Here is a 112,529-nt window from a genome sequence, read left to right as displayed (position 1 = left end):
CGAAGCTGTCCTGGGCGTGACTTCCTCGGCCGTCAGATCGTCGAGCGGGATGAGCGGGTCGGGCGGGAAGACCGGTTCGACCGGCAGCGGCGTCGCATCGCGAAAAATGCGCTCCCAGCCGCCCTGATGCTGCAGGCCGCGCGCTTCCAGCCAGCATCTGAGCCGCGACGGCTCGGTGTGTGGATTGGTGTAGAACCAGGGCCGCATGATGCCGGCATTGCGGTAATGCGCGAGCAGCCGGTCGAGCTCAGCCTCCGAGGCCGGGCCGTCGACGCCGATATTCTTCACGCAGTTGAAATGGATGAACGGGATCGTCGTGCAGGTGGTCCAGACGATATCGCCGTCTCTGGCGATGGCGAGACCGTGCTGCGCCGCGAAGTCGGCGGGCGCCGCCTCGTAGAGGTCGAGCCATGCCGCGACCTCGGCGCGCTCGATGGCGCGGCTGAGGTAGCGCGAGACATGCTCGATCCGGATTTCCGGCAGGTGCGGTTCCGGCTCAATGTGGGTCTCCAGATCGGAAAGGGCGACGGGGTACATGGCTCTCCTCCAAAACCCATGCCTTACAGTGTAAGATTAGCGGATGATAATATGACTATTTGCGTTGTCAAGCCGAAGCCCCTTACAAATCCGTGAGTTGGATTCCGGCTATCGCGCGTCTAAGGCTCTTTCCGTCTACGGCCATATGCGCTCCTATGCTGTGGTCTGCTTCACGCCGGGGGAAGATTCGCGATGGCTGATGTCTGCACGCAAGGGGTGGATACCGGGTTCGTCGGCCTGGGCTACGCCAAGGTGGCGTTTCTCGGCATCGTTCAGGGCATCACCGAATTGCTGCCGATCTCGTCCACCGCGCATATGCGCGTCGTCCCGGCCGTGCTCGGCTGGCAGGACCCCGGCTCGGCCTTCTCGGCGGCCATGCAATTGGCAGCACTTGCAGCCGTCGTCAGCTATTTCTGGGGCGACGTTCGCGACGTTGTGTTCGGCTCGCTGTCGGCGCTCTCCCGGCGCGACTTCACCAACCGCCATTTCCGGCTGGCGGTGGGCATCGTGCTGGCGACGGTGCCGATCGTGATCGCCGGCCTGGCGCTTTCCGGCATCCTCAACGCCTGCGGCTCCCCCTTGCGTGGGCTCGCCGTCATTGGCTGGTCCTGCATCGCCATGGCGGTGCTGCTCGCGCTCTCAGAAATCTATGCAAGTCACCGATACACGCTCAACCAGGTGTCGATCCTCGACGCGCTGCTTGTCGGCGTCGCCCAGGTCGGCGCCCTGATACCCGGAGTCTCGCGCTCCGGATCCACGCTGACGGCGGCGCTTGGCCTGGGCTACACAAGGCCCGAAGCCGCCCGGCTTTCCTTCCTGCTCGGCATTCCGGCGATCGCGCTTGCCGGCCTCAAGGAGATCTGGGAGCTGCACAAGGTGCATCTCGACGCGCATGGCTGGTCGATCCTGGCTGTCGGCTTGGTCGTCGCCTCGATCTCGGCCTTCTTCGCCATCTGGGGGCTGATGCGGATCCTGGAGCGCTTTTCCGCCTGGCCTTTCGTCATCTATCGCGGTGTGATCGGCGTCGTGTTGCTGCTCGGTGTGGCCACCGGGTGGCTCACCTGACGCTCGTCGAAGCCGCCATCTCGGCACCCGACCCCCGGCGTCGGGTGCTCTGATGGATTTTGTCACCCTGCTGCAATCGGTGCCGCTGCTGGCAACGCTGGTCAAATCCGCGGTGCCGGCGGTGGTCGGTGCGGGCCTCAGCGCCGGCCAATGGCTGGCGGCGCTGCCGCCCTGCCGCAACCAGAGCTTCGAGACCGCGACCTATCTGGTCTGCGAGACAGACCCGAAGCATTTTTCCATCGAGCTGTTCTGGAAGAAGAAGGACGGCGAGCTCTATCGCTCGCTGCGCAATCTTCGCACCGCCGCGCAAGCTTCCGGCCGCACCATGCTCTTCGGCATCAATGCCGGCATGTACCATCCCGATCTCGCCCCGGTTGGGCTCTATGTCGAGCATGGCGAAGAGATCACGCCGGCGAAGACCGGCGCGGGGACCGGCAATTTCTCCATGCAGCCGAACGGCATTTTCTACCTCAGCGGCAACAAGGCCGACGTGCGCGCGACCAGGGACTATTTGAAGCGTCCGCCAAAGGTGGATTTCGCGACGCAATCGGGACCGATGCTGGTCATCAACGGCAAGCTGCATCCGAAATTCCAGGCCGACAGCGCCTCGCGCAAAATCCGCGATGGCGTCGGCGTGCGCGCCGACGGCGTCGCCGTGTTCGCGATCTCCAACGATGTCGTGACCTTCCACGAATTCGCGCGGCTGTTCCGCGACGAGCTCGACTGTCCGAACGCGCTCTTCCTCGACGGCTCGATCTCCAGCCTCTACGCGCCGGCCATCGGTCGCAACGACGATTTCTGGAATCTCGGGCCGATGATCGGCGTGTTCAGGAAGGGCGGCTAGGGCCTCCGCGAGCAAGGAGCCTGACGCCGACCAAGGCGGCGACGATGGCTGCCACAATGATGATAGCGCCAATCGCCAGGATGGTCGGGGCGTTGATATGGATCAGCTCGCCGGCGCCCTTGGCCAGCAGCCAACCGGGCGTCAGGATGGCCGGCGCCCAGACCAGCGCCGACAGGATGTTGGCGAGCTGGAAGCGGTGCCGGTTCATGCCCATCATGCCGGCGACCAGCGGCACCGTCGCCCTGATCGGGCCGAAGAAACGGCCGAGGAAGATCGCGGCGAAGCCGTAGCGCTGGAAGAACAGCCTGGCGCGCGCGATCTCGCGGCGATAGCGGTTGAGTGGCCATTTGTGGACGACGCCGCGCCCGAGTTTTACCCCGAGATAATAGGAGACGACATCGCCGAGCGCAGCGCCCACGATCGCGGCGAGCACGACTGGAAGAGGGCTGATGAGCCCGGCGCCGACCAGGCCGCCGACGATGACCAGCACCGTGGTACCGGGCAAGAGGATGCCGATCAGGATCAGCGATTCACCGAAGGCAAGCAGCCCGACGACGAGCCAGGCCCAGGCCTGATGCGTCTCGATGAGCCGCACGCACTGGTCGACGAAGCTCTCCATCAGAGCATGATGCCGAAAAGTGTGAGGCGGTTTTCGGGCGACATCATGCTCAATTTCTTTGATTTAGAGGCGGATTCAGATTTCAGGTCGTTTCGAGCTGAAATCACCCGGCCTGAGCTTCCGGTCTCAGCTGCCGCTGTCTATCAGGCTTCTCAGCTCGTCGAGCTTTTCGTTGACGAGCCAGCCGTAATAATTCTCGACCGGCAGCTTGCGGCCCTTGCCGGCGGCTTTCAGTTCGGCGGCGCGTTGCCTGGGCTGGCCGACATTGTAGAGCGTCGCGGTGATGCCCGGATTGCCGGAGATGTCGAAGCCCTGTTCCTTGTAGGCGTCGATGGCGTCGCGCACGATCGCGGCGATGTAGACGATGCTGCGGTCGGGATCCATGACGTCGCGATAGATCGCTTGCGGGTTGTCCGGCGTCAGCCTGTCGTAGCCGCTCACCTTGTTGACGAGGTCGGTGACCTCGAGCGCGGTCAGCGGGCTGATCTGGCCGAGCCCAAAAGTCTGGCCGGCAAAGAAGGGCTGGAAGAAAGCCTGCTGGAAGGTCATCGGCTCATAGGCGACCCCGTCGACGGTCTTGCCCCTGAAATGCTCCGCCCAGACCCTGTCGCGGCAGCTCCACAGGGCCGCGTTGTCCTTGACCTGTGCGCAATCCGCGAATTCCGGGCGCTTGACGAAATCCTGCACGCGCACGCCCTTGTAGCGGAAGGCGAAGTCGAGGCCGGAATAGGACAGCGCCTTGACGTAATAGGTCTGCACCGAACCCACCGCCGTGACATTGTAGGTATGCTCGCCGACCAGCGCGCCGACGATATGGATGGGGTCGATGTCGTAGGCGGCGGCGACCTGCTTGATATGCGCCCTCAGCTTCGCCTCGCGCTTCAGCAGCGCGACGATCTTTTCGTATTTTTCCTCATAGGTCGTCTTGAAGGCGCGGGTGCGGTTGGCCGAGGCGCTCGGAATGGCCGGCTGGGTTTCGAAGCGGTTGCCGGGCGGCACCACGATCAGCTTTTCGGCGAGTGTTGAGGAGACCGGCAGGACGCCTGCCAGGCAGGCAAAGGCCAAGAAGAGACGAAGCAAGAAACGAGACAAGGCCGGAGCCCTTTCGGGATCGCGGACAGTGCCCGCGCGGGGTGGAACGACGCCTGTCTCAGCAGGCCGGTATCCGCGCTGTCAAGCGCCGCAGGGCCCGGCAAGGGCCGATGCCATATCAAATCCGCGTGGGGCGAGGCGGCAGCGCCACATCAAGTCGCGGCTTGCCGTCGACAAGTCGCGGCCTGCCGTCGACAAGTCGCGTCGGCTCCGATTTCGGCGAATCGCGCCTGCGCTTCGCGCGCCAAAGGTAAATTTTGATTCAAACTTTGTTGGTAATTTCTCGTTAGGAATGGCCTGATTGTCCGGTGGCGCCGTTCCTGCCTTCGGTCTGTTGTGTATCGCGTACAGGTCAAAGATGCGGATTTCAGGCGCTGTTTTCCTATTTGCATCGCTATGCCTTGCCGGCTGCTCGTCCACATCGGGCGTCGATGCCTTGCAGATGCCGTCCAACGAGACGACGAGCTCGGTGGTGCGGCCAAGCGCGCCGGTCTCGAAGGTGAGGACAGTCCAGACCGAGACGACCGTCGAGACCGCGTCGATGTCCGGCGCTTCCCGCTTCAGGCCGCCGGCGCCGCTGCTCGATGAGGACAACGCGCGTTCCGACGACGAAAACCCGCGTCCGGGCGACGAAGTTTCGCGCCCCTTTGGTCTCGCCGAAGAAGAGACGGTGAATTTTCCGGCTCTGCCGGACAGCGCCGAGCCGCCGGTGCAGGAGGCGGCACTCGTCGAGCAGCCGAAGCGGCTGTCGCGCGCTGCGCCTGCCATGCTCGCCGGTCCGGTCACGCGCTACGCGTTCCGCGATGCCAAGCCAATCAATTTCGGCCGCGCCTCGCCGCGTCATCTTGCCGTGCACGGCGTCGATGTCTCGCGCTGGCAGGGCGACATCAACTGGCCGAAGCTGCGCGCCCAGGGCGCCAACTTCGCTTATATCAAGGCGACCGACGGCGGCGACCATCTCGACCCGATGTTCATGAAGAACTGGCGCAATGCCGACGCCGCCGGGCTGAAGCGAGGCGCCTATCATTTCTTCTACTGGTGTCGCGTCGCCAGCGAGCAGGCCGACTGGTTCATCCGCAACGTGCCGAAGGTCGACGGCGCGCTGCCCCCGGTCATCGATGTCGAGTGGAACGGCGATTCCTCGTGCAAGCGGCGGCCGTCCCGCGCGACGGTGCAGGAGAAGATGCAGGTGTTCATGGACAAGCTGGAGCGCCATTACGGCCAGCGGCCCATCATCTACACCTCGCCCGATTTCTACCGCGACAATCTGCAGGGCGCATTCCAGGACTATCCGTTCTGGCTGCGCGCCGTGGCGGCGCATCCTTCAAAGGTCTATCCGGGCCGCAAATGGGTGTTCTGGCAGTATTCCGGTTCCGGCCTGTCGCATGGCGTGACGGGCCGCATCGACCTTAACGTCTTCCATGGCGACGAGCGCCAATGGCGCAACTGGCTGGGCGGCGGCGGTCAGATGATGGCCGACGCGGATTGAGGTTTTTCGTGGAAGCGGCCGGAGGGGGGCTCGGGGAGCGAGCCGCTCCTTTGAGGTATCGGGCATCGCAGCGCGCCTTCGTCATCCACGGGCGGAGCAAGGAGCGAAGCGACGCGCGCAGACCCGAGGATCCATTCCGTGACCCTTACCGTAGGGCGCAACGGTGCAGAATTCTGAACCGCTGCACCGCATCGATGTAACGGCATGGATTCCAGGGTCTGCGCGCGTCGCTTCGCTCCTTGCTCCGCCCTGGAATGACGAAGTGGAGGGGGCGCCGCCACACTACGCCTCGTTGATCATCGCCTCGATGTTGTAGCCGTCGGGATCGAGCACGAAGCAGGCGTAGTAGTTCGGCGTATACTCCGGCCGCGGCCCCGGCGCGCCATTGTCGGCGGCGCCCGCCTCGAGCGCCGCTCGATAGAACGCGTCGACCTCGGCCTTGCTCTTCACCCGGAAGGCGACGTGCAGATGAGTGAGAGGCGGCGTCTCGCCCGAGCTCTGGATCTCGAACAGGCAGCCATTGCCGACATCGAAAGCCCAGAAGATGCCTTCCTTGCCGAAGGACAGGCTGTAGCCCAGAGGCGCGAAAGCTTTTTCGTAGAAGAGCTTGCTCCTGTCGAGGTCGCCGACTTCGATGGTGATGTGGTCGATCATTGTCGGTCAATGGACAAATTTGGCGGCAAGGCCGTAGGCAGGGTAGGCGTGGCCCGGCAACAACTAGGCCTCTATGTACTCAGCCAGACTGACGCCTTGCGGCACCTCCAGTCCATCGGTAAGCAGGCCTTCGATATGAAAGCGTATTGCGTCGCGGATTTCGGTTTCTACTTCGGGGACCGTGGCTCCGGTGGCAATGCAGCCAGGCAGATCCGGCACATAGGCTGAAAAATTATCTCCGGCTTTTTCGATTACCACCGCGTAACGCATATCATCGCTCCTTTAAACCGGACTGCTTGAGGATGCTGTTCAACGTTCCCGGCGCAACCTCTTCAGACGGTTTGCCGGCCACGGTGACGCGGCCGGCTTTAATTTTATGCTTATATTGGCGATGGCTGCCTTTGGTTGCAACAAGATACCAGCCATCGGCTTCCAGCAGGCGAATGACATCGCGGACTGTAAGTCGAGGCGGCATCTAATCTCTCAGCTGCACCCGCTCGTCGAACCACACGTATCGCACTTCTCGCAGGTGCCGTTCCGCACCATGGTGAAGTTGTGGCACTCGGAGCATTCGTTGCCGGTGTAGCCCTGCAGCAGCGACTGCTGTCGCCTGGTCGCGGCAAGCTTCTTCGCCTCGGCGGCTTCGTTGGCGGCGGCGTCGGTGAAGAGCGCCTCCGCGCCTGACGCCTCGGCTTCCTCTTCGACGATCTCCTCGGCCAGTTCCTTGGCGCGCTCCTCATAGTCGCGCTTGTAGGCGAGCGCTTCGTCGCTGGCCGGCTTCAGCGCCAGCACGTTGGAACCAGCGAAGGCCGTCGGCGCCGCGCGGGCAGGGGCCGTGGTCGGGGCCGCGCCGCCGAAACCCTTGGGCTCGGCGCCGCCCGACACCAGCTTGACCGGTGAAACGCCGCGCGTCAGGCCCTTGGAAAAGGGCGTCGCCTTGCCTTCGGTGATGCCGCGGCCGAGTGCCGTCTTGTCGAAGTCCGACTGGTCGACATGAGCGAGGTCGTGGCGGGCGAGGTACGAAACCGCAAGCTCGCGGAACACGTAGTCGAGGATCGACGTCGCGTTCTTGATCGCGTCGTTGCCCTGCACCATGCCGGCCGGCTCGAACTTGGTGAAGGTGAAGGCCTCGACATATTCGTCGAGCGGCACGCCATATTGTAGGCCGAGCGAGATGGCGATGGCGAAGTTGTTCATCATCGCGCGGAAGGCAGCGCCTTCCTTGTGCATGTCGATGAAGATCTCGCCGAGGCGGCCATCGTCGAACTCGCCGGTGCGCAGATACACTTTGTGGCCGCCGACGACGGCCTTCTGCGTGTAACCCTTGCGGCGGTTCGGCAGCTTTTCGCGGTCGCGGTAGAGCCGCTCGATGACGCGCTCGACGATCTTTTCCGTCACCTGCACGGCGCGCTGCGCGGCGGGTGCGGCGATCAACTGCTCGACCGCCTCGTCCTCATCCTCCTCGCCATCGGCAAGCAGCGAGGCGTTGAGCGGCTGCGACAGCTTCGAGCCGTCGCGATAGAGCGCGTTGGCCTTCAGCGCCAGCTTCCAGGACAGCATGTAGGCGTTCTTGGCGTCCTCGACCGTCGCCTCATTCGGCATGTTGATGGTCTTGGAGATGGCGCCCGAGATGAAGGGCTGCGCCGCCGCCATCATCAGGATGTGGCTGTTGATCGAGAGCGAGCGCTTGCCGATCTTGCCGCAGGGGCTGGCGCAGTCGAACACCGCAAGATGCTCGGCCTTGAGGAAGGGCGCGCCTTCCAAAGTCATGGCGCCGCAGACATGGATGTTGGCGGCCTCGATGTCCTTCTTGGAGAAGCCGAGCGCCGGCAGCATCTCGAAGGAGACGTCGCCGAGCTGTTCGTCGGTGAAGCCGAACGTGTCCTTCACCCAGTCGGCGCCGAGCGTCCACTGGTTGAAGACGAACTTGATGTCGAAGGCCGACTTGAGCGCCGCGTTCAACGCCGCGATCTTCTCGTCGCTAAAACCCTTGGCCTTGAGCGAGCCGGGGTTGATGCCGGGCGCCTGGTTCATGTTGCCGTGGCCGACGGCATAGGCCTCGATCTCGGCGATCTGGCTTTCGGAATAGCCAAGCGTGCGCAGCGCTTCAGGCACGGCGCGGTTGATGATCTTGAAGTAGCCGCCGCCGGCGAGCTTCTTGAACTTCACCAGGGCGAAGTCGGGCTCGATGCCGGTGGTGTCGCAATCCATGACCAAGCCGATCGTGCCGGTCGGCGCAATCACTGTCGCCTGCGCGTTGCGGTAGCCATGCTCCTCGCCGAGCTCGATGGCGCGGTCCCAGGCGGCGCGAGCGTGTTCGGCGAGTTCCTGCTGCTTCAGGTCGGACGCGACCAGCGGCACCGGGTTGACGGCCAGTTTTTCGTAGCCGTCCTTGTCGCCATAGGCAGCGCGGCGGTGGTTGCGCATGACGCGCAGCATGTTCTGGGCGTTGCGGTCATAATCCGGGAAAGCGCCGAGCTCGGACGCCATTTCGGCCGAGGTGGCGTAAGCCATGCCGGTCATGATGGCGGTGAGCGCGGCGCAGATGGCGCGGCCCTCGTCGGAGTCATAAGGAATGCCCGAGGTCATCAGCAGGCCGCCGATATTGGCGTAGCCGAGGCCGAGCGTGCGGTAGTCGTAGGAGAGCTTGGCGATCTCCTTCGACGGGAACTGCGCCATCATCACCGAGATTTCGAGCACGACGGTCCACAGGCGAACGGTGTGCTCGAAAGCGGCGATGTCGATCGTGCCGTCCGCGTTGCGGTAGGGCAGGAGGTTGATGGAGGCGAGGTTGCAGGCCGTGTCGTCGAGGAACATGTATTCCGAGCACGGGTTGGAAGCCCGGATCGCACCGGCGGAAGCGCAGGTGTGCCAGTCGTTCATCGTCGTGTTGAAGTGGAGGCCCGGATCGGCGGAAGCCCAGGCGGCGTAGCCGATCTTTTCCCACAGATCCTTGGCCTTCAGCGTCTTCAGCACCTTGCCGTCCTTGCGGGCGGTGAGCTGCCAGTCGCCATCGGCCTCGACGGCGCGCAGGAAATTGTCCTTCAGCGACACCGAGTTGTTGGAGTTCTGGCCGGAGACGGTGAGATAGGCGTCGGAATCCCAGTCGGTGTCGTAGGTCTTGAACGACATCGAGGTGTAGCCCTGCTTGGCGAACTGGATGACGCGGTAGATGTAGTTCTCCGGCACCGCGTCCTTCTTGGCCGCCTTGATCTCGCGCTTGAGCGCGGTATTCAAAGCCGGGTCGAAGCAGTCGTCGTCATGGCCTTCGCAATTGACGCAGGCCTTCATGATGGCTTCGAGGTGCTTCTTGACGATCTTCGAGCCGGTCACCAGCGAGGCGACCTTCTGCTCCTCATTGACCTTCCAGTCGATGAATTCCTCGATATCGGGATGGTCGGCGTCGACGATGACCATCTTGGCCGCACGGCGCGTCGTGCCGCCCGACTTGATGGCGCCGGCGGCGCGGTCGCCGATCTTGAGGAAGCTCATCAGGCCGGACGAACGGCCGCCGCCGGAAAGCTTCTCGCCTTCGCCGCGCAGCATGGAGAAATTCGAGCCGGTGCCCGAGCCGTATTTGAACAGGCGCGCCTCACGCACCCACAGATCCATGATGCCGCCCTCGTTGACGAGGTCGTCCTGCACGCCCTGGATGAAGCAAGCATGCGGCTGCGGATGCTCGTAGGAGGACTTCGACTTGGTCAGCTTGCCGGTGAAGGGGTCGACATAGAAGTGGCCCTGGCTCGGGCCGTCGATGCCATAGGCCCAGTGCAGGCCGGTGTTGAACCATTGCGGCGAATTCGGCGCGACGCGCTGGGTGGCCAGCATATAGGCGAGCTCGTCGCGGAAGGCGCGCGCGTCGTCCTCGGACTTGAAGTAGCCGCCCTTATATCCCCAATAGGTCCAGGTGCCGGCGAGGCGATCGAAGACCTGGCGGGCGTCGGTTTCGGAACCATAGCGCTCGGCCTCGGGCAGCTTGGCGAGCTCGGCCTCGTCGGCGACGGAGCGCCACAGGAAGGAGGGGACGTCGTTCTCCTCGACCTTTTTCAGCCGCGCCGGCACGCCGGCCTTGCGGAAATACTTCTGGGCCAGGATGTCGGCCGCGACCTGGCTGAACTGCGCCGGCACATCGATGTTGTCGAGGCGAAATACCACCGAGCCGTCGGGATTCTTGATCTCCGACAAAGCCTTGCGGAATTCGATCTCCGCATAGGCAGATTGGCCTTCCTTGGTGAAGCGACGCTCGATGCGCATTGGTCCGATCCCTTTATATCTATATATAGCGCTTTTCCCCAGGGATTTCTGCCCCACTTGGCGAAAAGCGCAGCCCGCCGTTTGCCGGCATCGCAAGCAGCGCCGGCACTCTCCTCGTCGCAAGTGCCGGCATGCAGACAGCAAGAAGCTTTCCCGGGCCTTTGCCCGGGCTGCAGACCGACCCTCACGGGTCCCTCAACTGAAACTTTGATCGATTCCCTCCGTAGAGGGAGGTTCACATTATCTAGCGTCCAGCCTGCCTGCAAACACTAAATATAGTGTTAACAGATCATTTTTTCCAGGCCGACAATTCTCCCTTTCGCCCACCCAAGCCCCGACAAACCCCACGTCTCCGCCGGCCTCGTAAACAGGCGGAAATCCGGGCAAAACGCACAAAATCCGGGAAAAAAGACCGGGCTCGAAACTCTCCGGTCACGCCCTCAACAGGAGCGCATGGCCTATAAAAAGCGACTCGGTTCGAACCGTCAAGGATTCGTTTGCGTAGCTTTTATGACCCCAACATCTTGTGTGTCACACATGTGGATAACGGGGACATGGAAGGCGCACATTTGTTGGCTCTTGACGCGGTTTATCAGCTTGCCGCGAAGCGTGTGGCTCGCCGGCTTTTCATTTTAGCTGGCTTGCACTATCTGTTGCGTTCGCGCGGGGGCGCGCCTTGTCAAGCCAGAAAGCATCCGTTACGCCCCGCCCATGACAGTTACCGTACGCTTTGCACCGTCGCCCACCGGCCGCATCCATATCGGCAATGCGCGCACCGCGCTGTTCAACTGGTTGTTCGCCGTGAACAACAAGGGCCGCTTCATCCAGCGCTTCGACGACACCGACATTGCCCGCTCGAAGCAGGAATATGCCGATTCCATCCTCTACGACCTGCATTGGCTGGGCATCTTCCCTGACGCCACCGAATATCAGTCGCGGCGTTTTCAGATCTATGACGCCGCGGTCGAGCGGTTGAAGCAGGCGAGGGTGCTCTACGCCTGCTACGAGACGCCGGAAGAACTCGACCTGCGCCGCAAGGTGCGCCGCACGCGCGGCCTGCCGCCGGTCTACGGCCGCGAGGCGCTGACCCTGACCCGCGACCAGGTGGCCGAATACGAGTCGGACGGACGCAAGCCGCACTGGCGCTTCCTGCTGCCCAACTTCACCAGCGATCCGCAGAAGCCGGAGCGCACCGAGGTGCATTGGAACGATTTGGTGCGCGGCGAGGAGACGGTCGATCTCGCCTCGGTCTCGGACCCTGTGCTGGTGCGCGAGGACGGCACCTATCTCTATACGCTGCCTTCGGTGGTAGACGACATCGAGATGGGCGTGACCCACGTCATCCGCGGCGACGACCACGTCACCAACACCGGCGTGCAGATCGAGATCTTCAAGGCGCTCGGCGCCGCGCCGCCGGTCTTCGGCCACCACAATCTGCTCACCACCACGACGGGCGAGGGGCTGTCGAAGCGCACCGGCGCGCTGTCGATCGAAAGCCTGCGCGAGGACGGGATCGAGCCGATGGCGGTGGCTTCGTTGGCGGTGCTCGTCGGCACATCGGAAAATGTCACCGCCGCGCATGATCTCACCGAGCTTGCCGGCCTTTTCGATCCGGCGGCGACCTCCAAGTCCGCCTCCAAGTTCGATCCGGACGAACTTTTCGTGCTCAACCGCACGCTGATGCATCATATGTCGTTCGCCGAAGCGCGCGACCGGCTGATGGTGCTGGGCATTTCCGGCGACAAGGCCGAGCCGTTCTGGCTGGCCGTGCGCGGCAATCTCGACCGGCTGTCGGATGCGGTCGCCTGGTGGCGGATCCTCAGCGACGGCCCTGAGCAGCCGGCCGAGTTTTCCGGCGAGGACCGTGACTTCCTCAATCAGGCCTTCGACGTGCTGCCGGAGGAACCCTGGAACGGCACTGTCTGGAAGGATTGGACGGGCAAGATCAAGGAAACCACCGGACGCAAGGGCAAGCCGCTGTTCATGCCGCTGAGACTCGCGCTCACTGGGCGGACTTCGGGGCCTGAGCTTTCAGATCTATTGCCGCTGATGGGTCGGGAAGGAACGCTGGCCCGACGACCCTGACTTTGCGCTGGTCCGGCGGCAGGGCCGAGACCGGCGACATCGGCGCCTTGGTGGTCAGCCGCTTGATCGCGTCGCGGTCCAGTCCGCCTTGCATATTGGCGAGCGTTTCCGGGTCGGCGCCCGGATCGGGCTTCTCCGCCGGCACTGGGATGAAGGGTGCCTCGCTGCCCGGCTGCGACTGCTCCGGGTTGGGTGGATTGCCGCCGATTATCGAGTAATTGCCGTTGCCCGCCTGCGCGTTGCAGCCGCAGCTCGGCGGCCGCGAATAATTGGTCTGCTTGTAGAGATAGGCGGTCGGCAGCTCGCTGTAGGGGCGGCCGGTGGCCGAAGACGTCATCGAGCCTGAATCGTCGTCCATGCCACGCGAATAGAAGACCTGCATTTCGGCGCCGGGGCAAGCCGATTCGCAATTCTTCTGGTCGCGCTCGAAATCGCCGATTGAAGCCGCGTTCGACATCGGGAAGAAGTAGCCGTCGCAGGTGCGCACGCACATGGTGTGGAACTCGCCGCCCAGTCTGGGCAGGTCCATGCCGTCGGGCTGATTGATGACACGGCGGATGTTGCGCACGCTGGGATCGTCGGGCGGCGGCTCCGCCGCTTCCGGCATATCGGGCGTATCGAGCTCCGGGTCCTGCCGGCCAAAAAGCTGCTCGAACAGATTGCCGTTGCCATTGTCGCGTGATGCCTCTTGAGGCGGCGCGCGGCGCGGCGCGCTCTCGTCGTCGCGGCAGCCATTGGCATCGAGGGCGGCCAGAATACGGCCGCGGTCGCGCCGCGAGCCGCCGGCGGCCAGCCGCTCGCGCTTGGCCTGCAGACTGTCGAGATTGGCGTTCATGCGCTGTATGGAGGCATTGATCGCCGCGCATTGGCTGACATTGCGCGAGAACAGCGTAAAGCCGCAACTGGCGTCGCTTGCCCGGCTGCGCGCCTTGGCGAGCTGCTCGCGCTGGCGCTGGATGGCATCGTCATATTTTCGCACGAGGCCAGGACCGCCACCGCCGCCGCGCGTGGCGGCAAGCTCGGCTTCGAGCTGGCGGCAGGTGCGGGACGCCGCCTGTGGTTCGGAGACGGCCACGGCCGAGCCCGTCAGCGCCGCAAGCAGCGCCACGAGATGCGTCAGCTTAAGCCTTCCGCTCTTCATCTGCCCAAAACCCGTTCCGCCAGTCTGTCGGATGCTACCGGATTCGCGGTTAACCGGCCCTCAATCTACAACCAAAGAGGTTGTGGAGCCAAACCGACGCCGATGATGCCTGCGCAACTGTTCGGACGACAGGCAGTGATCGTCAGAGCTTCGTGAAACCTGCATCAATGGGGGCCAAAAAAGGCGCATTCGGCCCGGAAAAATCCGCTGATTTAGCAAGGCCGGAGGCCAGGCATGACCCCGATCACCCGTCGAGCCGCACTGCAACTCGGTCTCTTGTCTCTGGCGATGCCGTCGGCCATGGCCGCGAAAAGGTCCGCCATGGTCGATTGGCCGACAAGGCTGGTCGATGCTGCGCGTCGGCAGATCGGCGTCACCACCATCTACGATCCGACCTACACCCGCATCGCCTATCCCGGCGGCGATGTCGCGCAGGATCGGGGCGTCTGCACCGACGTCGTGGTCCGCGCCTACCGCAAGGCTTTCAGGCTCGACCTGCAGAAACTGGTGCACGAGGACATGACGGCCGATTTCGCCGCCTATCCGAAGGCTTGGGGGCTGAAAGCGACGGACACCAACATCGACCATCGCCGGGTGCCCAACCTTGCCATGTTCTTCGCCAGGCGCGGCGCGTCGCTGCCGGTCAGCCAGGATGCCGCCGATTACCAGCCGGGCGATCTGGTCACGCAGATGCTGCCCGGCAACCTGACGCATATCGCCATCGTCTCGTCCAACCGCTCGGCCGATGCGCCGGAACGGCCGCTGGTCATCCACAATATCGGCGGGGGCGCCCGCGAGGAGGACACGTTGTATGTCTTCCGACACACAGGCCATTTCCGCTTCGCGCCGACCTAAGCCGTGAAACTCAGAGCGGAGCGAGCGCCTGCGCCTTGTGCGCTGCCTCGACCACGGCGAGCGCCGTCATGTTGACGACACCGCGCGAGGTCACCGACGGCGTCAGGATATGCGCCGGCTTGTCGGTGCCGAGCAGGATCGGTCCGACATGCAGCGCGTCCATCATGGCGCGCAGCGCCGTCAGCGTGATGTTGGCCGAATCGAGGTTCGGGAACACCAGGAGATTGGCTTCACCCTTCAGCCTCGAATGCGGATAGACGCGCTGGCGCAGATGTTCCGAGATCGCCGTGTCGGCATGCATTTCGCCATCGCACTGCAATTCGGGCGCGATGCGGCCGAGGATTTCCGCCGCCTGGCGCATCTTCAGGGCGCTGGCGGAATCGCGCGAGCCGAAATCCGAATGCGACAGCAGTGCCGCCTTCGGCTCGATGCCGAAGCGCTGGATTTCTTCCGCGGCCAGCACGGTCATTTCGGCGATTTCCTCCGCCGTCGGATCGACCGAGACATGAGTGTCGGTGAGGAAGATGATGCCGCGCTGCGAGATCAGCATCGACAGCGTCGACAGGTCCATGTCCTTGATGCCGGCGCGGGTGCCGATGATCAGAGTGACGTTGCGCAGGTGCCGCTCGAAGCGGCCTTCGAGGCCGCAGATCATGGCGTCGGCATCGCCGCGCTTCAGCGCAAGGGCGGCGATCACCGTGTTGTCGGTGCGCACCATGGTGCGGGCGGCTTCCGTCGTCACACCGCGGCGGCCGGCCAACTCGATCAGCAGGTCGACATAGTGGCGGTAGCGCGGATCGTCTTCCGGGTTGATCAGCGCGAAATCGACGCCGGGGCGGATGCGCAGGCCGTAGCGCTTCAGGCGCACGTCGACGACATGCGGGCGGCCGATCAGGATCGGCTCGGCGATGCCTTCCTCCAGCACCACCTGGGCGGCGCGCAGCACGCGCTCGTCCTCGCCATCGGCATAGATGACGCGCTTGGCGCTAGACGCCTTGGCCGTTGAGAACACCGGCTTCATCACCAGGCCGGAGCGGAAGACGAAGCGGTTGAGCTTGTCGATATAGGCTGAGAAATCGGCTATCGGCCGCGTCGCCACGCCGGTATCACAGGCAGCCTTTGCCACCGCCGGCGCGATGCGCAGGATGAGGCGGGGGTCGAAGGGCGAGGGGATCAGGAAATCGGGCCCGAACATCGGCGTCTCGCCGGAATAGGCACGCGCCGCGACATCCGACGGCTCCTCGCGGGCAAGGGCGGCGATCGCCCTCACGGCAGCCATCTTCATCTCCTCGTTGATCGCGCTGGCGCCGCAGTCCAGCGCCCCGCGAAAAATGTAAGGAAAGCAGAGCACGTTGTTGACTTGATTGGGAAAATCGGAACGCCCGGTGCAGATCATGGCGTCCGGCCGCGCGGCCCGCGCCGCCTCCGGCATGATCTCGGGATTGGGGTTGGCCAGAGCCAGGATCAGCGGCTTCGGCGCCATATGCGCCAGTAGTTCCGGCTTCAACACGCCGGCGGCTGAGAGGCCGAGGAAGACGTCGGCGCCGGGAATGACATCGGCCAGCGTGCGCGCCTCGGTATCCTTCACATAAGGATCCTTCCAGCGGTCCATCTCCTCGACACGGCCCTTATGGGCGACGCCGAAACGGTCGGTGACCCAGATGTTCTCGACCTTTGCGCCGAGCGAGACCAGAAGGTTGAGGCAGGCAAGTGCGGCCGCACCGGCGCCGGAGGTGACGATCTTGATGTCGGAAATCGCCTTGCCGGCGAGTTCCAGCCCGTTCAACACCGCGGCGGCGACAATGATCGCCGTGCCGTGCTGGTCGTCATGGAAGACCGGGATCTTCATGCGAGCCTTGAGGCGCTCCTCGACCTCGAAACATTCCGGAGCCTTGATGTCCTCGAGATTGATGCCGCCGAAGGTCGGCTCGAGCGCTGCGACCGTCTCGACCATGCGCTCGATCTCGGGCGCATCGATCTCGATGTCGAAGACGTCGATGCCGGCGAATTTCTTGAACAGCACCGCCTTGCCTTCCATCACTGGCTTGGAGGCCAGCGGACCGATATTGCCGAGGCCAAGCACCGCCGAGCCGTTGGAGACGACGCCGACCAGATTGGCGCGTGCCGTGTAGTCGGCCGCGGTCGCCGGGTCGTCGCGGATTTCGAGGCAGGGGGCGGCGACGCCCGGCGAATAGGCAAGCGCCAGGTCGCGCTGGTTGCCGAGCGGCTTGGTCGCCTGGATCTCGAGCTTTCCCGGCGTTGGATATTTGTGGAAGAAGAGGGCGGCCTCGTCGAGGTCCGACCGGGCCGGTTTCTTGTTGTCGCCGTCCATTGCGGCCCCTCCCTGCAATACTGGTTTGGAGCCTTTTAACATGCGCGGCCGATTTCGCGACGGCAAATCTCGGGCGCGGCGTTCACGATGCCGGAGCAGAAATAATCAATCGATTCCAGCTGGTTGGCGCGAGAGTTTCGGGCGGATGAACAGCAGCTCGTCAGAAGGCGCTGACATACAACCCGCCGTCGACCGGGATGTTCTGCCCCGTCAGATAGCCGGCATGGACCGAGCAGAGGAAAGCGCAGATCTGGCCGAATTCCTCCGGCGTACCGAGGCGCTTTGCCGGCACGTCGGCGCTGATCCGGGTTTTGCGCGCAGCGGCCGCGGCCGGGTCTTCCACGCTGCCTGCTTCATGCGGGCCGCGCAAGCGGTCGGTGTCGAGCTTGCCGGGCAACAGGCTGTTGATGGTAACGTTGCGGTCGATCACCGTGCGCGCCACGCCGGCCAGGAACGAGGTCAGGCCAGCCCTGGCGCCCGACGACAAATCGAGGCCGGGGATCGGCACATAGACCGAAAGCGAAGTGATGTTGACGATGCGGCCGAAGCCGCGCTTGGCCATGCCGTCGATCACCGCCTGGGTCAGTTCGATCGGCGTCACCATGTTCTGCGTCACGCCTTCGAGGATTTTCGCCCGGTCGAGCTCGCGGAAATCGCGCAGCGGCGGGCCGCCATTGTTGTTGACCAGGATGTCCGGATCGGGGCAGGCGGCAAGGATCGCCTTCTGAACGTCAGGTTTCGACACGTCGCCGACGATCTCGGTCACCTTGACGCCGTAAAGGTCGCGGATTTCCTTGGCGGTCTTGGCAACGAGCTCGGCATTGCGGCCGTTGACGACGAGATCGCAACCCGCTTCGGCCAGCGCCATGGCGCAGCCGCGACCCAGTCCCTTGCTCGAAGCGCAGACGATGGCCTTCTTGCCGCGAATGCCCAGATCCATGGTGATTTTCTCCTGAATGCGTCGCGCGCAAGCTAGCGCCTGGGCTGGATCAACCGCAACCGTCATACGGTTGTTGCATGAATCGGCGCATAGGCACGCGAAAGCAAAGGTGAAATCGCGATGTCAGGCCCAGAGCCCCGCACTTTCCGCGCCCTGTTCATTTCCGACGTGCATCTCGGCTCCAAGGCGGCCAAGGCCGATTTCCTGATCGATTTCCTGCGCCATCACGACGCCGACATCATCTATCTGGTCGGCGATATCGTCGACGGCTGGCGGCTGAGGCGTACCTGGCACTGGCCGCAAAGCCACAACGACGTGGTGCAGAAATTGCTGCGCAAGGCGCGCAAGGGCGCCTCGATCACCTATATCGCCGGCAATCATGACGAATTCGCCCGCCAGTTCCAGGGCGTGCATTTCGGTGGCATCGTCGTCGCCGACCGCGCCATCCACGAGACCGCCGACGGCAGGCGGCTGCTGGTCATCCATGGCGACCAGTTCGACACCGTCGTGCACAACCAGCGCTGGCTCGCCTATCTCGGCGACTATGCCTATGACGCGGCGATGATGATCAACCGTGTGGTGACCAGGCTGCGCCATCTGCTCGGCCTTCCCTACTGGTCGTTCTCGTCATGGGCCAAGGTCAAGGTCAAGAAGGCGGTGAATTTCATCGGCTCGTTCCAGACGGTGCTTTCCGACGAGGCGCGGCGCTCGCATGTCGACGGCGTCATCTGCGGCCACATCCACCACGCCGCGATCGAGAGTTATGGCGACGTGCAGTACATCAACACCGGCGACTGGGTGGAGAGCTGCACGGCGGTGGTCGAGCATTTCGACGGCCGAATGGAGATCCTGACCTGGGCGCATGTGCTGCCGGAGGTCGAGGCCGGCAGCGACGTGCTGGTGCCGGTCGACGTCATCGACCTCAAGGGCAGGGCGGCGCAGGCAGCCTGACCGCGATGGCGCTGGCGCGAGATTGCGCCTCTTTGATGTGATTGCCACGCCGCCGCTATCCCAGCTTCGTTCGTCAACAGCTTTGACCTCAAACGATTAGGCCAGGCAGTTTCACCGCACCCTTCTGCATGTTAGGGATCAAGGCACGTTGCACGGCCTTATCTGCAGCGAAATTGGATCGATTCATGTCGCTGCCGCCGCTCTCGCCAGAACAGCTCGTCAAGCCTCGCCATTTCGAACTGCGCATGAGCCTGATCTTCGCGACCTTGTTCATCTCGCCAGGCACGCATCTGCCTTATTTCCCGCTCTGGCTTGAGGCGAAAGGCTTTCACGCCGAACAGATCGCCGTCATACTGGCGGCGCCGATGTTCCTGCGCGTGGTGACGACGCCGATGCTGACGGCGCTTGCCGACCGGGCCAAGGACCGCGCCAATGTCTACATCGTGCTGGTCGCCGCCTCGATGGCTATCTCCGCCGGATATTTCTTGCCCGCGACCTATGCCATAGTGCTTGCCGTCTCGCTCTTGCTGACGATCGTCTGGACGCCGCATTCGCCGATGGCCGATTCGCTGGCGCTGTCGGGCGTGCGCCGCTTCGGCTCGAACTACACCGCAATGCGCAAATGGGGCTCGATCTCTTACCTTTGCGCCAATGTCGCGGGCGGCTTCATCCTGGCGGCGACCGGATCTCAGGCCGTTCCAATGATCATTTTCGTGGCGCTTGGCGCGGCTCTTGTCGCAGGGCTGTGGGCGCCGCGCATGGGCCGGCCGCGCAAGGCTTCACCGCTGTCGGCCACCGAAATCCAGCACAAGGCGCCGAGCCTGTTCAACGCCTATTTCCTCTATTTCACGCTTGGCGTCGGCATCATCACCGCCAGCCATGCCTTCCTCTACGGCTTCGTATCGATCTACTGGAAGTCGGTCGGCATCGGCGATTCCGTCGTCGGGCTGCTATGGGCCTGGGGCGTGGTCTCCGAAGTCTGCATGTTCCTGCTCTTCGACCGCATCTTCGCTTCCGTGTCGGTCGTCAGGGTGATGGTGATCGCCGGCATCGGCTCGATCGTGCGCTGGATCGCCTTTCCGCTGGTCTGGCCGCTCGGGCTCGGCGTGCCAGGCTTCTTCCTCGTCCAGTCGCTGCATTCCGTCTCCGTGGCCATGGTGCTGATCGGGCTGCAGAAGATGATCGGCGAGACGGTTTCGGAGGAGCGCACGGGGGCGGCGCAAGGCATCGCCTATTTCTTCAACGGCTTCTTCATGGCCGCCGTCACGCTCGCGTCCGGTCCGCTCTATCACCGCCTGGGCGTCGACGGTTTCTGGGCGATGATCCCGATCGCCATCGTCGGCATGGCGCTGATCGGGCTTGCCGCACGCTCAGCCCCACAGCGCCCGGTCCGGCGGTGACACCAGCGATCCATGGTAGACGAGGCCCGGCTCGCGGTCGCGCGCGAGCAGCAGCGGACCGTCGAGATCGACGAAATCGGCGTCCTGCGCCAGAAGCACCGCCGGCGCCATGGCAAGCGAAGTGCCGACCATGCAACCGACCATGATGCCGAAGCCCAGTTCGCGAGCACGGTCGCGCAGCTTCAAGGCCTCGGTCAGGCCGCCCGCCTTGTCGAGCTTGATGTTGACGGCATCGTAGAGGCCGACCAGCGCTTCGAGGCCGCTCGCCTCGTGCACGCTTTCGTCGGCGCAGATCGGTACCGGATGCGCAATCCGACCCAGCATAGCGTCCTTGCCGGCCGGCAGCGGCTGCTCGACCAGCGCGATGCGGTGTTCGGCGGCGAAGGCGAGGTTCGGCTCGATGTTTTCCTCCGTCCAGCCTTCGTTGGCATCGAGGATGAAGCGGCTGTTCGGCGCCGCCTCCGTCACCGCGCGGATCCTTGCAAGGTCGTTGTCGCCGCCGATCTTGACCTTGAGCAGCGGACGCGCCGCGTTAGCGCGGGCTTGTGCTGCCATCGCTTCCGGCTCGGCCAGCGACAGCGTGTAGGCGGTTTCGAGCGGCTTTGCCGGAAGCGCGCCGATCGCGGCGGCGACGGGTGTGCCGCTCAGCTTGGCGTCCAGGTCCCACAGCGCGCAGTCGATGGCGTTGCGCGCCGCACCCGCCGGCATGGCGGCGAGCAGGGCGGTGCGGTCGATGCCGGCCACGACCGATCCCCGCATCGCCTCGATCGCGGCGCGCACGCCCTCCATGCTTTCGCCATAGCGCTTGTAGGGCACGCACTCGCCCCGGCCGGAACGACCGTTTTCGCTGATCGTCACGGTGATGACTTCGGCCTCGGTTTTCGATCCGCGCGAGATGGTGAAGGTGCCGGCGATCGGGAATCGCTCCATTTCGACCGAAATGACACGCGCCATAATTTTCTTCTCCGGCTGTGCGACAGCAGTCCGCCGGCAAATCGACACGCCAGTTCCGCCACGCTAAACAGGACGCCATGTTGACGATCGGCAAACGCGACGCAAGCGCAGAGCCCGCCCGGGACGGCGAGCATAGACCGCGCGTCGCCGTGGGCGAGGAGAATGGCGTCTTGGGCTGCGCCTTTTCCGGCGTGTGGACGACGCGCACGGTGGCGCTGATCGATGCCGACATGCGCAAGATCGAGAAGAGCAGCGGCGCAAAGCAGCTGATGCTCGACCTTTCCCAAATCGAGAAGATGGACACGGCCGGCGCCTGGCTGATCGACCGCCTGGCGAGCGCCTTCGAGAAGAAGGGCGTCGAGGTCCATATGCAGGGGCAGAGCGAGATCGCCGCGATCCTGCTCGGCGCGGTAGGTGACGCGGTGCGCCGCGAGCCCGAATCGGGACCGTCCGGGCCGCCCAACATCATCCTGCGGGGCCTCGAGCTGGTCGGACGGCGAGTCTACGAAATGCGCGACGATTTCCTCGCCTCGATGAACATCCTCGGCTCCACCATCCGCGGTGCGCAGATGAAGCTCGGCCGCGGCCATGCGGTCAACCTTGCCGCCATCTTCAACCAGATCGACCGCATGGGCGTCGGCGCGATCCCGGTTGTGGTGTTGATGTCGGCCATCGTCGGCGCCATCGTCGCCCAGCAGGGCGCTTATCAGCTCAGCTATTTCGGCGCCAACATCTTCGTCGTCGACCTCGTCGGCGTGCTCATCCTGCGCGAGCTCGGGGTGCTGATGACGGCGATCATGATTGCCGGTCGCTCGGGCAGCGCGATCACCGCCGAGATCGGCTCGATGAAGATGCGCGAGGAGGTCGACGCGCTGAAGGTGATCGGGCTCAACCCGATCGGCGTGCTCGTCTTTCCCCGGCTGGTAGCGCTGGTGATCGGCCTGCCTTGCCTTTCGATCATCGCCAATTTCGCGGCTCTTGCCGGTGGCATTTTCGCTGCCTGGCTCTATTCCGACATCCCGCCAGCGGCGTTCATCGACAGGTTGCGGATCGCCATCGACCTCAGCACCATCTTCGCCGGTCTGATCAAGGCGCCTTTCATGGCGCTGATCATCGGCATCATCGCTTCGGTCGAGGGCATGAAGGTCGGCGGCAGCGCCGAATCGCTCGGCCTGCACGTGACCGCCTCGGTGGTGAAGTCGATCTTCGTCGTCATCATCCTCGACGGGCTTTTCGCCATGTTCTACGCAGCGATCGGGTTCTGAGATGGCGAACGGGAACGGCGTGACAGCGGCGGAAGGACAGATCGACGACGAGATCGTGCTGTCCGTGCGCGACGTCACCGTGGCCATCGACGACAGGCTGATCCTCGACAAGCTGTCGCTCGACATCAAGCGCGGCGAGATCCTGGGCTGCGGCGGCGCCGCCGGCGCCGGCAAGTCGGTGCTGTTGCGCACCATCCTCGGCCTGATGCCGAAGCAGTCGGGAACGATCAAGCTGTTCGGCGTCGACGTCGACAAGGCAGACGACGCGGACCGGCTGCGCGTCGACATGCGGCTCGGCGTGCTTTTCCAGCATGGCGCGCTGTTTTCGGCGCTGACGGTGCTGGAGAATGTGCAGGTGCCGATGCGCGAGTATCTCGACCTGCCCAAGGCACTGATGGACGAGCTTGCATTGCTCAAGATCGAGTTGGTCGGGCTGCCGCCGGACGCTGCGCAGAAGTTCCCGTCAGAGCTGTCCGGCGGCATGATCAAACGCGCGGCGCTGGCGCGCGCTCTGGCGCTCGATCCCGATATCGTCTTTCTCGACGAGCCGACCTCCGGGCTCGATCCGATCAGCGCGGCGGAATTCGACGAGCTGGTCGTCAAGCTGCGCGACACGATGGAGCTGACCGTCTACATGGTCACGCACGATCTCGACACGCTGTTCACGGCTTGCGACCACGTCGCCGTGCTCGGCAAGAAGAAGGTGCTGGTCGAAGGCACTATCGACGACATGCTGAAAAGCGAGGAGCCGTGGGTAAAATCCTATTTCCGCGGAAAACGTGCCCGGCAACTTGATCTTGCGGCGCGCGCATAGCCATAAGTGAGGCAATGGAAACACGAGCCAACTACGTCATTGTCGGCATCTTCACGCTGGGTGCGATCCTGGCGGCCTTCGCCTTCGTCTATTGGACGGCCGCGATCGGCGACAAGGGCGAGACGGCCATGCTGCGCGTGCGCATCCCGGGCTCGGCATCCGGCCTCAGCCGCGGCAGCCTGGTGCTGTTCAACGGCGTCAGGGTCGGCGACGTCAAGAATGTCTATATCGACGGTGACGATCCGACCGTGGCGATCGCCGACACCGAAGTCGCAAGCTGGACGCCGATCACCAAGTCGACGCAGGCCGACCTCGGACTGACCGGCCTGAGCGGCCAAGCCAATATCGAACTCAAGGGCGCCGATCCAAAGGAAGCGAGGCTGCTCGACGAGGCCAAGAAGGAAGGCAGGATCGCCGAGATCGTCGCCAACCCATCGGCCGTCACCAACCTTCTGCAGACCGCCCAGAACATCTTCACCCGCGCCGACAAGGTCCTGACCGAGCTCGAGGGCTTCACCAAGGACGTGCGCGGCCCGCTGACGCAGACGGTCAAGAATGTCCAGACCTTCTCCGACGCGCTGGCCAAGAATTCCGATGGCATCGACAAGTTCCTGACAGCGGTCAGCTCGCTTTCCGATCAGCTGAAGAACGTCTCCGGCAGGCTGGACAGCACGCTGAAAGCGGCCGAAGGCCTGCTCAACTCCGTCGACAAGGACCAGATCAAGAGCATCGTCGCCAATGTCGACACGGTGACGGCGAACCTGAAAGAGACCTCGAAGCAGTTCGACACCGTCATCGACAACGTCAACACCGCGGTCGGTTCGATCAACGACTTCGCCAAGCAGACGCAAGGCACGCTGGCCAAGGTCAACGGCGTGCTCGACGGCATCGACCCAGCCGACGTCAAGGCGGCTCTGGCCAACATCCAGAAGGCCAGCGCCAGCGCCGACAAGGCGGCCGCGGACATCGCCAAGGTCACCGACAAGATCGCCAACCGCTCGGACGACATCGACCAGACGATCAAGGATGCCCGCCAGCTCGCGCAGCGCCTCAACGACGCCTCGGTGCGTGTCGACGGCATCCTGGCCAAGGTCGACAAGATCCTCGGCTCCGGCGAGGCCGACGGCGTGATGGCCGATGCTCGCGAGACGCTGAAATCCTTCAAGCAGGTGGCTGATACACTGAACGCGCGGCTCGGCACCATCACCGACAATCTGGCGCGCTTCTCAGGCCCGGGTCTCAACAATGTCGAGGCGCTGGTGCAGGACAGCCGGCGTTCGATCAACCGCATCGAGGAAGCGGTGACCGACCTAAGCCGTAATCCGCAGCGCATCCTGTCGGGCGGCGACGGCGAGGTGAAACAGTTTGACGGCAGGGTGCGGCGTTGACTTCGGCCGCCGCGACCGCCAAGACAATGAACTGCGGGGACAGCGGGGATCGCGCGTGACGTCGAGCAGGGTGCGAGGGTTGAAGTCGACGGTTGCTTCGTTGCTGGTGTTCACGCTCGCCGGCTGCGCAGCATTGGGCGGCAAGCCGGCGCCGCTCGATACATTCGAACTATCGGCGCCTTCCGTCGATGCGCGCGCCCACAGCCGCCGCCAGATCCTGATCGCCCAGCCTTCGGCGCTCAAGGCGCTGGACAGCCAGAACATCGTCATCAGGCCGTCCGACCGGTCGATCCAGTTCCTTAAGGGCGCGCAATGGGCTGACCGCCTGCCGCTTATCGTGCAGGCAAGGCTCGCCGAGACCTTCCAGCGTTCGGGCAGCTTCGCCGGCGTCGGCAAGCCGGGCGAGGGGCTGGCGATCGATTACCAGATCATCGTCGAGGTGCGTGCCTTCGAGGTGCGCGTCAATGGCGGCGAGCACGCCGATGTCGAACTGTTCGTGCGCATCCTCAACGACCGTAACGGCGAGGTGCGCGCCTCGAAGGACTTTACCGCGAGCGCGCCGGTCTCCGGGAGCGGCAACGCCGCCTATGTCGGCGCGCTGGACAGCGCCTTCGGCCAGGCTGCCAAGGACATCGTCCGCTGGACGGATTCTACGATCTGAGTTGTCGGCCAAGCCGACAAATCCAAATCATGGGTATGAAAAAAGGCGGGTCGGACCCGCCTTTTTGTTTTCCATCCGCCGATTTGGCTCAGTGCAGTCGGCCGCTGGCGTGGGCTAGCATGGTGTAGACCTTGCCGGTGTCGGAGGTCAGATAGGTCTGCCCCATGATGTTGTCGCGGTCGTTGCGCGAGACATCCTTGAGCAGCTTTTCGAAATCCTCGCAGTAGCGGTCGACCGCGGCGCGGAATTCGGCCTCGGCCTGGTACTTGCGGCGGATCTCGTCGAAGGTCTGCTGGCCCTTCAGCGTGTAGAGGCGGCGCGTGAACACGTCGCGCTCGCCACGGCGGTAGCGGTTCCACAACTCGATCGAGGCGTCGTGGTCTATGGCGCGGGCAATGTCGACGGAGAGCGAGTTGAGCGACTCCATGACATGCAGCGGCGAGCGCGGAGCAGGCGTCGCGCGCGGCGCTTCCGCGGGGGCCGCCGGCCGCAGTTCTTCCTCACGCGAGGCGTTGGTCAGCAGGTCGCGCACCCAGCCGCCTTGCGGTGTCTTGGCATTGGGGTCGCGGCGCGGCGCATCGGCCGGACGTTCGAGATCGAGCGTGCCGCGCAGTGTCGTTTCGGCGATCGGTGCCTGCGGGGCGCGAGGCGCCGGTTGCGGCTGGGGCTGCGACTGGGGTTGAGGCTGCGGTGCCGGCGGACGGCGCAGCGGCGGTTCGGCGGCGCGGGCCGGCGCTTGCTGCGGAGTCGGGCGTAGACCGCGCGGCTCGCTGGTTTCACTCGAGCCGCTGCGGCCGGATTTCGCAACGATATCCGAGAGTTCCTTCAGCGCGTTGATCTGCTCGGCGACGGCGCGGCGGATGGCCGAGGTCGATTCCTTGGCCTCTTCCGGCATCTCGATGACGCCCTTCTTGAGCTCGGCACGGGTGAGGTCGAGCTCGCTCTTGATGGAGCCGGCGGTGCGGCGCATTTCCTCGGTCGCGTCGGCGAAGCGGCGAGTGGCCGATTCGACGACCTCGGTGATGGCCGTGCGGATCTTTTCCGCCGATTCCATCGTGCGGCCTTCCGCGTTCTGCATCGTCTGGCCGACGAGGTTCTCGAAGGAACGCATCACCTTTTCGAGGTCTTCCGACTTCTTTACCAGGCCGACGGCGAGGTCTTCCAGCGACGACTGGCGCTCCAGCGTGTGCTCGAGATTGCTCTGCGCGGAGCTAAGCAGGTTCGAGGCGCTTGAGAGCAGGCGGCTGTGTTCGTCGAACTTGGTCGCGATCGAGGCAACTTCGCGCAGCGTCGCCGACGAGAGGTCGGTGAGCCTTGTCGTGTTGGAATCGACCAGACGGGCCGAAGAGGCGAAGGTCTGCGCGGCCTTCTCCGTCGTCGCGGCGAAGCTCTGCGTTGAGCCAGCAAGCCGATCCTCGACCTGGCCGAGATTGACCGCCGCCTGATCGATCAGCTGACCAAGCTGGGCGCTGGAGGTCGTCATGCGGCCGATCAGGTCGGACACGCTGTCGGCCAGCGACGAGCGCGCACCTTCGACCGCCGAAAGCGTCTCGGCCGTGCGGCTGGCAAGCGCATTGACGAGGTTGACGTTCTCGCTGCGCAGCTTCTCGGTCGCGCGTTCCGTGACCTCTTCCATGCTGCGCTGCAGCTCGGAGCCGCCCTGGGCGAAGCGCTCGACCAGCGGCCGGGCCGTCTCGTCGAGGATCTTCGCCATCTCGGCGGAGCGGGCGGCGAGCATGGTGTTGAGCTCACGGGTGTTCGAGCCGATCGTCTTGGCCGCCTCGTTGGTGCTCTGGCCGATATGCTGGCCGACCGCCGTGAAGGTTTCGGCAATGACGTTGGCGCGCGAGATCAGCTGGGCTTCGGCGCTGGAGACCTGCTCGTTGAGCTTCTGGCCCATCGCTTCGGCGGTGTAGGCGAGGCGGTTTTCGACGCCGGCCACCTGGTCCTCGACACGAGCGGCCGCGGCCGCGGCGCTCGCGGCCAGCCGCTCGTCGGCGCCGGCCAGCGCCTGCTCGATCTCGCGGGCGTGGATGGCGAGTTCCTGGCCGGTCTGGCGGGCACGGTCGGCGACGCGCTGCTCGGTGGCGGCGAAGGCGCCGATGATGGTATCGGCATGCTCGCCGATGGTCGAGCTGCTCGAGGCGATGCGCGAGACCAACCGGTTGTCGGCGTCTTCGAAAATGCGGCCGATTTCGCCGGCGCGGGCGGAAAGCGCTTCGGAGCCTTCGGCGATGCGCGCCATCAACTGCTGGTCGGCGCCGTCGAAGATGCGGCCGAGATCGGAGGCGCGGGCGGCTAGCGCTTCGGCCGATTCCGAGATGCGCGCCGACAGCCGCTCGTCGGCGCCCTCGAAGTTGCGCAGGATGTCGCCGGCGCGGGCGGCAAGCGACTGCGCCGTCTCGACCGCGCGGGCGACCAGCTTCTGGTCGGCGGCGTCGAAGGTGTTGGCGATGTCGCCGGCGCGGCTGGCCAGCTTGTCGGCGGTTTCCTCGGCTCGCGCCATCAGTGCGCTCGACGCATCGTCGGCACGTGCCATGAGCATGTTGGACGTATCCTGGGCGCGTTCGTGCAGGCGGCGGTCCGCTTCCTCGAAGGCGTGGGCGATGTCCTCGGCCCTGGCAAGCAGGGCGGCCGAGGTCTGCTCGGCGCGCTCGGCGATCTTGCGGTCGGCGTCGCTGAAGGCGGCGCCCGCCTGCTCGTGCAGGCTGCTGGTGACTTCCATCACCTTGTCGCGCAGCGCGCCGGCGACGAAGACGGCGGTCTTTTCCAGGACGCCGCGGACATTGTCGACACCGGTCGAGAGCGCGCGCTCCATGGTGCCGGAGCGTTCCTCGATGATGCCGGTCTGGCGGCTGAAGGCCTGCTCGATCTTTTCGACATCGGCGGCGATTGCCGCCGAGATATCGCCGCTTCTGGCGGCAATCTGGTCGATATGGTCGGACACCGAACGATCGACGTCCTTGCGCGCCTCGGCGAGCTTGGCGATATCGTCTTCAAGGGCGCGGGCCAGAATGTTGCGACCTTCCGACAGCTTGCCGACATGGCCGGCAATGATGCCGTCGATCTCGGAACGGCTTTCGGTCAGCTTCTGGAGGTCAGCTTCAAGGGCGCGCTTGAGGATGTCGCGGCCTTCGGCGAGCTTTTCGACCTGGCCCGAGACCAGGCCGTCAATCCCGGAGCGGCTTTCGGCGAGCTTGGCGAGGTCAGCTTCAAGGGCACGCGTGAGGATGTCGCGGCCTTCGGCGAGCTTCTCGACCTGGCCTGCCACGAGGCCGTCGATGCCGGCACGGCTTTCGGCCAGCTTGGCAAGATCGGCTTCGAGCGCGCGCCTCAGGATATCGCGGCCCTCGGCGAGCTTCTCGACCTGGCCGGCGACCAGGCCGTCGATGCCGGAGCGGCTTTCGGCCAGTTTCGCCAGATCGTCCTCCAGCGCCTTCGACAAAGTCGAACGGTTCTGCGACAGCTGATCGGCGTGGCTCTGCATCAAGCCGCTGGCCGTCGCCATATCGGCGCCAAGCGCGCGTGACAGGTCGGCGCGGTGATCGGTGATCTTTTGCGAATGATCGACGATGGCGCCTTGAATCGTATTGAGGTCGGCTTCCAGCGCGCGCTTGAGGATATCGCGGCCTTCGGCGAGCTTCTCGACCTGGCCGGCGACCAGACCATCGATGGAGGAACGGCTCTCGGCCAGCTTGGCGAGATCGTCTTCGAGCGACTTCGACAGCAACGAACGTTCCTGAACCAGGCGATCCTGGTGGTCGGTAACGGCGCTGCTGACGCTGCGCAGATCGTCCTGCAGGGCGTTCGACAGCGCCGAGCGGTCCTCGACGAGCCTGGTCTGATGGTCGGCGATTGCGCCGCTGACCGTCTTGAGGTCGGCGTCGAGGGCCTTCGACAGATGAGCGCGATCCTCCAACACCCTGTCGGAGTGTCCCGCAATGGCACCCTTGATGGTGTTGAGGTCGGCTTCGAGCGCGCGCTTGAGGATATCGCGGCCCTCGGCCAGTTTCTCTACCTGGCCGGCGACCAGGCCGTCGATCGAGGCGCGGCTGTCGGCCAGCTTGGCAAGGTCGGCTTCCAGCGTCTGCGACAGCAGGCTGCGGTCGTCGGCCAGCTTGCCGGCATGGCTGTCGATCAGGCCGCGGATGCCGCTCAAGTCCTGCTCCAGCGAGCGGCTCAATTCACCCCTGTCCTCGGCGAGCTTCGCCGAATGGGTCTCGATCAGGTTCCTGATGCCGATGATGTCGGTTTCGAGAGCCTTGGCGAGCACGGCGCGGCCTTCGGCGATCTTTTCGACCTGACCGGCGACGAGGCCGTCGACCGAGGCGCGGCTGTCGGCGAGCTTGCCGAGATCGGCATCCAGGGCGCGGGCCAGGATGTTGCGGCCCTCGGCCAGTTTGCCGACGTGGCCAGCGACCATTTCATCAATCATTGTGCGGGCTTGGACAAGCCTGCTGGAGTCTTCGGTCATAGCCTGGGCAAGGCGGTTGCGGCCTTCCTCGAGCTGCTCGAGATGGCTGCCCAGCGACGCGTCGATGGCGGCGCGAGATTCGTTGACCTTGCGCAGGTCTTCCTCCAAGGCGCGCGAGATCAGGCCGCGGCCCTCGGCCAGCTTCTGCACCTGGTTGGTGACGGCGGCATCGATCGCCGCGCGGCCTTCGGCGAACTTCGCCAGGTCCGCCTCCATGGCCGCGGCCATGCGGTCGCGGCTGTCGGAAAGCTTGCGGCTGTGATTCTCGACGGCTTCCTCGATGCCGACACGGGCATTGGCCAGCCGCTGGATGTCAGAGTCGAAGGAGCGCGACACGACATGGCGCGCGTTTTCCATGCGGCCGGCGAAATCGGTGGCGCGGGCTTCGAGCATGGACGAGGTCGACGAGATGATGTCGGCCATGTCGGCGCCGATCTGGGTCTTGCCCTGGTCGATCATCGACGACAGCTGATCCTTGCTCTCGGCAAAGGTGTTGGCGATCTCGCGGGCGCGGTCGACCAGCGTCTCGTTGATCTGGCGGGCGCGCGCTTCGAGCGCTGCGTTGAGCTTCTGCGTGCCGGTGTCGAGCGCCTCGGCGCGGGTCTGGAACTCGCTGATCAGCGCCTGACCGCGCTCGGCAAGCGTGCGTTCGATGCCGCTGAGGCTCGCCTCGAACTCGGAGCTCAGCGTGCGCGCGGCGCCGCCGAGCAGCGAGACCATGCCGTGCGTGCGGTCATCGAGCAGGTCGGTCAGCGAACGGGTGAGGCCGTCGGTGGTGTCGGTCAGCTTGGCGATGCGGGTGTCGAGCAGGCTGGCGAAGGCTTCGCCGGAGGTCGACAGGCGGTCGGTGATGTTGTCCAGGCGCGATTCGACGGAATCGAAGATCGACGTCGAGCTTTCATTGATGCGATCGATCAGCGTGTCGCCGGAATTGTTGATCGTCATCGACAGCTTGGTCGAGGCGTTGAGGATGGAATCGCGGATGATGTCGCTGGCCGCGCCGATCTCGTCGCGCAGCGTCTCATGGGCGCTGGAGATGGAGGCGCGCACGCGCTCGGCGTGGGTGACGACCGCCTCACGCTCGCTGCCGAGGCCATCGACCAGCGAGCGGATGCGGGCCTCGTTCTCCGAGTAGGAGCGTTCGATCTGGCTGACTTCGCTGTGCACCAGCGTTTCGAGCTCGACGGCGCGCGCGAGCGTGCGCTCGATGCCTTCGCCCATGGCCGCCACCTCGCGGCGAACGGCCTGCCCAATCATCATGACGCGGTCCTGGGCAAGGTTTTCGGGCTCGGCGAGGCGGAACGCCACCTCGGTCATCGATTGCGCGGCAATGCGCATTTCCTGGGCGCGCCGGATCATGGCGGCGAAGGCCCAGAACAGGATGATCGGAACGATGGCCGCAACCGCTAGCCCGATCAGTTCGGGGCGGGCGAAGAACTGGTCGAAGCTGCGGATCTTCCAGATGTCCGGGCCGAACAGAAGGTTGGCCAGGCCGCCGGCGCCGGCGATCCAGGCCAGCGAAAGAAAGGCGATCACCCAATAGACGGTGCTCGACGCGCGCCGGTTGAGGGTATGCAGAAGGGTTTTGTAGTCCTTCTGGCGGTCGTCATTGGCGGGCGTGAAGCCTACAGGTTGCGTGAAACCGGCTGGCTGCGGGTTGCGCGGCTCCACGGGGCGCAATTCCGCCGGCTTGGCGGCGGGCGCCTTCGGCGGCAGGGGAATGTTCGCCGGCTCCGCTTTCTGGCTGCGGCCTTCGCGCGCCAGCTCATCGGCCGCTGCCGAGATCTGAGCCTCAAGGTCTTCCATCGACGCCGCCATATCGAGGCCACCTTCGTCGCCGTTCAGGTCAAGGTCGAGCGCCTTTTCCAGTTCTGCGGCCACGTCGCTGTCAAGAGATTTGGTCGTCGTTGGTTTCTTAGCCATGCCTTCGCTACCCTGTACTAGCTGCCGCGGGACTTATGATTGTGGCCTGATTCTGGCCCGATTCTGGCTTGTCTATCCCGAGCAGGAGGCTGAAAAATGGACCCTCGTATCGTAATGACACACTGGGGTAAAGAAAACATGCATTCGGGGCGATACGTAAAACTTTAAATATAAGGTTAACGGAAGCGTGATGCGGCTGCCTCCGTGACAACATTTTTCCCCGGCAATCGTTAACCCGATGGCGAGGTGAATCACCTATTTGCTTAGGCGACGTGCCCGCGTGATGGAGTTTATAAGTGCGTATGCGTGGCGAAGTTGGTGTAGCGTTTTCGATGCCCGGTGGCGATGCCTCGGGAACGGCCGGAGCCCGGCCTGTGGATCTTGCCCATTTGGCGCGCCAGACGATGGGCGACCGCGAGCTTGAAAGAGAGGTGCTGGCGCTGTTCGTGCACCAGTCGCTTTCGGTTCGCGACCAGATTGTCGACGCCGACGCCCGGCAAAGGGTGCTTCTGGCGCACGGGCTGAAGGGATCGGCGCGCGGCATCGGCGCCTTTGCGGTCGCCGAATGCGCGGGCGCCATCGAAAAGCAGCCGGACGATCCAAGGGCGCTCAGGAAGCTCGGCACGCTGATCGAGGAAGTGCGCGACTTCATCGCCGGCATCAGCCGGTAGCTCCATATTCCAAAAAAACGTCATTTCGTGGCGCTTACGCGCCGCAGTTGACTTGTCCGGCGGAGTGATTATCTCGGCTGCGACTCCTCAGGTGACCAATGACAAAGCTGACCTACATCGCCCATGACGGGACCCAATTCGACGTGGATGCCGAAAACGGCTCGACCGTCATGGAGAACGCGATCCGCCACGCGGTTCCCGGCATCGAAGCCGAATGCGGCGGCGCCTGCGCCTGCGCGACATGCCATGTCTATGTCGACGAAGCCTGGACGGCCGAGGTCGGTGAACCGGAGGCGATGGAAGAAGACATGCTCGACTTCGCCTATGACGTGCGGCCGAATTCGCGCCTGTCCTGCCAGATCAAGGTCCGCGATGCGCTCGACGGATTGATTGTGCGCGTGCCCGAACGCCAGGGCTAAAGCCGACTTTCCAATTTTCTTTCATCTTGGCTGCTTGGCAGCAGGCCACGGCTCATGCAGTCTCGCCCCATTCCCAAAAAGGGGCACATCGGATGAGCGAGACCATCAAGACGGACGTTCTCATCGTCGGAGCAGGGCCGGTCGGGCTGTTTGCCGTGTTCGAGCTTGGCCTGCTCGACATGAAGTGCCATCTGATCGACATCCTCGACCGTCCCGGCGGCCAGTGCGCCGAACTCTATCCGGAAAAGCCGATCTACGACATTCCGGGATGGCCGACGATCTCGGCCCAAGGGCTCGTCGACAAGCTGATGGAGCAGGTCCACCCGTTCAAGCCGGACTTCACCTTCAACCGCATGGTCTCCAGCCTGGAAAAGCTGGAGGATGGCAGTTTCCGCGTCGCCACCGACGAGGGCGAACTGTTCGAGGCCAAGGTGGTGGTGATCGCCGCCGGCGGCGGCTCGTTCCAGCCCAAGCGGCCGCCCATTCCGGGCATCGAGGCCTATGAAGGCAAAAGCGTCTTCTATTCGGTGCGCCGCATGGAGGAATTCCGCGGCCATGATCTGGTCATCGTCGGCGGTGGGGATTCGGCGCTCGACTGGACGCTCAACCTGCAGCCGATCGCCCGCAGTGTGACGCTGGTCCACCGGCGCCCGGAGTTCCGCGCCGCGCCCGACAGCGTCAACAAGATGTACGCCATGCAGGAGATGAAGCAGCTGGAATTCCTGGTCGGTCAGGTCAGCGCGCTCACCGGCGCCGATGGCCAGCTTGCGTCGGCGACCATCAAGGGCGGTCCGGACGGCGACGTCGAGGTGCCGTGCACGCGTATGCTGCCCTTCTTCGGCCTCACCATGAAGCTCGGGCCCATCGCCGAATGGGGGCTCAATCTCAACGAGAACCTCATCCCGGTCGACACCGAGAAGTTCCAGACGTCGATCCCGGGCATTTTCGCCGTCGGCGACATCAACTCGTATCCGGGCAAGCTGAAGCTGATCCTGTCAGGCTTCCATGAAGTCGCGTTGATGGCGCAGGCGGCCAAGCGCATCGTCAGTCCCGGCGAGCGCATCGTGTTCCAATACACGACCTCGTCGACGAGCCTGCAGAAGAAGCTCGGCGTGCACGACTGAGGCGTATCGATAGACAGGTGATGCCGGCCTGAATCCCGACACACCGCATAGGATAGGGATCTATTCCGCAAGCACCGGCGCGGCATGCTCGTCGCGGCCGCGCAGCGGTTTTTCCGGCATCAGGAAGATTACGATCAGTCCCAGGACGAGCGTCACGCCGGCGGTCAGAAAGATCATCACGAACGGCAAGGCCGATGCCAGCTGTATGTGCGTCTGCGATCCTTCGGCGGAGAGGGGCAGGCCATAGCCGAGCGCGACGGCGCCGAGCATGGCGACGCCCAGCGCGCCACCTAATGTGCGCAGGAAGGTCAGCACGCCGGTGGCGACGCCGAGATGGGTGCGATCGACGGCGTTCTGGACAGAGACGGTGGCGACCGGGAAGGTCGTCCCGCCGCCGAGGCCGACAAGCGTGGTCAGGATCTCGACCTCGAGCAGCGAGGCATGTCCGGCAATGGCACTGAGCAGGCCGAGGCTGGCAATGGCCAAGGTGATGCCGATCATGGCGATGCGCTTGTAGTGCACGAAGCGCGGGATCATGCGGCCTGAGAAGGTGGCGCCCGCGACCGTGCCGAGCAGAAGGCCGAGCATGGCCACGCCGGATTCGCTTACCGACAGCCCGATGACCGCCTGCAGATAAACCGGCAAATAGACTGAGGCGCCGATATTGGCCGCCTGCAACAGGAACATCGACAGCGTGCCGGCGAGCACGATCGGATTGCTCAGCACGTCCAGCGAGATCAGCGGCTCGGCCGCGCGCAATAGCCTCAGCGCGAAGAATGCCCAGAACACGGCGGAGCAGGCCAGCAGGCCGAGGATTTCGCGCGACAGCCAAGGGTAGGCACTGCCGCCCCAGTTCAGCGCCAGAAGCAGCAGTGCCGTGGCAATGACCAAAAGCACGGCGCCCAGGCCGTCGATGCGGTGGTTCCTGGCCGCGACCGGCAGCTTCTTCAGCGGGTTGTTGATGATCGCCATGGCCAGGAAGCCGATCGGCAGGTTGATCCAGAAGATCAGCGACCAGTGCAAATGTTCGGCAAAGACGCCGCCGAGCAGCGGGCCGGCGATGCTGGCGACCGCCCAGGTTCCGGAGATCCAGGCCGCGTAGCGTGCGCGCTCGCGCGGCGGCACCAGATCGCCGATGACGGTTTGCGCCAGCGCGAAGAGACCGCCGCCGCCGGCGCCCTGGATGGCGCGGCCGATGACCAGCACCAGCATGTTGGGCGCCAGCGCGCTGACCAGCGAGCCGAAGAGGAAGACCAGGATCGCCGCATAGATGACCGGCCTGCGCCCATACACATCGGAGATCTTGCCGTAGAGCGGCGCCATGGCGGTCGCGGTCAAAAGATAGGCGGTGACGATCCAGGGCAGGTATTCTGCATGGCCGAGCGCGCGCGCGATGGTCGGCAGAGCGGGGGCGACGATGGTCTGGTCAAGCGCGGCCAGAAGCATCGACAAGAGCACGCCGCCGATGATGGCGTTCTTCTCGCTCTCGCTGATCAGCGGCGAGGCTTTCGTCGCTTGGTTCTCGACGGTCTGGTCCATGCGTCGTTCTTTCAAAGGGTGGTCATCAATGCGCCAAGACGGCCTCGGCCGGTCGCGCCTGTCATTTCCCATCGCGGATAAGGGGTTCGGGGTGTTCGAACCCGCTATATGTCGTGCGATTTAGGCCGATTTCGACCGTCGCTCGAAAGTTTTCGCGTTCTGGCACCATGTTTGGAAGCGAGTTGGCCTTCAATGAGCCGCGTCAGGGCGGCGGCAGCTGGCCGGCTTCGATCCGCTGCATCCGGTAGCGCATCAGACTAAGGATGCGGTTTTCGAAATTGACGGCCTCGACACGGTCGAAGCGCACCTGATCCTGGTCGTGCCTGGCGAGTTCCGTCGCGGTGATCTGAGCCGCCTTGGCCTTCGCATCGCCGCAGGTCTTTTGCGGAGGGGCGGCCTTCAGCGCATCCTCCAGCGAACGCGCATGGTTCTTGGCGATCTCGACATGGCGCTCCTCGTGGCGCTTGATGTCGGCCGACAGCGTGTCCCAGAACAGCCTGACGTCGGGGTCGGATTTGCGCGGCCGCCGCCACTCGGGCAGGATCACCTTGACCTTCACGGTGACGACCGCGTCGGCGACGCGGCAGAAACCGGCACCCTGCTCGTAGCTGATGCGGTTGGTGAAGGCCATCTGCGTGGCACCGGGGTGGCGCGATCCGGTGCTTTTGACCTCGGGCCCGTTCTTCGAAAGCTGGTTCTGGATCTCGTCGAGCGTGCGGCCGCCGACGCTGAAATAGCTGTATGTCTTGACCAGGTTGGCCGCGCTTGCCGCGGGAGCGGTCAGGGCGAGCATCAGGACGCAGAGCAGCGGTCGGTTCATCATGTTGCCTCTTCACGCAGCTTGCTTTAGGGCCGTTGCCGGCGCAACGAAAATGATTTCGCGCGGCTCACGCATGGTTGATGGACGATGACGAACAGGCGGTGGCAGCTGGCGCATGGACTCCATCTCGACCTCGGGCCGAAGGCGGTCGTCGTGGGCATCCTCAACGTCACGCCGGACTCCTTTTCCGACGGCGGTCTGTTCATCGCACCGGAAAAGGCGGTGGAGCAAGCGCACCGCATGGTCAAGGAAGGTGCGGCCATCATCGATGTCGGCGGGGAATCGACACGGCCCGGCTTCGCCCCGATCACAGAAGAAGAAGAACAGGCGCGCGTGCTGCCGGTCATCGAGGCGCTGGCCGCCGCCGGCGAAGCGCTGATCTCGATCGACACCTATCGCGAGGACACCGCGCGGCGCGCGGTCGCTGCCGGCGCGCATATCGTCAACGACGTCTGGGGCCTGCAGCGCGAGCCCGGCATCGCCCGCGTCGCCGCCGAGACCGGCGCCGGGCTCATCATCATGCACACAGGACGCGAGCGGCAGAAACTGCCGGATGTAATCGAGGACCAGTTCCTGTTCTTGCGCAAGTCGCTGAAGATCGCGCATGGCGCCCGCGTCGCCGACGGCCAGATCGTGCTCGACGCCGGCTTCGGTTTCGCAAAGGAAACGGCGGAGGAAAATCTCGACCTGATGGCGCGGTTTTCGGAGCTGCACGCGCTCGGCTATCCGCTGATGGCCGGGACGTCGCGGAAGCGCTTCATCGGCAATGCCACCGGGCGCGATCCGGCCGACCGCGCCGCCGGGACAGCAGCCACCAGCGTGATTTTGCGCTTGAAGGGAGCCGACCTGTTTCGCGTCCACGATGTCGCAATCAACGTGGATGCGCTGGCGGTCACCGATGCTATGCTGGCGCGCGAAATCGAGCCCCCTCCCGGACACTGATCATGTACGTCATCCGTATGCAGAACTGCGCCTTCTTTGCCCGCCACGGCGTGCTGGACGAGGAGGAGACGCTCGGCCAGCGTTTTTATGTCGACGCCGAACTGACGGTCGAGCCGAGCCGGCCGCTGGAGGAAGATTCCATCGAGGACACCGTCAATTACGGCGTCGCCTTCACGGTGATCGAGAAGATCGTCACCGGGCATCGCCGCTTCCTGATCGAGGCGCTGGCGCTGGAAGTGGCGAAGGCGCTGGCGGCACGGTTTCCGCAGATCAGGAAAGCGGCGATCACAGTGCGCAAGCCGAACGCGCCGGTGCCGGGCGTGCTCGATCATGTCGAGGTGACCGTTGTCTGGCCGCAATAGCACCGTCTATCTCAGTCTCGGCGGCAATCTCGGCGACCCGGCGAAGTCGATGGCTGCGGCGCTGCGCATGCTGGACGGCGATGACCGCACGCGCGTCAGCGCCGTGTCCTCGCTCTACCGCACGCCGCCCTGGGGCAAGCTCGACCAGCCGGATTTCCTCAACGCGGCCGCCGCGGTCGAGACGGAGCTTGCGCCGCGTGCGCTGCTCGACCTTTGCCTCGATGTCGAGCGGCGCCTGAAGCGCGTGCGCGAAGAGCGCTGGGGGCCACGGCTGATCGACATCGACATATTGGTGTTCGGCGACCGGGTGATCCACGAAACCGGCTTCGAAGTGCCGCATCCGCGCATGCTGGAGCGCGCCTTCGTGCTGGCGCCGCTGGCCGAGATCGCGCCCGGGCTCGCCGTCGGCGGCAGGAGCGTGGCGGAGCGGCTCGAGGCCGTCGATATTTCGGGTATCGAGCGGTTGCCGTCCGGTCGGGAATGGTGGCTGGGCTAAAGATCAGCCGGAAAACCCGCCGCCGTCCAGAAATGCCTGTTCCTCCGCCGTCGTCTCGCGGCCGAGCATCCGGTTGCGGTGCGGGAAGCGGCCGAAGCGCCGGATGATCTCCAGATGCTCGTCGGCGTATTTCAGGTATTCGGGCGCTTTGGCGGCCGTAAGCTCCACCGAGCGTTCCTGGTCGGCCAGAAATTCGGAATGCTCGAAGGGCAGATAGAGGAAGACGCGGACAAGCTCTTGCAGCTCGAGGTCCTGTCCGGCGGCGATTGCCTTGCCGGCGAAGTATCTGGCCAACGGATCGGTCGCATACATGTGGCCAGTCCCGCGAAAACAGTTGCGCGGGAACTGGTCGAGCAGGATCATCAGCGCGAGCGACCCCTCGGCATGGGCGTTCCAGTCGTCGCATTCTCGTCGGGCTGCGGCATAGTGCAAGCCCAGGAAACGGTTGCGAAAATCGGCGTCGAAGGCATCGTTCTTCTCGAACCATGCGTCCTCGCCGGCATCGCGCCAGAATGTCGTGACCGAAAGCGCTCGTGGGTCGAGCTCCGCCATGCCTTTCCCCTCAGCTCTTCGTCTCTGCCTTGCTCGGCGTGTCCTGGTTCAGCACGACGGCGGTCTCTTCGTTCAGCGCCTGGCCCGGGCGACGCGGCGTGGCGAGCGGCGTCGGGATCGGCGTGCCGATGTTGCCGCGCAGGAAGCGCCGGCCGGCGCGGATGCCTTCGGCGAGTTGCGTCTCGAAGCGGTCGCTGTCGCGCCGCCGCACGTCGTCGATGACCTCGGCGACCTCTTCCGGATCGACGCCCATCGCTTCCAGCGCCGAACCGCCGAAGACGAGCGCGGATTCGAAGGTTTCGCGCAACTGGTAGTCGACGCCGGCGCGAATGAGCTGCAGCGCGGTGCCGCGATCGAAGGCGCGTGCCAGGATCGTCAGCAGCGGGAACTCCGACTTGATGAGCTCGGCCATGCGCACGGCCGCGTCGGGCTTGTCGACGCAGATCAGCACGGCGCGCGCCCGTCCCGCACCGGCGGCGCGCAGGATGTCCAGCCTTGTGCCATCGCCATAATAGACCTTGAAGCCGAAATCGGCGGCGGCCTGGATCATCTCGACATCGTTGTCGATGATCGACACGTCGATGCCGCGCAACAGCAGCGGCTGGCTGGCGATCTGGCCGAAGCGTCCGAAGCCGATGATCAGCACGCTGCCGGTGAGGCCGTCGGCGATGTCGACGCCTTCCAGCGATTGCTCGTCGCGCGGCGTGACATAGCGCAGCGCAATGATGGCCAAGGGCGTCAGCACCATGGAGATGATGATGATGGCGGTCAGCGTCGCGTTGGCCGGGCCGTCGATGATGCCGACCGCGGTGGCCGAGGAATAGAGCACGAAGGCGAATTCGCCGCCCTGCGCCATGACGACGGCGCGTTCCAGCGCTTCGCGGTGGCCGGTCTTCAGCATGCGCGCGACGATATAGATGCCGAGCCCCTTCATGAGCATGTAGGCGACGACGTAGATGGCGACGAGACGCCAGTTCTGCGCGACGATGCCAAGATCGAGCGACATGCCGACGGCGAGGAAGAACAGGCCGAGCAGGATGCCGCGGAACGGCTCGATGTCGGCCTCGAGCTGGTGGCGGAAGGTCGATTCGGACAGCAGTACGCCGGCCAGGAAAGCGCCCATTGCCATCGACAGGCCGGAAAGCTGCATGGCCAAGGCAGATCCCAACACCACCAGCAGCGCTGCCGCGGTCATGACTTCGCGGGCGCGGGCATCGGCCAGGATGCGGAAGAGCGGGTTGAGCAGATAGCGTCCGGCAACGACCAAGCCGACGATCGCCGCGACGCCGATGCCGACCTCGCTCAGCCGCTCCGAAACGCTGGTTTCAGCCCCTCCGGGCGCCAGGAAGGCGACCAGCGCCAGAAGCGGCACGATCATCAGGTCTTCGAGCAACAGGATGGAGATGATGCGCTGGCCCTTGGGCGAGGACATCTCGCCGCGTTCCTCTAGCAATTGCATGACGATGGCCGTCGAGGTCAGCACGAAGCCAGCGCCGGCGACGAAGGACTGGGCGATGGGGAAGCCACCGGCGATGCCGACCAGGGTCAGAAGCGCCGCGCAGACGCCGACCTGGAGCGCGCCGAGCCCGAAGATCTCGCGGCGCAGGCCCCAGAGCCGCGACGGCTGCATTTCCAGCCCGATGATGAATAGGAACATGACGACGCCGAGCTCGGCGACGTGAAGTATCGCCCCCGATTCCGAAAAGATTCGCAGCCCGAACGGACCGATGACGACGCCCGCGGCGAGGTAGCCGAGGATCGAGCCCAGTCCCATGCGCTTGAAGATCGGCACCGCCACGACGCCTGCGGCAAGCAGCGCTACCACCTGCACCAGATCGCTGCTCGAGGCTTCAACCGCCATGCCTGTCACCCTGTTGCTCAGTGCACTCCTTGCATGCACCAGCGGCGCGAGGCAAGGGCGGGAGGACTGGCTGGAAGGTTAGGGCGCCGGTCAGCGGATACAAAGAGGCGGCTGCGCGGCAACGGGCTGTTGCAGCGGCGTTACACAAGTTTATCCGCTGGCGTCGTTGCAAGCCGCCGCAATCAGCAGTTAAGGCACGCCTGGCTTGGTTACCGGGGCTTTGGCCCTTGGGCTAGCCAATTGGCTTCGGCCATTGGGAGGGCAGCTGCGATGGGCGGCTGCCTCTTTTGAGGAGATGACTGACATGAAGAAGTTTTTGCTCGTCGCCGTTGGTGTTGCGGCGCTCGCCGGTTCGGCCTGTTCCAAAGGGCCGGAATGCACGCAGGAGATGGTTACCAAGAAGGCGCAGGACATGGCTGCCGCCCTCCAGGAAGCAATCACCAAGGACCCGAGCAAGGCGGCCGATCTGACGGCCAAGGTGCAGGCCGTGACGACCAAGTATCAGGGCGCCACCACGCTGGACGAAGCCTGCAAGGCCTATGACGAACTGACTGCCACCATCAAGGGTTGAGCGCAGTCGCAAAACATTGCTCAGGCGGTGGCCGGGCGGCTGCCGCCTTTTTTACTTGTTCAAGCGTGCTGGATCAGTTCTTGGCGATCGCGCCGACTTCGACCGAGTCGACCCGCTTCAGGCTCATGCCGATGACCGGAACCAGCTGCTTGTCGACGCGCACGGCCACCGTCACGGTCATCGAATTGGCGTCCGGCACGCGGGCCTGCATGACACCGTTCAATTGTTTGCGGTTGATGGTGAAGACGACCTTCTGGGCATCGACGACATTGCCGCCGACGATGTCCATGCCGTCGGCGGTCGAGCCGCCCATGAAGGTGCCCTTGTAGCCATCGCGGCCCTTGCGCTCGACGGTCGCCGACATCTTTTGCGTGAAGACGCCGACCCGGCAGCCGCCGTCTAGCGTCATGCCGAGCTTGCTGTCAGGCGTCGAGCCGTTGAAATCGCAGGTGAATTTCGTGCCCTTGTATTTGCCGGCAATGATCTCGCCAGGACCTACCCATCTGCCCTCGATCGACCGGAAAAACTGCTTGTCCGGCTCCCCGCCGAAGGCCTTTTCGACAAGGCCGAGCGGCGCGGCAACCGCAACCGCCACAGGCAGTACGCAAGACAGGATTACGCTTCTCATCGACGACACCCGGCACGACAGAGTCTGTTCTTGGAACAGAAACGACCATGCAGAAGATTGGTTAATGCTTCGTCACCGGGGCTGGGTGTCCGTTTACCTTACCTGTCGTCTTGAGTGTCCTTACGAGACGCAAACGAGGTCAGCGCCGACAGGAAAACGCCGAGGCCCGGGCGCTTGGCGGCGATGAACGGGAGCGGGCGGGCCGTCTCCATCGCGGCGATGCCGATGCGCGCCGTCATCATGCCGTTGACCACGCCTTCACCGAGCTTTGCCGATAGCTTTGCGGCGAGGCCGTGGCCGACGATCTGCTGCACGAAACTGTCGCCGACAGCGATCGAGCCGGTGACGGCAAGATGCGCAAGCACGCCGCGAGCTAGCCGGAAGAAACCGAGCGTTCCGGGACGCCCGCCATAGAGCTCGGACAGCCGGCGGATCAGCCGGCCGGCCTCGAACACCACATAGGCGACGTCGACAAGCGCGCGCGGGCTCACCGCCGTCACCAGCGAGACGCGTTTGGCGGCTTCCAGGATCATCGTCTTGGCGCGCGCGTCGAGCGGCGACAGGATCTCGGTCTCGGCAAGCCGCACCAGATTGGCGCCGTCGATGATCTCGCCGCGCAGCCCGGCAAGCGAACGGCGGCCGGCCGCGGTCTCCGGCTTGGCGGCGACGAAGGCCGAAAGCTCGTCGACCAGGGCGCGCGCGGCCTTGGGATCGTCGCGCGCCACGGCATCCAGGGCGCGCCTCTGCATCTTCTCGACTTCGGCGAGGCGGGCGATGGCGAGGAATTCGCGGACCAGGATGACGAACAGCGACAAAAGCGCGACCGCGGCCATGCCGACCGCCAGCCAGCCCAGCCAGTCGGCACGGGTAAACAGGTCGCGGATGAGCTGGTCCACCCATAGGCCGACGGCGAGCGAGACAAGCGCGCCGACGGCGCCAAAGAATAGCCGCGCCAGCAGCGAACGCTTTCTCGGCGCCGTCGCCGGCGCGGCGGTCTCGATGTCGGGCTCGTCGAAGACGTCGATTTCCGACGGGATCACCACCGCGACATCGGCTCTCGCGGTACGCGGCCGGCGCACCGGCTGTTCCTCGACGCTGCGGCTCCGCGTTGCTTGCGGCTTGGCTTCCACCTCGGGCTCGATGCGGAAGGCCGCGGGTTTGCGGGGCGCGGTCATGCCAGATGATCTCCGATCAAGAACTGCAGCGCGCGGTCCAGCCTTATATGCGGCAGGGACAGTGTGACGCCCTCGGCGGTGCGCTCGAGCTTCGGCGGGCGAAAGCGCACGAAGCGGATCGCTGGTTCATTCTGAGGCCCGGATTCGGAAAGGTCGAACACTGCCTCGACTTTTTCCGGCAAATCGCCTGGAAATATGGCGGTCTCGGTCTTGCCGTCGAAGGTCTCGCCATCGATCTTTTCACCTTTCAGCGGCGTGCCGATGATCACAGGCAGGGTTTCGCGGCCCTGCTTGACCGTGCCTTCGCGGGTCGAGCGCACGGCCGCCATGGCGACGACGTCGACGTCGGCGCCGCTGAAGTTCGCCCGCGCCACGGCGCGGTCGGCCAGGCGGCGCACGATCGCCTGCAGCCGGTCATGGCTTTCGTGGTGCAGATGATCGGCCTTGGTCGCCGCAACCAGGATGCGGTCGATGCGGCGCGAGAAGAAGTCGGTCAGGAAATTGCCGCGGCCGGGCCGGAAGCAGGACAGGATTTCGGTGACGGCGCGCTCCAGGTCGGCCATGGCGGCCGGACCGGCGTTGAGCGCCTGCATGGCGTCGATCAGCACGATCTGGCGGTCGAGGCGGGTGATGTGCTCGCGAAAGAACGGTTTGACGACATGCGTCTTATAGGCCTCGTAGCGGCGCTCCATCATCGCCTGCAGCGAACCGGAGCGGCGCCGCTCGGACAGTCTCATCAGCGGCGCGAAGGTGAGCGCCGGCGAGCCTTCGAGGTCGCCCGGCATCAGAAAGCGTCCGGGCGGCAGAGTCGACAGCGCGCGCTCGTCGAGCTTGCAAGCCTTGAGGTAGGCGGCGAAGCGCTCGGCGAGACGCCGGGCCGTCATCTCGTCGGCATCGGCGTCGGGATCGACGGTCGAGGCCAGCTCGCGCCAGGCCTGCGACAGGTCTGAGCGCACGGGCAGGGCAGCGAGCTCCACCGCCTCGCGCGAGAAATCGGCGAAGGATTTGCCGAGCAGCGGCAGGTCGAGCAGCCATTCGCCGGGATAGTCGACAATGTCGAGCGAGAGCTTTCCGGCCGAAAACAGGCGGTTCCAGCCGGAGGCGGATTCGTATTCGATGGTGAGCCTGAGTTCCGAAATGGCGCGCGTCGATTCCGGCCAGACGCGGTCGTTGACCAGCGCCGCGACATGGTCCTCGTACTGGAAGCGCGGAACCGCGTCGTCCGGCTGCTCCTCCAGAAAGGCGCGGGCGATGCGGCCGGATTTCTGTGCCTCGAACAGCGGCAGGCGCCCGCCATGGATCAAATTGTGGACGAGGGCGGATATGAACACGGTCTTGCCCGCGCGGGACAAGCCGGTAACGCCGAGCCGCAAAGAGGGGGAAAAAAGCCCGGCTGCACGGCCCGACAGCGTGTCGAGCGCAATTTTTGCCTCGTCGGTGAAAGTGGTCAGCGATGATGCCAAAATGCGGTCTCTCGGGCCCTGTCAGGCCCCGATATAGGCCCTGGGGCAGCCGTTTCAAATGGTGTCAGAGGTCGGCCGGGGTGAGAAAGGCTTCGAGATACCCATTGCCTTGCGCTGCTTCGGCAAGGTTGCCGGGAAAGCGCACCACGGCCAGCCCGGACGTCGGGAAACCATGGTTCAGCAGGCCGCGTGCGGCCTCTTCGCCGTCGCCCGACACGGCCATGGCAAGGTCTTCCGTCATCGGATTGTGGCCGATCACCAGCAGCGAGCCGGCGCCGCCGTTCTTGCGGATGATTTCGAGATAACCGGCTGCATCCTCGCTGTAGAGGGTATCGAAAAACAGCACCCGGCCGGTGTCGGTGCGGCCTGCAAGGCCTTCCAGCGTCTGCCGCGCCCGCTTGGCGTTGGAGCAAAGGGTGGTGTCGGGCACATAGTTGAGCGCGCGCATGGCCTCGCCCATCGCCTCGGCATCGGCCATGCCCGATTCGTCGAGCGGACGGTCGAAATCACGCACGCCGGGCAGCGCCCAGCCGGCCTTGGCATGCCGCAACAGATAAAGTCTGCTCAACCCGACCCCCATGGCGTCGCCTCGTCCGGAAAACCGCGATTAGTCACCAGAACCATGTCATGCGCAATGGCGGGTTTTGGGCAACCGCAGCAAATCATAGGGGAATTCGATTTAGGGGCGTTCAAACAAAAGTCCTCGCAAGGTGTTTCCCCTGCGGGACTAACAAATGCGTGAAACTCTCACCGATTGCGCTTGTGCAGCCCTTTATCCGCGAATATATAGGCGCCAAATTTGGGGTTGTTGGGTGAGTCGAATGAACGATATCGCTACCGCCGATTACGTACCCTCCGAAGACGAGCCGTTCATGAACGAACGGCAAAAATCATACTTCCGCCAAAAGCTTATAACCTGGAAGAATGACATACTTCGTGAAGCACGTGAAACTCTAGAAATCCTGCAGCAAGAAAACGCCAACCATCCCGATCTGGCAGATCGCGCCTCCTCAGAAACCGACCGCGCCATCGAATTGCGCGCCCGCGACCGCCAGCGCAAGCTCATCTCGAAAATCGACTCGGCTTTGCAGCGCATCGACGAAGGCACCTACGGCTATTGCGAGGAAACCGGCGAGCCGATCGCGCTGAAGCGGCTCGACGCGCGCCCGATCGCGACGCTGTCGATCGAGGCGCAGGAGCGCCATGAGCGCCGCGAGAAGGTCTATCGCGACGACTGACGCGCGCGACGGCAGAGTTTGATGAAAAATGGCCGGTTTTCCGGCCATTTTTGTTTTCGGGATTTTTATCGCCCCGGCCGGAGTGGGGTGAAAAAGGCTCAGCGCTTGTGGCTGCCCAACTCGCCGAGCAGCTTGGTCATCTCGTCGTCGAGCGAGGGCTTGGCGGCGGGCTTGGCTGCCGGCTTTGCCGGGATGTCATCGTCGAGCGAGGCTTCGAGGTCCTGCATCAGCGTGTCGTCGATGGACTCGTTCGTGGGCGCAGGCGCGTGCCTGGCGCCTCCGTTGGTTGTCCCGTAAGTGGGCAAGGGCATGACCTTTGCCGTCGGTTGGCTCGGCGCCGGGATCGGCGGCGGCGCTGTCGGGCGAGAACGCGCCGTAGCCGCCGGCTGAGCAGTCGGCTGCGGCGGCGCCTGCCGGGCCGGTGCAGGCGCTGGCGCCGGTTGCGGCGCGCGCTGACGCGGCGCGGCAGCGGCCGGCTGCTGTTGGGCGCTGTCGGCCGTCAAGGCCGGGCGGCGCGGCGCTGCAAGCCTGATGTCGCGCTCGACCACGACATCGGTCGGCCCGCCGATCAGGATCAGATGCTCGATGTCGTCGCGGCGCACCAGGACAAGCCGGCGATGGCTATCGACCGCGGTGGCGTCCATCACGGCAAGCCGCGTCTTGCGGTTCCTGCCGCCGGCGACGAACGTGCCGAAGGTCAGGTTGCGGACGACCTTGATGACCAGAAGCACGACGACCAGCAGGATAAGTGCCGCGAAAGTCCACAGGATCGCAGCGACATAACCCGGACCCGCCACGCTATCCAGCCACTGCAGCATCGGTGCACCCAATCGCCTTTTTGAAGTGAGGCGACACTAGACCGTAGGGACTAGCGACCGCAAGTTGGCATCACGCGTCGTGAACAGTTTGAAACATGAATCGGTGATTTTATCCGACATTTGCCGGCGAGGCCTTTTCCGCTGCAGGAGAATATGATTCAACCGGCCGTCCGCACCTGTAGGACACGGGAATCACAAGCAGGGGGAATATGGCCAAGGAAGCGCGCGGCGATTTCTATCCGGTACCGATCGTCGACGAGAACACGCGTCCGGGCGCCGTCACCAGGCTGATCGTCTTCATCGTCGTGCTTACCGGCGCGGCGATCGTTTTCGGGCTGTTCCGGGAGCGGCTGGGCGATCCTTTCCTGCTCGGCATGCTCGGCGTGCTCGCCATGATCGGCGTCGGCTTCCTGTTTGCCACGGCGATCGGTTTCGTGCAGGTCGCGTCGCGCTCGACCGGCGACGAATTGTCGAAAGCCTTCGTCGATTCGATGTCGCAAGGCCTGCTGGTCACCGACACAAAGGGCCGTGTCGTCTATGCCAACCGCGCCTATGCAGAGATGACGGGCGCCGCCTCGGCCGCCGATCTCAAGACCGTCGAAGGGCTGTTGTCGGATGTTCCCGAAGCTTCGATGACGATCTACCGGCTGGCTTCGGGCCTGCGCGACGGCCAGCCCGGCGACGGCGAGTTCCGGCTGGCGCAGTCGATCAAGCCGGGTGCGGAGCCCGGCGCGCGCTGGTACCGGGCGCGTGCCCGCGCCTTCAGCATGCCCGGGCAAAGGCTGCCGATGCTCGCCTGGCAGCTTGCCGATATCTCGCAGGAGCGGGCGGAGCAGGAGCGCTTCTTCCTCGACCTGCAGAAAGCCATCGACCATCTCGACCACGCTCCGGCCGGCTTCTTTTCGGCCGACCAGGAAGGCCGCGTCACCTATATCAACGCCACGCTCGCCGAGTGGTTGGGCATCGACCTTGCCTCCTTCACGCCGGGCGCTATCACGCTGCCCGAAATCATCGCCGGCGACGGCATGGCGCTGGTGCGTTCGGTCAAGGCCGAGCCCGCCACGACACGCAACGCCGTCATCGACCTCGACCTCACCACGATGAACGGCCAGGCGCTGCCGGTCCGTTTCATGCATCGCGTTTCGGCGAGCCGCGAGGGCGTCAATGGTCCGACCCGTACCATCGTGCTCAACCGCACCCAGGGCGAAGATGCTTCCGCCGAGCTCCGGGCTTCCGAAGTCCGTTTCACCCGCTTCTTCAATTCGACGCCGATGGCGATTGCCGGCGTCGACGCCAGCGGGCGCATCCTGCGCACCAACGCGCCGTTCCTGCATCTGTTCTCGTCGGTCGTCGACCGCGACGCCGTCGACCGGCGAGTGCGCTTCGAGACGATCGTGCACGAGCGCGACCGGCCGGCTTTCGCCGCCGCTTTCGAGAAGGCCAGGCAGCGGCAAGCCAATATCGAGCCGATCGATTCCGTGCTGCCCGGCAATGAGGATCGCCACATCCGTTTCTACGTCAATGCCGTCGCCGACGGCGCCGGCGGCGAGGGCGCGGAGGAATCGGCGATCGTCTATGCGGTCGAAACCACCGAGCAGAAGGCGCTCGAGGGCCAGATGGCGCAGAGCCAGAAGATGCAGGCGGTCGGCCAGCTGGCCGGCGGCATCGCGCATGACTTCAACAATGTTCTGACCGCCATCATCATGGCGTCGGATCTGTTGTTGACCAATCACCGGCCGTCGGACCCGTCCTTCCCCGACATCATGAACATCAAGCAGAACGCCAACCGCGCGGCCTCGCTGGTGCGGCAGCTGCTGGCTTTCTCGCGCAAGCAGACACTGCGGCCGGAAGTGCTCAACCTCACCGACGTCCTGGCCGATCTCAGGATGCTGCTCGCCCGCCTGGTCGGCAACGACATCAAGCTGAAGATCGATCACGGCCGGGATCTGTGGCCGGTCAAGGTCGATATCGGCCAGTTCGAGCAGGTGGTGGTCAATCTCGCCGTCAACGCGCGCGACGCCATGCCGGCCGGCGGCGATCTCACCGTGCGCACCCGCAACGTATCGACCGACGAGTGCAAGTCCTTCGCCTATCGCGAACTGACGCCGGCCGATTACGTGCTGGTCGAGGTCGAGGATACCGGAAGCGGTATTGCGCCGGATGTGCTGAAGAAGATCTTCGAACCGTTCTTCACCACCAAGGAAGTCGGCAAGGGCACCGGCCTCGGCCTGTCGATGGTTTACGGCATCATCAAGCAGACCGGTGGCTTCATCTTCTGCGATTCCGAAGTGGGCACGGGCACGGTGTTCCGCATCTTCCTGCCGCGCCATGTCGCCGAGGCGAAGAAGCAGGCGGAGCCGGGCGAAACGCCGGCTCCGGCCGCGGCGCCCGCCAAGCCCGCCGATGCCGCAAAAGACCTGTCCGGTTCGGAGACGGTGCTTCTGGTCGAGGACGAGGATGCCGTGCGCATGGGCGGTGTCAGGGCGCTGACTTCGCGCGGCTATACGGTTCACGAAGCATCATCGGGCGTCGAGGCGCTGGAGGTGTTCGAGGCGCTTGGCGGCAAGGTCGATATCGTCGTATCCGACGTGGTGATGCCGGAGATGGATGGACCGACGCTGCTCGGCGAATTGCGCAAGCGGCAGCCGGACATCAAGTTCGTCTTCGTCTCGGGCTATGCCGAGGATGCCTTCGCCCGCAATCTGCCGGCCGACGCGCATTTCGGCTTCCTGCCGAAACCGTTCTCGCTCAAGCAACTGGCGACGATCGTCAAGGACGTGCTGGAATCTTAGAGCGGTTGACCGTTTCACGGAAACGGCGAACCGCTCTATCTCTTTGGTTTTCACGCATTCCGGACGGAAAACCGCGCCATACTTTTCCTGGAATTGCTCTAAAACAGCAATCGCTTGCAGATTGCTGCAAGCCTGCCATGATGCAGGTGGGGTACGGTTGTATGACAAGGAGGTAGTGTGACGCCGCATATCGAGGCGGGCCGGGGGGACTATGCCGAAACGGTGCTGCTGCCGGGCGATCCCGAGCGCGCACAATGGATGGCGGAAACTTTTCTGGACAACCCACGCTGCGTCAACCGCCGCCGCGGCGCACTTGGCTTCACCGGTTCTTTCCGCGGCAAGCCGGTCAGCATCCACGCCACCGGCATCGGCGTCTCGTCCTTCCTGATCTATGCTTTTGAATTGCTGGACTTTTACGGCGTGAAGACGCTGATCCGCACCGGCACATGCGGCGGGCTGTCCGAGACAGTCGCGCTGCGCAGCACCGTCATTTCCAGCGCCGTGCGCGCGGAGAGCGCAACAAGCGGGCAAGTCTTCGGGCTCTACCAGCCGGTCGGGCCGGATCCGGCGCTTCATGCGCTGGCGTTGCGGCGGGCGGCCGATCTCGGCATCGACTGCAGCGCAGGGCTGACGATCTGCAGCGACATTTTCTATCATCCCGACGGCCGCGCCCGCTTTGACGAGCCGATAGCGCTCGGCGCGCTGGCCGTCGATATGGAGACCAGCGCGCTCTATCGGATTGCGGCCCAATTCGGCGCGCGGGCGCTCTCGCTGCTCACCGTGGTCGATCATATCGCCACCGGCGAGCTGACCGACTATTCGGAGCGCCAGGCGCTTTTCGGCGACATGACCCGACTGGCGCTGGAAGTCGCGGCGGAAAGCTAGTTCAGGCGGCTTCCCGTTTCATCGCTGCCTGCTCCTCGACACTGGGTCGATGCCCGCGCAGATAGAGCGCGCAGGTGGTGCGCAGCATGGAAGCGAAGTTCGGGATCTGGCCGTTGATCTCGATCGCCTCGTCATAAAGCTTCGAGATGAATTTGGGTGTCGTCAGTCCCTGGCTCTCGGCGATCTCGTCGAGAAGGCCCCAGAACGTCGCCTCCAACTGGATGCTGGTCGAATGCCCGTCGATGCGGATCGACCGATTGATCTGCCTGTAGCCTTCCGGATCCTGCCCGGCAAAGACTCTGCACATCGCTAACCTCCCGTTCTTGTTGGTTTTGGGCGCCGATTGGGTCGGCTGCCGCCTTTTTGAACACTGCCTGCATGGGTGATCTTCGGCCCGAGAGCCGACAACGGCAATCAGACTTTCGTCCTTAGGTCGTTGGCATTCCTAAAGCGCGTCGCGTTGAAACGGATTCAGGCGACGCGCTTTAAGTCCTTGGTTTTATGCATGTCGGTCTCCCAAAACCGAGGTCACTTTTGGGCGACATGCATTAGAATTGCGGCGACACTACCGATTTTCAAGCCGCATGCGTGGTAATCGGCTGCCACCACCTTTTTTCGCCGGCGCTCATAATCCTCTCCGAAGCACGGGAAAGCTCTTGGAGTCCGATTTGGCGAAGACGATCCATTCCATGATCAGGGTTCTCGACGAGGCGCGCTCCGTCGACTTCTACGGCAACGCCTTCAGCCTGAAGGTTGCGCAACGGCTCGATTTCGAGACCTTCACGCTCGTCTATCTCAGCAATGCGGACTCAGCCTTCGAGCTCGAGCTAACCGTGAACAAGGGGCGCACCGAGCCTTATGTGCTCGGCGACGGATACGGCCATCTCGCGGTCTCGGTCACCGATCTCGACGCTGAGCACGACCGGATCGGCGCGCTCGGGCTCAACCCGAAGAAGATCGTCGAGTTCAACCATGACGGCGCGATGATCGCCCGCTTCTTCTTCATCGAGGATCCCGACGGCTACAAGATCGAGGTCCTGCAGCGAGGGGGGCGCTTCCAATAGGGGATATCTGCCGTGCAAAGGCGCGGCGCCAGCAACGGCATCTTCGGATGCGAACAGCAAGCAGGGAGGAAACAATGGTCACAGTCTACGAGAAGAAGCCGACCTACGAGAAGAAGGTTGGGCTTTCACGCCGCGAGCTTCTCAAGCGCGGCGGTGCGGGCGCGCTGCTCATCATCTCCGGTAGCGCCATCATCAGTCCCGAACATGCCTGGGGTCTCGAAACCTCGGCGTTGAAGCCGGAGACGATGGCGACGCTGATCCAGGTGGCGCGCGACATCTATCCGCACGATCAGGTGCCGGACAAATATTACGCCATTGCCGTCAAGGGCCATGACGAGATGGCCGCCAAGGATCCTGCGCACAAGGAACTGATCGAGAAGGGCATCGCCGAGTTAGACAAGAAGGCCGGCACCAGCGGCTATCGCGGGCTCGGCTGGGAAGAGCAGCGGGTCGCGCTGCTCACCGCGATCGAGAAGACGCCGTTCTTCCAGGCGGTGCGTGGCGGGCTCGTCGTCAGCCTCTACAACCAGAAGGAGGTATGGCCGATCTTCGGTTACGAGGGCGAGTCCTACTCCAAGGGCGGCTACATCGCGCGCGGCTTCAACGACATCGAGTGGCTCTGAGCCGTTCTAAGTCTTTGTTTTCACGCAATTCCGGACGGAAACCGCTACGCACTTTTCCTGGAATTGCTCCTGAACCGCTTTTTGACCGATCTCATGGGAGGAAACCATGGCAGCACAATTTGATCTCAAGAACGATGGCGTGGTCGTCATCATCGGCTCGGGCGCCGGCGGCGGCACGCTCGGCAACGAACTGGCGCAGAAAGGCATCGACGTCGTCATTCTCGAGGCGGGCGCCCGCCACGAATACGAGGATTTCATCAACGACGAGTGGGATTCCTTCGCTCAGCTCGCCTGGAAGGACAAACGCACCACATCGGGCGAGTGGCGGGTGGCCAAGGATTTCCCGAACCTGCCGGCCTGGATCGTGAAATCGGTCGGCGGCTCGACGACGCACTGGGCCGGCGCTTCGCTGCGCTTCCAGGAGCATGAATTCAAGACGGCCACGACCTACGGCAAGGTCAAGGGCGCGAACCTGCTCGACTGGCCGGTGACGCTGGCCGAAATGGAGCCTTACTACGCCAAGGCGGAAGCCAAGATGGGCGTGACCGGCACCAACAACTGGCCAAGGCTACCTGGCAACAACAATTTCAAGGTGCTCAAGGCCGGCGCCGACAAGCTCGGCTACAAGGAATGCCACACCGGCAACATGGCCATCAATTCGGTCGAGCGCGACGACCGCAATTCCTGCCAGCAAACCGGCTTCTGCTTCCAGGGCTGCAAGTGGGGTGCGAAATGGTCGACGCTCTACACGGAGATCCCGAAAGGCGAGGCGACCGGCCATCTGGAAGTGCGGCCAAACTCGATGGTAATCAAGATCAACCATGACGCTTCCGGAAAGGTGACCGGCGTCGTCTATGCCGACAAGGACGGCAAGCTGCAGGAACAGAAGGCCCGCATCGTCGCGGTCGCCGGCAATTCGATCGAAAGCCCGCGCCTGCTGCTCAATTCGGAGTCGAGCAAATTCCCGCATGGCCTCGCCAATTCGTCGGGGCAGGTGGGCAAGAACTACATGCGCCATACCACCGGCTCGGTCTACGCGATCTTCGACAAGCCGGTGCATATGTATCGCGGCACCACCATGGCCGGCATCATCCGCGACGAGGCGCGCCACGACCCCTCACGCGGCTTCGTCGGCGGCTACGAGATGGAGACGCTGTCGCTCGGCCTGCCCTTCATGGCGGCTTTCCTCAATCCCGGCGGCTGGGGCCGTTCCTTCACCACGGCGCTCGACCATTACGATCACATGGCCGGCCTGTGGATCGTCGGAGAGGACATGCCGCGCGAGGAGAACCGCATCACTCTGCACAAGGACGAGAAGGACGAGCACGGCATGCCGATCGCCGATGTCCATTTCGACGACCACCCAAACGACGAGGCGATGCGCGACCATGCCTACAAGCAGGGGCAGGCGCTTTATGCGGCGGTGGGCGCGACAAGGACCTTCCCGACGCCGCCCTATCCCTCGACGCACAATCTCGGTACCAACCGGATGAGCGCGAAGGCGGAAGACGGTGTCGTCAACGCGCATGGCCAGACGCACGACATCAAGAACCTGTTCGTCTCCGACGGCAGTCAGTTCACCACTGGTGCGGCGGAAAATCCGACGCTGACGATCGTGACGCTGGCGATCCGCCAGGCGGACTACATCGCCGCGCAGATGTCGGCCAAAACGATCTGAGGCGGTTCGGCGTTACCGCCGACCCGCTCCAGCTATTTATCTGACGCAATTCCGGACGCAAAACGTCACTTTTCATGGAATTGCTTAGTCCTCCCGACTGCCTGCTGGCGCGGGACCCGTCAGGGTTCCGCGCCTTTTTTATGGGGCCTTGGTGCAGGTCGAGGCTGTGAATGCGCCGTCCTGCTGCTTGAAGATGACGTCGAAGGACGGGCTGCCCGGGCCGTCGAGCGTGGCCTGCGTCATCGAGAGCGCGTTGCCGCCGCTGGTATAGCCGCCGAGCGGACCCAGCCAGCTGATCTCGCCATTGGCGTCCATCTGGTAGTTGTAGGTTCCCGATGTGCCGAAGGTGACCGGGCCGCTATAGACATTGCCTTTGATGGTGATGTCGCCGAGGTTGAGGAACAGGCCGAGCAGGTAGACCTCGCAGTGATAGGTTCCGTCGGGCAGCTTGCCGTCGGTGAAATCGGCGCGCGCGCCGCCGGCGGTGGCAGACAGAAGCAGAAAACACAGGACAATGCGATTTGGGAAAGCCATGGCGTCGCTCGTTGAGGCGGCGACCTTGCCCCAATTTGCCCGTGCATCGCAACCGTCGCGATACACAAGCTTTTGTGCATATGGTCAAATCGTGGGCATTTTTACCATTTGGGCAAAATATAGGCAGATGTGCGTAAACTTTTCTCAATCTTTCCGCGCTGCAGCAGATATGGCGAACTTCGCGGCTACCGAGTAACCGTTTGTAATCATGCCGCTATTCAAGAATTCTGATTAACGCTTTCGCATCTGGCACGTCGCTTGCACCGTTATTGCTGCAATGCAAACAACGAGCTTGGGAGTGTGTCTTATGAGGGGTAGTTTCGCAAAAATAACAAAGATCGTGTCGGCCGGCGTCGTCGCCGCCGGCCTGCTGGCATCGGCATCGGCCAGGGCGGCCGACGATACGATCAAGGTCGGCATCCTCCATTCGCTGTCGGGCACCATGGCGATTTCGGAGACGACGCTGAAGGACGTCATGCTGATGCTAATCGAGCAGCAGAATGCCAAGGGCGGCCTGCTCGGCAAGAAACTCGAAGCGGTGGTCGTCGATCCGGCGTCCAACTGGCCGCTCTTCGCCGAAAAGGCGCGTGAGCTGATCTCCAAGGACAAGGTCGCGGCGGTGTTCGGCTGCTGGACCTCGGTGTCGCGCAAGTCGGTGCTGCCGGTGTTCTCGGAACTCGACAACATCCTGTTCTATCCGGTCCAGTATGAGGGCGAGGAGAGCGAGCGCAACGTCTTCTACACCGGCGCTGCCCCGAACCAGCAGGCCATCCCGGCCGTCGACTATCTGATGAGCGCCGATGGCGGCTCGGTGAAGCGCTGGGTGCTGGAAGGCACCGACTACGTCTATCCGCGCACCACCAACAAGATCCTCGAAGCCTATCTGAAGGCCAAGGGCGTGCCGGCTGAGGACATCATGGTCAACTACACGCCGTTCGGCTTCTCCGACTGGCAGACCGAGGTCTCGGCGATCAAGAAGTTCGGCTCGGCCGGCAAGAAGACGGCTGTCGTCTCGACCGTCAACGGCGATGCCAACGTGCCGTTCTACAAGGAGCTCGGCAACCAGGGCATCAAGGCCGAGGATATTCCGGTGATGGCCTTCTCGGTCGGCGAGGAAGAACTGGCCGGTCTCGATACCGCGCCGCTGGTCGGCCACCTCGCCGCCTGGAACTACTTCGAAAGCGTCGACACCCCCGAGAACAAGAAGTTCATCGACGACTGGCACAAGTTCATCAAGAACGACAAGCGCACCACCAACGACCCGATGGAAGCCCATTACATCGGCTTCAACATGTGGGTGAAGGCGGTCGAGAAGGCCGGCACCACCGATCCGGACAAGGTTATCGACGCCATGGTCGGCGTCTCCGTGCCGAACCTCACCGGCGGCTATTCGACGATGATGCCGAACCACCACATCACCAAGCCGGTGCTGATCGGCGAAATCCAGGCCGACGGCCAGTTCGAGACCGTCTCGCAGACGCCCGGTCTGGTGATGGGCGACGAATGGTCGGATTACCTGCCGGACTCCAAGGACCTGATCTCCGATTGGCGCGCGCCGCTGAGCTGCGGCAACTTCAACGTCAAGACCGGCAAGTGCGGCGGCAAGGGCACGAACTGATCCTCCCAAGTCTATGGGTCGCGTAATGGCCTCGCGACCCTGAGACCGCTACCCGGGCGGGTTTCCCGGCCCGCCCGGGCAAGATCCTCGAAGCCAGGAAAATTGCCTGAAAACCATGATGATGCTGCGTGCAATTGGTCTGATGCTGGTTTTGACGATGGCAAGCGTGTTGCCGTCGCAAGCCGCCGAGGCCGACCTGCGGGCAGCAATCGCCAAGTTCGCCGCCGCCACCGGTTTCTCGGCCACCGAAGCCGTGGTGCGCGAGCTTGCCGCCAGCGGCGATCCCGCCGTCGAGCGTCCGCTTTCCGCCTTGGCCGACGGCAATCTCTACGTCCGCAAGGCGGACTCCCAGGTATTTGCGGGCAAAGAAGCCGGCGACACAATCGAATTGCTCGATCCGCTGAGCGGCGACAAGGTGGCCGATGCCGCCAAGACCGACCTCACCAAGATCAAGGTCAACAACGGCCTGCGCCGCACCATCCGCGACGCGCTCGGCACGTTGACCTTGCGCGCCAAGGACGCGAGCGTGCGCCTTGCTGCGGCGACGACGATGTTCAAGACACCCGATGCGGCGAATATCGAGCCGCTCGATGCTGCGATCGCCGCCGAGACCGATCCAGCGGTGAAGACGCTGTTCGAACAGGCGCGGGCGGCCTCGATCCTCGTTTCCGACAAGCCGGAGGCCGACAAGCTTGCGGCGGTCTCGGTCATCGCGGCGCGCGGCGACCGTGAAGCGCTGTCGTTGCTCACCTCGGTCGAGGCGAGTTCGCAGGGTGCGGTCAAGGATGCCGCGACGGCCGCGATCCGCGCTATCAATTCGACGCTGGCGCTATGGGATGCCGGCCAGAACATCTGGTACGGCATTTCGTTGGGTTCGGTGCTGCTGCTCGCCGCGATCGGGCTTGCCATCACCTTCGGCGTCATGGGCGTCATCAACATGGCGCATGGCGAGATGGTGATGCTCGGCGCCTATACCACCTTCGTCGTCCAGCAGGTGATCCGCACCTCGTTCCCCGGCCTGTTCGACTGGTCGCTGGTCATCGCGCTGCCGCTGGCCTTCCTGGTTGCCGCGCTGGTCGGTCTCGCCATCGAGCGCGGCATCATCCGCTTCCTCTACGGCCGTCCGCTGGAGACGCTCTTGGCTACCTGGGGCGTTTCGCTGATCCTGCAGCAGGCGGTGCGCACCATCTTCGGGCCGACCAACCAGGAGGTCGGCAACCCGTCCTGGATGTCCGGCTCCTTCGATGTCGGCCAGCTCGCCATCACCTGGAACCGGCTGTGGATCCTGGTCTTTGCGCTACTGGTGTTCGGCGTGCTGCTTTACGTGATGAAGCGCACGTCCTGGGGGCTGCAGATGCGCGCCGTCACCGCCAACCGGCGCATGGCCGCCTCCATGGGCATCAAGACGCCCTGGGTCGATGCGCTGACCTTCGCGCTTGGCTCGGGCATCGCGGGCATCGCCGGCGTGGCGCTCAGCCAGATCGACAACGTCTCGCCCAATCTCGGCCGCGGCTACATCATCGACAGTTTCATGGTCGTCGTGTTCGGCGGCGTCGGCAATCTTTGGGGCACGCTGGTCGGCGCCTTCTCGCTCGGCATCGTCAACAAGTTCCTCGAGCCCTATGCCGGCGCCGTGCTCGGCAAGATCGTCGTGCTGGTGCTGATCATCCTGTTCATCCAGAAACGCCCGCGCGGCCTGTTCGCGCTCAAGGGCAGGGCGGTGGAAGCATGATCGCGCAGCGCCTATTCGGCGCCGACCGGCGCATCGCCATTGCCATCTTCGTGCTGCTGGCGGCGGCCGTCATCGTGCCGGTGCTCAACCTCGCTGTGTCGCCGTCGAGCGCCTTCTACATCCCGTCCTACATGGTGGCGCTCACCGGCAAATATCTTTGCTATGCGCTGCTGGCGCTGGCGCTCGATCTGGTGTGGGGCTATTGCGGCATCCTCTCGCTCGGCCACGGCGCCTTCTTCGCGCTCGGCGGCTATGCGATGGGCATGTATCTGATGCGCCAGATTGGCTCGCGCGGCGTCTACGGCAACCCGATCCTGCCCGACTTCATGGTGTTCCTGAACTACAAGGAACTGCCCTGGTTCTGGTACGGCTTCGACCATTTCTGGTTTGCCGCACTGATGGTGCTGGCGGTGCCCGGCCTGCTCGCCTTCATCTTCGGCTGGTTTGCCTTCCGCAGCCGCGTCACCGGCGTCTATCTGTCGATCATCACCCAGGCGATGACCTATGCGCTGCTGCTTGCCTTCTTCCGCAACGACATGGGTTTCGGCGGTAATAACGGCCTGACTGATTTCAAGGACATTCTGGGCTACAACGTGCAGGCCGATGCCACGCGCTCGGCGCTGTTCGCGGCCAGCGCGGTAACGCTGGCGCTCGCCGTCTTCGTCACCGCGGCGATCGTGCGCTCCAAATATGGCAAGCTGCTGATGGCGGTGCGCGATGCGGAGAGCCGGACCCGCTTCCTCGGCTGGCGGGCGGAGAACGTCAAACTGTTCGCCTTCACCGTATCGGCGGTCATGGCGGGCATTGCCGGCGCGCTTTACGTGCCGCAGGTCGGCATCATCAATCCGGGCGAATTCGATCCGGCCAACTCGATTGAGGTGGTGATCTGGACCGCCGTCGGCGGGCGCGGCACCATCGTCGGCCCGATCATCGGCGCGCTTTTGGTCAACGCCGGCAAATCCTGGTTCACCGGCGTGCTGCCGGAATTCTGGCTGTTTGCGCTTGGCGGGCTGTTCGTCGCCGTCACGCTGCTGTTGCCCAAGGGCATCGTCGGCATGTGGGACGGCTGGCGCGGCGAGGGCAAGGCTTCGCGCGCGGCCTCGCTTGCCGAGGAAGCCGGCGCCGACCCGGTGGAGCCGGAGCCGAAGATCGTGCGTACGGCCGCGAGAACGCCGGGCGCATGGTCGGCGACCGGCCCAGAACCGCAGCCGGCGGAGTGAGCGACCCATGAGCAAGTCGAACACCATCCTCTATCTCGACGGCGTCTCGGTTTCCTTCGACGGTTTTCGCGCCATCAACAATCTGTCGCTGGTGCTCGACAAGGGCGAGATGCGGGCGATCATCGGGCCCAACGGCGCCGGCAAGACGACGATGATGGACATCGTCACCGGCAAGACCAGACCGGACGAAGGCGAAGTCTTCTTCGACGGCCAGGTCGATCTCACCCGGCATGACGAGGCCGAGATCGCCATGATGGGCATCGGCCGCAAATTCCAGAAGCCGACCGTCTTCGAGAGCCACAGCGTCGAGGACAATCTGATGCTGGCGTTGAAGGGGCCGCGCTCGATCTTCCCAGCGTTGTTCCATCGCCGCGCGGCGGCCGAGACGCGGCGCATCGACGATATCCTCGGCATCATCCGTCTCGGCGAAAAGCGCAACGAGCTCGCAGCCAATCTCAGCCACGGCCAGAAGCAATGGCTGGAGATCGGCATGCTGCTGGCGCAGGACCCGAAGCTTCTGCTCGTCGACGAACCGGTCGCCGGCATGACCGATGCGGAGACCGAGGAGACGGCGCGCCTGCTCAAGGATATCGCCCGCGACCATTCCGTGGTGGTCGTCGAACACGACATGCATTTCGTGCGCGAGCTAGGCGTCAAGGTGACCTGCCTGCACGAGGGCTCGGTGCTGTCGGAAGGCACGCTCGATTTCGTCTCGGCCGACGAGCGCGTCGTCGAAGTCTATCTGGGGCGCTGAAGATGGTCTGGCGGGTTCCGTTCCACCGTTTCGATTTTGCGTTCCTGAAGCGCTGGAGGAGGGGCTGACCATGCTCGAAGTCTCCAATGCCACGCTGCATTACGGCGCCGCCCAGGCGCTGCGCGGCGTTTCGCTGAAGGCCGGCGCCGGCAAGATCACCTGCGTGCTCGGCCGCAACGGCGTCGGTAAGACCAGTTTGATGAGATCGATCGTCGGCCATCACCGGCTGACGAGCGGAAGCGTTGCCTTCGAGGGGAAGGCGCTCGACCGGAGCGCGGCGTATGATCGCGCCCGGTCGGGCATCGCATTCGTGCCGCAGGGCAGGGAGGTCTTTCCGCTGCTGACGGTGCGCGAAAACCTGGAGTCCGGCTTTGCGCCGCTCAGGCGATCCGACCGCAACATCCCGGCCCACGTCTTCGAATTGTTTCCTGTGCTGAAGCAGATGCTGGGCCGCCGCGGCGGCGACCTTTCCGGCGGCCAACAGCAGCAGCTCGCCATCGGCAGGGCGCTGGTGATGCGGCCGAAGCTGCTTGTGCTCGACGAGCCGACGGAGGGCATCCAGCCCTCGATCATCAAGGATATCGGCCGCGCCATCCGCTACCTGCGCGACCAGGCCGGCATCGCCGTGCTTCTGGTCGAGCAATATCTCGATTTCTGCCGCGAGCTCGCCGACGAGGTCAACATCATGGACCGCGGCCAGATCGTGCATACCGGTCCAGCGGAAGATCTCGACCGGGCGGATGTGAGGAAGTTTCTTACTGTCTAGAATCGGCTGCGCACTTCGGTCGGCGCCGCGAATTCAAAGCAAGTCCGTAATTTTCCAGTTCAACCGTCAGCAACTCTGGCGCGCTTAATACAGCATGCTAGTCTTTTCTTGGCCTTGGTGAGTCGGCCGCTTTCCGTATGAGTTGCGAAATGAAGGGGAAGGTGCCGGCTCCGCCCGCAAGCTCCGCGCAAGCAAGCCTGCCTAGCCTTCCCGTGGTGATTGTCGGTCAATGCGTCCAAAAAAGAGACTTGCCAGGGGAAGGCGATGGAACGTTTTGTCGAGGACTATCAGAAGCGGCGCCTGACCGAGCGCGTCGATATCATGACGGCGATCAACATCCTGATGTCGCAAGGGTATGAGGAGGACGATCTGCTGGGCGAGATGACCAAGGTTTTCTATGTCGATCTCGACGCTTTTTACGATGTGGTCTCGCATCACTGACGCGCGAATACAGCCGTAAAGTTCAACCGGCGCGGCGGAAATCGAGCACGCGGTTGCGGCCGGCGCGTTTCGCGGCGTAGAGCGCCTTGTCGGCGGCGCTGAGCACCTTGTCGAAGCTCATGCCCTCGTTGCTGCCGAAGGCGAAGCCGGCGCTGACCGTGCAGCGCAACTCGCCGCTCTCGGTCTCGACAGCGCGCGCCGCGAAGGCCAGCCGGATGCGTTCGGCGGTGGCCTCGACCATCTCGGGCAAGGCGCGTTTCAGCACCAAAGCGAACTCCTCGCCGCCCATGCGGGCGGCAATGTCGTTGGGGCGCAGATTGGCCGACAGCACTTCGGCAAAACCCCTCAGCACCTCGTCGCCCGCGGCATGGCCGTACTGGTCGTTGACCGCCTTGAAGCCGTCGAGGTCGAACAGCACCACGGCGGTGAACGCGCCAACCGGCGCGCTGCCATGCGCATCGAACAGCGCGCGGCGATTGAGCAGTCCGGTCAAAGCATCGGTCAGCGCTTCGCGTTTGTGATGGCGGGCAAGACGGCCCTGGTTGAGCGCCAGCGACAGCGCGCCGATGCCGGTCATCGAGGCGATGACGATGACGAGGCTGAGGTCCTCGGCCCAGTTGCTCGGCGCATGGCCAAGCACAAGTTCGCCGTTCAGCGCCAGTACCGCCGAGCACAAAACGAAGGACGCGGCCGTCAGTGCGTAGAGCACCGCAATGCCAAGCAGATGGACGGGCGCCTCCCGGCGGCCTTTCCAATATTCATATGCGGTGCCGAACAGGAGCAGCGCCGCGAAGAAATTCTCCGTTATAAAGCCCAGCCCATCATAGCCGAGCGCCATAGGCGGCAAGGTGAAGGCGAAGGAGATGCCGGCGCCCAGGGCAATGCGGGGCAGAGGCGAGCGGCCAGTCCTGAACTGATGCGCGGCGCCCAGCATCACCGAGAAGCCGAACAAAAGCAGGCCGAGCGTGAGCACCCCGAGCGCCGACCCTGGTGTTTTTATGTAAGCGTCATAGACGAAGACCTCGACGACGACGACCAGCACGCTCAACGCCCAGGTCAGCAGGAACCTGTCTGAGCGCGCGGCCAGCCAGGTTCCGAATAGCGTGATGCTCAGGCAAGCAGCTGAAAAGCCGACGGCCAGCAGCAATGAATTATAGTCGAGCAGCATACACGCGTCCTTGCCGGCGCCGCGGCTTCTACAACCGGACGTAGGTGTATTAGTGCGGCAAGGAAGTATCGATTACGTTACGATAGCCGCGAAGATGTGAGGATTTGGCTGCGTCAGCCCGTCACCCGCTTCATCATCGCCATGGCGCCGAAGGGCGCGCGCACCTTGCCTTCGGTGATGAAGTAGACGAACACGTCGCGCGGCTTGATCGGCGCGTCGGTCTTGACATCGGCGCGCGGCAGGTCCGCGGGCTGCTTGCCTTCGGCCCAGCTCTTCACTCGTCCCGCCCATTCGTCGAGGCCCTTCGGTGTGTAGCAATCGGGATTGTCGTCGCTGCCGGTCTGCAGCCGCAAATAGACGAAGTCGCCGGTGATGTCGGCGATCGCCGGGTATTTCGCGTGATCGGCATAGACGATCGCGGCGTTGTATTTGCGCGCCAGCGCCGGAAATTCCGGCACTATGAAACTGTCGTGCCTCACTTCCAGCGCATGGCGCAACGGCACGCCGTCCTGCTTTTCCGGCAGGAGCTTGAGGAAGGCTTCGAAATCGTCGGCGTCGAATTTCTTGGTCGGCGCGAACTGCCACAGGATCGGCCCGAGCTTGTCGCCGAGCGCGGCGACGCCGGAGCCGAGGAAGCGTGCCACCGATTCGCCGGCTTCGCCAAGCACGCGGCGGTTGGTGACGAAGCGGTTGCCCTTCAGCGAGAAGACGAAACCATCAGGCGCGTCGGCCGCCCACTTCAAAAAGGTCGGCTCCTTGAAGCTGGAATAATAGGTGCCGTTGACTTCGATCGACGGCACCTGGCGGCTGGCGTAATGCAGCTGCTTGGCCTTGGCGAGCTTGTCCGGATAGAAGGAGGTGTCCCAGGGCTCGAAAGTCCAGCCACCCATGCCCGAGCGGATCGTTCCTTGGCTGCTCATCGTCTTCCTCCCGGTGTGAAATGCAATCAGGCCGCCTCGGCGACCGGCTTCACCATGTCGACCAATATCCATCCTGGCCGGTACGGATTGGCGCGACGACCCGTTTCCTGATAGCCGTAAGCCGCATAGAGCGCGATGTTCCGCTCCATGCGCGAATTGGTGTAAAGCCGCACCTCCGGCAGACCCCATGACCGCGTCTGGTCGTCGGCGAAGTTCAGCAGCGCGATACCGAGTTTTCTGCCCTGGAAGGCAGGCGAAACGGCGACGCTGAAGATCATGGCGTGGTCTTCATGCTGCTCGAGCACAAGCAGCCCTGCGAGATCGGAGCCGTCTTCAAGCAGCCAGACCTCGCCGCGTTCGATACGCGGCACATAGTCCTCGGTCACCGGGATCGGCGGCGCGCCGAACAGGGCGGTGTAGGGGGCATAGGCGTCAGTGGTCAGCGCGACGATGGCAGCGAGATCGTCGGGGCTGGCAAGCCTCATGATTGATTGGCTCCGGCGGCTGCCGCGATTACCTTCGCCATCCCCGCTGCAATCGCCGCGACGGCATCGCGGCTGGCCTCGCCCAGGCCATGCCGCTCAGCCAGCCACTGCGCGTCGTTGTAGGACAGCCAGACCTTGCCCTGCTCATCCTCCCAGGCCAGCGCCTTGATGGGCAGGTCGATGCCGGCAAGCTGGCGATCCTGCATCAGCGGCGTGCCGCCTTTCGGGTGGCCGAAGATCAAAAGCTCGGTCGGGCGCAGCGAAGCGCCGACTTCATGGGCGCCAGCGGCATGGTCGATGCGCGCGAAGACACGCAACCCCGCGCCGGTGACGGTCGCGACCAACCGGTCGATGGTTTCGGCCACGCCGAACCGGCTTTCGACGGAGACGAGGCCGTTATTCGCCATCACTCAGCCGCTTCGCGTTTGCCCCCGGGCCGGCGCTCCAGAAGCTCCTTCAGGAACTGGCCGGTGTAGCTGCGCTTCTCGCGCACGATCGCTTCCGGCGTGCCGGACGCGACCAGCTCGCCGCCGCCATCGCCGCCTTCAGGGCCGAGGTCGAGCACCCAGTCGGCGGTCTTGATCACTTCGAGATTGTGCTCGATGACGACCACCGTGTTGCCCTGGTCGACCAGTTCGTGCAGCACTTCCAACAGCTTGGCGACGTCGTGGAAATGCAGGCCGGTGGTCGGCTCGTCGAGGATGTAGAGCGTCTTGCCGGTCGCTTTGCGCGACAATTCCTTGGCAAGCTTGATGCGCTGCGCCTCGCCGCCCGACAAAGTCGTCGCCTGCTGGCCGATATGGATGTAGCCAAGGCCGACCTGCTTCAGCGTCTCCAGCTTGTCGCGCACGCCGGGAACCGCCGAGAAGAAGTCGACGCCTTCCTCGACCGTCATGTCGAGCACGTCGGCGATCGACTTGCCCTTGAACAAGACATCCAGCGTCTCGCGGTTGTAGCGCTTGCCGTGGCAGACGTCGCAGGTGACATAGACGTCGGGCAGGAAGTGCATCTCGATCTTGATGACGCCGTCACCCTGGCAGGCCTCGCAGCGGCCGCCCTTGACGTTGAAGGAGAAGCGGCCCGGCTGGTAGCCGCGCGCCTTGGCCTCGGGAAGGCCAGCGAACCAGTCGCGGATCGGCGTGAAGGCGCCGGTATAGGTCGCCGGATTGGAGCGCGGGGTGCGGCCTATGGGCGACTGGTCGATGTCGATGACCTTGTCGAGGAATTCCAGCCCCTCGATACGGTCATGCTCGGCCGGATGCTCGCGCGAGCCCATGATGCGGCGCGAGGCCGCCTTGAACAAAGTCTCAATCAGGAAGGTCGACTTGCCGCCGCCGGAGACGCCGGTGACCGCGGTGAAGGTGCCGAGCGGAATTTCAGCGGTGACGTTCTTCAGATTGTTGCCGCGCGCGCCGACAACCTTAATGCGCCGGTTCTTCTTCGCTTCGCGGCGCGCTGAAGGTGTGGCCACTTCCAATTCGCCGGACAGGTACTTGCCGGTGATCGAGGCGGGCGTCGCCATGATCTGCTGCGGCGTGCCCTGCGCGATGATCTGGCCGCCATGGATGCCTGCGGCCGGGCCGATGTCGACGACATAGTCGGCATGCAGGATCGCGTCCTCGTCATGCTCGACGACGATCACCGTGTTGCCGATGTCGCGCAGGTGCTTCAGCGTGTCGAGCAGGCGGGCATTGTCGCGCTGGTGCAGGCCGATCGACGGCTCGTCCAGCACGTAGAGCACGCCGGTCAGTCCCGAGCCGATCTGCGAGGCGAGCCGGATGCGCTGGCTCTCACCGCCCGACAGCGTGCCGGAGTTGCGCGACAGCGTCAGATAATCGAGGCCGACATCGTTCAAGAAGCGCAGCCGCTCGCGGATCTCCTTGAGCACGCGCACCGCGATCTCGTTCTGCTTGTCGTTGAGCTGCGCAGGCAGGTCGGTGAACCATTGGTCGGCCTTGCGGATCGACTGCTCGGTGACCTCGCCGATGTGCTTGCCGCCGATCTTCACGGCGAGGGCTTCCGGCTTCAGGCGATAGCCGTTGCAGGCCGGGCAGGGCGTGGCCGACATGAAGCGCTCGATCTCCTCGCGCATCCAGGCCGATTCCGTTTCCTTCCAGCGCCGATCGAGATTGGGGATCACGCCCTCGAAGGTCTTGGTCGTCTTGTAGGAGCGCAAGCCGTCATCATACTGGAAGGTGATCTCGCGCTCGCCGGTGCCGTTGAGCACGGCTTCTTTAGCTTCCGCGCTCAGATCCTTGAACTTGTCGCCGAGCTTGAAGCCATAGGCCTTGCCCAGCGCTTCCAGCGTCTGCGCGTAATAGGGCGAGGTCGATTTCGCCCACGGGCTGATCGCGCCGTCGCGCAGCGAGACGTTCTCGTCGGGCACGATCAGGTTGGCGTCGATGGCGCGCTGGCTGCCGAGACCGTCGCAGGTCGGGCAGGCGCCGAACGGGTTGTTGAAGGAGAACAGCCGGGGCTCGATCTCGGGAATGGTGAAGCCGGACACCGGGCAAGCGAATTTTTCCGAGAACAGGATGCGCTCATGCGTCTCGTTCTTCGACTTGTTGACGGCGTCGTCGCCGGTCTGGCTGGCGTCGAGCGGCCTGTCGGCGAACTCGGCCACGGCCAGCCCCTCGGCGAGCTTCAGCGCGGTCTCCATCGAATCCGCGAGCCGCGTCGCCAGGTCGCCGCGCACGACGATGCGATCGACGACGACGTCGATGTCGTGCTTGTAATTCTTGTCCAGCGCCGGCACATCGGCGATCTCGTAGAAGGTGCCGTCGACCTTGACGCGCTGGAAACCTTTCTTCTGCAGCTCCAGCAATTCCTTTCGGTACTCGCCCTTGCGGCCGCGCACGATCGGCGCCAGCAGAAACAGACGCGTGCCTTCCTCCAGCGCCAGCACGCGGTCGACCATCTGCGAGACCGTCTGGCTCTCGATCGGCAGGCCGGTGGCCGGCGAATAAGGAATGCCCACGCGCGCGAATAAGAGGCGCATATAGTCGTAGATCTCGGTGACCGTGCCGACCGTCGAACGCGGGTTGCGCGAGGTGGTCTTCTGCTCGATCGAGATGGCGGGCGACAGGCCGTCGATCTGGTCGACGTCCGGCTTCTGCATCATCTCGAGGAACTGCCGGGCATAGGCAGACAAGCTTTCGACGTAGCGGCGCTGGCCCTCGGCATAGATTGTGTCGAAAGCGAGCGACGACTTGCCGGAGCCCGAGAGGCCGGTCATGACGATCAGGCTGTCACGCGGCAGGTCGAGATCGACATTTTTCAGATTGTGTTCGCGCGCCCCGCGAATGGAAAGGTATTTATGGTCGGCCATCGCCGGTCGCCGCCTCAAGTCTGGATTTCGTGGGATCGGCGGGATTTTCCCGGCCATCCTCTATGTAGGTAGTTTTGCCGCCACGTCGAGAGACGCCACAAATCTCGACGGAAGTTGCCGATCATGGGTTTAACCGTCTTTCGCGCGAGCGGGCAAGCGGAAAGAACAAAGGCCGAACACGCTCCTGACAAAGCTGTGGACACAGCGCGCGCAACAATCGCGTTGGAACCGCTTCTTGAAGGCATTCAACTTACCTGAACGTAACCTCCCGGCGATCACATTTTTCGGTAACCGGCTATTCAACGGTTGACGTGCTGGGCTGAGGGGCGCAGTCTCAAAGCGTCAACGAAGCCGGCCGTCTTTCGATGGCCTCGCCGCCCAACAGGCGGCCTGCGAGACGCCGCAGGTGATAGCGATCAGCGCTTCGAACGACAATGTCGCAACGGACCCAGGAGCGGAGCATGACGCCACCGGACAGTCCCTTGAGGCTCCACACCGAGATGGAGCCGCGGCGGGCATAAGTGCCAGGGCAGACGTGAGCGCCAGCCCGACAAACCGTGACTTGCCGATTCCCTACAATCAGAGACGATAGTCGGATCGCGGTCGAACACCGCGCAGCATCCGAAACAGAACGCCGGCAGTACACTCCCGGCCAAGGTTGGATTTCAGATCCATGAAAGCCCCGTCGGACTGCGGAAGCAGCGGCGGGGCTTACATTTTGTGGGGAGTGCCTGGCGCTCGGGTAAACGCGCGAGACACGATCAGTGGTTCGGAATGCGAGTGCCGCCCGTTCCCATGTCGACGGTGATGCTGCCGCCGATCCTGACATCGGTGTCGCCGATCTTGAAGGAACCGTCGCTGTTCGCCGGCAGCGCGTCGTCGGGTTCCGGCTGCGGCGCCGGCTTGGCGATGCGGTAGCCGCCGCTGACGCCGGGTAGTTTCTGCGTCGAGCTGTCATCGGCAAAGGCGGTCGTGCCGGCCATCAAGGCGCCGGCGAGAGCGGCGAGCGCGATGCACAACTGTTTTGATGTCCTCGTCATCCGCGAACTATAGGGGCGCGTCGGAAGCGAGGCCAGCCACGTGCCGATCAAATCGCTGCGCGCGGAGTTCAAGCCGCCTTCTTGCGAGTGTCGTAGACGTGGTCGACGAGGCCCCATTCCTTGGCTTCCTGGGCGCTCATGAAATAGTCGCGGTCGAGCGTGCGTTCGACTTCCTCGTAGGTGCGGCCGCAATGCTTGGCGTAAAGCTCGGTCATATGCTGCTTGGTGCGCACAATGTCTTCGGCGTGGCGCTGGATGTCGGAGGCCTGGCCCTGGAAGCCGCCGAGCGGCTGGTGCAGGACAATGCGGGTGTTGGGCAGCGCGATGCGCCGTCCCGGTTGGCCGGCCATCAGGAGGAACGAACCCATCGAAGCGGCAAAGCCCATGCAGACCGTCGACACCGGACAGGAGATGTATTGCATCGTGTCGTAGATGGCGAAGCCGCTGGTCACCATGCCGCCGGGGGAGTTGATGTAGAGCGAGATCTCCTTGTCGGGATGGTCGGATTCCAGCGACAGGAGCTGCGCGCAAACCAGCGCCGAGACGGTGTCGTTGATCTCGCCGTTGATGAAGACGATGCGCTCGCGCAGCAGCCGCGAAAAGATATCGAAGGAGCGTTCGCCGCGGCTCGACTGCTCGATGACCATCGGCACCAGATTGGCAATGCTCATGACGGATTTCCTCTCTGGTCAGGCCGCGCGCAGCATCATGGAAGGCGCATTGGCGGCGACGAGGTTTTTGCGCGCATCGAGCGAAAGCCTGCAGCCGGCGCCCGAGACGGCCGCAACAGGCTGCGCCGCCGGCGCGAAGTCGTCATGGACGATGCGAAGATGCGTGCCGCCGGCGGCGGTGCGCGCCAGCGTGAAGGTGACGACGCTGTCGAAGGCCGGAAGCTCGCCGTCGTCCGCACCGGGCCGTTCGCGCCAGGAGAAGCGCAGCAGCCGGCCGGGCTCGGCGTCGAGCACCTGGCATTCGATCGGCGCCGCCGGCCCGGCGAAGGAAAAATGCTTGCCGGCTTGCGGTTCGATGTCATTCGGCATCAGCCAGGCGGCGAGCAGTTCCGGTTCGCTCAGCGCCCGCCAGACCTTTTCCGGCGGATCGGGAAGATCGCATTCGAAGTGGAGCGGCTCTGCCGCCGTCTCAGGATGTTCGATAGCCGTCATTGGTCCATTTCCTTCAGAACGGTCTTCAACTTCTCGATGCGTTCCGGCCAGAAGGCGCGGTAGCGGTCGATCCAGCCGAGCAGCGGATCGAGCCCTTTCGGATCGGCGCGGTAATAGGCGTTGCGCCCGGCGCGCCGCTCGACGACGAGGCCGGCGCCGCGCAAGACGGCAAGGTGCTGCGAGACCGCCGGTTGCGACACGCTCATGCCGGCGCGCAGTTCCGACACCGACATTTCGCTTGCGGTCAGTCGCTCATAGACGGCGCGCCGCGTCGGGTCGGCGAGGGCGCGAAAGATCTCTGCTTCGATCATGAGAGAAGCATAAGTCGATACTTATTGGTTTGGCAAGCGGCGATTTGCTATCCATATCGAGACACGGGTTCGAGCCTCGCCTTTGCTGACATTCCTTGACAGGGCCGGCGGTTGTGCCTAGAACGAAAAGAGAACAAAAACCTTGTGGGAAAAGCCAGGCTTTTCGGGCATGGACGACCTGCAGGCTGTAAGGTGAGCGACTTAAAATTCGGATGAGCGCGGAGAAGTAAGATGGCGGGTAGCGTCAACAAGGTCATTCTGGTCGGCAATCTCGGGGCGGACCCTGAAATCCGCCGCCTGAATTCGGGTGAACCGGTCGTCAACATCCGCATCGCCACCTCGGAAAGCTGGCGCGACAAGAATTCCGGCGAGCGCAAGGAAAAGACCGAATGGCACAATGTCGTCATCTTCAATGAGGGCATCGCCAAGGTCGCCGAGCAGTATCTGAAGAAGGGCATGAAGGTCTATGTCGAGGGTCAGCTGCAGACGCGCAAATGGCAGGACCAGACCGGCAATGACCGCTACACGACCGAGGTCGTGCTGCAGAAATTCCGCGGCGAATTGCAGATGCTCGACACGCGCGGCGAGGGCGGCGGCCAGGTCGGCAATTATGCCGGCGGCGGCAACAGTCGCGGGTCCGATTTCGGCCAGTCCAGCCCGGGCGAGAGCTTCAGCCGTGGCGGCGGCGGTGGCGGTTCCAGGAGCGGTGGTGGCGGTAGTGGTTCGTCGCGCGAGCTGGACGACGAGATTCCGTTCTAAGCATCTCGTAGCAGCTGTTTGAAGGGAGGCGTCATGTCGCTCGGACCGCTTCTGTCGGCGCCGCCTCCCATTCTGTGGCACGCCTTCGCGGCCTTTGCCGCGCTCGCGGTCGGCGGCGCGCAACTGGCGCTGCCGAAGGGCAACATGCGGCACCGGGTGATGGGCTATGCCTGGGTGGCGCTGATGTTGGTCATCGCCATATCGAGCTTCTGGATCCAGCAGATCAGGCTGATCGGCCCTTTCAGCCCGATCCATCTCCTGTCGATCCTGGTGCTGGTCACCGCGCCGCTGGCGGCATGGTATGCGCACACGCACAAGGTGGCCGCGCATCGCAGCGCGATGATAAAACTCTATATTTTCGCGCTGATCGGCGCCGGCATCTTTACCCTGCTGCCCGGGCGCATCATGCACGCGGTCGTGTTCGGCCAATAGGGTACTGCTTCAAGGAAATCATCGTGAAAGCACGCGTCAAATGGGTCGAGGAGCGCACCTTCGTCGGCGAATCCGGCAGTGGGCACAAACTGGTGCTGGGCACGGCGCATGGGCCGGATGGCAAGACGCCGGGTCCGAGCCCGATGGAACTGGTGCTGATCGGCACCGGCGGCTGCTCGGCCTATGATGTCGTGCACATCCTCGAACGGGGCCGCGAGGCGATCGAGGATTGCGTGGTCGAGCTCGACGCCGACCGCGCCGAGACCGACCCGAAAGTGTTTACCCGCATCCACATGCATTTCGTCGTCAAGGGCCGCGCGCTGTCGCACGACAAGGTCCAGCGCGCCATCAACCTGTCGATCGAGAAATACTGCTCGGCTTCAGCCATGATGGCCAAGACGGCGACGCTCACGCATGATTTCGAGGTGGTCGAGACGGGGGCGCAGTAGGGCAGTAGGGCGTCAGCCGGCCATCAGCGCCTTGACGCCGTCGGCCACGAACTGCACGGCAAGTGCTGCCAGGATGACGCCGAGCAGGCGGGTTAGGATCGAGCGGCCGGTCTGGCCGAGGATGCGGTCGATGCGTTCCGACAGCACGAACACCAGATAGGTGATGGCGAGGCAGAGGAAGATGATGCCGACCAGGGCTGCCTGGGCGGCAAAGCCTTCGAAATGTCCTGACAGCAGCACCGTCGCCGAGATCGCGCCGGGACCGGCGATCAGCGGGATCGCCAGCGGGAAGGCGGCGATGTTGTGGATCATGTCCTTGGTGATGGCGACGTCGCCGATCTTTTCCTTGCGGTCCTGACGGCGCTCGAACACCATTTCGAAGGCGATGAAGAAGAGCAGGAAGCCGCCTGCGACGCGGAAGGCCGGCAGCGTGATGCCGAACACCGACAGGATCGACGCGCCAGCGACCGCAAACAGCGCCATAACCAGGAAGCCGATCACCGAGGCGCGGATGGAGACCTGCTGGCGCTCGTCGCGGTTCATGCCGCGCGTCACGGCAAGGAAGAGCGGCGCCAGCCCGGGCGGGTCGATGGTCACCAGGATGGTGACGAAGGCGTTGAACAGGCTGTCGAAGCTCGGCATCGTCCCCTCCCGCCGGGCGAAGCCCAGACTTTGCAATTGGTAGAGCAAAGCCCGGGCGCTGGAAAGCGGGAGGGAAAATCGATCGGTTACTCCGCTTTGCCGCAATAAGCCTCGAGTCGATAGCCGTCGGGGTCGATGACGAAGGCGGCGTAGTAGTTGTCGCCATAGGACGCCCGCAGGCCGGGCGGGCCATTGTCCTTGCCGCCTTGGCTGAGCGCTGCGGCATGGAAGGCATCGACGCCGGCGCGCGTCCTTGCGGCGAAGCAGAAATGCAGGCCGGAATCCTTGTCGGCCGGCACAGGTCTGCCGGCATCCTGCACCCAGAGCTGCACGGTCTCGGCGCCGTAGCCGAGCGATCCCGGCGACTGGCTGAGACAGGAATAGCCGAGTGGCTTGAGCGCGGCGTCGTAGAAGCGCTTCGAGGCACTGCTGTCGCGAACGCCGATCGAGATATGGTCGAGCATGGTTTCCTCCGTGATTGCAATGGGTTGGCGGTTCAGGCTGGAGTCGTGCGCCGGGCGAGGAACTCGACCTCCATGCGCCAGGTCGCGCCGCGGTCATGCGAGCGTTCGCCGAGCCAGCGGAAGGCGTTTTCCGTGATGCCTGAAAAGCTCCAGCGCACCGCGGACCCACTGCCGTCGGCACCGACCTGGACGATGTCATCGCCTTCGGCGCGGCCGAGTTGGCGGCTGAAATACTGGTTGCGCGGGTCACTCCAGAAAATGTGCCAGGCTTCTTCGCCCGGATCGTAGACGCGCAAGGTCGTGCCGTAGAAGGTCCAGGGCCCGAGCGAAGGCGAGGGGCCGGCATCGCGGGCGGGCAGGATCCAGACGTCCTGGACCGCCTTGCCGTCCAGCACCCATCCGAAATGCACTTCGCCGCGCCCGATGAGCCTTGTGCCGTCCTCGAGGATCCGTGTGGCGTCGAATGTCCAGGCGCCGACGAAACGGCCGTAAAGGGCCAGCTTCCCTGCCAGGTTGGGATCGGGGCCGTCGCTGTGCAGGGCTTCGGCGAAGGGATCGGTCATGGCTGCTGCCTCGTTTGTCAGGAGAGGGCGAGCAATAGGGCCGCGCCGGCCTTCTGCGCTTGGGAAAAATTGCTATGTTTCGGGCATGACGACGACCGAGCAAAATCTCGCCTCCGGGCCCGGCTGGCAGGTGTCGGATGTGGTCTGCACGGCCGGCGCCGGCGACAGGCCGTTCGAGGAAGAGCATCGCAGCTTCTGCGTCGCCGCGGTGACCAGCGGCACCTTCCGCTACCGAACACGCCAGGGCACGGCGATGCTGGCGCCCGGCGCCATCCTTTTGGGCAGTCCGGGCGCCTGCTACGAATGCGGCCACGAGCACGGCGCCGGTGACCGCTGCCTCTCATTCCATTTCACTCCCGCCTATATGGAGCGGGTTGCCACCGAGGTGCCGGGCGTGAAGCGGCTAGAATTTGCCGCGCCGCGCCTGCCGCCCTTGCCGGCGCTGGCGCCGTTGCTGGCCGAGGCGGAGGCCGCGCGGGAAACGGGCGACGGCGAGGCGTTCGAGGAACTGGGCCTGCGCCTTGCCGGCGCGGTCGTCGCCGGCTCGGATACCGGACCGGCCGGCCGAGCGCCCAGCCGCCGCGACCAGAAACGCGTCGCCGAAGCGGTGCGCCGCATCGAGCTTAGTACGGAGCAACCGCTTTCGCTGGCCACGCTTGCCGACAGCACGGCCACCAGCCCCTATCACTTCCTGCGGACCTTCCGGCACGTCGTCGGTATGACGCCCTACCAGTTCCTGCTCAGAACCAGGCTGCACCGGGCCGCGGTGCGGTTGCGGACGTCGGACGCGGCGATCTCGACCATCGCCTTCGATGCTGGCTTCAACGATCTGTCGACTTTCAACCGCCGGTTCCGGCGCGAGATGGGCGAGGCGCCGGGCAGTTACAGGACAAGGCGGGCCGGCGCCCGATAGAATGTGCTTCAATCGTCCGTCGGACCGCACCAACCCGGCAGGTAGTTCGCGTCCTCGCTTTTGGCCAATGCGAGCGCGTCCTTCATCGCCTTGTCGAAATTCTTCTCGACCTCCGCACGGCCGACGCGGCGGCGCAGGAAATCCGCCCACAGGAACTCGCTGAACGGAGTGGTGTCCTTGGCGTAGCCGCCTTGCCGGCGCAGTTCGCCGGCGAGGCTGCGATAGGGATCGTCGACCAGCGCGCCGATCGTCTTCGGGATCGCAGCATACTTGCGGCGCTTGCCGCTCTCGTCGAACGGATGCATCCAGCCGCGGTTGTCGAGCATGAAAAGGAACGCGTCCTTGTCGAGCGCCGACAGGTCGGCGATCACAGTCACCAGCACGTCCTTGACGCCTTCCTCGATGAGCGCGCGGGCGAGATGGTGGTGATCGGTGACGTAGTTGCGCTTTTTCGGACCGAGCACGACTGGCACCATGTGCCTGCCGAGAAAAGCGCCGGTTTTCCGGCGCGCGTCCTGCGCCCGGATCATCTGGCGCTTCAACTCAACCTCACGCATGCCGACCGTTATCTGCGTGGGCCGCAATTCCTCGACTGGGACGGGGACGACGACGGGTTCTCGGGGATCAATCATGGCATTTCGTCCTGTTCTTTCGGTTGCCGTTTCCCCGGATCAAGCGATTTGATGGCAGCGTCGACGCTGTGAAAAATGCGCTGCGGCCCGACCAGATCGGCGATACCGAAGCGCTGCAGCGCCGCTTGGGCGCGCAACGATTCCATGCGGGCTATGGCAAACACCGCGCCGTGGTCGCGGCAATGGAGGATGGCTTCGGTCAGCGCTTGCGCGGCGGTGTAGTCGATCTCGACGATGTTGCTCGCTTCCAGCACCACCAGTTTGACGTCCTCGCTCCTTGCGTCGATCAGGTTGAGCAGGCCGCGCTTGAAATGGTCGGCGTTGACGAAGGAGAGCGGCGCCTGGAACGCGGCGACCAGCACGCCGGAAAGCCGCTTGCCGGGGTTATGATCCGTCGACGGCCACCACACGGACGTGCCTGGAACCTGAGCCAGTTCGATCACCTGGGCGCGCGTAAAACTCCAGATGCCGTGCAGCAGCGACAGGCCGATGCCGATCGCAACGCCGGTTTCGATCGGCAGCGCCACGATCGCTGCCATGGTGACCAGGATCAGCGCGAATTCGACGGGCGCCTGGCGGTAGACGCTGGCGAACACCTTCCAGCGCAATAGGTGCTGGGCGACGAACATCAGCACGCCGGCAAGTGCCGCCTGCGGCACGTTGGCGAGCAGGCCGCCGCCGAAGGCACCGAGCGCCAGCACGATGGCCGCCGCGATCAGGCCCGAGACCTGCGAGCGACCGCCACTGTGCGCGACGATCGCGGTGCGCGGCGGGCTGGAATTGACGGCGAAGGCGCCGAACAGGCCGGAAAGGATGCTGCCGGCGCCGACGCCGATGAAGTCGCGATCGACGTCCGGCTGGCTGCCGTCCTGCGGGACGAAGGAGCGGCAGGTCGCCGCCGTCTGCACCATGACGACGATGGCGATCAAAAGCGCCAGCGGAACAAGGGCTTGCATGTCCTTGAAGCCGACCAGCGGCATGGCGGGCTGGGGCAGCCCGTTCGGCAAGGCGCCGAGCACCTCGACGCCGTGGCTCTTCAGGTCGAATAGCATGACGGCAAGCGTCGCCAGCACCATGCCGATCAAGGCCGCCGGGATGCGGGCGCTGATATGCTCGGCGATGAAGACGATCAAAAACACGCCAAGTCCGATCGCCAGGCTCCACGGATTGGTGAGGTGGATATTGGCGGCGATCTCACCGATGCGCCGCAGCGTTTCGCCGCTTTCCGCCGGTAATCCGAGCATGCTGGGCATTTGCGAGACGATGATGTGGACCGATATGCCGGCGAGGAAGCCGGTCGTGACCGGCACCGACAGAAGGTCGGCAATCCAGCCGAGGCGCAGCAGGCCGCTCAGCGCCACCAGGAAGCCGACCATCAGCGCCAGCATTCCCGCCAGCGCGACGTAGTGCGGCGAGCCGGCGGTGGCGATCAGCGCCAGGCCACCGGCGAAGAGCGGCGTGATCGTGGAATCGGCACCCACCGACAAATGGCGGTTGGCGCCGAGCAGGGCAAAGGCCAGCGATCCGGCGACGAAGGCGAAAAAGCCGATCTCGGGCGCGAAACCGCCAAGGCGCGCGGTGGCCATCTGTTCGGGAATGGCGATCGCCGCCAGCGTGACGCCGGCCGCCAGATCGCCGTTGAGGTCTTTCGTCGTCCAACCGCTCAAGGCGCGCAGGGGCAACCAGGAGTTTCGGTTCGCCGTGACTGCCATGCCCGCCTCAGGGTGACGATCCATCGCCGGCCTTTGCCCCTTCAACCGCGACTTCGGGGCGAAATGCACTTCGGCCATATCGTCGCAATCTGCGGTATCCTTTTGAAATTACCACGAAAATTGTCTCTGGAAAAGTCCGGCCAAGGTTGGAGTTTCGCGCGCGCTTCCTATATAAGCATGCAGTGATTCCCGACAGGATTGTGACCTGATTTGACCGACCAGAAGACACCGCGCGGCAGCGACGGCGGCCCCACCGGCATCGAGCCGATTTCGATCATAGAGGAGATGCAGCGCTCCTATCTCGATTACGCCATGAGCGTGATCGTCAGCCGCGCGCTGCCCGATGTGCGCGACGGCCTGAAGCCGGTGCATCGCCGCATCCTCTACGCCATGCAGGAAGGCGGTTACCACTGGAACCGCAAGCATGTGAAATCGTCGCGCATCGTCGGCGATGTGATGGGTAAATACCATCCGCACGGTGACGCTTCGATCTATGACGCGCTGGTGCGCATGGCGCAGGACTGGTCGCTGCGCGTGCCGCTGATCGACGGTCAGGGCAATTTCGGCTCTATCGATGCCGACCCGCCTGCGGCCATGCGCTACACCGAGTCGCGCCTGACGAAGGTCGCGCACGAACTGCTCGAGGACATCGATAAGGAAACCGTCGATTTCCAGGACAATTATGACGGCGCCGAACAAGAGCCGAAGGTGCTGCCGGCGCGTTTCCCGAACCTGCTGGTCAACGGTTCGGGCGGCATCGCCGTCGGCATGGCCACCAACATTCCGCCGCACAACCTTGCCGAAGTGTGCAACGGAGCGATGGCGATCATCGACAACCCGGCCATCGACCTGCCGGCGCTGATGGAGATCGTGCCCGGCCCGGATTTCCCGACCGGTGGCATCGTGCTTGGCCGTTCCGGCATCTACAATGCCTATTCGACCGGCCGCGGTTCGATCGTCATGCGCGGGCGCGTCAACATCGAGCAGCGCGGCAACGACCGCGAGTCGATCGTCGTCACCGAGATACCCTATCAGGTGAACAAGGCGGCGATGATCGAGAAGATGGCCGAACTGGTGCGCGAAAAGCGCATCGAGGGCATCTCCGACATCCGCGACGAGAGCGACCGGCAGGGCTATCGCGTCGTCATCGAACTGAAGCGCGACGCCGTCGCCGACGTCATCCTCAACCAGCTTTACCGGTTCACGCCGCTGCAGACGTCCTTCGGCGCCAATATGGTGGCGCTGAACGGCGGCAAGCCGGAAGTGATGACGCTGATCGACATGCTGAAGGCCTTCGTCGGGTTCCGCGAGGAGGTGATCAGCCGCCGCACGAAGTACCTTTTGCGCAAGGCCCGGGAAAGGGCGCATGTGCTGGTCGGTCTGGCGATTGCCGTCGCCAACATCGACGAGGTGATCAAGCTGATCCGTACCGCGCCCGACCCGCAGACGGCGCGCGAGCAGTTGATGGCGCGGCGCTGGCCGTCCCATGACGTGGCGCCGCTGATCAAGTTGATCGACGACCCGCGTCACCGCATCAACGAGGACGGCACCTACTTCCTCTCCGAGGAGCAGGCGCGCGCCATCCTCGACCTGCGCCTGCAGCGCCTGACCGCGCTCGGCCGTGACGAGATCGCCGACGAGTTGAACAAGATCGGCGCCGAGATCGTCGATTTCCTTGATATCTTGTCGTCCCGCGCACGCATCCAGCAGATCGTCAAGGACGAGTTGATCGCGGTTCGCGACGAGTTCGGCACGCCGCGCCGCACCGAGCTTTCCGACGGCGGTTCGGACATGGAAGACGAGGACCTGATCCAGCGCGAGGACATGGTCGTCACGGTCAGCCATTCCGGCTACATCAAGCGCGTGCCGCTTTCACTCTACCGGGCGCAGCGCCGCGGCGGCAAGGGCCGCTCCGGCATGTCGACCAAGGAAGAGGATTTCGTCACAAGGCTGTTCGTCGCCAACACGCACACGCCGGTGCTGTTCTTCTCCTCGCGCGGCATCGTCTACAAGGAAAAGGTCTGGCGCCTGCCGGTCGGCAACCCGCAATCGCGCGGCAAGGCGCTGATCAACATGCTGCCGCTCGAACAGGGCGAGCGCATCACCACGATCATGCCGCTGCCGGAGGACGAGACCAGCTGGGGCGAGCTCGACGTGATGTTCGCCACCACGCGCGGCACGGTGCGGCGCAACAAGCTGTCCGACTTCGTCCAGGTCAACCGCAACGGCAAGATCGCCATGAAGCTGGAGGAAGAGGGCGACGAGATCCTCGGCGTTGAAACCTGCACCGACAATGACGATGTGCTTCTGACGGCCAATTCCGGCCAGTGCATCCGTTTCCCCGTCTCCGACGTGCGCGTCTTCCAGAGCCGCAATTCCGTCGGCGTGCGCGGCATAAGCATGGCCGAGACGGACCGCATCATCTCGATGTCGATCATTGAGAACGTCGATGCGTCGCCCGCCGAGCGCGCCGCCTATCTCAAGCGCGCGGCGGTCGAGCGCCGGCTTGCCGCCGGTAATGCCGGCGAAGAGGAAGAGGTCGCGCTCACCAATGAGGAGATCGGCGAGGAAGCCGAGCTGTCCGAGGAGCGCTACGAGTTCCTCAAGGCGCATGAGAAGCTTGTGCTGACGGTGACCGAATATGGCTACGGCAAGCGCTCGTCGTCCTACGATTTCCGCCTGACGGGGCGCGGCGGCAAGGGCATCCGTGCCACCGACGTGTCGAAGACGGCCGAGATCGGCCGGCTGGTCGCGACCTTCCCGGTCGGCAATGACGATCAGATCATGCTGGTTTCGGACGGCGGCACGGTCATCCGGGTGCCAGTCGAAGGCATACGCTTCGCCAGCCGCGCCACCAAGGGCGTGACCATCTTCAACACGGCCGAGGGCGAAAAGGTGGTGTCTGTCGAGCGGATTTCGGAACCGCAGTCGGACGAGGAGGCTGAAGACGCTTCCGGTGAGGCGGGAACCGAAGACGGAACCCAGGAAAGCCAGGAATAGACTTCCAATACCAGGCGCCGGCCGATCGGCCGGTGCTTTCTTTACCCGAGATCAGAAGCGACGGTAAGGTTTGCGGACGACGAAAGGATCGATACGCCTGGTGTTGGCCTTGACGCGAACCTTGGCTGCTTCCTGATGCAGCCCGAAAGCGGTTGCGATCAACATCACGACGGTCATTGCTGTGGCAAGCATGTAGATCAGCATTTGCGTGTTCTCCTGCGGCTTACAACGAAAACATGGGGATTTGGTTTCATCCCTTGAAGTGCAACCTAGTGAACGCTGCGTGAAACGTTCGTGATCGACGCATTCATCTGTCGTTCATCGGCGCGAAAAGGTTCAAACGCGGATTTGCCTTTGTTTGAGAGGCTCGCTAGAGCGTTTCACCGAAACGGCGAACCGCTCTATCTTTTTGTTTTTGCGCAATTCCGGACGGAAAACCGCTCACACTTTTCCTGGAATTGCTCTAGAAGCCTGCCATGACCGAACGCACCGCCCTTTACGCTGGCTCCTTCGACCCGCTGACCAACGGCCATCTCGATGTGCTGAAGGCCTCGCTGGCGGTGGCCGACGCCGTCTACGCGGCGATAGGCATCCATCCGGGCAAGACGCCGCTGTTTTCATTCGAAGAACGCGTCAAGCTGATCGAAGCCGCTGCCAAGGCCGAGTTCGGCAAGGACTCCAGCCGCATCAAGGTGGTTGCGTTCGACGGGCTGGTCATCGACGCCGCGAGGAAGCACGGCGCCTCGATCATCATCCGCGGCCTGCGCGACGGCACCGATCTCGACTACGAGATGCAGATGGCCGGCATGAACGAGACCATGGCGCCGGAATTGCAGACGGTTTTTCTGCCCGCCAGCCCCTCGGTGCGCACCATTACCGCCACACTTGTGCGCCAGATTGCCTCGATGGGCGGCGACATCCGTCCCTTCGTGCCGGCGGCCGTTGCCGGCGCGCTCACCGCCAAGTTCACCAAATAATGCATGTCGCCCAAAAGTGGACGTCGGTTTTGGGGCAACGACATGCATCCAACAAAAGACTTTCGGAGATACCCATGCAGCTGAAGAAGCTCGCTTCGTTCCTCGTCGTGCTTGCCGGCCTTTTCGCCGCATCACTGCCGGCTACCGCCGCCGACAAGGATAACACCATGATCATCACGCTGAAGGATGGCGATGTGACCATCGCTCTGCGTCCTGACCTGGCGCCCAAGCACGTCGCCCAGATCAAGAAGCTGGTGCGGGACGGCGCCTATGACAATGTCGCCTTCCACCGCGTCATCGACGGCTTCATGGCGCAGACTGGCGACGTCAAGTTCGGCAACCTGAAGAAAGGCTATAGCGCCGAAGCCGTCGGCACCGGCGGCTCCGACCTGCCCGATCTTCCCGCCGAGTTCTCGCAGACCGAGCAGTTCACGCGCGGCGTGATCGGTATGGCCCGTTCGCAGGATCCGAATTCGGCGAATTCCCAGTTCTTCATCATGTTCGCGCCGGCGCCGAACCTCGACGGCCAGTACACCATCGTCGGCAAGGTGGTCAGCGGCATGGATCTCGTCGACAAGATCAAGAAGGGCGACGAAGCCGACAATGGCAGCGTCACCGACCCCGACCGCATGATCAAGGTTCGCATCGCCGCAGACGGCAAGTAATTTCAATTTCAAGAAAAGGATTTCTGACATGGCTGAGATCAAGGACCGCGAGAACGCGCTGATCATGGAGACGACCAAGGGTCAGGTCGTCATCGAAATGTATCCTGAACTGGCCCCCGGCCACGTTGCCCGCATCAAGGAACTGGCGCGCGAGGGCGCTTATGACGGCGTGGTGTTCCACCGCGTCATCGACGGCTTCATGGCGCAGACTGGCGACGTCAAGTTCGGCAATTCGTCGAAGCCGACCTTTGCGCCGTCCCGCGCCGGCATGGGCGGCTCGGACAAGCCGGACCTGAAGGCCGAGTTCTCCAACGCCAATCACGGCCGCGGCGCCTGCTCGATGGCACGCGCCCAGAACCCGAATTCGGCGAATTCGCAGTTCTTCATCTGCTTTGACGATGCCGCGTTCCTCAACCGCCAGTACACGGTCTGGGGCCAGGTCATCGAAGGCATGGAGAATGTCGACAAGATCAAGCGCGGCGAGCCGGTGCAGGATCCCGACAAGATCGTGTCGCTGAAGGTTGCGGCCGACGTCAAGTAAAGGCAAACGGTGATGGGCGCAGTCTGGTCCCTGCTCGGCATCCTGTCCGGCGCGTTCATCGCCATCCAGGCGCCAATCAATTCGCAGCTGGCGCGCGGTCTCGGCCTTCCGGTCGCGGCCGCCGCCTTCTCCTTCCTGTCCGGCGCCATTGTTCTTGGCATCATCTCGGTGCTGGTGGTCAAGCTGCAGGGCATCTCGCTCGACTGGAAGGCGCCCGCGCCCTGGCTGTTCGTCGCCGGCGGCGTGCTGGGCGGCTTCTACGTCACCATGTCCACCATCCTGACGCCGCGCATCGGCGCGGCGGCGCTGATGGCCTTCCTGGTCGCCGGACAACTGATCGCCGGCATGCTTGTCGACCGCGCCGGCTTCCTCGGCGTCGCGGTGCGCGAAATCTCGCTTGGCCGTATTGCTGGCGCCGTTCTGCTGCTGGCCGGGGCGCTGCTCGTCCGGCTCTACTGATGCGCGTTGACCTTTTCGACTTCGACCTGCCGGAGGAGCGCATTGCGCTGCGTCCCGCCGAGCCGCGCGACGGCGCCAGGCTGCTCGTCGTCAGGCCCGGCGAAGCGCTGCAGGACCGCATCGTGAACGAATTGCCGGCACTGCTGCGCGAAGGCGACGTGCTGGTGTTCAACGACACCAAGGTCATCCCGGCGCAATTGAAAGGCATCCGCAAGCGCGGCGAGGCGCAGGCGCAGGTCGAGGCGACGCTGCATATGCGGGTCGCGCCGGACCGCTGGCAGGCCTTCATGCGGCCCGGCAAGCGCATCGCCGCCGGCGACCGCATCCATTTCGGCCATGACGGCAATTCCTGTTTCCTCGGCCAGCTCGACGCCACCGTGCTCGAAAAGGGCGAGGCGGGCGAGGCGCTGCTCGGCTTCGACTTGTCCGGGCCGTTCCTCGACGAGGCGCTGCATGCGGTCGGCCACATCCCGCTGCCGCCTTACATCGCCTCCAAGCGCGATGACGACGAGCGCGACCGCGCCGACTACCAGACGATCTATGCCCGGGAGGAGGGCGCGGTCGCGGCGCCCACCGCCGGCCTGCATTTCACGCCGGCGCTGTTCGCGGCGCTCGACGCCAAGGGCATCGAACGCCGCTTCGTCACGCTGCATGTCGGCGCCGGTACCTTCCTGCCGGTGAAGGCCGACGATACGACCGATCACAAGATGCATGCGGAGATCGGCTCGGTGAGCCCGGAGACGGCGGCGGCGCTCAGCGCGGCCAAGGCGCGGGGAGGGCGCATCATCTGCGTCGGCACGACGTCGCTGCGCCTGCTCGAGAGCGCCGCGCGCGAAGACGGCACGGTCGAAGCCTGGTCCGGGCCGACCGACATCTTCATCACCCCTGGCTACCGGTTCCGTACGGCCGACATGCTGATGACCAATTTCCACCTGCCGCGCTCGACGCTGTTCATGCTGGTCTCTGCCTTCAGCGGGCTGGAGACGATGCGTTCGGCCTATGCGCATGCCATCGCAAACCGCTACAGGTTCTATTCCTATGGCGATGCCAGCCTGCTTTTCCGGGCGGAGACGAGCGATGGACGATGATCTGGAGAATATGGACCGCGATGCGCTGATCGCCGAAGTGAAGACGCTGCGCGCCGCCATTCGGGCGCATCGCGACACGACCGGGCACGATCTGTGCTGGCATCACCCCGACCTGTGGAACCTGCTGCCGGAGAAGATCGAGCCGGCGATCGCCGTGCCGCCCTGGGAGAAATTCATGCGCGGCTGCATCCGCTACCGGCAGTCGCTCGACGAGCAGGCGCCTCACGCGCCGGTGCACGACAAGGAATTCAATGGCTGAGACTTTTTCCTTCAAGCTGCTGGCAACCGACGGCAAGGCCAGGCGCGGCCTGGTTTCGATGCCGCGCGGCGAGATCCGCACGCCGGCCTTCATGCCGGTCGGTACCGGCGGCACGGTCAAGGCCATGTATATGGACCAGGTGCGCGGCGTCGGGGCCGACATCATCTTAGGCAACACCTACCATCTGATGCTGCGACCGGGCGCCGAGCGGGTGGCAAGGCTCGGCGGCCTGCACGAGTTTGCGCGCTGGCCGTGGCCGATCCTGACCGACAGCGGCGGGTTCCAGGTTATGTCGCTGTCGAAGCTCAGGAAGCTGACGGAAAAGGGCGTCACCTTCCGCTCGCATATCGACGGTGCGCCTTACGAAATGTCGCCGGAGCGCTCGATCGAGATCCAGGGCCTGCTCGATTCCGATATCCAGATGCAGCTCGACGAATGCGTGGCGCTGCCGGCCAAGCCGAAGGAGATCGAGCGCGCCATGGAGCTGTCGCTGCGCTGGGCCGAACGCTGCAAGACGGCCTTCGGCGACCAGCCCGGCAAGGCAATGTTCGGCATCGTGCAGGGCGGCGACAGCGCGCCCCTGCGCGTGCGTTCGGCACAGGCGCTGAAGGCGATGGAACTCAAAGGCTATGCCGTCGGCGGCCTTGCCGTCGGCGAACCGCAAGCGGTGATGCTCGAAATGCTCGATATCACCTGCCCGGAGCTGCCTGCGGAAAAGCCGCGCTATCTGATGGGCGTCGGCACGCCGGACGATATCTTGAAATCGGTGGCGCGCGGCATCGACATGTTCGACTGCGTGATGCCGACGCGCGCCGGCCGACACGGCCTTGCCTATACGCGGCGCGGCAAAGTCAATCTGAGGAATGCCCGCCACGCCGACGACCCGCGTCCGCTCGACGAGGAAAGCGGCTGCCCGGCCGCGCGCGATTATTCGCGCGCCTATCTGCATCACCTGGTGCGCTCGCAGGAGGCACTTGGCGCCATGCTGCTGACCTGGAACAACCTGTCCTACTATCAGACGCTGATGCAGGACATTCGCGCGGCAATCGAGGCGCAGGCCTTCGAGGCGCGCGCCGCAGAGATTACGGAAGGCTGGGCGAGGGGCGATATTCCGGTGATCTAGCCGCCGATTGACGGAGGGTCTGCCGGGGAGCAGAGTCACGCTTCGGGGGTCAGCCATGGCTGTGACATTCGACTTCGCCGGCAAGAAGGCGATCGTGACGGGTGGATCAAGAGGCATCGGCAAGGCCGTGGCCGGACAGTTGGCGCGGTTCGGAGCCGATGTCTGGATTTGGGATGCCGATCCAGTTCCATTCGACGGAACCCGTAGCCAGACCGTAGACGTGACGAAGGCAAGCGATATCGCAGACGCTCTTCGGGACGTTATCGCGGCGACCGGTCGGGTCGACATTCTCGTCAACAATGCGGGCTATCTCGGTCCATATCGCAGCTTCGAAGCGTTTGAACCGGCGCAATGGCAGCGCATCATCGGGGTCAATCTCATCGGCACGTTCGAGGTCACACACCAGGTTTTGCCCGTCATGCGTAAGGCCGGCAGCGGCCGCATCGTCAACATGGGGTCGCTTGCAGGCAAGGAGGGATTGCCCAACCTTGCTGCCTATTCGGCGGCGAGCGCCGGCATCATCTCCTTCACCAAGGCCTTGTCGCGCGAGGTGAACGACACCGATATCCGCGTCAATTGCGTGGCGCCCGGTCCGATCGACACCGACCTTATCAGGCGGCTTGGCAATGAGGTCGTCAGCGACATGATCGGCGCAAGTCCGCTTAAGCGCCTTGGGGCCGTCGATGAGGTCGCGGCGCTGGTGCTCTGGCTTTGCTCCGATGCCGTCAGCTTCAATACAGGCGCGGTGTTCGATATGTCAGGCGGCAGGGCGCGCTACTGAAAGGCCGCCCTAAGTGCTGACCGAGGTCGAGGCGCGCAGGCTGCAGCCGGTGATCTTGAAGCTGCCGTCCGGCTGCTGCTGCAGCGTATAGACAGCCTCATAGTCCTTGCCGTCGGGGCCGACGATCAGCACCTGCTGGATGATCGAGCCCGGACCAGTCTGCTCGACCTTGCCGAAGGAATAGGATTGGGGCTTGCGCACTGGCGCATAGCCGTTGGTCACCATGTTCATGAAGGTGTCGACTGTCGGGAAGATCTGCTTCACGTTCGGCGCGGCGAAGCTGTAGGCGGTGGCGCCGTCATTGGCGATGAAGGCTTTCAACTGGCCGTCTATGGCCGATTGCGCGGCCTTGATCTCGGCGTCGCCGGCAAAGGCGAACGAGGCCAAGAAGATTGGCATCAGTGCTAATGCGAACAGTGCGCGGCGCATGGCCTGCCTCCCCGGAACTCGCTTGCGAATTTAATCTAACATACGCTCGGCGGTTCGCCGCGGTTTCATCGACGACCGAAGATTTTGCCGTATCGCCGCCACGCCGCGCCGGGCTTAGGAAGTCGTTAAGACGCAAGGCCCATGGTGCGATCGGGGTGGGCCGGCGTATTTCCCGGGAGGTGGAAATGCTCGAACGGCCAATCGATCGGCGCCATTTTCTCAAAAGCGGCGCAAGCCTTGCCCTGGTTGTGGCACTACCGGGTTGGGCCGTGGCAGCGCCGGCGCTCGGCAATCCGAAGGGCGACGTGACCATCGCCGAGTTCGTCGATTATCAGTGCCCGATCTGCAAGCTCGTCTTCATCGAACTTCGGAAGCTGATGGCCGAAGACAAAGGCATACGCCTGGTGATGAAGGACTGGCCGATCTTCGGAGAAGCCTCGCACGACGCGGCGCTGATGGCGCTGTCGGCCGGTTCACGCTATGCGGCGGCGGTTAGTGCGCTCATGACCAACCAGCGTGGGCTGTCGCCGCATCGCACCGACGAAATCCTTGCTTCCGTCGGCGTCGATGTGGCCGTGGTTCGACAGCGTTTGGCCAGTCGCCGGCCGGGGCTGGAAGCAGTTCTTGCCCGCAACAGCGCTCAAGCCAGGGCTTTTGGATTGAAAGGCACGCCGGCGCTCGTCATTGGCGGCAAACTCTACCAGCGTGGCATGCCGGTCGACGAATTGCGGCAAGCGGTCGCCAAGGCGCGCGCCGGCTGAAGCTTGAAAGCCGGGCGGCAGTCTGCCACAAGGGCCGCTTATCTATGAAGCAGGCTGGCAGGACCGGGCAATGAAGGCGTTTTTCGTGCAGATCAAATGCGATCTCGGCAAATCCTATGACGTTGCCAGCGCGCTTGCCGATGCCGAGATCGCCTCCGAGATCTACTCGACCGCCGGTAACTTCGACCTGCTCGCCAAATTCTATATCGACGACGAGGAAGATGTCGGCCACTTCGTCAACGAGAAGGTGCAGATCCTGCCGGGAATCAAGGACACCTTCACCATCGTCACCTTCCGGGCGTTCTGACCGTTCCGCAATGCCCGACGGGCAAGCAGGCGCTGACCCGACCCTGTGGCCCGTGCCCCAAAAATAGGCAATTTGTATAGAGTGGCCGCCGCCGCCTGCCAAATCACCGATTGCGCTTGATTTTCTCCAGCAGGGCCAGTGAAATGGCTTCAGAGGGAGTAAGCGATTGCCAGCGTTCGACGAAATGCTTCCGGAAACTTCCGGATTGAGAAGACCTTACGAGGGATATGACCGCTGGCTGAAGGAGCAGGATCCGGCCAGGCTTACACAGAAAATGCAGGACGCCGAGCGCGTCTTCCGCAAGACCGGAATCACCTTCGCCGTCTATGGCGAGCAGGAAGCCTCCGAGCGGCTGATCCCCTTCGACATCGTTCCGCGCATCCTGTCAGGCCAGGAATGGCGCCGGCTGACGCAAGGCATCGAGCAGCGCGTGCAGGCGCTGAACGCTTTTCTCGACGACATCTATCACCGTCAGGAGATCCTGCGCGCTGGGCGCGTGCCGAAGGATTTGGTCGCCAAGAACGAGGCCTTTCTGCCCGAGATGATCGGGGTGCGGCCGCCGGCCGGCGTCTACACGCATATCATCGGCGTCGATATCGTGCGGATCAGCGAAAACGAATTCTACGTGCTGGAGGACAATGCCCGCACGCCGTCCGGTGTCTCCTACATGCTGGAGAACCGCGAGACGATGATGCAGCTATTCCCGGAGCTGTTCCAGAAGATCAAGGTCAGGCCGGTCGAGAACTACCCGCAGCTTCTGCGCCAATCGCTGGCAGCGGTGCGGCCGCAAGGCACCAAGGGAGCGCCGACCATCGCCGTGCTGACGCCGGGCTCCTACAACTCGGCCTATTTCGAACACGCTTTCCTCGCCGACCAGATGGGCGTGCAGCTGGTCGAGGGGCAGGATCTGCGCGTCGTCGACGGGCATGTCGCGATGCGCACCACCGAAGGCTACAAGCAGATCGACGTGCTTTACCGGCGCGTCGACGACAACTTCCTCGATCCGCTGACCTTCCGGCCGGATTCCGCGCTCGGCGTTCCGGGCATCATGGATGTCTACCGCGCCGGCAACATCACCATCGCCAATGCCCCGGGAACCGGCATCGCCGACGACAAGGCGATCTATTCCTATATGCCCGAGATCGTCGAGTTCTACACCGGACGCAAGGCGATCCTCGGCAACATCCCGACCTGGCGCTGCTCGGAGCCCGACAGCCTGAAATATGTGCTCGAGCACATCAGCGAGCTGGTCATCAAGGAAGTGCACGGCTCCGGCGGCTACGGTATGCTGGTCGGCCCGGCGGCGACCAAGAAGGAATGCCAGGAGTTCGCCAAGAAGCTGCAGGCCAAGCCCTCAAACTACATCGCGCAGCCGACGCTGGCGCTGTCGACCTGCCCAATCCTGACCGAAAAGGGCCTGTCGCCGCGGCATGTCGATCTTCGGCCCTATGTGCTGGTTTCCGACCGTATTCAGATCGTGCCCGGTGGCTTGACCCGCGTCGCGCTCAAGCAGGGCTCGCTAGTCGTCAATTCCTCGCAAGGTGGCGGGACGAAGGACACGTGGGTGCTGGATGACTGAGTGAGTAGTCAGTAGTGAGTAGACAGCGGGCACTAGTAGAAAATAGGGGACGGGGAATGCCATATTCCATTGAAATTCAAGTATTTACTGCTCCCTACTCGCTATTCACCACTCACTAGCCCGAAGGGCCTTCCCATGCTTCTCGGCCGCACCGCCAACGGTCTCTACTGGATGAACCGCTATATTGAGCGGGCCGAAAACATGGCGCGCTTGGTCGATGCCGGCCTGCGCATGGCGCTGACGCGCACGCAGAGTGCCGCCGAGGAATGGAATTCGGTGCTGCTCAGCGCCGGCTCCGACTACGCTTTCGCGCAGAAATACCAAGACTACACCGCCGCCAACGTTTCCGACTTCCTGCTGCGCGATACGTCCAACCCGTCGAGCACGATGTCGTCTATCGAGACGGCGCGCAACAATGCCCGCATGGTGCGCACCGCGCTGACGCGCGAGACCTGGGAAAGCATCAACGAGGCCTGGATGGCGCTGAAGCGCATGCTGGCCAGGCCGATCGACGAGCGCGACCTGCCGAATGTGCTGGATGCGATCAAGCGCGAGACGGCGCTGATCCGCGGCTCGTTCTACGGCACCATGCTGCGTAACGAGATCTTCGATTTCTCGCAGCTCGGCACCTATGTCGAGCGCGCCGACAACACAGCGCGCATCCTCGACGTAAAATACTACGTGCTTTTGCCGTCGCTGTCCTGGGTCGGCTCGACGCTCGACAACTATCAGTGGGAATCGATCCTGCGCTCGGTATCGGCGCACCGCTCGTATCGCTGGGTTTATGAAGCCGACTACAAGCCGACCAACATTGCCGACTATCTGATCCTCAACGTGCGCATGCCGCGTTCGCTGACCTTCTGCTACCGCTTCCTCGGCGAGCATCTGAAATTCCTCGGCGATGATTATGGCGAACGCCATGCCTGTCACGCGACGGCGGAAAAAATCCAGACGACGTTGCGGCGCGGCTCGATCAAGGACATTTTCGACCACGGCCTGCACGAGTTCCTGGCCGAATTCATTCGCGACAACACCAGGCTGGGCGACGAGATCGCCCAGGACTATCGTTTCTTCTGAGGCGGGCGCCATGCGGCTCAAGATCACCCACCGGACCGAATACCGCTACGACGCGCCGGTGCAATATTTGCTGCAGCGCCTGCGCCTGCTGCCGCAGAGCGGGCATACGCAGACGGTGACCTCGTGGGCGGTCAAGGTCGACGGCGCGCGCGAAGAGGTGCGGTTTGCCGACCAGTTCGGCAATGACACGCGCCTGGTCAGCACCGAAGGCGGCCACAACACCATCACGCTCGAAGCGACCGGCGAGGTGACGACGCGCGATACGACGGGCGTGTCGGGTCCGCACCAGGGTTTCGCGCCGCTCTGGTTGTTCGGCCAGCAGACGCCGTTGACCACCGCCGGCGATGGTATTCGCGCCCTTGCCGGTTCGGTCGGCGAGGGTTCCGATATCGACCGGCTGCACCGGCTGATGGGCAAGATCGGCGAGTGCGTCGCCTACAAGCCCGGCGCCACCAGCGTCGTGACGCCCGCGGAAGAGGCGCTGGCGCTGAAGAGTGGCGTCTGCCAGGACCACAGCCATATCTTCGCCGCCACGGCGCGGGCGATGGGTTTTCCCGCCCGCTATGTTAGCGGCTATCTGATGATGGACGCCGGCGCCGAACAGGCGGCGAGCCATGCCTGGGCCGAAGCCCATGTTGCCGGGCTCGGCTGGGTTGCCTTCGACCCTGCGAACGGTATCTCTCCGGACGAGCGCTATGTGCGCGTGGCGATCGGCCGCGACTATCGCGATGCGTCGCCTGTGTCGGGGATAGTGCTGGGTCAGGCGGAAGAGAAGCTTGCCGTCACCGTCACGGTCGAGCAGTAATCTCTGACGAGATTCGCTGTTAAAGAGAATCATGACCTATTGCGTTGGCCTCAAGATCGATCGCGGGCTCGTGTTCATGTCGGACACGCGCACCAATGCCGGCATGGATTCGATCTCGACCTTCAAGAAGATGCATATCTGGGAACAGCCGGGCGAACGCGTCATCGTGCTGATGTCGGCCGGCAATCTCGCCACCACGCAAGCTGTGGTCAGCCTGCTCGACGAGCGCAACAAGGCGATGGGCGAGCGCCACATGACGCTGCTCGAGACGCCGTCCATGTACCAGACGGTGCGGCTGGTCGGCGACACGGTGAAGGAAGTGATCGCTCATGCCTCGCCGGCCGGAGACAAGGCGGACTCCTATTTCAACGCCTCCTTCATCCTCGGCGGCCAGATCAAAGGCAGCCCGCCACGGCTGTTCATGATCTATCCGGAAGGCAATTTCATCGAATCGACCGACGACACGCCGTTCTTCCAGATCGGCGAGACCAAATACGGCAAGCCGATCATCATCCGCGCCTATGACCGGGCGATGAGCCTGGCCGAGACGGTGAAGCTGCTTCTGGTGTCTTTCGATTCGACGCTGAAGTCGAACCTGTCGGTCGGCCTGCCGCTGGATCTGCTCTTCCTTGAGAAGGACGCTTACAGGGTCGGCTTGAAAAAGCGGATCGGCCATGACGACCCTTATTACCGCACCATCTCCGACGGCTGGTCGAACGCCTTGAAGACCGCCTTTGCCAGCCTGCCGGATTTTCCGGGGTAGGGCTCGCTGCTCGGCATCGGTTGCGCAATTATATTTAACATGTTAATCAATATCGGAAATTGGCTCGCCGACCGGTTCTCGGCCGGTGCTGGGAGGAAACATGGACAACGATGCATTCCGCGACTGGTCGCGGCGGGCGGCCGACTGGGGCGCAGACTACCGTGCCGGCCTGCGCGACCGGCCGGTGCGCCCGGCGATCGCGCCTGGCGAAATTTTCAGGAGCATTGAAGCTTCGCCGCCAGAGACCGCCGAGCCGATGGACAAGATCTTTGCCGATTTCGAGGAGAAGATCGTGCCCGGCATGACGCATTGGCAGCATCCGCGCTTCTTCGCCTATTTCCCGGCCAATGCGGCGCCCGTCTCGGTGGTGGCCGAATATCTCGTCTCGGCGATGGCGGCACAGTGCATGCTGTGGCAGACCTCTCCGGCGGCGACCGAACTAGAGACGCGCATCGTCGACTGGATGCGCCAGGCGCTTGGCCTCCCTGAGGGTTTTTCCGGCGTCATCCAGGATTCGGCGTCGTCGGCGACGCTTGCCGCGGTGCTCACCATGCGCGAGCGGGCGCTCGACTGGCAGGGCAACAAGAAGGGCCTGGCCGGGCAAGGGAGGCTGCGCGTCTATTCTTCCGACCAGGTCCACACCTCGATCGATCGCGCCATCTGGGTCGCCGGCATCGGCGAGGACAATCTGGTGCGGATTCCCGTGTCCGGACGGTTTCGCGCCATGGATACGGCGGCGCTTGAAGCCGCGATCGTCGCCGACCGCGCAGCGGGGCTGCTGCCTGCCGGCATCATCGCTTGCGTCGGCGGCACCAGCACCGGCGGCACCGACGACATCGCGGCCGTCGCTGCAATTGCCAAACGCCACGGGCTCTATCTGCATGTCGACGCCGCCTGGGCCGGATCGGCGATGATCTGCCCTGAATACCGGCATTTTTGGGCCGGCGTCGAAGGCGCCGATTCCATCGTCTTCAACCCGCATAAATGGCTTGGCGCCCAGTTCGACTGCTCGATCCAGTTCGTGCGCGAGCCCGAAGACCTGGTGCGTACGCTGGCGATCAAGCCGGACTATCTGAAGACGCGCGGCCATGACGGCATCATCAACTATTCGGAGTGGTCGGTGCCGCTCGGCCGCCGCTTCCGGGCTCTGAAACTCTGGTTCCTGCTGCGCGCGCATGGGCTCGAAGGTTTACGCAAAATGATCCGCAACCATGTCGCCTGGAGCGAGGGCCTCGCCGAGCGGCTGGCCAGGGAGAAGGATTTCGAGCTCTCCAGCGAGCCGATGCTGTCGCTGTTTTCGTTCCGGCACCGCGCGCCTTTTGGCACGGATCCCGACGAGCACAATCTGCGCCTGGTCGATGCCATAAACACGGACGGGCGGATCTACCTTACGCAGACCAAGGTCGACGGACGCGTGGCGATCCGCTTCCAGGCGGGGCAGTTCGAGGCGACGGCAGCGGATGTCGAAGCGGCTTTCGACGTCATCATCCAGGTTGCGCGGCGTCTGGGCTGAGGCGGACGACCAAATTCATTAGCCGGCCTATCGCCTTTTCACTGCTTTCGTTTTCGCTTATAGAAGTGAAAAACGAAAATGGGGAGAAGCGCGATGTTTCTGTCGCAACGCCATGCCGAAATCATCCAGATGGCGAAGGATCACGGACGGGTTCTGGTCGATGATCTGGCGACGCATTTCAACGTGACGCCGCAGACCATCCGCAAGGATCTCAACGATCTGTGCGACCAGCGGCTGCTCACCCGGATCCATGGCGGGGCGCTGTTTCCGTCCGGCATCGAGAACATGGAATATGAGGCGCGGCGTAAGATCGCCGCCGACGAGAAGGAAGCGATCGGCAGCGCCGCAGCACGGCTGATCCCCGACAACGCCTCGCTGTTCATCAATATCGGCACCACGACGGAGGCCGTCTCGAAGTCGCTTCTCGACCATAGCGGGCTTATGGTCATCACCAATAACATCAATGTTGCCAATAGGATGCGCATCTATCCTTCGATAGAGGTGGTGATCGCCGGCGGCGTCGTGCGCGGTTCCGACGGCGGCGTTGTCGGCGAGGCGGCCGTCGATTTCATCCGCCAGTTCAAGGTCGACTATGCCGTCATCGGCGCTTCGGCGATCGACCATGACGGCGCGCTGCTCGACTTCGATTTTCGCGAGGTGAAGGTGGCCCAGGCTATCATCGCCAATGCCCGTCATGTGATTCTGGTTTCGGACCGGACGAAGTTCGAGCGCACGGCGCCGGTTCGCATCGGCCATCTTTCGCAGGTGAACACCTTCATCACCGACCGTTGTGAGATCCCCTCGATCCGCCGCATCTGCGAGGAGACCGAGGTTCGTTTGATCGAAACTGCGCTCGGATAGAACCACTTCACGATCATCTCACGCAGCTGTGATATTTCGTTTGACATTCGCTTTTAGTTCGAAATAATTCCGACACGGTTTCGTAAAACACAAAAATAGTGCAATGCGAAATCGTTGGAGGAAATTTTGGACGCATCTCCGATCCATGACATTTTCGTCATAGGCGGCGGCATCAATGGCTGCGGCATAGCCCGCGACGCCGTCGGCCGCGGCTTCTCGGTCTATCTGGCCGAGATGAACGACCTGGCGAGTGGGACCTCGTCCGGTTCGACCAAGCTGATCCATGGCGGCCTGCGCTACCTCGAATTCTACGAGTTCCGGCTGGTGCGCGAAGCGCTGATGGAGCGCGAGGTGCTATGGAAGAACGCGCCGCACATCATCTGGCCGATGCGCTTCGTTTTGCCTTACGCCAAAGGTTTGCGGCCCGCCTGGCTGATCCGGCTCGGGCTTTTCCTCTACGACCATCTCGGCGGTCGTAAGCTTCTGCCGCCGACCAAGACACTGGACATGGCCAAGGATCCGGCCGGCAAGCCGCTCAAACCTCTGTTCCACAAGGCTTTCGAATATTCCGACGGCTGGGTCAACGACGCCCGCCTGGTAGCGCTCAATGCTCGCGACGCGGCGGATCGTGGCGCAATCATTCGCACCCGCACCAAGGTCGTCAGCGCGCGGCGCGATGGAGCAACCTGGACCGTGAGGGTGCAGAATGTGCTCAGCGGTGAAACCGAAGAGGTGCGCGCGCGGCTGCTGGTCAACGCCGCCGGACCTTGGGTCGATCACGTGCTGCAGACTGCCGTCGGCCAGAACGACGTCCACAATGTCCGCCTCGTGCAGGGCAGCCACATCGTCATCAACAAGAAGTTCGACGACCCGCGCGCCTATTTCTTCCAGAACAAGGACGGCCGCATCATCTTCGCCATTCCTTACGAGGAAGAATTCACGCTGATCGGCACCACCGACCGCGACTATCCCGGCGATCCGCATGATGTGAAGATCTCGGACGCCGAGGTCGACTATCTGTGCGCCGCGGCGAGCGAATATTTCGCGCAACCCGTCAAGCGCGCCGACATCGTCTGGACCTATTCGGCGGTGCGTCCGCTCTATGACGACGGCGCCTCGAAGGCGCAGGAAGCGACGCGCGACTATGTGCTGAAGGCCGATGGCGGGGAGGGCGCTGCGCCCTTGCTCAACGCCTTCGGCGGCAAGATCACCACCTTCCGCCGGTTGTCGGAATCGATGCTGGAAAAGATCGAAGGCTTTCTCGGCAAGCGCGGCAAGCCGTGGACGCATGACGCGCCGCTGCCCGGCGGCGATTTCCCCGCGACCGGCTTCGACGCGCAGGTCGCCAGGCTGAAGGCCGCCTATCCGTTCCTCGACCAGCGGCTGGCGCGCCGCTTGACCCGGCTCTACGGCACGCGTGCCGAGAAGCTGCTCGGCCTGGCCAAGTCGAATGCCGATCTCGGCCGCAACTTCGGCGCCGACCTTTTCGAGACGGAAGTCCGCTATCTGGTCGAGCACGAATGGGCGGTCACCGCCGAGGATGTGCTGTGGCGCCGCACCAAGCGCGGCCTGCATTTCAACCGCGAGCAGACAGCGGCCCTGGAAGAGTTCATGCGCGGGCTGAGCAGCCGCCACGTCGCGGCGGCCGAGTGAGAGTTCGACCGCCGATGCGTAAAGCCTTGGAGGAGGCGTGATGCTGGAACTGAGAAACGTGACGAAGACGGTGGGGGCGCAGGAGCATATCCGCGACGTCTCGCTCACCCTTCAGCACGGCTCGCTGAATGTCCTTCTCGGGCCGACGCTGTCCGGCAAGACCAGCCTGATGCGGCTGATGGCCGGCCTCGACAAGCCGAGCTCCGGCTCGGTGTGGTTCGACGGCAAGGACGTCACCGGCCAGAAGGTACAGCAGCGCAACGTCGCCATGGTCTACCAGCAGTTCATCAATTATCCGGCGATGACGGTCTATGAAAACATCGCCTCGCCGCTCCGGGTCGCCGGGGTCGAGCAGGCGAAGATCGACAAGGAAGTGCGCAACGCGGCGGCGCTCCTGAAGCTCACGCCCTATCTCGACCGCACGCCGCTCAATCTGTCGGGCGGCCAGCAGCAGCGCACCGCGCTTGCGCGCGCCATCGTCAAGAATGCCAGCTTGGTGCTGCTCGACGAGCCCTTGGCCAATCTCGACTACAAGCTGCGCGAGGAATTGCGCGCCGAGCTGCCGAAAGTGTTCGCCGCCGCCGGCACCATTTTCGTCTACGCCACGACCGAGCCGCATGAGGCGCTGCTGCTCGGCGGCAACACGGCAACGCTGTCGGAGGGCCGCGTCACTCAGTTCGGCCCCACGGTCGAAGTGTTCCGCAAGCCGGTCGACCTGGTGACGGCGCGCACCTTCGCCGACCCGCCGCTCAACACCATCGTGCTGGCCAAGAAGGGCTCGGACTTCCTGCTGGAAGGCGGCGTGAAGCTGCCGGTGCCGCCGGAGCTCACAGGCATTGCGGATGCCAGCTACACAATCGGCTTTCAGCCGCATCACCTGTCGCTCGAACGTCCCGGCGCCGGCGCCGTGCCGGTGCGTGCGAAGGTCACCATCACCGAAATCACCGGCTCGGAAAGCTTTGTCCATCTCGACTTCGCCGACGCGCGCTGGGTGATGCTGGCGCATGGCATCCTCGATTTCGAAACGGATCACGAGGTCGAGGTGTTCATCGACCCGCGCCACATCATGGTTTTCGACCAGAACGGTCGCGCCGTGACGGCGTCGAAGCTGGCGGCCTGAGGAGCATCAGATGGCGCGCATCGAGGTCAACCATATCCGCCACTCCTACCTGCCCAACCCGCAGAAGGATTCCGATTTCGCGCTGAGGGAAGTGCATCACACCTTCGAGGACGGCGGCGCCTATGCGCTGCTCGGGCCGTCGGGCTGCGGCAAGACCACGCTGCTAAACATCATCTCGGGCCTGCTGCATCCCTCGCACGGCAAGCTGTTGTTCAACGGCCGCGACGTGACCAACCTGTCGACGCAGGAACGCAACATTGCGCAGGTGTTCCAGTTCCCCGTCATCTACGACACCATGACCGTCTACGACAATCTGGCCTTCCCGCTGCGCAACCGCCGCGTGCCGGAGGCCGATGTCGACCGCAAGGTGCGCGAGACGCTCGACATGATCGATCTCGCCTCGATGGCGAACAGAAAGGCGCGCGGGCTGACCGCCGACCAGAAGCAGAAGATTTCGCTTGGACGCGGCCTGGTGCGCTCGGACGTCAACGCCATCCTGTTCGACGAGCCGCTGACCGTCATCGACCCGCATATGAAGTGGGTGCTGCGCTCGCAGTTGAAGCAGCTGCATCGCCGCTTCGGCTACACCATGGTCTATGTCACGCACGACCAGACCGAGGCGCTGACTTTCGCCGACCAGGTGGTGGTGATGTATGACGGCGGCATCGTCCAGATCGGCACGCCGGCCGAATTGTTCGAGCGGCCGCGCCATACTTTCGTCGGCTATTTCATCGGCTCGCCCGGCATGAACGTGCTGCCGGTGGCGCTGGAAGGCAGGACCGCGACACTCGGCGCGCAGCGCATCGAACTGCCCGGCGTGCCCAAGGCGGAGGCCGGCACGGTCGAGCTCGGCATCCGCCCCGAATATGTGCGGCTCGGCCGCGAAGGCATGGCCGTGCAGGTCAGCAAGGTCGAGGATGTCGGCCGCCACAAGGTGGTGCGCGCGAATCTCGAAGGCCGCGAGATCGCCGCCGTGATCGGCGAGGACGATGAGGTTCCGGCCGATGCGAAAGTCCGCTTCGATCCGGCCGGCATCAACATCTACGCCGATTCCTGGCGCGTCGAGATGGGGGTGTAGATGGAAAAGACCTGGAACAACAAGGCCTGGTTCCTTGTCCTGCCGGTCCTGGTGCTGGTGGCGTTCTCGGCCGTCATCCCGCTGATGACCGTCGTCAACTATTCGGTGCAGGATACGTTCGGCAACAACGTCTTCTTCTGGGCCGGCACCGAGTGGTTCGAGGAGCTGCTCGCATCCGACCGCTTCTGGGAAGCGATGGTGCGCAACCTGATCTTCTCCTTCATCATTCTCGCCATCGAAGTGCCGCTCGGCATCTTCATCGCGCTCAACATGCCGAAGAAGGGCTGGGGCGTGCCTGTCTGCCTGGTGCTGATGGCGCTGCCGCTTTTGATCCCGTGGAACGTCGTCGGTACGATCTGGCAGGTCTTCGGCCGTAACGACATCGGCCTGCTCGGCTACTACGTCAATGCGCTTGGCCTCGACTACAACTATGTCCAAGATCCGTTCGACGCCTGGGTCACCGTCATCATCATGGATGTCTGGCACTGGACCAGCCTGGTCGTGCTGCTCTGCTATGCCGGCCTGGTCTCGATCCCGGACGCGTTCTACCAGGCAGCCAAGATCGACGGCGCCTCGCGCTGGGCAGTGTTCCGCTACATCCAGCTGCCGAAGATGCAGCGCGTGCTTCTGATCGCCGTGCTTCTGCGCTTCATGGACTCATTCATGATCTACACCGAGCCCTTCGTCGTCACCGGCGGCGGTCCCGGCAATTCGACGACCTTCCTGTCGATCGACCTCGTAAAGACCGCGCTCGGGCAGTTCGACCTCGGCCCGGCGGCGGCGATGTCGCTGGTCTACTTCCTCATCATCCTGTTGTTGTCGTGGGTGTTCTACACCGTGATGACCAACTACGACGCGGAGCGCTGAGAGATGGCGGGCGCCAACGAGACGACGCGCGTGAGCGAGACGGCAGTCACCGAGGTCGAGAGCACGCTGTCGCAGGACGAGGTGGCAAAGCTGATGCGCCGCCGCGGCGAGGAATCGCGCTGGTGGTGGATCGTGCCGACGCTCTACATCGTCGCGCTGCTCTTGCCGATCTACTGGCTCATCAACATGAGCTTCAAGACCAATGCGGAGATCGTGTCGTCGCTGACGCTGTTCCCGCACAATCCGACATTGGCCAACTACCGCACCATCTTGACCGACCCGTCCTGGTATTCGGGCTACATCAACTCGATCACCTATGTGGTGATGAACATGGTGATCTCGGTCGCGGTGGCGCTGCCGGCCGCCTATGCCTTCTCGCGCTACCGCTTCCTCGGCGACAAGCATCTGTTCTTCTGGCTTTTGACCAACCGCATGGCGCCGCCGGCGGTGTTCGCGCTGCCGTTCTTCCAGCTCTATTCGGCCTTCGGCATGATCGACACCCATATCGCGGTGGCGCTGGCGCACTGCCTGTTCAACGTGCCACTGGCGGTGTGGATCCTCGAGGGCTTCATGTCAGGCGTGCCGAAGGAGATCGACGAGACCGCCTATATCGATGGCTACTCCTTCCCGCGCTTCTTCATCAAGATCTTCATGCCGCTGATCGCCAGCGGCATCGGCGTCGCCTGCTTCTTCTGCTTCATGTTCTCATGGGTGGAACTCTTGATCGCGCGCACGCTGACCACCACCGACGCCAAGCCGATCGCCGCCACCATGACCCGCACCGTGTCGGCCGCCGGCATGGATTGGGGCCTGCTCGCCGCCGCCGGCGTGCTGACACTGATCCCAGGCGCTTTGGTCATCTGGTTCGTCCGCAACTACATCGCCAAGGGCTTCGCCCTGGGGAGGGTGTGACCATGAATCTCGACTTCTCCTGGATGGCGTGGACGTGGCCGACGGCCGCCTTCTTCATCGTGATTGCGCTGATGCTCTGCGGCATGGGTTTTTGGGAATATGTCTCGCCCGGCGGCAATCCGCGCGTCGGCGTGCTGCGCTTCGAGACGACGCGCGGCGACCGCCTTTTCGTTTCGCTGCTTGGCAGCGCCTTTATCCATCTCGCTTGGCTGGGTCTCGTCGGACCCAACCTGTGGTGGGCTCTCGCTCTCTCCGTGGTCTACGCCATAGGCGTGTTCCGATACGTATAGAGGGGGAATGCTGGTGCGGCCGCGTGGAAGGCTGGCCGCACCAGTTCGGAACTGTAAACTCAATTGGAGGAGACACTATGCGACGGCAATTTCTAACATCGACGACCGCCCTCGTGCTGCTCATCGGCGCGGGCCATGCCTATGCCGGTATGGACGAGGCAAAAGCCTTTCTGGACAAGGAGATAGGCCCTCTGTCGACGCTTTCGCGCGCCGACCAGGAAAAGGAAATGCAGTGGTTCATCGACGCTGCCAAGCCGTTCGCCGGCATGGACATCAAGGTCGTCTCCGAAACCATCGCAACGCACCAGTATGAATCGCAGGTGCTGGCGCCGGCCTTCACGGCAATCACCGGCATCAAGATCACGCATGACGTCATCCAGGAAGGCGACGTCGTCGAGAAGATCCAGACCCAGATGCAGACCGGCCAGAACCTCTATGACGGCTGGGTCAACGATTCCGACCTGATCGGCACGCACTGGCGCTACCAGCAGGTACGCAACCTGACCGACTGGATGGAAGGCGACGGCAAGGACGTCACCAACCCGAACCTCGACCTCAAGGACTTCATCGGCACCTCCTTCACGACCGCGCCGGACAAGAAGCTCTATCAGCTCCCCGACCAGCAGTTCGCGAACCTCTACTGGTTCCGCTACGACTGGTTCAACGACGAGAAGAACAAGGCCGACTTCAAGGCCAAATACGGCTACGACCTCGGCGTGCCGGTCAACTGGTCGGCCTATGAGGACATCGCCGAATTCTTCACCGGCCGCGAGATCGACGGCAAGAAGGTCTATGGCCACATGGACTACGGCAAGAAGGACCCGTCGCTCGGCTGGCGATTCACCGATGCTTGGCTGTCGATGGCCGGCAATGGCGACAAGGGCATCCCGAACGGCTTGCCCGTCGATGAATGGGGCATCAAGGTCGACGAGAATTCGCGGCCGGTCGGCTCCTGCACGGCGCGCGGCGGCGACACCAATGGCCCGGCAGCCGTCTACTCGATCCAGAAGTATCTCGACTGGCTGAAGGCCTACGCTCCGGCCGAAGCCCAGGGCATGACCTTCTCCGAATCCGGCCCGGTGCCGGCGCAAGGTGCGGTCGCGCAGCAGATCTTCTGGTACACCGCCTTCACCGCTTCGATGGTCAATGAGGGTGCGAAAGCAGTGATGAACGACGACGGCACGCCGAAGTGGCGCATGGCGCCGTCGCCGCATGGTGTCTACTGGAAGGACGGCATGAAGCTCGGCTATCAGGACGTGGGTTCCTGGACGCTGATGAAGTCGACCCCGACCGACCGCGCCAAGGCCGCTTGGCTTTACGCGCAGTTCGTCACCTCGAAGACGGTCGACGTCAAGAAGAGCCATGTCGGCCTGACCTTCATCCGCGAGAGCACGATCCACGACAAGAGCTTCACCGAACGTGCGCCGAAGCTCGGCGGCCTGATCGAGTTCTACCGCTCGCCGGCCCGTATCCAGTGGTCGCCGACCGGCACCAACGTGCCTGACTATCCGAAGCTGGCACAGCTCTGGTGGCAGGCGATCGGCGATGCCTCGTCCGGCGCCAAGACGGCGCAGGAAGCGATGGACTCGCTCTGCGCCGAGCAGGAAAAGGTCATGACCCGCATCGAGAAGTCGGGCGTCCAGGGCGATATCGGCCCGAAGATGGCCGAAGAGCATGACCTCGCCTTCTGGAACGCCGACGCGGTCAAGAAGGGCAATCTCGCGCCGCAGCTCAAGATCGAGAACGAGAAGGAAAAGCCGATCACCGTCAACTATGACGAGCTGGTCAAGAGCTGGCAGAAGTAACTCGGATGACATGGGCGTACGCGCCCATGTAGGAAATGCAGGGGAGGCGGCTTGCCGCCTCCCCTGTTGCATGAGGAGGAAGCGGAATGAGCGGATTTGTGCTGGCGATCGACCAGGGCACGACATCGACCCGGGCAATCCTGTTCGACGACAAGATGAAAGTCGCCGGCACTGGACAGCAGGAGTTCGCGCAGCATTATCCGGCCTCCGGCTGGGTCGAGCATGATCCGGAAGACATCTGGGCGAGCGTTCTCGCCACGGTGAAATCCGCGTTGAAAGCCGCTGGCCGTTCGGCTTCGGACGTCGAGTCGATCGGCATCACCAATCAGCGCGAGACGGTCGTCATCTGGGACAAGGCGACCGGCAAGCCGATCGACAATGCGATCGTCTGGCAGGATAGGCGCACGGCGCCGCTTTGCCAAAAGCTCAAGAAGCAGGGGCTGGAGAAGACATTCACGAAGAAGACCGGCCTGCTGCTCGATCCCTATTTCTCCGGCACCAAGATCGCCTGGCTGCTGGATAAGGTGAAGGGCGCCAGAAAACGCGCCGAGAAGGGCGAGTTGCTCGCCGGCACCATCGACAGTTTCCTGATCTGGCGGCTGACCGGCGGCAAGGTTCACGCCACCGATGCAACCAACGCCTCGCGCACGCTGGTCTACAACATCGAGAAGAATGTCTGGGACGACGAACTGCTTTCGATCCTGCGCATCCCGGCCGCGCTGTTGCCGCAGGTGAAGGACTGCGCCGACGACTATGGGGTCACCGAGAAAAGCCTGTTCGGCGCTGAGATAAGAATCCTCGGCGTCGCCGGAGACCAGCACGCGGCGACCATCGGCCAGGCCTGTTTCGAGCCGGGCATGATGAAGTCGACCTACGGCACAGGCTGCTTCGCGCTGCTCAACACCGGCGCGGATCTGGTGCGCTCGAAGAACCGGCTGCTCACCACCATCGCCTACCGGCTGAACGGCAAGACCACCTACGCGCTGGAAGGCTCGATCTTCATCGCGGGCGCCGCCGTGCAATGGCTGCGCGACGGCATCAAGGTGATCGGCAGGGCCGAGCATAGCGGCACGCTGGCCGCCGAGGCGGATCCGGCTCAGAGCGTTTATCTGGTGCCAGCTTTCGTTGGGTTGGGTGCTCCGCACTGGGATGCGGAGGCGCGCGGCGCGATCTATGGGCTGACTCGCAATTCCGGCCCGGCGGAGTTCGCCCGCGCGGCGCTGGAATCCGTCGCCTACCAGACACGCGACCTGCTCGACGCCATGCGCAAGGACTGGAAGGGGGCATCCGCCAAGACTGTGCTTCGCGTCGACGGCGGCATGGTGGCCTCCGACTGGACCATGCAGCGGCTGGCCGACATTCTCGACGCGCCAGTCGATCGCCCGACGATTCTGGAGACGACGGCGCTGGGCGCTGCCTGGCTTGCCGGATCGAAGGCCGGCGTGTGGCCGAAGGCGAAGGACTTCGCCAAGAGCTGGGCGCTCGAGCGGCGCTTCAAGCCGGAGATGGATGCCAGGACGCGCTCGGCGAAGCTCGCCGGATGGCGCGATGCGGTGCGCAGGACGCTCAGTACCAATTAGCAAAGAGAGAGCCCGTGCCTCTCGAGGCACGGGCTCCGTCAACGACCCTGTTTACTGACTGGAGGCCGTCAGTAGGGCGACATGCACTGCTGACGCGGGCCGTTGTAGGGCTGGAAGGTGTTGTCCGAGGCGCGGTACGAGCGGTAGCGATCATAGCACCACTGGACATGCGAATCGCCGCGGTAAACCCGGTTGTTCTCGCTGTTGACGATCGCGCCGGTGATCAGCGCGCCGGTGGCGAAAGCGGCAAGCGGGAACCAGTACTCGCCGTGCCGACGATAGCCGTGGCGGTATTCGCGGTAGCCGCGATGACCATTCCAGAAGGCGCCGTCGTTTCGCGAGAAGCGCTGGCCGCCGCGCCAATTGCGATGTTTCCATTGGACATCGCCGTTGCGGGCCTCGACATTCTGGATGTCAGGCGAGGCGGACGATGCCTGCGGGACAAACACCTGAGCGGCATTGGCAGGCACCGCGGCGGCCGCCGCGAACGAAACCGACAAGGTGGCGGCAAGCAAGCCTGAGACGATCTTTTTCATTTGTATCTCCTTAAGGGGTGGTTAGGCGTCCCTTGGTGATGGGGAAACGAGGAGACTGGGCAATGGTTCCTGGCGAACTCCCAAGTTGCTGATTTGTAATGTTCTTCCGGCCGGGTAATCTCGTTTGGCGCAGCAGGATTGATCTGCCGCGCAGGCGGCGAGCTTCACAGTGGGAGCAGCGCAGATGCGCGGGAAAAGCCAAGCCTCAAAGCCCGCTTTTTCCGGTTGACCCGCCGCGGCACTCTCCCTATGTTCCGCGCAATTTCGAGGGCGGCATTCATGAGCCCGCGGGAGCGCGTAGCTCAGCCGGTAGAGCAACTGACTTTTAATCAGTAGGTCATGGGTTCGAATCCCATCGCGCTCACCAAGAAATCAATAAAATCAATTATTTGCATTGCGAGCAATTGCTAATCGTTTCCGTGTGCAGTCGGCCGACGGTATCGAGGAGGCGATTAAAGTGATTTTGTGGTCCGCCGCAGGTGGGTTACGTTGCGTCAGTGAGGCGAACAAGGAGGAGACGATGAAAGCCTTCCTCGCACTAGCCGCCGGGTTGGGCCTGTCCATATCCTCGGCATCTGCGGAATGCCCCGGCCACTCGAAGGTGCAGGCATCGGTAGACACGCAGACAACGGCGAGCGTCGACAAGTCCGACACGGCGACATCGACCGAGATCAAGAAAGAAGTGCCGCCGAAGACAGAGTAGCGAGAAACACTGCTGATCCTTCAGTCGCTGTGGCGGCTCGGCTCAAGCCAAGGCGCCACAGGCGTTGGAGAAACCGTCGGAGTGCACGCCTTCGGCTTTTCACAAGTTCGGCGCTCATAAGCCTGCAAGCGGAAATATCGCGCGTGGCAGCGCATCTGTCGCGTGCTTATGACCCATTCAGGCCTGGATCGTTCGGTACCTCAACTTGTCGGCAGGCTGGTCGATAGTTAAAATCGACCTCCTCAAGGGGAGGGTTCGACCATGGCACTTGACCTTTCGGTAGATACCGCACCCCCCAAGGCGGCGACGCCGCCCGGCAAATATCTCTTCGGGCCTGTCGCCGACTTCCTGATGCTCGGCGGTAGCGCTTTCCTGATCCTGCCGATCCTGTTCCTGGTGCCGCGCGACTTCGAAGGTCCGCTCGCCGCGACGATGGTGCTCGTTGCCTATGCGGTGAACTATCCGCATTTCGCTCATTCCTACCAGATCTTCTACCGCAATTTCGGCCGCAAGCTGCGCGGCGACGGATATGACCGGAGCCTGCAGCTTCGCTACGGGTTCGCCGGCATCGTCGTGCCGGTCATCATGGCGCTGTTCTTCGCCTATGGCGCAGCGACCTCGAACACGCGGCTGCTCGGACTTGCCGCCAATGCGATGTTCTTCTTCGTCGGCTGGCACTACGTCAAACAAGGATACGGCATGCTAATGGTCGATGCCGTGCTGAAGCGCAAATTCTTCGACGGGCGCGACAAGAAGGTGCTTCTGGTCAACTCCTATGCGGTGTGGATCCTGGCCTGGCTGCAAACCAACACGGCGGTGACCGAGGGGCAGTATTACGGCCTGCAATATTACACATTCGCCGCGCCGTCATGGATCGCCGACATAGCCCTGGTGGCGGCCGTCGCATCCACCGCGGCCACGCTTCTGATGCTCGGCAATCGCTGGCGCAAGAATGGTGGCGGCCTGCCGTATAACGGCATCATCGCCTATGTCGCCTCGCTCTATCTGTGGATCCTGATCGCCAGGATCAACCCGCTCTGGCTGCTCGTCGTGCCGGCACTGCATTCGCTGCAATATCTCGCGGTGGTCTGGCGCTACCAGACCAATGTCGAGCGCGACGGCCAGGATGCTGTCAGCGATCCCGAGCCGAGGATTTTGTCGGTGCTAGGCCCGCGCTACCGGCTGCGTGTGCTGGGCTTCATCGCCGGCGGCGCCGCGCTCGGCTATCTCGGCTTCTGGCTGATCCCATTCGTGCTGACCGCCCTGGTGCCCTATGACAAGCAGGTGCTTGGATCCTCGCTGTTCTTCTTCATCGTGCTGATCTTCATCAACGTGCACCATTATTTCCTGGACAATGTGATGTGGCGCCGGGGCAATCCGGAAGTGTCGAAATATCTGTTCCGGTAGCAGGTCTCAGACTGAGCGGCGGCGTCTCACGCAAGCAGCGACACGTTCCCGCCGGCGTGGCGCTCCAGCCGCCCGGCAATATCGAGTTCCAGCAGCACCATCGAGATCTGCGCGGCGCTCAAGCCGGTGTGACGGATGATCTCATCGACCGCGATCGGCGTCGGCCCGAGCGCTTCCAGCACATCGGCGCGCTGATCCTCGCGGGGCGGCGGAATAGTTGAGAGGTCCGGCGCCTCGGCCAGCGGCGCGCCGCGGGCAGCGCGGGGGCCGGCAAGCGGCGCCAAGGCGCCGAGCACGTCGGCGGCCTCGGTGACGAGCGTGACGCCGTCTTTCAGCAGCGCGTTGCAGCCGGCGGCGCGCGGATCGAGCGGCGAGCCGGGCACGGCGAAGACCAGCCGGCCCATTTCGTTAGCGAGGCGGGCGCTGATTAGCGAGCCGGAACGCTGCGCCGCCTCGACCACGATCAGGCCGAGCGCCAGGCCGGCGACCAGGCGGTTGCGACGTGGAAAATCCTGGGCGCGCGGCTGCCAGCCGAACGGCATTTCCGAGACAACGGCGCCGCCGCGGTCGGCGATCTCGTCGCTGAGGCCGGCATTTTCGGGCGGGTAGGGGACATCGAGGCCGCCCGCCAGCACGCCGACCGTGCCGGTCGAGATGCTGCCCTTATGCGCTGACGTGTCAATGCCGCGCGCCAGGCCCGAAACGATGGCGTAGCCTTCGCGGCCGAGATCGCCGGCCAGCATGCGCGCCATCTTGATGCCGGCCAGCGAAGCGTTGCGAGCGCCGACGATGGCCACCGCCGGCAGGCGGAACACTGCGCCTTCGCCTTTCACGGCGATGAGCGGCGGCGGGTTGTCCATGCGCTTCAGCATCGGCGGATAGTCGGCCTCGCCGATGCCGATGAAGCGGGCGCCGGCGCGGCGGGCCGCTTCCAGTTCGGCTTCGGCCTCGGCGACGGCGGGAATGCGCATGATGCGGTTCGCGCCGCCCGAGATCATCAGCTCCGGCAGCATCTCCAACGCCGCCTCCGCCGAACCGAAACGGTTGATCAACTCGCGGAACGAGGCCGGGCCGACATTCGGCGTGCGGATCAGGCGAAGCCAGGCAAGACGCTGCCGGTCGCTGAGGCGCGGGCCGGCAGCCGGCGCGCTCATCCCTTGGCTCCGATCCTGCCCTCGGTGCCGGCCATCAGCCGCGAGATGTTGGCGTGGTGCTTTATGATGACGATCAAGCTCATCACCGCGAACAGCCCCGCGATCTCAGGTGTGGTGATAAAGTAGAGCGCGATCGGTACGGCCACCGCCGCGATCAGCGCCGCCAGCGACGAGTAGCGGAACAGGAACGCGATCGCCAGCCAGACGACCGCGAAGACCAGCGCGCCTTGCCAGGCGAGCCCGATCAGCACGCCGAGATAGGTGGCGACGCCCTTGCCGCCCTTGAAGCCGAGCCAGACGGGAAAGAGATGGCCGAGGAAAGCGCCAAAGCCAGCCAATAGGCCGAAGTCCGGTGAAAAATGGCCGGCGATCAGAGCGGCCGCCGTGCCCTTCAGCGCGTCGAGCAGCAGCGTTGCGGCGGCAAGGCCCTTGTTGCCTGTCCTCAGGACATTGGTCGCGCCGATATTGCCGGAGCCAATCTTGCGCACGTCGCCAAGCCCGGCCGCGCGGGTGATCAACAGCCCGAACGGGATCGAGCCCAGCAGATAGCCGAAGATCAGTGCCAGCGCGTAACCCATTGTCTCCCCCATGCTTCTTGTTGCCTTGGCCGCTCGCTCAAAGGTAGTGGTATTCTGATATATGCAACCATAATTTGCAAGGCCTGCTCAAGCCGCAACTTGGCATAATGGTAGAGTCGAGAGGGTTCGCCAAGCAACTCTATGATTGGCATCGAAGTGTGCTGCAGGGAGTAGCTGATAGAGCGATGATTGGTTTATGCGGAAAACACTGTACGGCCCGCGACCATGGTCCGCAGAACCTTGCCTTGTAGGCGCGCGCCCTCGAAGCAGGTGTTCTTAGAGCGCGAGTGCAGGCCGCTTTCGCTGACGATCCAGGGTTCGTCGAGATCGACGATTGCCAGATCCGCCGGCGCGCCAGGCTTCAGCGTGCCGCCCGGCAGGCCGAACAATCTTGCCGGCGCTGTGGACAGCGTTTCGATCAGCCTGATGAGCGGCACATCGCCATTGTGATAGAGCCGCAGTGCCGCCCCGAGCAGCGTCTCCAGACCGATCGCGCCGGCGGCGGCGTCGGCGAAGGGCAGGCGCTTGGTGTCGACGTCCTGCGGGTCGTGCGAGGAGACGATGATGTCGATCGTGCCGTCCTTGATCGCCTCGATCATCGCCAGGCGATCGTCCTCGGCGCGCAAGGGCGGGGTCAGCCGGAAGAAGGTGCGGTATTCGCCGACATCGTTCTCGTTGAGCGACAGATTGTGGATGGCGATGCCCGCCGTGACATTGGCGCCATCCGTCTTGGCCCGATTCACGGCGCCGGCGGCCATCGCGGACGAAATCTTGGCCGCGTGATAGGCGCCGCCGGTCAGGCGCGCCAGCGCCAGGTCCCGCTCCAGCGGGATGAGCTCGGCCTCGCGCGGGATGCCCGACAGGCCGAGCCAGCTTGCATAAAGGCCTTCATTCATGACGCCTGACGAGGCGAGGTCGGCATCCTGCGTCTCATGCGCGATGACGCCGCCGAAATCGCGCGCATAGGTCAGCGCTCGGCGCATCACCAGCGCATTGTCGATGGTGTGGCGGCCGTCGGTGTAGGCGACCGCACCTGCCTCGCGCAGCAGGCCGAACTCGGTCATCTCGCGGCCTTCGAGACCCTTGGTGATCGCGGCGGCCGGGAAGATGTTGACGCTTGCCGTGTCGCGCGCGGTGCGCAGCACGAATTCGACCAGCGCCACATTGTCGATCACCGGATTGGTGTCGGGCATCATGACGACAGAGGTCACGCCGCCGGCCGCGGCCGCGACGCTGGCCGAGGCGATCGTCTCGCGATGCTCGCCCCCGGGTTCGCCGATGAAGACGCGCGCGTCGACAAGGCCGGGGATGACCGTCTTGCCGGCGCAATCGACGATCGTGGCGCCTTCGGGCGCCCCCTGATTCAAGGCGGCCTTTCCAGCCGCGACGATCTTCTTGCCGTCGACGATGACGCTGCCGATCTCATCGATGCCGCGCGAGGGGTCGACGATGTGCGCCTTATTGAAGACCGTCACGCTCATGCGCCGCGCCCCTCGTGGTTGCGGCGCGGATCAAGCAGGGCTTCCATCACCGCCATGCGCACGGCGACGCCCATCTCGACCTGTTCCTGGATGACGCTTTGCGGTCCGTCGGCGATCTCGGAGGCAATCTCGACGCCGCGGTTCATCGGGCCGGGATGCATGACCAGCGCATCCTCCTTCGCGGCCTTCAGCTTCTCGGCGTCGAGACCGAAATAGCGGAAATATTCGCGGGTCGAGGGCACGAAGGCGCCTTCCATGCGCTCGCGCTGCAGGCGCAGCATCATCACCACGTCGGCGTCCTTGAGGCCCTCGGCCATCGAGCGCGATACGATCACGCCCATCCGGTCGATGCCCGAAGGCAGAAGCGTCGAGGGCGCCACGACGCGCACCTGCGCGCCCAGCGCATTCAGGAGCATGATGTTGGAGCGCGCGACGCGCGAATGCAGGATATCGCCGCAGATCGCCACGATCAGCTTCGACAGCGGCCCTTTGGCGCGGCGGATGGTCAGCGCGTCGAGCAGCGCCTGCGTCGGATGTTCATGCGCGCCGTCGCCGGCATTGACCACCGAGCAGCCGACTTTTTGCGCCAGCAGTGCCGCGGCGCCAGCCGACTGGTGGCGGATGATCAGGATGTCCGGCCGCATGGCGTTGAGCGTCATGGCGGTGTCGATCAGCGTCTCGCCCTTCTTCACCGAAGAGCTTGCCACCGACATGTTCATGACGTCGGCGCCGAGGCGTTTTCCAGCGAGCTCGAAGGACGACTGCGTGCGGGTCGAGGCTTCGTAGAACAGGTTGATCTGAGTGCGGCCGCGCAGCGTCGTGGTTTTTTTCTCGGGCTGGCGCGAGATCGCCACGGCCCGGTCGGCGCGATCGAGCAAAAGCTCGATATCGGCCGGGGAAAGATCGCGGATGCCCAGAAGATGGCGGTGGGGAAAGAGCGGCAGGGACGAAGCGTCGGTCATCTCAAGGCGCTGCTATAGGGTGCGCTCCGGCCAGCCGCAAGCGCCAGCTTTGGATTGCGGGCTTTCTCCCCGGTATTTTCGTCGCGCGCCCCGCAATGCTTGGGCTATAAGGCCGGATGGCCCCGGATTCGTGATCGCGGCCTTGGGATGTAAGGAAGACGCGTGACCGACGAGGTGATCAACCAGCCGCCGCCGCTGACGGGCGGCAACGCATGGCGGGGCGATCCGTTGCTCATCCAGCTTGCCGAGCGTTTTTCCGATCCGGTGCGCAAGGACCTCGATGCGCTCGGCAAGTTCGTCATGACGCAGGAGGCGCAGGAGCTCGCTCGCCTCGCCAACACCGACACGCCGAAATTGCGGACGCATGACCGCCAGGGCCGGCGTCTTGATCTCGTCGAATATCATCCGGCCTATCACGCGCTGATGCGCCGCTCGGTGGCCGGCGGCCTGCATTCCTCGGTCTGGGAGAACGGCGATGCCGAGATCGGTCGCCGCCACCAGGTGAGGGCGGCGCGCTTCTACCTGACTGCTGAGCTGGAGACAGGGCATCTGTGCCCCATCACCATGACCAACGCCTCGCTTGCGGCGCTGATGGCAAGCCCGAAGCTGTTCCGCGAATGGGCGCCGCGCGTGACGACGCGCAAATACGACCAGACGCAAAAGCCGCCGGTGCAGAAGACCGGGCTCACCCTCGGCATGGGCATGACCGAGAAGCAGGGCGGCACCGACGTGCGCGCCAACACCACCAGGGCAGAGCGCACCGGCAACGGCTTCTATCGTCTGACCGGGCACAAATGGTTCATGTCGGCGCCGATGTCGGATGCTTTTTTGGTGCTCGGCCAGGCATCGGAGGGGCTGTCGTGCTTCCTCGTGCCGCGCATCCTCGGCGACGGCTCCGGCAACGGCTTCCGCTTCCAGCGGCTCAAGGACAAGCTCGGCAACCGCTCCAACGCCTCGTCGGAAGTGGAGTTCGTCAACGCCATAGGCGAGATGGTCGGCGACCCGGGCGCGGGCGTGAAGACGATCATGGACATGGTGACGCTGACGCGGCTCGACTGCGCCGTCGCGTCGTCGGCAATCATGCGTGCGGGACTGGCCGAGGCTGTGCACCACACCCGCCATCGCCAGGTGTTCGGCGCCAACCTTATCGACCAATCATTGATGCAGCGGGTGCTGGCTGACATGGCGCTCGACGTCGCCGCCGCGACGGCGCTGTCTTTCCGGCTGGCGCGCTCCTTCGACGAGGCGGCGAGCGATCGCGGCGAGGCGGCCTTTGCCCGCGCCATGACGCCGGTGGTCAAATACTGGGTCTGCAAGATCGCGCCGGCGCTGCTCTACGAGGCGATGGAGTGCCTTGGCGGCAACGGCTATGTCGAGGAAGCGCCGCTCGCCCGCTATTACCGCGAGGCGCCGGTCAACGCGATCTGGGAAGGCTCGGGCAATGTCATGGCGCTCGACGTGCTGCGCGTGCTCGGCCGCGCGCCGGGCCTGTTCGAGGAAGTGCTGGTCGGCATCGACCGCGACCTTGGCGCCGGCGGCCGCGGCACCATCGGCGTGCTCAAAGCGGCGATGCAGGTGGCCTCGACGGACGACGGATCCGCGCGGCTGCTGACTGAACAACTGGCGCTGTCGGCGGCAGCGGCAGAGCTTCGCCGGCTGGGGGCGGGGCGGATCGCCGACGCCTTCGTCGAGACACGCCTCGGCGGCCAGTGGCGCACCACCTACGGCATGCTCGATTCGCGCCACGACGCGCGCATGATCATCGACACGCTCTATCCGCCGACGACCTGAACGCGCTCGATCGAGGCAGAATTGGCCGCCTGTGGATGGCCGTTAACCTTAACAAATGGTTTAGATTGCGAGAGGCCTTCACAAAGCCCACTCTCTGAGCGCTGGAGTAGGGAAAGGTTAACCATGACCTTCCTGGGCTTCGCCAAACGAGAAGCGCATGCGGCACGTGTTGAGCTCATTTCTGGCCTTGCATTGGGCGGTGGTCTTCGCCCTGCTGGCCTTTATCTGCATGGATGGCAGCCAGGGCATTGCTACGGCGCTCGGCGTTCTCGGCGTTTCGATCCAGGGCGACCGGTTTCCGCAGCTCGAACATATCGCTGTCGTCGCGCCGCTCTCGATCGCGCTTCTGATCGTCGCCGTGCTGTTCTGCTGGGCTTTCGTCGAAACGCTGCTCAACGCTACGGCAAGGCCGGACGCGGGCGAAAGCGTGATGCGCATCGCCTTCATCTCGGCCTCGTTCCTGCTCTCGCTCATCCTTATCGGCGGCGTCGCGCAAGGCATCGCCGGGCTGTTCATGATCATTGCCATCCAGATGACGGCGCTGCTGGCTTCCTATGTCGCGGTGCTCGCCGAGCGCCGCTCGGTCACCAATGCGATGGCTTTGCACGAGAGCGATGTCCGCGCCGCCACGCGCATGGCGATGGGCGCCGCGCACAGCTCGCTGCTTTCGCGAATCTCCGGTCGACCGGAAACCAAGCCTGGAGGCCGCCGCTGATGCGCACGATCTTCACCCTCTGGGCCGCGCCGATGGCGATCTTCTGGGGATGGTACTTCCTGTCGCTCAACGACATCAATTTCGGCTATGTGATGCTGAGCCGGCAGTTGCACGATTTCGCTTTCCAGCTTTATGGCCAGATGCTCGGCATCGACCCGGCCATCATCCCGGGCATGGTGGCGCGGACCTGCGTTTTCGACTTTTTCCTGCTGATGGGGCTCTGGGCCTTCCGCCGCCGGCGCAACATCGCCGAATGGATCAGGCAGCGGCGGCAGGGTACCGTCAGCGCGGATCGTCTCGGCCGAGCGACTGAAGCCGGTCCAACGCTCCCTGCAGAATAAAGGCGGCGGCCGCCGAATCGATCTTGCCGGCGCGTTTCTTGCGCGAGAAATCCATCTCGATCAGCGTGCGTTCCGCCGCCACCGTCGACAGCCGCTCGTCCCACAGCACGAAGGGCAAGCCGGAGAGCGGCGCCATGTTGCGGACGAAGGCGCGGGATTTCTGCGCGCGGGGCCCTTCCGAGCCGTCCATGTTGACCGGAAGGCCGAGCACGATCGCGCCGACATTGTCCTTTTCCAACTGGGCGAGCAGCTGCGCTGCGTCTATGGAGAATTTCTTGCGCAGGATCACCGGGCGGGGATGGGCAAAGGCAAGCCCGCGGTCCGACACCGCGACGCCGATCGTCTTGTCGCCGAGGTCGAGGCCGGCGAGCGTCTTGCCGCCGATAAGAAGCTGCGGCAACTCCTCAACTGAAATAACGCCCAACGGCTTCCCCTGTTTTTGTTTTCACGCCGTGCCGGACGGAAATCCGATCACACTTTTCCTGGAACGGCTCGAGGCGTCACATCCTTTTGACGTTCAGGAGCGGCGCGCCACTTTCAATTTGCCGGAAGCGTTCTATCCTCCGGCGACTTGAAAATCGAGGAAAGCATTCATGAAACTGACCTGGTACGGACATTCGGCATTCCGCGTCGAGACCAAGGACGCCACCATTCTCATCGACCCCTATCTGGTCGGCAATCCTTCGTGGACGGGCGGCTGGGAAGGTCCGGCCGAAGGCGTCACCCATGTGCTCCTGACCCACGGCCACAACGACCATGCCAACGGCGCGCTCGAGGTGCTCAAGAAGAGTGGTGCCATGCTGGTCGCCAACTACGAGATCTGCATGTTCCTGGTCGGCAAGGGTGTGAGCGGCGACAAGATCAATCCGGGCAATCTCGGCGGCACCGTCGACTGTGGCCCATTCACCACCACTTTCGTCCAGGCGATACATTCTTCCTCGTTCGGCGGTGAAGGCGGCACCAACACCTATCTCGGCAATCCTGGCGGCCTCGTCCTGCATTTCGCGGACGACAAGACGCTCTATCACATGGGCGACACCGACATCTTCTCAGACATGGCGCTG

The 112,529-nt window shown here is 63.9% G+C and carries 109 protein-coding genes, 1 tRNA gene and 2 pseudogenes (2 of these 112 cut by a window edge); 67 read left to right on the top strand and 45 right to left on the bottom strand.

All coding sequences use genetic code 11. From position 1 onward, the window contains the following. Positions 1-537, bottom strand: partial view of a hypothetical protein gene (locus FJ988_RS04210; RefSeq protein WP_140815510.1) — the 5' portion only. Its footprint begins 396 nt before the window's first position; the window shows 537 of its 933 coding nt (coding positions 1-537); the start codon lies at positions 535-537; the stop codon falls past the left edge of the window. A gap of 192 nt (positions 538-729) precedes the next feature. Here FJ988_RS04210 and FJ988_RS04205 point away from each other — a divergent pair, with 192 nt between their 5' ends. Together FJ988_RS04205 and FJ988_RS04200 are read left to right on the top strand one after the other, a co-directional pair. After that, entirely contained in the window at positions 730-1,602 is an 873-nt protein-coding gene (locus FJ988_RS04205) for an undecaprenyl-diphosphate phosphatase (protein WP_140815509.1), read from the top strand. Between the two features lie 52 nt (positions 1,603-1,654). After that, complete coding sequence (locus FJ988_RS04200; protein WP_140815508.1) at positions 1,655-2,446, top strand: phosphodiester glycosidase family protein; 792 nt, start codon at positions 1,655-1,657, stop codon at positions 2,444-2,446. On the opposite strand, the gene FJ988_RS04195 is transcribed toward FJ988_RS04200, so the two are convergent. Beyond that, a complete protein-coding gene (locus FJ988_RS04195) occupies positions 2,430-3,065 on the bottom strand; it encodes a DedA family protein (protein WP_140815507.1) in 636 nt (211 codons plus the stop codon). The two genes, FJ988_RS04200 and FJ988_RS04195, sit on opposite strands and share 17 nt — an antisense overlap. 126 nt (positions 3,066-3,191) lie before the next feature. Next, complete coding sequence (locus FJ988_RS04190) at positions 3,192-4,157, bottom strand: DUF1402 family protein (RefSeq protein ID WP_407067747.1); 966 nt, start codon at positions 4,155-4,157, stop codon at positions 3,192-3,194. A gap of 358 nt (positions 4,158-4,515) precedes the next feature. On the opposite strand from FJ988_RS04190, the pseudogene FJ988_RS31535 reads away from it, so the two are divergent. Continuing rightward, positions 4,516-4,654: pseudogene (locus FJ988_RS31535) on the top strand (muramidase); the annotation flags it as partial. A 143-nt stretch (positions 4,655-4,797) separates the two neighbouring features. Further along, positions 4,798-5,646 (top strand): annotated as a pseudogene (locus FJ988_RS04185) (GH25 family lysozyme); the annotation flags it as partial. A 282-nt stretch (positions 5,647-5,928) separates the two neighbouring features. On the opposite strand, the gene FJ988_RS04180 reads toward FJ988_RS04185, so the two are convergent. The 4 genes from FJ988_RS04180 to FJ988_RS04165 form a co-directional block, all read right to left on the bottom strand. Next, the gene (locus tag FJ988_RS04180; protein WP_140815505.1) at positions 5,929-6,300 is read right to left on the bottom strand and encodes a VOC family protein; all 372 of its coding nucleotides are present in this window, start codon (positions 6,298-6,300) and stop codon (positions 5,929-5,931) included. 63 nt (positions 6,301-6,363) lie between these two features. After that, entirely contained in the window at positions 6,364-6,570 is a 207-nt protein-coding gene (locus FJ988_RS04175) for a type II toxin-antitoxin system HicB family antitoxin (RefSeq protein ID WP_140815504.1), read from the bottom strand. Between the two features lies 1 nt (position 6,571). Continuing rightward, complete coding sequence (locus tag FJ988_RS04170; protein WP_140815503.1) at positions 6,572-6,775, bottom strand: type II toxin-antitoxin system HicA family toxin; 204 nt, start codon at positions 6,773-6,775, stop codon at positions 6,572-6,574. Between the two features lie 8 nt (positions 6,776-6,783). Beyond that, on the bottom strand, positions 6,784-10,554 hold the full coding sequence (locus FJ988_RS04165; protein ID WP_140815502.1) for a vitamin B12-dependent ribonucleotide reductase: 3,771 nt from the start codon (positions 10,552-10,554) through the stop codon (positions 6,784-6,786). A gap of 711 nt (positions 10,555-11,265) precedes the next feature. Between FJ988_RS04165 and gltX the strand changes: the two genes are divergently transcribed. After that, the gene (gltX, locus tag FJ988_RS04160) at positions 11,266-12,639 is read left to right on the top strand and encodes a glutamate--tRNA ligase (RefSeq protein ID WP_140815501.1); all 1,374 of its coding nucleotides are present in this window, start codon (positions 11,266-11,268) and stop codon (positions 12,637-12,639) included. Here the strand turns inward: gltX and FJ988_RS04155 are convergent. Continuing rightward, on the bottom strand, positions 12,557-13,780 hold the full coding sequence (locus FJ988_RS04155; RefSeq protein ID WP_140815500.1) for a DUF2865 domain-containing protein: 1,224 nt from the start codon (positions 13,778-13,780) through the stop codon (positions 12,557-12,559). The genes gltX and FJ988_RS04155 overlap by 83 nt on opposite strands. A 234-nt stretch (positions 13,781-14,014) precedes the next feature. Here FJ988_RS04155 and FJ988_RS04150 point away from each other — a divergent pair, with 234 nt between their 5' ends. Next, positions 14,015-14,635 (top strand): DUF1287 domain-containing protein, encoded by a 621-nt coding sequence (locus FJ988_RS04150; protein WP_140815499.1) that lies wholly within the window; start codon positions 14,015-14,017, stop codon positions 14,633-14,635. A gap of 10 nt (positions 14,636-14,645) precedes the next feature. Here the strand turns inward: FJ988_RS04150 and FJ988_RS04145 are convergent, their stop codons facing one another. After that, positions 14,646-16,967 (bottom strand): NADP-dependent malic enzyme, encoded by a 2,322-nt coding sequence (locus FJ988_RS04145; RefSeq protein WP_140815498.1) that lies wholly within the window; start codon positions 16,965-16,967, stop codon positions 14,646-14,648. Positions 16,968-17,127: 160 nt separating this feature from the next. Beyond that, a complete protein-coding gene (locus tag FJ988_RS04140; protein ID WP_140815497.1) occupies positions 17,128-17,907 on the bottom strand; it encodes an SDR family oxidoreductase in 780 nt (259 codons plus the stop codon). A gap of 120 nt (positions 17,908-18,027) precedes the next feature. Between FJ988_RS04140 and FJ988_RS04135 the strand changes: the two genes are divergently transcribed. Both FJ988_RS04135 and FJ988_RS04130 read left to right on the top strand, forming a co-directional pair. Further along, the gene (locus FJ988_RS04135) at positions 18,028-18,858 is read left to right on the top strand and encodes a UDP-2,3-diacylglucosamine diphosphatase (protein ID WP_140815496.1); all 831 of its coding nucleotides are present in this window, start codon (positions 18,028-18,030) and stop codon (positions 18,856-18,858) included. Positions 18,859-19,043: 185 nt separating this feature from the next. Next, positions 19,044-20,258, top strand: a complete 1,215-nt coding sequence (locus tag FJ988_RS04130) for an MFS transporter (RefSeq protein WP_140815495.1) — start codon at positions 19,044-19,046, stop codon at positions 20,256-20,258. Here FJ988_RS04130 and dgcA read toward each other — a convergent pair. After that, positions 20,229-21,212, bottom strand: a complete 984-nt coding sequence (gene dgcA / locus FJ988_RS04125; RefSeq protein ID WP_140815494.1) for an N-acetyl-D-Glu racemase DgcA — start codon at positions 21,210-21,212, stop codon at positions 20,229-20,231. The genes FJ988_RS04130 and dgcA overlap by 30 nt on opposite strands. 77 nt (positions 21,213-21,289) lie before the next feature. Here dgcA and FJ988_RS04120 point away from each other — a divergent pair, with 77 nt between their 5' ends. From FJ988_RS04120 to FJ988_RS04105, 4 genes are read left to right on the top strand one after another with little or no spacing between them, the layout of a single operon-like run. After that, entirely contained in the window at positions 21,290-22,477 is a 1,188-nt protein-coding gene (locus FJ988_RS04120) for an ABC transporter permease (RefSeq protein ID WP_140815493.1), read from the top strand. Between the two features lies 1 nt (position 22,478). Then, entirely contained in the window at positions 22,479-23,291 is an 813-nt protein-coding gene (locus FJ988_RS04115; RefSeq protein ID WP_140815492.1) for an ABC transporter ATP-binding protein, read from the top strand. Between the two features lie 14 nt (positions 23,292-23,305). Then, positions 23,306-24,679: an MlaD family protein gene (locus tag FJ988_RS04110; RefSeq protein ID WP_140815491.1), complete on the top strand. Its 1,374-nt coding sequence runs from the start codon at positions 23,306-23,308 to the stop codon at positions 24,677-24,679. Between the two features lie 55 nt (positions 24,680-24,734). Next, a complete protein-coding gene (locus tag FJ988_RS04105; protein WP_246688430.1) occupies positions 24,735-25,340 on the top strand; it encodes an ABC-type transport auxiliary lipoprotein family protein in 606 nt (201 codons plus the stop codon). Between the two features lie 88 nt (positions 25,341-25,428). Here FJ988_RS04105 and FJ988_RS04100 read toward each other — a convergent pair whose 3' ends face one another. Continuing rightward, positions 25,429-31,737, bottom strand: a complete 6,309-nt coding sequence (locus FJ988_RS04100) for a kinesin (protein ID WP_140815489.1) — start codon at positions 31,735-31,737, stop codon at positions 25,429-25,431. 302 nt (positions 31,738-32,039) lie between these two features. Here FJ988_RS04100 and FJ988_RS04095 point away from each other — a divergent pair, with 302 nt between their 5' ends. From FJ988_RS04095 to FJ988_RS04085, 3 genes are all read left to right on the top strand, one after another. Continuing rightward, positions 32,040-32,408, top strand: a complete 369-nt coding sequence (locus FJ988_RS04095; RefSeq protein WP_140815488.1) for an Hpt domain-containing protein — start codon at positions 32,040-32,042, stop codon at positions 32,406-32,408. 98 nt (positions 32,409-32,506) lie between these two features. Beyond that, complete coding sequence (locus tag FJ988_RS04090) at positions 32,507-32,827, top strand: 2Fe-2S iron-sulfur cluster-binding protein (RefSeq protein WP_140815487.1); 321 nt, start codon at positions 32,507-32,509, stop codon at positions 32,825-32,827. A gap of 92 nt (positions 32,828-32,919) precedes the next feature. Next, positions 32,920-33,951 carry an NAD(P)/FAD-dependent oxidoreductase gene (locus FJ988_RS04085; protein ID WP_140815486.1) on the top strand — a complete coding sequence of 344 codons (1,032 nt, stop codon included), beginning with the start codon at positions 32,920-32,922 and terminating at the stop codon, positions 33,949-33,951. 60 nt (positions 33,952-34,011) lie between these two features. On the opposite strand, the gene FJ988_RS04080 is transcribed toward FJ988_RS04085, so the two are convergent. Then, on the bottom strand, positions 34,012-35,490 hold the full coding sequence (locus FJ988_RS04080) for an MDR family MFS transporter (RefSeq protein WP_140815485.1): 1,479 nt from the start codon (positions 35,488-35,490) through the stop codon (positions 34,012-34,014). 202 nt (positions 35,491-35,692) lie between these two features. Next, positions 35,693-36,313: a DUF922 domain-containing Zn-dependent protease gene (locus FJ988_RS04075; RefSeq protein ID WP_140815484.1), complete on the bottom strand. Its 621-nt coding sequence runs from the start codon at positions 36,311-36,313 to the stop codon at positions 35,693-35,695. 84 nt (positions 36,314-36,397) lie between these two features. On the opposite strand from FJ988_RS04075, the gene folP reads away from it, so the two are divergent. Genes folP through folK form a run of 3 tightly spaced genes read left to right on the top strand, consistent with a single transcriptional unit; the run spans position 36,398 to position 38,110 of the window. Further along, positions 36,398-37,252 carry a dihydropteroate synthase gene (gene folP / locus FJ988_RS04070; RefSeq protein WP_140815483.1) on the top strand — a complete coding sequence of 285 codons (855 nt, stop codon included), beginning with the start codon at positions 36,398-36,400 and terminating at the stop codon, positions 37,250-37,252. 2 nt (positions 37,253-37,254) lie between these two features. Continuing rightward, entirely contained in the window at positions 37,255-37,614 is a 360-nt protein-coding gene (folB, locus tag FJ988_RS04065) for a dihydroneopterin aldolase (protein WP_140815482.1), read from the top strand. Continuing rightward, on the top strand, positions 37,598-38,110 hold the full coding sequence (gene folK / locus FJ988_RS04060; RefSeq protein ID WP_140815481.1) for a 2-amino-4-hydroxy-6-hydroxymethyldihydropteridine diphosphokinase: 513 nt from the start codon (positions 37,598-37,600) through the stop codon (positions 38,108-38,110). Before folB ends, folK begins: the two co-directional genes overlap by 17 nt. A gap of 3 nt (positions 38,111-38,113) precedes the next feature. On the opposite strand, the gene FJ988_RS04055 is transcribed toward folK, so the two are convergent. Both FJ988_RS04055 and FJ988_RS04050 read right to left on the bottom strand, forming a co-directional pair. Then, entirely contained in the window at positions 38,114-38,662 is a 549-nt protein-coding gene (locus FJ988_RS04055; RefSeq protein ID WP_140815480.1) for a DUF924 family protein, read from the bottom strand. A 10-nt stretch (positions 38,663-38,672) separates the two neighbouring features. After that, on the bottom strand, positions 38,673-40,523 hold the full coding sequence (locus FJ988_RS04050; RefSeq protein WP_140815479.1) for a monovalent cation:proton antiporter-2 (CPA2) family protein: 1,851 nt from the start codon (positions 40,521-40,523) through the stop codon (positions 38,673-38,675). Between the two features lie 304 nt (positions 40,524-40,827). Between FJ988_RS04050 and FJ988_RS04045 the strand changes: the two genes are divergently transcribed. Beyond that, positions 40,828-41,094: a hypothetical protein gene (locus FJ988_RS04045; RefSeq protein WP_140815478.1), complete on the top strand. Its 267-nt coding sequence runs from the start codon at positions 40,828-40,830 to the stop codon at positions 41,092-41,094. A 73-nt stretch (positions 41,095-41,167) separates the two neighbouring features. On the opposite strand, the gene FJ988_RS04040 is transcribed toward FJ988_RS04045, so the two are convergent. The 4 genes from FJ988_RS04040 to FJ988_RS04025 form a co-directional block, all read right to left on the bottom strand. Continuing rightward, a complete protein-coding gene (locus tag FJ988_RS04040; protein WP_181183417.1) occupies positions 41,168-41,722 on the bottom strand; it encodes a hypothetical protein in 555 nt (184 codons plus the stop codon). A gap of 98 nt (positions 41,723-41,820) precedes the next feature. Continuing rightward, entirely contained in the window at positions 41,821-42,897 is a 1,077-nt protein-coding gene (locus FJ988_RS04035; protein WP_140815476.1) for a YcjF family protein, read from the bottom strand. Beyond that, entirely contained in the window at positions 42,894-44,360 is a 1,467-nt protein-coding gene (locus tag FJ988_RS04030) for a YcjX family protein (RefSeq protein ID WP_140815475.1), read from the bottom strand. Before FJ988_RS04030 ends, FJ988_RS04035 begins: the two co-directional genes overlap by 4 nt. A gap of 64 nt (positions 44,361-44,424) precedes the next feature. Next, positions 44,425-44,928, bottom strand: a complete 504-nt coding sequence (locus FJ988_RS04025; protein WP_140815474.1) for a histidine phosphatase family protein — start codon at positions 44,926-44,928, stop codon at positions 44,425-44,427. Positions 44,929-45,181: 253 nt separating this feature from the next. Between FJ988_RS04025 and dksA the strand changes: the two genes are divergently transcribed. Then, positions 45,182-45,598, top strand: coding sequence for an RNA polymerase-binding protein DksA (gene dksA / locus FJ988_RS04020; protein ID WP_140815850.1), 417 nt, complete (start codon positions 45,182-45,184; stop codon positions 45,596-45,598). A gap of 98 nt (positions 45,599-45,696) precedes the next feature. Here dksA and FJ988_RS04015 read toward each other — a convergent pair whose 3' ends face one another. Further along, positions 45,697-46,416, bottom strand: coding sequence for a flagellar biosynthetic protein FliO (locus FJ988_RS04015; protein WP_140815473.1), 720 nt, complete (start codon positions 46,414-46,416; stop codon positions 45,697-45,699). A gap of 209 nt (positions 46,417-46,625) precedes the next feature. On the opposite strand from FJ988_RS04015, the gene cckA reads away from it, so the two are divergent. Together cckA and FJ988_RS04005 are read left to right on the top strand one after the other, a co-directional pair. After that, a complete protein-coding gene (cckA, locus tag FJ988_RS04010) occupies positions 46,626-49,208 on the top strand; it encodes a cell cycle histidine kinase CckA (RefSeq protein WP_140815472.1) in 2,583 nt (860 codons plus the stop codon). A 177-nt stretch (positions 49,209-49,385) separates the two neighbouring features. Further along, complete coding sequence (locus tag FJ988_RS04005; RefSeq protein WP_140815471.1) at positions 49,386-50,093, top strand: DeoD-type purine-nucleoside phosphorylase; 708 nt, start codon at positions 49,386-49,388, stop codon at positions 50,091-50,093. A 1-nt stretch (position 50,094) separates the two neighbouring features. Here the strand turns inward: FJ988_RS04005 and FJ988_RS04000 are convergent, their stop codons facing one another. After that, on the bottom strand, positions 50,095-50,400 hold the full coding sequence (locus tag FJ988_RS04000) for a ribbon-helix-helix domain-containing protein (protein WP_140815470.1): 306 nt from the start codon (positions 50,398-50,400) through the stop codon (positions 50,095-50,097). A 361-nt stretch (positions 50,401-50,761) separates the two neighbouring features. Here FJ988_RS04000 and FJ988_RS03995 point away from each other — a divergent pair, with 361 nt between their 5' ends. From FJ988_RS03995 to FJ988_RS03985, 3 genes are all read left to right on the top strand, one after another. Next, positions 50,762-51,157 carry a VOC family protein gene (locus FJ988_RS03995; RefSeq protein WP_140815469.1) on the top strand — a complete coding sequence of 132 codons (396 nt, stop codon included), beginning with the start codon at positions 50,762-50,764 and terminating at the stop codon, positions 51,155-51,157. Between the two features lie 74 nt (positions 51,158-51,231). Beyond that, positions 51,232-51,780: a gluconate 2-dehydrogenase subunit 3 family protein gene (locus FJ988_RS03990; RefSeq protein WP_140815468.1), complete on the top strand. Its 549-nt coding sequence runs from the start codon at positions 51,232-51,234 to the stop codon at positions 51,778-51,780. A gap of 106 nt (positions 51,781-51,886) precedes the next feature. Further along, entirely contained in the window at positions 51,887-53,458 is a 1,572-nt protein-coding gene (locus FJ988_RS03985; protein WP_140815467.1) for a GMC family oxidoreductase, read from the top strand. A gap of 138 nt (positions 53,459-53,596) precedes the next feature. Here the strand turns inward: FJ988_RS03985 and FJ988_RS03980 are convergent, their stop codons facing one another. Then, entirely contained in the window at positions 53,597-53,992 is a 396-nt protein-coding gene (locus tag FJ988_RS03980; RefSeq protein WP_140815466.1) for a hypothetical protein, read from the bottom strand. Between the two features lie 307 nt (positions 53,993-54,299). Between FJ988_RS03980 and urtA the strand changes: the two genes are divergently transcribed. The 6 genes from urtA (at position 54,300) to FJ988_RS30745 (ending at position 60,523) form a co-directional block, all read left to right on the top strand. Continuing rightward, the gene (gene urtA, locus FJ988_RS03975) at positions 54,300-55,610 is read left to right on the top strand and encodes an urea ABC transporter substrate-binding protein (protein WP_140815465.1); all 1,311 of its coding nucleotides are present in this window, start codon (positions 54,300-54,302) and stop codon (positions 55,608-55,610) included. 115 nt (positions 55,611-55,725) lie between these two features. Then, positions 55,726-57,342, top strand: a complete 1,617-nt coding sequence (gene urtB, locus FJ988_RS03970; RefSeq protein ID WP_181183416.1) for an urea ABC transporter permease subunit UrtB — start codon at positions 55,726-55,728, stop codon at positions 57,340-57,342. Further along, on the top strand, positions 57,339-58,562 hold the full coding sequence (gene urtC, locus FJ988_RS03965; protein ID WP_140815464.1) for an urea ABC transporter permease subunit UrtC: 1,224 nt from the start codon (positions 57,339-57,341) through the stop codon (positions 58,560-58,562). The genes urtB and urtC overlap by 4 nt, the downstream gene beginning before the upstream one ends. A 7-nt stretch (positions 58,563-58,569) precedes the next feature. Beyond that, the gene (urtD, locus tag FJ988_RS03960) at positions 58,570-59,316 is read left to right on the top strand and encodes an urea ABC transporter ATP-binding protein UrtD (protein ID WP_140815463.1); all 747 of its coding nucleotides are present in this window, start codon (positions 58,570-58,572) and stop codon (positions 59,314-59,316) included. Positions 59,317-59,386: 70 nt separating this feature from the next. Continuing rightward, the gene (gene urtE / locus FJ988_RS03955; RefSeq protein ID WP_140815462.1) at positions 59,387-60,082 is read left to right on the top strand and encodes an urea ABC transporter ATP-binding subunit UrtE; all 696 of its coding nucleotides are present in this window, start codon (positions 59,387-59,389) and stop codon (positions 60,080-60,082) included. Positions 60,083-60,346: 264 nt separating this feature from the next. Next, positions 60,347-60,523: a hypothetical protein gene (locus FJ988_RS30745; RefSeq protein WP_181183415.1), complete on the top strand. Its 177-nt coding sequence runs from the start codon at positions 60,347-60,349 to the stop codon at positions 60,521-60,523. A 22-nt stretch (positions 60,524-60,545) separates the two neighbouring features. Here FJ988_RS30745 and FJ988_RS03950 read toward each other — a convergent pair whose 3' ends face one another. The 9 genes from FJ988_RS03950 to FJ988_RS03910 form a co-directional block, all read right to left on the bottom strand. Beyond that, positions 60,546-61,691, bottom strand: coding sequence for a GGDEF domain-containing protein (locus tag FJ988_RS03950; protein WP_140815461.1), 1,146 nt, complete (start codon positions 61,689-61,691; stop codon positions 60,546-60,548). Between the two features lie 113 nt (positions 61,692-61,804). Continuing rightward, the gene (locus tag FJ988_RS03945) at positions 61,805-62,611 is read right to left on the bottom strand and encodes a DUF72 domain-containing protein (RefSeq protein WP_140815460.1); all 807 of its coding nucleotides are present in this window, start codon (positions 62,609-62,611) and stop codon (positions 61,805-61,807) included. 26 nt (positions 62,612-62,637) lie between these two features. Beyond that, a complete protein-coding gene (locus FJ988_RS03940; RefSeq protein WP_140815459.1) occupies positions 62,638-63,096 on the bottom strand; it encodes a GNAT family N-acetyltransferase in 459 nt (152 codons plus the stop codon). Beyond that, the gene (locus FJ988_RS03935; RefSeq protein WP_140815458.1) at positions 63,093-63,503 is read right to left on the bottom strand and encodes a DUF302 domain-containing protein; all 411 of its coding nucleotides are present in this window, start codon (positions 63,501-63,503) and stop codon (positions 63,093-63,095) included. The genes FJ988_RS03940 and FJ988_RS03935 overlap by 4 nt, the downstream gene beginning before the upstream one ends. Next, positions 63,503-66,424 carry an excinuclease ABC subunit UvrA gene (uvrA, locus tag FJ988_RS03930; protein WP_140815457.1) on the bottom strand — a complete coding sequence of 974 codons (2,922 nt, stop codon included), beginning with the start codon at positions 66,422-66,424 and terminating at the stop codon, positions 63,503-63,505. The genes FJ988_RS03935 and uvrA overlap by 1 nt, the downstream gene beginning before the upstream one ends. Before the next feature lie 761 nt (positions 66,425-67,185). Continuing rightward, the gene (locus tag FJ988_RS03925) at positions 67,186-67,464 is read right to left on the bottom strand and encodes a hypothetical protein (protein WP_140815456.1); all 279 of its coding nucleotides are present in this window, start codon (positions 67,462-67,464) and stop codon (positions 67,186-67,188) included. A gap of 68 nt (positions 67,465-67,532) precedes the next feature. Next, positions 67,533-68,135: an ATP-dependent Clp protease proteolytic subunit gene (locus FJ988_RS03920; protein WP_140815455.1), complete on the bottom strand. Its 603-nt coding sequence runs from the start codon at positions 68,133-68,135 to the stop codon at positions 67,533-67,535. Positions 68,136-68,153: 18 nt separating this feature from the next. Next, positions 68,154-68,627: an SRPBCC domain-containing protein gene (locus FJ988_RS03915; RefSeq protein ID WP_140815454.1), complete on the bottom strand. Its 474-nt coding sequence runs from the start codon at positions 68,625-68,627 to the stop codon at positions 68,154-68,156. Beyond that, positions 68,624-68,938 (bottom strand): metalloregulator ArsR/SmtB family transcription factor, encoded by a 315-nt coding sequence (locus FJ988_RS03910; RefSeq protein WP_140815453.1) that lies wholly within the window; start codon positions 68,936-68,938, stop codon positions 68,624-68,626. Before FJ988_RS03910 ends, FJ988_RS03915 begins: the two co-directional genes overlap by 4 nt. 231 nt (positions 68,939-69,169) lie before the next feature. Between FJ988_RS03910 and FJ988_RS03905 the strand changes: the two genes are divergently transcribed. Genes FJ988_RS03905 through FJ988_RS03895 form a run of 3 tightly spaced genes read left to right on the top strand, consistent with a single transcriptional unit; the run spans position 69,170 to position 70,578 of the window. Then, positions 69,170-69,697 (top strand): single-stranded DNA-binding protein, encoded by a 528-nt coding sequence (locus FJ988_RS03905; protein ID WP_140815452.1) that lies wholly within the window; start codon positions 69,170-69,172, stop codon positions 69,695-69,697. A gap of 33 nt (positions 69,698-69,730) precedes the next feature. Further along, a complete protein-coding gene (locus FJ988_RS03900; protein WP_140815451.1) occupies positions 69,731-70,129 on the top strand; it encodes a DUF2306 domain-containing protein in 399 nt (132 codons plus the stop codon). Between the two features lie 23 nt (positions 70,130-70,152). After that, complete coding sequence (locus FJ988_RS03895) at positions 70,153-70,578, top strand: OsmC family protein (protein WP_140815450.1); 426 nt, start codon at positions 70,153-70,155, stop codon at positions 70,576-70,578. 12 nt (positions 70,579-70,590) lie between these two features. Here the strand turns inward: FJ988_RS03895 and FJ988_RS03890 are convergent, their stop codons facing one another. From FJ988_RS03890 to FJ988_RS03880, 3 genes are all read right to left on the bottom strand, one after another. Next, positions 70,591-71,220 carry a MarC family protein gene (locus tag FJ988_RS03890; protein ID WP_140815449.1) on the bottom strand — a complete coding sequence of 210 codons (630 nt, stop codon included), beginning with the start codon at positions 71,218-71,220 and terminating at the stop codon, positions 70,591-70,593. Between the two features lie 86 nt (positions 71,221-71,306). Continuing rightward, entirely contained in the window at positions 71,307-71,684 is a 378-nt protein-coding gene (locus FJ988_RS03885; protein ID WP_140815448.1) for a VOC family protein, read from the bottom strand. A gap of 32 nt (positions 71,685-71,716) precedes the next feature. Then, a complete protein-coding gene (locus tag FJ988_RS03880; protein WP_140815447.1) occupies positions 71,717-72,247 on the bottom strand; it encodes a hypothetical protein in 531 nt (176 codons plus the stop codon). A gap of 85 nt (positions 72,248-72,332) precedes the next feature. Between FJ988_RS03880 and FJ988_RS03875 the strand changes: the two genes are divergently transcribed. Then, on the top strand, positions 72,333-73,160 hold the full coding sequence (locus FJ988_RS03875) for a helix-turn-helix transcriptional regulator (RefSeq protein ID WP_140815446.1): 828 nt from the start codon (positions 72,333-72,335) through the stop codon (positions 73,158-73,160). Positions 73,161-73,168: 8 nt separating this feature from the next. On the opposite strand, the gene FJ988_RS03870 is transcribed toward FJ988_RS03875, so the two are convergent. Both FJ988_RS03870 and FJ988_RS03865 read right to left on the bottom strand, forming a co-directional pair. After that, positions 73,169-73,792 (bottom strand): ParB-like protein, encoded by a 624-nt coding sequence (locus FJ988_RS03870; RefSeq protein WP_140815445.1) that lies wholly within the window; start codon positions 73,790-73,792, stop codon positions 73,169-73,171. Continuing rightward, positions 73,789-75,504 (bottom strand): SulP family inorganic anion transporter, encoded by a 1,716-nt coding sequence (locus FJ988_RS03865; RefSeq protein WP_140815444.1) that lies wholly within the window; start codon positions 75,502-75,504, stop codon positions 73,789-73,791. Before FJ988_RS03865 ends, FJ988_RS03870 begins: the two co-directional genes overlap by 4 nt. Positions 75,505-75,714: 210 nt before the next feature. Between FJ988_RS03865 and gyrA the strand changes: the two genes are divergently transcribed. Next, on the top strand, positions 75,715-78,504 hold the full coding sequence (gene gyrA, locus FJ988_RS03860; RefSeq protein ID WP_140815443.1) for a DNA gyrase subunit A: 2,790 nt from the start codon (positions 75,715-75,717) through the stop codon (positions 78,502-78,504). A gap of 51 nt (positions 78,505-78,555) precedes the next feature. Here gyrA and FJ988_RS30740 read toward each other — a convergent pair whose 3' ends face one another. Next, the gene (locus FJ988_RS30740; protein WP_181183414.1) at positions 78,556-78,708 is read right to left on the bottom strand and encodes a hypothetical protein; all 153 of its coding nucleotides are present in this window, start codon (positions 78,706-78,708) and stop codon (positions 78,556-78,558) included. Positions 78,709-78,980: 272 nt separating this feature from the next. Between FJ988_RS30740 and coaD the strand changes: the two genes are divergently transcribed. The 8 genes from coaD to FJ988_RS03820 all read left to right on the top strand — a co-directional run bounded on the left by coaD (position 78,981) and on the right by FJ988_RS03820 (position 84,397). Further along, positions 78,981-79,481, top strand: a complete 501-nt coding sequence (gene coaD, locus FJ988_RS03855; RefSeq protein WP_140815442.1) for a pantetheine-phosphate adenylyltransferase — start codon at positions 78,981-78,983, stop codon at positions 79,479-79,481. 167 nt (positions 79,482-79,648) lie between these two features. Then, on the top strand, positions 79,649-80,146 hold the full coding sequence (locus tag FJ988_RS03850; RefSeq protein ID WP_246688442.1) for a peptidylprolyl isomerase: 498 nt from the start codon (positions 79,649-79,651) through the stop codon (positions 80,144-80,146). A gap of 28 nt (positions 80,147-80,174) precedes the next feature. After that, entirely contained in the window at positions 80,175-80,687 is a 513-nt protein-coding gene (locus FJ988_RS03845; RefSeq protein WP_140815440.1) for a peptidylprolyl isomerase, read from the top strand. Between the two features lie 9 nt (positions 80,688-80,696). Then, on the top strand, positions 80,697-81,146 hold the full coding sequence (locus FJ988_RS03840) for a DMT family transporter (protein ID WP_140815439.1): 450 nt from the start codon (positions 80,697-80,699) through the stop codon (positions 81,144-81,146). Next, positions 81,146-82,234, top strand: a complete 1,089-nt coding sequence (gene queA, locus FJ988_RS03835) for a tRNA preQ1(34) S-adenosylmethionine ribosyltransferase-isomerase QueA (RefSeq protein ID WP_140815438.1) — start codon at positions 81,146-81,148, stop codon at positions 82,232-82,234. Before FJ988_RS03840 ends, queA begins: the two co-directional genes overlap by 1 nt. Next, on the top strand, positions 82,224-82,493 hold the full coding sequence (locus FJ988_RS03830) for a hypothetical protein (protein ID WP_140815437.1): 270 nt from the start codon (positions 82,224-82,226) through the stop codon (positions 82,491-82,493). The genes queA and FJ988_RS03830 overlap by 11 nt, the downstream gene beginning before the upstream one ends. After that, positions 82,486-83,616, top strand: a complete 1,131-nt coding sequence (tgt, locus tag FJ988_RS03825) for a tRNA guanosine(34) transglycosylase Tgt (protein WP_140815436.1) — start codon at positions 82,486-82,488, stop codon at positions 83,614-83,616. The genes FJ988_RS03830 and tgt overlap by 8 nt, the downstream gene beginning before the upstream one ends. Positions 83,617-83,671: 55 nt before the next feature. Then, on the top strand, positions 83,672-84,397 hold the full coding sequence (locus FJ988_RS03820) for an SDR family NAD(P)-dependent oxidoreductase (RefSeq protein ID WP_140815435.1): 726 nt from the start codon (positions 83,672-83,674) through the stop codon (positions 84,395-84,397). A gap of 9 nt (positions 84,398-84,406) precedes the next feature. Here the strand turns inward: FJ988_RS03820 and FJ988_RS03815 are convergent, their stop codons facing one another. Beyond that, the gene (locus FJ988_RS03815) at positions 84,407-84,826 is read right to left on the bottom strand and encodes a DUF4864 domain-containing protein (RefSeq protein ID WP_140815434.1); all 420 of its coding nucleotides are present in this window, start codon (positions 84,824-84,826) and stop codon (positions 84,407-84,409) included. On the opposite strand from FJ988_RS03815, the gene FJ988_RS03810 reads away from it, so the two are divergent. From FJ988_RS03810 to glpK, 16 genes are all read left to right on the top strand, one after another. Next, the gene (locus tag FJ988_RS03810) at positions 84,805-85,587 is read left to right on the top strand and encodes a DsbA family protein (RefSeq protein ID WP_140815433.1); all 783 of its coding nucleotides are present in this window, start codon (positions 84,805-84,807) and stop codon (positions 85,585-85,587) included. The genes FJ988_RS03815 and FJ988_RS03810 overlap by 22 nt on opposite strands. 70 nt (positions 85,588-85,657) lie before the next feature. After that, positions 85,658-85,894 carry an Lrp/AsnC ligand binding domain-containing protein gene (locus FJ988_RS03805; protein ID WP_140815432.1) on the top strand — a complete coding sequence of 79 codons (237 nt, stop codon included), beginning with the start codon at positions 85,658-85,660 and terminating at the stop codon, positions 85,892-85,894. A gap of 166 nt (positions 85,895-86,060) precedes the next feature. Beyond that, on the top strand, positions 86,061-87,473 hold the full coding sequence (locus FJ988_RS03800; protein ID WP_181183413.1) for a circularly permuted type 2 ATP-grasp protein: 1,413 nt from the start codon (positions 86,061-86,063) through the stop codon (positions 87,471-87,473). Between the two features lie 135 nt (positions 87,474-87,608). Next, complete coding sequence (locus tag FJ988_RS03795; protein ID WP_140815431.1) at positions 87,609-88,550, top strand: alpha-E domain-containing protein; 942 nt, start codon at positions 87,609-87,611, stop codon at positions 88,548-88,550. 10 nt (positions 88,551-88,560) lie between these two features. Further along, a complete protein-coding gene (locus FJ988_RS03790) occupies positions 88,561-89,355 on the top strand; it encodes a transglutaminase family protein (protein ID WP_140815430.1) in 795 nt (264 codons plus the stop codon). A 31-nt stretch (positions 89,356-89,386) separates the two neighbouring features. Further along, positions 89,387-90,118, top strand: coding sequence for a peptidase (locus tag FJ988_RS03785; protein ID WP_140815429.1), 732 nt, complete (start codon positions 89,387-89,389; stop codon positions 90,116-90,118). A 100-nt stretch (positions 90,119-90,218) separates the two neighbouring features. Next, positions 90,219-91,631 carry an aspartate aminotransferase family protein gene (locus FJ988_RS03780; protein ID WP_140815428.1) on the top strand — a complete coding sequence of 471 codons (1,413 nt, stop codon included), beginning with the start codon at positions 90,219-90,221 and terminating at the stop codon, positions 91,629-91,631. A 93-nt stretch (positions 91,632-91,724) separates the two neighbouring features. Next, positions 91,725-92,492, top strand: a complete 768-nt coding sequence (locus FJ988_RS03775) for a DeoR/GlpR family DNA-binding transcription regulator (protein WP_140815427.1) — start codon at positions 91,725-91,727, stop codon at positions 92,490-92,492. Positions 92,493-92,618: 126 nt separating this feature from the next. Further along, positions 92,619-94,145, top strand: a complete 1,527-nt coding sequence (gene glpD / locus FJ988_RS03770) for a glycerol-3-phosphate dehydrogenase (protein WP_140815426.1) — start codon at positions 92,619-92,621, stop codon at positions 94,143-94,145. Positions 94,146-94,185: 40 nt separating this feature from the next. Next, entirely contained in the window at positions 94,186-95,265 is a 1,080-nt protein-coding gene (locus FJ988_RS03765) for an ABC transporter ATP-binding protein (protein WP_140815425.1), read from the top strand. Between the two features lie 10 nt (positions 95,266-95,275). Beyond that, positions 95,276-96,343: an ABC transporter ATP-binding protein gene (locus FJ988_RS03760; RefSeq protein ID WP_140815424.1), complete on the top strand. Its 1,068-nt coding sequence runs from the start codon at positions 95,276-95,278 to the stop codon at positions 96,341-96,343. Continuing rightward, the gene (locus tag FJ988_RS03755) at positions 96,344-97,210 is read left to right on the top strand and encodes a carbohydrate ABC transporter permease (protein WP_140815423.1); all 867 of its coding nucleotides are present in this window, start codon (positions 96,344-96,346) and stop codon (positions 97,208-97,210) included. Positions 97,211-97,213: 3 nt separating this feature from the next. Then, positions 97,214-98,122 carry a carbohydrate ABC transporter permease gene (locus FJ988_RS03750; RefSeq protein ID WP_140815422.1) on the top strand — a complete coding sequence of 303 codons (909 nt, stop codon included), beginning with the start codon at positions 97,214-97,216 and terminating at the stop codon, positions 98,120-98,122. A 2-nt stretch (positions 98,123-98,124) separates the two neighbouring features. Further along, positions 98,125-98,412 carry a DUF2160 domain-containing protein gene (locus FJ988_RS03745; RefSeq protein ID WP_140815421.1) on the top strand — a complete coding sequence of 96 codons (288 nt, stop codon included), beginning with the start codon at positions 98,125-98,127 and terminating at the stop codon, positions 98,410-98,412. 77 nt (positions 98,413-98,489) lie between these two features. After that, a complete protein-coding gene (locus tag FJ988_RS03740) occupies positions 98,490-100,217 on the top strand; it encodes an ABC transporter substrate-binding protein (RefSeq protein ID WP_140815420.1) in 1,728 nt (575 codons plus the stop codon). 86 nt (positions 100,218-100,303) lie between these two features. Continuing rightward, positions 100,304-101,797, top strand: a complete 1,494-nt coding sequence (gene glpK / locus FJ988_RS03735; protein ID WP_140815419.1) for a glycerol kinase GlpK — start codon at positions 100,304-100,306, stop codon at positions 101,795-101,797. Between the two features lie 68 nt (positions 101,798-101,865). Here the strand turns inward: glpK and FJ988_RS03730 are convergent, their stop codons facing one another. Continuing rightward, positions 101,866-102,333, bottom strand: a complete 468-nt coding sequence (locus tag FJ988_RS03730) for a BA14K family protein (RefSeq protein ID WP_140815418.1) — start codon at positions 102,331-102,333, stop codon at positions 101,866-101,868. A 291-nt stretch (positions 102,334-102,624) separates the two neighbouring features. Here FJ988_RS03730 and FJ988_RS03725 point away from each other — a divergent pair. The 3 genes from FJ988_RS03725 (at position 102,625) to FJ988_RS03715 (ending at position 104,443) form a co-directional block, all read left to right on the top strand. Further along, a tRNA-Lys gene (locus tag FJ988_RS03725) sits at positions 102,625-102,700 on the top strand. Positions 102,701-102,853: 153 nt separating this feature from the next. Further along, complete coding sequence (locus FJ988_RS03720; protein WP_140815417.1) at positions 102,854-103,036, top strand: hypothetical protein; 183 nt, start codon at positions 102,854-102,856, stop codon at positions 103,034-103,036. A 261-nt stretch (positions 103,037-103,297) separates the two neighbouring features. Further along, positions 103,298-104,443: a hypothetical protein gene (locus tag FJ988_RS03715; RefSeq protein WP_140815416.1), complete on the top strand. Its 1,146-nt coding sequence runs from the start codon at positions 103,298-103,300 to the stop codon at positions 104,441-104,443. A 26-nt stretch (positions 104,444-104,469) separates the two neighbouring features. Here FJ988_RS03715 and dprA read toward each other — a convergent pair whose 3' ends face one another. The 4 genes from dprA to FJ988_RS03695 form a co-directional block, all read right to left on the bottom strand. Then, a complete protein-coding gene (gene dprA, locus FJ988_RS03710) occupies positions 104,470-105,597 on the bottom strand; it encodes a DNA-processing protein DprA (RefSeq protein ID WP_140815415.1) in 1,128 nt (375 codons plus the stop codon). After that, a complete protein-coding gene (gene plsY, locus FJ988_RS03705) occupies positions 105,594-106,175 on the bottom strand; it encodes a glycerol-3-phosphate 1-O-acyltransferase PlsY (RefSeq protein WP_140815414.1) in 582 nt (193 codons plus the stop codon). Before plsY ends, dprA begins: the two co-directional genes overlap by 4 nt. Positions 106,176-106,369: 194 nt before the next feature. Further along, positions 106,370-107,656 carry a dihydroorotase gene (locus tag FJ988_RS03700; protein ID WP_140815413.1) on the bottom strand — a complete coding sequence of 429 codons (1,287 nt, stop codon included), beginning with the start codon at positions 107,654-107,656 and terminating at the stop codon, positions 106,370-106,372. Next, on the bottom strand, positions 107,653-108,618 hold the full coding sequence (locus FJ988_RS03695) for an aspartate carbamoyltransferase catalytic subunit (RefSeq protein WP_140815412.1): 966 nt from the start codon (positions 108,616-108,618) through the stop codon (positions 107,653-107,655). Before FJ988_RS03695 ends, FJ988_RS03700 begins: the two co-directional genes overlap by 4 nt. A gap of 162 nt (positions 108,619-108,780) precedes the next feature. On the opposite strand from FJ988_RS03695, the gene FJ988_RS03690 reads away from it, so the two are divergent. The 3 genes from FJ988_RS03690 (at position 108,781) to FJ988_RS03680 (ending at position 111,465) form a co-directional block, all read left to right on the top strand. After that, entirely contained in the window at positions 108,781-110,409 is a 1,629-nt protein-coding gene (locus FJ988_RS03690; protein WP_140815411.1) for a DNA alkylation response protein, read from the top strand. 157 nt (positions 110,410-110,566) lie between these two features. Further along, on the top strand, positions 110,567-111,124 hold the full coding sequence (locus tag FJ988_RS03685) for a hypothetical protein (RefSeq protein WP_140815410.1): 558 nt from the start codon (positions 110,567-110,569) through the stop codon (positions 111,122-111,124). After that, complete coding sequence (locus FJ988_RS03680; RefSeq protein WP_140815409.1) at positions 111,124-111,465, top strand: DUF6105 family protein; 342 nt, start codon at positions 111,124-111,126, stop codon at positions 111,463-111,465. The genes FJ988_RS03685 and FJ988_RS03680 overlap by 1 nt, the downstream gene beginning before the upstream one ends. On the opposite strand, the gene ruvX is transcribed toward FJ988_RS03680, so the two are convergent. Further along, positions 111,407-111,889, bottom strand: a complete 483-nt coding sequence (gene ruvX, locus FJ988_RS03675) for a Holliday junction resolvase RuvX (RefSeq protein WP_140815408.1) — start codon at positions 111,887-111,889, stop codon at positions 111,407-111,409. The genes FJ988_RS03680 and ruvX overlap by 59 nt on opposite strands. 169 nt (positions 111,890-112,058) lie before the next feature. Here ruvX and FJ988_RS03670 point away from each other — a divergent pair, with 169 nt between their 5' ends. Continuing rightward, positions 112,059-112,529, top strand: partial view of a metal-dependent hydrolase gene (locus FJ988_RS03670; RefSeq protein WP_140815407.1) — the 5' portion only. The gene runs 237 nt beyond the window's last position; only the first 471 of its 708 coding nucleotides appear in the window; its start codon is at positions 112,059-112,061; its stop codon lies off the right edge, out of view.

Origin of the sequence: Mesorhizobium sp. CU3 (genome assembly GCF_006442965.1) — a bacterium.
In the GTDB taxonomy this organism is placed as follows: domain Bacteria; phylum Pseudomonadota; class Alphaproteobacteria; order Rhizobiales; family Rhizobiaceae; genus Mesorhizobium.
Note: the sequence above shows the minus strand (reverse complement) of the source record. Positions and strands in the feature narration are given on the sequence as shown.

Coding starts and splice junctions, on each gene's coding strand:
- FJ988_RS04205 (WP_140815509.1), top strand. CDS start 730: ATGGCTGATGTCTGCACGCAAGGGGTGGATACCGGGTTCGTCGGCCTG.
- FJ988_RS04200 (WP_140815508.1), top strand. CDS start 1,655: ATGGATTTTGTCACCCTGCTGCAATCGGTGCCGCTGCTGGCAACGCTG.
- FJ988_RS04195 (WP_140815507.1), bottom strand. CDS start 3,065: ATGGAGAGCTTCGTCGACCAGTGCGTGCGGCTCATCGAGACGCATCAG.
- FJ988_RS04180 (WP_140815505.1), bottom strand. CDS start 6,300: ATGATCGACCACATCACCATCGAAGTCGGCGACCTCGACAGGAGCAAG.
- FJ988_RS04175 (WP_140815504.1), bottom strand. CDS start 6,570: ATGCGTTACGCGGTGGTAATCGAAAAAGCCGGAGATAATTTTTCAGCC.
- FJ988_RS04170 (WP_140815503.1), bottom strand. CDS start 6,775: ATGCCGCCTCGACTTACAGTCCGCGATGTCATTCGCCTGCTGGAAGCC.
- FJ988_RS04165 (WP_140815502.1), bottom strand. CDS start 10,554: ATGCGCATCGAGCGTCGCTTCACCAAGGAAGGCCAATCTGCCTATGCG.
- gltX (WP_140815501.1), top strand. CDS start 11,266: ATGACAGTTACCGTACGCTTTGCACCGTCGCCCACCGGCCGCATCCAT.
- FJ988_RS04155 (WP_140815500.1), bottom strand. CDS start 13,780: ATGAAGAGCGGAAGGCTTAAGCTGACGCATCTCGTGGCGCTGCTTGCG.
- FJ988_RS04150 (WP_140815499.1), top strand. CDS start 14,015: ATGACCCCGATCACCCGTCGAGCCGCACTGCAACTCGGTCTCTTGTCT.
- FJ988_RS04145 (WP_140815498.1), bottom strand. CDS start 16,967: ATGGACGGCGACAACAAGAAACCGGCCCGGTCGGACCTCGACGAGGCC.
- FJ988_RS04140 (WP_140815497.1), bottom strand. CDS start 17,907: ATGGATCTGGGCATTCGCGGCAAGAAGGCCATCGTCTGCGCTTCGAGC.
- FJ988_RS04135 (WP_140815496.1), top strand. CDS start 18,028: ATGTCAGGCCCAGAGCCCCGCACTTTCCGCGCCCTGTTCATTTCCGAC.
- FJ988_RS04130 (WP_140815495.1), top strand. CDS start 19,044: ATGTCGCTGCCGCCGCTCTCGCCAGAACAGCTCGTCAAGCCTCGCCAT.
- dgcA (WP_140815494.1), bottom strand. CDS start 21,212: ATGGCGCGTGTCATTTCGGTCGAAATGGAGCGATTCCCGATCGCCGGC.
- FJ988_RS04120 (WP_140815493.1), top strand. CDS start 21,290: ATGTTGACGATCGGCAAACGCGACGCAAGCGCAGAGCCCGCCCGGGAC.
- FJ988_RS04115 (WP_140815492.1), top strand. CDS start 22,479: ATGGCGAACGGGAACGGCGTGACAGCGGCGGAAGGACAGATCGACGAC.
- FJ988_RS04110 (WP_140815491.1), top strand. CDS start 23,306: ATGGAAACACGAGCCAACTACGTCATTGTCGGCATCTTCACGCTGGGT.
- FJ988_RS04100 (WP_140815489.1), bottom strand. CDS start 31,737: ATGGCTAAGAAACCAACGACGACCAAATCTCTTGACAGCGACGTGGCC.
- FJ988_RS04095 (WP_140815488.1), top strand. CDS start 32,040: ATGCGTGGCGAAGTTGGTGTAGCGTTTTCGATGCCCGGTGGCGATGCC.
- FJ988_RS04090 (WP_140815487.1), top strand. CDS start 32,507: ATGACAAAGCTGACCTACATCGCCCATGACGGGACCCAATTCGACGTG.
- FJ988_RS04085 (WP_140815486.1), top strand. CDS start 32,920: ATGAGCGAGACCATCAAGACGGACGTTCTCATCGTCGGAGCAGGGCCG.
- FJ988_RS04080 (WP_140815485.1), bottom strand. CDS start 35,490: ATGGACCAGACCGTCGAGAACCAAGCGACGAAAGCCTCGCCGCTGATC.
- FJ988_RS04075 (WP_140815484.1), bottom strand. CDS start 36,313: ATGATGAACCGACCGCTGCTCTGCGTCCTGATGCTCGCCCTGACCGCT.
- folP (WP_140815483.1), top strand. CDS start 36,398: ATGACGAACAGGCGGTGGCAGCTGGCGCATGGACTCCATCTCGACCTC.
- folB (WP_140815482.1), top strand. CDS start 37,255: ATGTACGTCATCCGTATGCAGAACTGCGCCTTCTTTGCCCGCCACGGC.
- FJ988_RS04055 (WP_140815480.1), bottom strand. CDS start 38,662: ATGGCGGAGCTCGACCCACGAGCGCTTTCGGTCACGACATTCTGGCGC.
- FJ988_RS04050 (WP_140815479.1), bottom strand. CDS start 40,523: ATGGCGGTTGAAGCCTCGAGCAGCGATCTGGTGCAGGTGGTAGCGCTG.
- FJ988_RS04045 (WP_140815478.1), top strand. CDS start 40,828: ATGAAGAAGTTTTTGCTCGTCGCCGTTGGTGTTGCGGCGCTCGCCGGT.
- FJ988_RS04040 (WP_181183417.1), bottom strand. CDS start 41,722: ATGAGAAGCGTAATCCTGTCTTGCGTACTGCCTGTGGCGGTTGCGGTT.
- FJ988_RS04035 (WP_140815476.1), bottom strand. CDS start 42,897: ATGACCGCGCCCCGCAAACCCGCGGCCTTCCGCATCGAGCCCGAGGTG.
- dksA (WP_140815850.1), top strand. CDS start 45,182: ATGAACGATATCGCTACCGCCGATTACGTACCCTCCGAAGACGAGCCG.
- FJ988_RS04015 (WP_140815473.1), bottom strand. CDS start 46,416: ATGCTGCAGTGGCTGGATAGCGTGGCGGGTCCGGGTTATGTCGCTGCG.
- cckA (WP_140815472.1), top strand. CDS start 46,626: ATGGCCAAGGAAGCGCGCGGCGATTTCTATCCGGTACCGATCGTCGAC.
- FJ988_RS04000 (WP_140815470.1), bottom strand. CDS start 50,400: ATGTGCAGAGTCTTTGCCGGGCAGGATCCGGAAGGCTACAGGCAGATC.
- FJ988_RS03990 (WP_140815468.1), top strand. CDS start 51,232: ATGGTCACAGTCTACGAGAAGAAGCCGACCTACGAGAAGAAGGTTGGG.
- FJ988_RS03985 (WP_140815467.1), top strand. CDS start 51,887: ATGGCAGCACAATTTGATCTCAAGAACGATGGCGTGGTCGTCATCATC.
- FJ988_RS03980 (WP_140815466.1), bottom strand. CDS start 53,992: ATGGCTTTCCCAAATCGCATTGTCCTGTGTTTTCTGCTTCTGTCTGCC.
- urtA (WP_140815465.1), top strand. CDS start 54,300: ATGAGGGGTAGTTTCGCAAAAATAACAAAGATCGTGTCGGCCGGCGTC.
- urtB (WP_181183416.1), top strand. CDS start 55,726: ATGATGATGCTGCGTGCAATTGGTCTGATGCTGGTTTTGACGATGGCA.
- urtC (WP_140815464.1), top strand. CDS start 57,339: ATGATCGCGCAGCGCCTATTCGGCGCCGACCGGCGCATCGCCATTGCC.
- urtD (WP_140815463.1), top strand. CDS start 58,570: ATGAGCAAGTCGAACACCATCCTCTATCTCGACGGCGTCTCGGTTTCC.
- urtE (WP_140815462.1), top strand. CDS start 59,387: ATGCTCGAAGTCTCCAATGCCACGCTGCATTACGGCGCCGCCCAGGCG.
- FJ988_RS30745 (WP_181183415.1), top strand. CDS start 60,347: ATGGAACGTTTTGTCGAGGACTATCAGAAGCGGCGCCTGACCGAGCGC.
- FJ988_RS03950 (WP_140815461.1), bottom strand. CDS start 61,691: ATGCTGCTCGACTATAATTCATTGCTGCTGGCCGTCGGCTTTTCAGCT.
- FJ988_RS03945 (WP_140815460.1), bottom strand. CDS start 62,611: ATGAGCAGCCAAGGAACGATCCGCTCGGGCATGGGTGGCTGGACTTTC.
- FJ988_RS03940 (WP_140815459.1), bottom strand. CDS start 63,096: ATGAGGCTTGCCAGCCCCGACGATCTCGCTGCCATCGTCGCGCTGACC.
- FJ988_RS03935 (WP_140815458.1), bottom strand. CDS start 63,503: ATGGCGAATAACGGCCTCGTCTCCGTCGAAAGCCGGTTCGGCGTGGCC.
- uvrA (WP_140815457.1), bottom strand. CDS start 66,424: ATGGCCGACCATAAATACCTTTCCATTCGCGGGGCGCGCGAACACAAT.
- FJ988_RS03925 (WP_140815456.1), bottom strand. CDS start 67,464: ATGACGAGGACATCAAAACAGTTGTGCATCGCGCTCGCCGCTCTCGCC.
- FJ988_RS03920 (WP_140815455.1), bottom strand. CDS start 68,135: ATGAGCATTGCCAATCTGGTGCCGATGGTCATCGAGCAGTCGAGCCGC.
- FJ988_RS03915 (WP_140815454.1), bottom strand. CDS start 68,627: ATGACGGCTATCGAACATCCTGAGACGGCGGCAGAGCCGCTCCACTTC.
- FJ988_RS03910 (WP_140815453.1), bottom strand. CDS start 68,938: ATGATCGAAGCAGAGATCTTTCGCGCCCTCGCCGACCCGACGCGGCGC.
- FJ988_RS03905 (WP_140815452.1), top strand. CDS start 69,170: ATGGCGGGTAGCGTCAACAAGGTCATTCTGGTCGGCAATCTCGGGGCG.
- FJ988_RS03900 (WP_140815451.1), top strand. CDS start 69,731: ATGTCGCTCGGACCGCTTCTGTCGGCGCCGCCTCCCATTCTGTGGCAC.
- FJ988_RS03890 (WP_140815449.1), bottom strand. CDS start 71,220: ATGCCGAGCTTCGACAGCCTGTTCAACGCCTTCGTCACCATCCTGGTG.
- FJ988_RS03885 (WP_140815448.1), bottom strand. CDS start 71,684: ATGCTCGACCATATCTCGATCGGCGTTCGCGACAGCAGTGCCTCGAAG.
- FJ988_RS03880 (WP_140815447.1), bottom strand. CDS start 72,247: ATGACCGATCCCTTCGCCGAAGCCCTGCACAGCGACGGCCCCGATCCC.
- FJ988_RS03875 (WP_140815446.1), top strand. CDS start 72,333: ATGACGACGACCGAGCAAAATCTCGCCTCCGGGCCCGGCTGGCAGGTG.
- FJ988_RS03870 (WP_140815445.1), bottom strand. CDS start 73,792: ATGATTGATCCCCGAGAACCCGTCGTCGTCCCCGTCCCAGTCGAGGAA.
- FJ988_RS03865 (WP_140815444.1), bottom strand. CDS start 75,504: ATGGCAGTCACGGCGAACCGAAACTCCTGGTTGCCCCTGCGCGCCTTG.
- FJ988_RS30740 (WP_181183414.1), bottom strand. CDS start 78,708: ATGCTGATCTACATGCTTGCCACAGCAATGACCGTCGTGATGTTGATC.
- coaD (WP_140815442.1), top strand. CDS start 78,981: ATGACCGAACGCACCGCCCTTTACGCTGGCTCCTTCGACCCGCTGACC.
- FJ988_RS03850 (WP_246688442.1), top strand. CDS start 79,649: ATGATCATCACGCTGAAGGATGGCGATGTGACCATCGCTCTGCGTCCT.
- FJ988_RS03845 (WP_140815440.1), top strand. CDS start 80,175: ATGGCTGAGATCAAGGACCGCGAGAACGCGCTGATCATGGAGACGACC.
- queA (WP_140815438.1), top strand. CDS start 81,146: ATGCGCGTTGACCTTTTCGACTTCGACCTGCCGGAGGAGCGCATTGCG.
- FJ988_RS03830 (WP_140815437.1), top strand. CDS start 82,224: ATGGACGATGATCTGGAGAATATGGACCGCGATGCGCTGATCGCCGAA.
- tgt (WP_140815436.1), top strand. CDS start 82,486: ATGGCTGAGACTTTTTCCTTCAAGCTGCTGGCAACCGACGGCAAGGCC.
- FJ988_RS03820 (WP_140815435.1), top strand. CDS start 83,672: ATGGCTGTGACATTCGACTTCGCCGGCAAGAAGGCGATCGTGACGGGT.
- FJ988_RS03810 (WP_140815433.1), top strand. CDS start 84,805: ATGCGAACAGTGCGCGGCGCATGGCCTGCCTCCCCGGAACTCGCTTGC.
- FJ988_RS03815 (WP_140815434.1), bottom strand. CDS start 84,826: ATGCGCCGCGCACTGTTCGCATTAGCACTGATGCCAATCTTCTTGGCC.
- FJ988_RS03805 (WP_140815432.1), top strand. CDS start 85,658: ATGAAGGCGTTTTTCGTGCAGATCAAATGCGATCTCGGCAAATCCTAT.
- FJ988_RS03795 (WP_140815431.1), top strand. CDS start 87,609: ATGCTTCTCGGCCGCACCGCCAACGGTCTCTACTGGATGAACCGCTAT.
- FJ988_RS03790 (WP_140815430.1), top strand. CDS start 88,561: ATGCGGCTCAAGATCACCCACCGGACCGAATACCGCTACGACGCGCCG.
- FJ988_RS03785 (WP_140815429.1), top strand. CDS start 89,387: ATGACCTATTGCGTTGGCCTCAAGATCGATCGCGGGCTCGTGTTCATG.
- FJ988_RS03780 (WP_140815428.1), top strand. CDS start 90,219: ATGGACAACGATGCATTCCGCGACTGGTCGCGGCGGGCGGCCGACTGG.
- FJ988_RS03775 (WP_140815427.1), top strand. CDS start 91,725: ATGTTTCTGTCGCAACGCCATGCCGAAATCATCCAGATGGCGAAGGAT.
- FJ988_RS03765 (WP_140815425.1), top strand. CDS start 94,186: ATGCTGGAACTGAGAAACGTGACGAAGACGGTGGGGGCGCAGGAGCAT.
- FJ988_RS03760 (WP_140815424.1), top strand. CDS start 95,276: ATGGCGCGCATCGAGGTCAACCATATCCGCCACTCCTACCTGCCCAAC.
- FJ988_RS03755 (WP_140815423.1), top strand. CDS start 96,344: ATGGAAAAGACCTGGAACAACAAGGCCTGGTTCCTTGTCCTGCCGGTC.
- FJ988_RS03750 (WP_140815422.1), top strand. CDS start 97,214: ATGGCGGGCGCCAACGAGACGACGCGCGTGAGCGAGACGGCAGTCACC.
- FJ988_RS03745 (WP_140815421.1), top strand. CDS start 98,125: ATGAATCTCGACTTCTCCTGGATGGCGTGGACGTGGCCGACGGCCGCC.
- FJ988_RS03740 (WP_140815420.1), top strand. CDS start 98,490: ATGCGACGGCAATTTCTAACATCGACGACCGCCCTCGTGCTGCTCATC.
- glpK (WP_140815419.1), top strand. CDS start 100,304: ATGAGCGGATTTGTGCTGGCGATCGACCAGGGCACGACATCGACCCGG.
- FJ988_RS03730 (WP_140815418.1), bottom strand. CDS start 102,333: ATGAAAAAGATCGTCTCAGGCTTGCTTGCCGCCACCTTGTCGGTTTCG.
- FJ988_RS03720 (WP_140815417.1), top strand. CDS start 102,854: ATGAAAGCCTTCCTCGCACTAGCCGCCGGGTTGGGCCTGTCCATATCC.
- FJ988_RS03715 (WP_140815416.1), top strand. CDS start 103,298: ATGGCACTTGACCTTTCGGTAGATACCGCACCCCCCAAGGCGGCGACG.
- dprA (WP_140815415.1), bottom strand. CDS start 105,597: ATGAGCGCGCCGGCTGCCGGCCCGCGCCTCAGCGACCGGCAGCGTCTT.
- plsY (WP_140815414.1), bottom strand. CDS start 106,175: ATGGGTTACGCGCTGGCACTGATCTTCGGCTATCTGCTGGGCTCGATC.
- FJ988_RS03700 (WP_140815413.1), bottom strand. CDS start 107,656: ATGAGCGTGACGGTCTTCAATAAGGCGCACATCGTCGACCCCTCGCGC.
- FJ988_RS03695 (WP_140815412.1), bottom strand. CDS start 108,618: ATGACCGACGCTTCGTCCCTGCCGCTCTTTCCCCACCGCCATCTTCTG.
- FJ988_RS03685 (WP_140815410.1), top strand. CDS start 110,567: ATGCGGCACGTGTTGAGCTCATTTCTGGCCTTGCATTGGGCGGTGGTC.
- FJ988_RS03680 (WP_140815409.1), top strand. CDS start 111,124: ATGCGCACGATCTTCACCCTCTGGGCCGCGCCGATGGCGATCTTCTGG.